Here is a 115,343-nt window from a genome sequence, read left to right as displayed (position 1 = left end):
AAGCATTCCAAAATAAATTCAAGTATAAATTGTTTTAAAACTAATAACTCACTCTTTATGAAAATTTTTAATTCTGCCATAAATTTGTTCAGGTGATCAACCTAATAGTAATTTTTGTTGTACATATTTTACTAAATTCTTATTTTTAAACTTATGAAAACTAATATGTGATTGTTTTCGATTTTCAGCTTTATTTTGTGCAATTAATGAAAAATAATGATTATTATCTTTATTTCTATTAATTTCTCGAATAATAGTACTAATACTTCGATTAAGATTTTTAGCTATTTCACTAATTTTAAATTTAAATTTCAATTGATTCTCAATATAAATCCTTTCATCTATGCCAAGATGTTTATAACTCATATAAAAACTCCTTACTTTTTTCTAAACTAAATTTAGCATTATGAAATTTTTATATGAGAATTTTTTGCAATTTTATTTACTTGCACTTACAAGTATAATTCAGCGTTTTTTAAAAAATCCAGCGGGAATATTAAAAACTAGAATTTTTTCTAAAACTTTAGGAAAAGGAAAGTTACAAGAATAATTAAATACTTTTAATAAAAATCTTCAAATACTTACTAATTTACCAGTAATTCATAAAAAAATAATGACACATATTACAAATAATAATATTGCTAAAATTAAGCAATTACAAAAGCAATATTTAACTGGTCAAAAGTTTATGCAAAAAGGTAAAGAAATTATTATGGATTCTTTAACTGAACAAGATTATCAAGAAATGATTGGTGTTTATGTTAATTTAACAAGTTTAGCATTAGCGGGTGGTATGTGAGTACCAATTATACAATTAAAAGGTGAAACTTATGGCATTGCCACAGTAGAATTTAAAACATCAAGTAAAACTTATAACTTTTTTAATATACCTTTAAGGGTATGAGAAGAAATGGTAAAAACTAAAACAGTAGATGGTCATGGTGAATGAAGTATTCTTGGTGATTATTATTATGGTGGCCTTAAAAAAGTTACTAAGTCAGAAAAACAAGAAAGAACCAGATATTCAGTTAATCTTTTAAATAAAAGAGCAACTGATAAAGAACTTAAAAAGTTTGTAGTTAATAAATCACAAGCAGTACATGGATATGAAAGGTATAAAGATTATGGAAAACAAAAATAATATTGATTGAAATGTAAATTTAAATTATATTACAAAAGATGATTTAAAAACTATATATGGTTTTATACCAGATGCTGACCAAACTACTATTGATAATACTAAAACTGATTTTACTATTATGTCTATTGCTATATCAAGTGAGCGTATAAATACTATTACTGGTAATCAAATTGAAGTAATAGGATTTAAAAATCTTAATGAAACTCAACAAACTTTAGTTAAAAGAGCAACAGCAAGAATGACTATATATTATTTAACTGATGGAATGGCATTTATTATAAGTAGTGTTTCTATTAGTGGTAATGGTTTATCAAGTAGTATTAGTCCACCAAGTGAACCAGATTATGTATTAATGGAAGTATATAATTTATTACAACAAGCAAATTTACATACTCCAAGAAAAGCAATTAATAATCCTATTTCATGTAATACAGATAATTTTAATACACCTAGTATTTTTGATGAAAGTGATAGAAGAGTAATTACTTGAGATTCTGGTAATAAAACATTTTTACAAAAAATAGGATTAATTGCTGGTACTGGTATAAAAATAGATGATGTTAGTGATACTATACCTAAATTAAAAATTCATGTTGATAGTAATATTGATTCATTATGACAAATTAATAAAGATAATCCTAATTTTATAAATTCAAAAGATGATAAAGGTATTGATGTTAACGGTAAAAGAATTATTGATGTTGGTACTCCTACATTTTTAAGTGATGCTACAACTAAAGAATATGTTGATAAAAAACAAGATAAATTAACTGCTGGTGAAAATATTAAAATTGATGAAAATAATAAAATTAGTGCTACTTGCGGGAAAACTGATTTAACTGATTATTATAAAAAAGAAGAAGTAGATAAAAAATTACACAATAAAATGGATAAAGACCAATTCAAATATGTTTTTTCTATAAATACTATTGGTACTGAAATTCCTAATTTAGAAACTACTGATAAAACTGTTGCTGGTGCTATTAATGAAATTAATAAAAAACAATCAAGTCAAAATATTCCACAATGAAAAAAAGTAGCAGATGTTTTTTGTAGTGATAATAAAGATTGAATTACTTATAATTGTTTACCTGATACAAAATATAAAATTTGATACAATATTTCTCCAACAAATTGTACACCATCATCAGAACATACATTTATGTCACAAGAATTTGTATATTCATATAATGGCAAAGTTCCTGCTGTTGTAGTTATTGCAAGTTTAGATAATAAATTATTAAAATTAGAAAAAGGAAATCATGATAAATTTGGATGAGATAATAATTCATATGGTAATCTTTGAAAATTAGAAGAATTACAGGAATAATATTATGATTTTTAAAATTATAAAAATTATTTTAGGTTTAATTGGGGTTTTATTATCTTCGGCTGTTGCTGGTTTAATTATATTTATTATTGTAAAAATTGTATTAAAAATTAATCAAATATTTTAGAAAGGTGGTGATTAATATGGATACTACAACAATTATTATAGTTGCTAATTTATGTATTAATGGGGGTTATGTTTTAATTAAATTAGGAAAAGCATTAGTTGCATTTGGTAAATCTTTAACAGACCCTAATAAAAAATAACTTAAAAAACAAAATAAAATTAATAAATTACAAAGTAAATTAAATTCTATTAATAAAAAAGAAGAAGTAAAAAGTATTTATTAATAATAAAAAAATGCCTTTAATAGGCATTTTTACTTATTTATAAACTCATGTGATTATAATCTCAATTTAATGAAGCATTATCATGATTTAATGGTACTTCGCTCATATTATCACTACCATAATATTGACTTGCAGTTTCACTATTAATAGTAAATCTATTATCATTAATTAATCTTGTAGCTTCATTTGTAAATGGTGTTTCTTGCATTTCTTGAATATGATTTGTAGTTTCAATAGGTAATAAATTATGGATTATTTCACTTGCACCAGCAATTATGGTAGGTATTGCATAAGCATTATTAAAATCATTATTAATACCCATAGCAACACCACTTGATATTAAACAACCACCAGTAGCCATATTACAAATCTTTCTTATTGCTTCAAATTTATTAGGTATTAACTCAGTTAATCCACTAATAAGATTTGATATACCATAAGCATTTAATGAAATATAAGTATCTCAATCCATTACATGATTATCAATAATATTACGATTTTCTGAATAATAAATCTGGTGGAAATGGATTTACTGTTGTTGTAATTGGAAATGGATTAGGATTTGGATTAATTGAATTATTAGTAAATTTAGCATAATTTGCTAAACCAATTGTTCCTAAACCTAATAATATTTTTTTACTACTATTAATTAATTTACTTTTAGTTGTTGGTCTTTGATTTAAATTTCATATATCTAAACCTAATTTTTTACCAAATAATAAACTATTAATTGAACCTAATACTGGATTTGAAATTACTTGAACATAATAAGCACTTGTACCTATCATTGCACAAATAGGACTTATACCAGTTCTAATTAATTTAGTTAAAGTATATTTTGATTGTGTATTTTCGTTTGGCATTTTAATCTCCTTTATTTGTTTTTATTAGTTCTCTTATAACATCTAATAAAGAATCTACTACATAAGAATTTAATTCAAATTCATAATTTCTAATTTTAATTTTTTCCTTTTGCATTTGTTTATTCTCCTTTAATAAATTTAAATTGCATATGTCCAATAGTATCTCTATTATTACCACAAATAATTAAATATCCAGTTTGATTATTTTCTAATATTCATGAATAAAAAATATCTTGTGGATATAATTTTGGATATAAATTTAATGCTAATAAATAACATAAAGCATCTTCTTTATTTTTTAATAATCCAACTGTTTTACATATTATTTCTTTAGGACTTTTATCATTATAAAATCATTCAGTTCTAATATTTCTCATTATTTCACATCCTTTTCTTCATCACACATATCACATTCTCCAAAATAATAATTTTGTACTTTATAATATATATAATGTTTGCATGGTTTTAAATTATCTTTATTCATTATCAAATTCTTCCTTTTCTATAAATTCAAGTACTTTATAATAAGCAGTAAGTTTACCTGCTTCTTTTAAAGAATCACATAAACAAATATTAATTTGTTTATTTAATCAATTAATTAATTCTTTTTTCATCATCAAATTCACCATCTTCAATTTCATATCTTAATTTAATAATAAATCCGAGCGGATTTAAACTTTGTATATTGGTGATAAACAATGTTTCATAATCAAGTATTCTATTAATTAATTTTTCTTTATTAATACAATTTTTATGTCTTGATTTATTAATTTCATCAACTTTAATTCTATGTTCTTTACAATATGCTCTTCCATGTTCATCTGGTTCTTCTTCTGATTTATTTTCACATTGTATTTGCATATTATCTATTTTATTTTCTATGCAAGTTCCTAATGAATAAGTTTACATACATGTCATGATAAATTTACCTTTCATTAAACTTCAAAATTATCTATAATTTCTTCTTCTTTTTCTAATTCTTTTAATTTAGATAAAGCAGAATTTAAATCATTATTATCAATATTATTATTTGAATCAATAATTTTAACTTCTTCACCAGTATTATCTTTATAAACGATAGTTTGTTCATCAATTACTACACCTTGGTCTAATTGAAGTGCTAAATTAATATCATCTTGATTATTTAATACTATAATTGGTGTTTTATTAATTTCTCTAATTAATGCTTTTACAACAGTTTTTAAAGCCATTTGGTCAAAAGCAGAAGTTCATATATGATTTAATTTTCATTCTTGACTTTTTTTATTATAAGTTTTTCCATATTTATCTTTATGTTGATTAATTTCTTCAACAGTCATTCCTTTATAAAAATTATTAATTTTACCATTTTTATCTAAAAGTGAAATATAACAATAATAACCAATAGTATTAATAGTTTTTCTTTCAAAAATTAATGCTGGATTAATTTCTCATTTATTATTTTCTTTATTAAATTTATGTGCAGTTGTTATTTTTTCTCTTTGAAAATCAACAACTAATCCAGTTCTTTGTAATAATGTTAATCAACCATCTTCTTGAATTTGAACTTGTAATTCATCACCATAAGGTATTAATGCTAATTCTTTTTTAATAGGATTAATTGAAAGATTTAACTTATATAAATTAATTAATGCATTAATTAAACTTTGTGTATTCATAGTTTTTAAATCTTTACTAGAATTTATAATCATTTCATAATAATTTCTAAATTTTACATATTCTTCTTTATTACTTTTAATAAAATTAGGAATTTTTAATTCATTTTTATTATTACTCATTATTTTCTTCTCCTTTTTTATTTAATAATTATAAAATTTCATCTAATTTTTTATTAATTTTTCCTAAGTGTTTTAATAAAATTAAAGTTTGAATATCCATTATTTTTTCTCCTATCATTTTTTAATTTTTTTAAATCTATTATCTAAATGTACTTCAATATTTTTAGTAGGATTAACTATTAAATGACTATTAATAACAATTCAATTATTTAGATTACTATCTAATCTTGGTGTTAATTTATCAAATTCAATTGAATTACAAGAATAAATATTTATTTCTTTAATTGATTTTTCATTAATCATTTTTATTTCTTCTTAATCATTCTTTAATATTATTTTTTAAAATATTTAATTCTTTAATTTGTCCTCTTAAAACATCTAATTCTCATACATTTATTTGACTTAAATTAATTTCTTCAATTTGATATTCTAAAAATTCAATTCTAGCATTAATATTTTTAACTAATAATTCATTAAAGTTACATTTTTTATTTTTACAATATTCCAATTTATATTCCATTTTTATCTTCTCCTTTAAAATATTTTGTTCTTGCATTTGTTCATTCAATTATTAAGTTATTTGTTATTTGAATTTCTATTTCTTCTTGAGTATTTTTATTAGTAAGATATACGTAAGTTTTATTAGATGGTCATATACCATTAGCAAGTAACATACAATAATAAGCAGTTAATTGTAATTTAATTCTTTTTAATTTATCTTCATCAATAGAAGCATAAGTTTTATAATCTACTAAATAATATTTATTTTCTTTTTTATTTAAATAAACTAAATCTGGTGTTCCAGCAATTACACTATCATTAATAGGTTTTTCTATAATAAATTCATAATTATTTTTATCTTTAAATTTTTCTTTTAAAAATATTAGTGATTTTTTACAATAAGAATAATTTATTGAATTAGTTACTGGTTTTAATTTTTTTAATAAATTATTAATAATATTTTCTTCATTAATATTTTGTAAATATAATTCATTAAGTTTATGAACTCATTTACCACGAACTGAAGCATTTTTTAATACTTCTGGTGCTATATGACTATATCCAAAACCTAAATAATTATCAATAATTCTAGAAACTGATATTAATTCTTTATCTTCAAAAAAATATTGATGCGTTTCTTTTTTAAAAATTAATTTGGACATTCGACAATACCTTTAACACGAGCATCGTATTTAATAATTATTTTTTTAAATTTATGTTCTTGAATAGAACCTTTAAAATTTCAATTTTCTCAATTTTTATCAAATACTTTTCATAAATTATTATTAAAATTATTAAAATCACATCGATAAGTCATGTTTATTTTCCTTTCATTAATTAAGTTTTTGATTTAATTTGTCATTATTTAAATTTATGTCTAATTCCATTACTAATATTTCATATTTTTCAATATAGGCATCTTTAATTAAATGATGTTTATAATTTCTATGAAAGTTATTAGCATTTTCAATTGTAGAAAATAATTTATATTTTATTTGACCAGTATAATTAACTTCATATTTTAATAAGTAAGCATATTTCATTTTTATTTTTCTCCTTTTAATTTTATTTGACCTTTATCATATTTTTTAATACAAGAGCTACATAAATTAACATCTCCACCAAATTGATTTAAATTTAAATGCGGAAAATGATATAATGCTTTTTTTCCATCAATAACACACTCATGTTTAATTTCATATTTAATTAATTTAATAGCATTATTTCGTTTTATTAAATTAGACATTTTTATTTTTCTCCTTTTAAATTTTTATTGTGTTATGATATTGTTAATGAGGTATGTATTTATATATAAAACCCCCTATTTTTTAAATAATACAAATGTAATTATTAATTAGATTAATGGGGTATTTACTGAGCCATAATAAGGCTATTCAAATTAATCTATAATTACATTAAGCGATATACTGTTATTTTCTAATTTGCTTAACATTAAAATCCTTTTATACTGATAGAAGAATAGGTCTATAACCAACAGTAATTTATTTTTCTTCCGACAGGGTATTAAGTTTTAATCTTTTAACAAAAAAAGAACGATAGTTATATCGTTCTTTGTTATCCAATTATGAATCTAAGGGTTAAAGTGATGCGCCCAATCGAAAACAATCACATATTAGTTTTCATAAGTTTAAAAATAAGAATTTAGTAAAATATGTACAACAAAAATTACTATTAGGTTGATCACCTGAACAAATTTATGGCAGAATTAAAAATTTTCATAAAGAGTGAGTTATTAGTTTTAAAACAATTTATACTTGAATTTATTTTGGAATGCTTGATAAAGTTACTAGTAAAAATTTAAGAAGAAAAGGTAAAAAACGAAAATCTAAAGAAAATCGTGGCAAGTTTAATGGTAAATCAATTAAAGAACGAGATATAAATGTTAATGATCGTATAACACTTGGTCATTGAGAAGGAGATACTATAGTATCATCACGAGGTAAAAGCAAATCATGTTTAATAACTTTAATTGAAAGAGTATCACGATTTACTTTAGCAATATTAGTTAAAAACAGAACTACTAAAGTTATTAATAAAAATGTCAGTTATTATTTATCAATTCTTCCTAAAAACATTGTTAAAACTATTACTTTTGATCGTGGCAAAGAATTTTCAAATTGACAACAACTTGAAAAAAATTTAGATGTAAAAATTTATTTTGCCAATCCATATTCACCTTGACAAAGAGGTACTAATGAAAATACTAATGGTTTAATTAGAGAAAAATTTCCTAAAAAATTTATTTTTTCAAAAACTAATAAAAATGAAGTTCATAAATTTATATTGTCTTTAAATCAAAGACCGAGAAAAATATTAAATTATCTTTCACCAATCGAATATTTGGATAGAAAAATAATTTAGTTGCACTTACCTTTACAATTTAGCTTTTTTGTTTTTACTATAATTATTACTTTTTTTTGATAACTGTGGAGGATTAACTCATAAATTTTTTAAGCCATATCAAAAAATAGTAAGTAAACTTAAACCAATACCTGCTCAAGGAATTGTTCATAAATCTTTAAAAGGAATAGTTTGAAAATTTCTAATATTAAAGTAATTAAAAAGTACTAATACAAAAAGTATCAATACTAAGGTTATTAATAACATGTGTATAGCAAAAACTGATCTTGAAAAAGGTTTTTTAATAAAAATTAATGGTATTAAATAAGTTAAATTAAAAATCAATAATGTTCCAAAAGTATATAAATAAACTATACTATCACTAGTCATTAATTGTTTATAAAAACTACTAGTAATTGGTTCTTTATTAACGATTAAAGCAATAATAATAGCAATATTGTTTTTTAATGGAACACCTCAATTAAATAATGGAAAAATTGATAAACTAATTGTTACTGTTAAAACACTAATAATAACTAATGTTTTGCTTAAAATTAAATTATTTTTTTCATATTATCCATCTCTCATTATCAATTTACTTTTTCACTCTAATAATATTTTATCATTATTAAAGCAAAAAAATAACTATCAAAATTAAGATTAAGATTTATTTTTAGTTTTAACTAAATTTAATGAAATTTTTCGCGCAGCAAATGGATCGCGAGGATCATAATGTCAATAATTAGTAAAATATTTTTTAAAATTATTAGACAATGTTGAAGAAGCAATATTAATAGCATGAAAGCGATTAGCTTTTGCTTTTAGTTGCAACATTAAATTAATATTATTTTTAGTAATATTAGCAGATAAAAAATCAGAAACTACCAATAAGTCTGCATTATGATATGTTTTAGATTGCATAATTGTTAAAGCGTGACTAATAGCTGGATTAATATTAGTATGTCCTTTAAAACTATGACCTAAAAAATGAATTAGATTGGGAATTGATGAAACTAAATTCGATAAATCATAAGTTTCAAATTTACCAGAAAAATTGATCATATAGCATGGTCTTTTTTCTTGTAAAGCAATTTTACTAATAGCAAGCGCAATTGATTTTGCAATAATTTCTGGACTATGACTCATCGATTTAGATGTATCAATGCATAAGATAAAAGGGCCTTCACTTTCGGGAATTGGTACTTCTACAACTTCTTCAACAAGATGTTCAGTGGCAACTAAATCCATTGATTCAAACTCTGTAATTGCTAACTTTTCTTCAACAAATTTTTTATAAAAAATAGCATTTAACTCTGGAATAGCAAGATTAACTAATTCTAATGGTAATAAATGTTCTAAATCTTTACCCTCGGTAATTCCTGCTATTTCTTCAGGCCATTTTCCTAATGGCTTTAATTGATATTCAATTTGTACTTTTTGATGAACCTGCTTTTCTGTTAAACCCGAAATTCCTTTTCAACGACCAAGTAGTCTAGCAATTTCAATAATAGATGGATTATTATTTAAAATTTCACCATATTGTATAATAGTATTTAAATTAATTTTTTTAAAATCATTTAAATCTCCTTCTCAAAATCGTCCAAAAAAATTTCAAGCAAAACCAACAATATGTCTTACTTCATTAATAATTTTAATATTATTACTTCACATTGTTAAATATTTTTGACGCATTTGCATAGTTTCAAATAATTTATAATTTACAATTCTTTGAACAATTAAACTTTCTCAATGTCTTATAAAATTATCAAAAGTTAATTTACTATTAAGTTTACGATCCTTAAATTTTTCTTGAAAATAATGAAAATAATTAATCATTGGTGAATCAAGAATTTTTGCCCTAGTGTAAATTTCTTGTCAATTATTTTTTAATCTATCAATACCATTAATCATAACTCAGAAATATAATCGTAATTCTCTTTTAATGATGGGACTAATAACAATATTTTTACTTTTTTCTAAAACTTCATTTAAATAAAAATGACTAATTTGTTGATAAAATTCTGGAGCTAATCAAGCAAAATTTTTTTTAAATCAAGTAAAACTACTCAAATTTGTTTCTGATAAAGACATTTTTTTCAATTTAGTTTCTAAAATTTGTGAAACATGGGATTCAATTAATTGTTCCATAATAATCACCTATCTTAATTAATATCAGAATTATTATTATTAGTATCATTAACATTTGAAATAGTTATTGGTGAATCTTCAGTTAGTGATTCTGATGAAAGAGTCGTTTCGGTTTCTGCTTCTGGTATTTGTGAAATTTTATCAAAAAATGCCATTTCTAATAGTGATTTAAATTGTTCATCAAAAAATATAGAATCGGTTTTACTTAAACGATGATATTCTTGTTCAAAATGTACTTTTAATTCATTAATTTGTTGCTTTAAATCTTTCATTTGACTATTAATATTTCCAAATTGTGATTTACTATCAGTATTAGTTAATTCAACTTGAATTATAGAATTATTTGTAATATTTATTAATTCACTAGAATTCTTTAATTGCAACTCAAACTTCTGATTACCTTCCATTTTACTTAAACTTTTACCATAAAATAATTGAATATTATGAATCTTTTTATTACGTCGTAATAATAACTGAAAATCCTTTCTACTAATAAAACAAATTGGAAACTCATCACTATGTCATAATAAACGATAATATATGCCTTTAATTTGTTCAGAAAATGGATTGGAGTAAATAGATGGTTGAATTTGACTATCTTTAATGTTTTCGGCATTATTACTTAATGTTTCCAACTCACTTTCCAGTTCAATCTGATTTTGTTTCAATGTGTAAGTTAAATCTTCACAATATGCTTCATTGAAAAGTTTTGTATACTCTTTTTCTTGATCTTCATTATCTCAAATACAGTAAGGAATAATCAATAAATCAGGCTTATCAGTAGTTGTTCTACCATTATAATAAGCTGAAGCTTTTATTAATTTAGCAATTTTTTTTCATCTTCGATCAGAAATGTAAGCTTTACCATTAGTTGCTTCTGTTAAAATTTTACGAAAACGAGAAATAAAATTTAATGTTTCTTTGCTTAAAGTAACAGTAGTTTCCAATTCTTTTAATCACTTTTCATATTCAGAAGTTTTAATTTGTAATTCAAGTGGAACTTTTACTTCTAAACTAGTAATACTTTCTAACATATCATTAAAATTTTCTTCATTAGTTAAACCATAAACTATCATTCTAATAATAAAACGATCAAATAAAGCTTCTAAACCTTTACCACTTTCTGGTAACTCATTGGAAGCTGAAATTAATAGTTTTAATGGTACTTTGATATCAACACCACCATTACGAAAGATTTTTTCATTAATAATAGTTAGTAATGTATTTTGAATTGAAGGGCCTGCTTTTCAAATTTCATCCAAAAAAGCAATATCAACAGCAGGCAAATATTGATCAATAATTCTTACATAGTTACCTTTTAATAAATCTTTGATTGAGATTGGTCCAAAAATTTCTTCTGGAGTAGAAAAACGATTCATTAAATATTCAAAATTTCGCCCATCATGGAGCGCATATTTAATTCGTCGTGAAATTAATGATTTAGCAATTCCTGGTAATCCTAATAAAAATATTGATTCTCCTGATAATAACGCCAAAATAGCAAGTTTAAAAACAGTTTCTTTTTCATAAACATCAGCGCTAATTACTTTAATTAATTGTTCAATTCGCTTAGAAAGTAAACTATCTGTACTCATTTATATTCTCCTTTACTTATTATTTATTCGACACTTAATTCTCTTCTTACATCATCACTTTTAACAATTAATAAACAAGCAGCAATTAATCATAAAACAGTTATTAGTAAAACAATAATCATAAATATTGGAACTTCTGCAGAAACAGTTTCATTTACTAATCCATTAACCACTAACAAAATTGTACAAAATACTTCTAAAACTATAAAATAAGCAATTGCTAAAATAATATAAACAATTGATCATCCAAACATAGCACTAGCAGTGCGACCAATCGCTACTGGTAAATAAAATATAAAATTAAATCCCAGAGTTATAATTAAAAATATATAAATTATATAAGTTGGGTTCATGTTACTACCTTTATTACTCAAAATTTGATTAACCAAATTGTTAGCTAAAAAATAAGAAAAAATTAAATGAAAACAAGAAACTGTAAGTAACAAAATACGAGCAATATTTTCCATTTTTGAACTTCAATACATTCTTTTAAATTTAATACTATCACTTAATAACGGATTATAAGTAGTAAAACGTTGTTCTTCAATATCTTTAAATGATGGATTATCATTATTTGGTTTGATAATACTATTATCAACATTTGACAATGGAGTATTTTTTAAGTCATCTTTTTTTTCTTTCATATATCTAACACCCCTTATTTTTTATTTATATTATAACTTATTTTAGGTATTAAAACTTAATAATAGTATCTGATATAAATCAAAATTATAAGTGTTCAATTTTACAAAATTATCCAATTTAAATTTATTTTTTTAAAATATAATATGGCAAAATTAAAAACAAAAAAATAATTATTTAACTTTGACCATCCAAATTTAAATAATTATTAAAAATATTTTTTAAATAAATAAGAAATTATAAATCATTATAAATCATTATATAAAATAAAACATTTTGTTGATTCACTAAAAATAATACTTAATATATTTTAAAAACAAAATACCTAATGAACATAATAACTGTTAATTATTTCACATTTTTGGATTGCATCTCAAAAATTATTATTTTTTATTTTTACTTTTAAACCAATAATTAAAAAAGTTAATGCAATAGTAAAAAATCCAAAAATTGGAGTTAAAATTATACAAAAAATAACTCCAATTTGTAATTGAACTCAATCATAATAACCATCATAATTTTGAACTACTGATGAACATATATTTTCTGCAGAATGATTTAAAATATAATTTACACTCATATAATTTAATAAACTAAATCCATTTGTTATTTCTATTGTTATTTCTATAATAAGTCTTTTTTCTTTATATAATTTAAGATGTTCAAAAAAACTTTTATTAAAATTAGAAAAACCAATTAACATTAAACCAATTAACATTAAACCAATTACCATAATTAAAATAGTTAAAATAAATAAAAATAAGGTTACTAATTTTAATTTTTTATATTTTTGCAATATCATTTATAATTTTCCTTTCAAAATAAAAACCCATTTGCTTTTATCTCAACAAACAATGGGTTAAAAACTACTATATTATTTATATTTTTTATACACAATAATAATAACAAATTTATATTAATTTTACAATTAATAACCTATATAATTAAAACTATTTTATATAAGTAGTATGAATATTAAATTATAGTTATCAAAATTTAACCCATTTTCATAAAATCAATACTTATTTTTAAGTATTTAAATTCACTTTACTTTAAAAGTAAAATTAAAACTATGGGGCTTGGGAACATAGTCACTGCTTATCAAATCTTTTCCAATATGAAATCTAATTTTTTTAATATCATTAGTCTTAATAATATCAGTTGCCTTTAATGATAAATTATTACCATCAATATCTAAAAAAGTAAAAGCACTTAACTCATTAATTTGCACCTTTAAAGCTTTAACAAAATATCCTTTAAAAGTAGCAAGTGATTTAATAACAAAATTTCAATTAATATTTGGATCAACCGTCGAATCAGGATAATCTAATAAGAAAAAAGTAGAATTATTTTTTGCAAATTGATACATTTCTTGTCAATATTTATTTTCTAAAAAAGTTTCTAAATTACCAATATTAATATAATCATTAACATTAATATTTTCAATACTATTATTTATTGAATTTGAAAAGCAAAAATAATAACTCAATTCCTTATATTTAAAATGATTACCACTATTATCACTAGTCAATAATACATGTGGAGGACTATATTTTATTAATGATTCATCACTATCTACTGCTTCTTGTACCATACTAAAAGGAACAAAATCAATAGGATTAACTTTAAGATAATCAATAACCTCTTCAATACTTGTTGGTTTTAAATCAATGAAATCATAAACAACATTTGGATTAGAAACATATGTTATATAAAAAGGTTTTAATGGAAAATTTGAAGAATATGAATAAAGATTAACATATTCTTTGGAACTATTCACAGCATTACCAACATAATTTAATTCAGGATTATGAACTAGTTCGAAATATGGTTTAATAGTAGCTACATCATTAAAATCAATATCTGCTAAAGGAATTGTTGATATTATTGGATAAAGATGAGTATCACTAGCAAATTCTTCTTTATAATCATTAATAAATTTATTAATTTCATCTTCGATTGTTTTATAAATAACAGTATTATCAATTTTATCCGCATAATAAAAATTAGTTGGTAAATAACCATGTGTTCATTGTTCTTGCAAATAATCACTACCATTTGGAAATTTTCCTGAAACATGTTTACTAAATTTTCCTTCAAATTGATTAAACATCATAAATTTTTCATAAAATTTAGCAGTATTTTTAATTAATGCAATTACTGGTATTTTAAATTCAATAAATGAAGATTGTAACTTTAATTTTAAATCAAATTTAGTATCACCATCAGTTTTAATTAAACTCTTATCTAATTCATCATTACTATTGGGTTTATAAAAAGTGAAATCATAATTAGTAATATTAGTTGGAAAAAAACTATCTCATCAAGATTCTTTTATTAATAAATCAAAAACTTGTTTTTTTGATTCTTCTTCAAAAAATGGCAAACGTAAATTTTTATTACTACTATCAATTGGAACATCATTCATATCAACAATAATTGATTCTTCTGGAATGTTTTGTTTAAAATCACCAATATTAAAAGCACTCTGCATAGCAAGAGCAATAAAAAAAGTGCTAATTGCTAAACAAATTATCATAATTAAAGAAATAGTTATTGTCAGAAAAGTTTTTTTTACTTTTACTGGTTCTACTTTACCAGTAACGTATTTAGTAATATTATTTAGTTTTCTTCAATCATCATTATCTTTCTTTTTAGCCATATATTATTCACCTAAATTTCCATTATATAAAACTTAATTCATACATTTTAATAATACTTTTAATTAAATATTTTTTATTTTCAATAGTATTTAATCATCAATGCAAAATAGCAATTCATCATAATAAGAGTGCTATAACCGCGAAAATCAATACTGTGATTCGATAAGGACTGTCACTATAAGAAAACATAAAAAAACTAATACCAATAATTATTAAATTAACAATAGAACCAAATATTAAAAAAAATAAACAACTTAAACCAATACCTCTAATAGTTTTAGATAAAAAAACGGGTAAAATCATAATTAAAATTATAAAAGCAAATAAAACAGTAACTAACATTGCTACTACTTTTAATATTGCACTTTGAAAAACTGGTGCTGATGGTATACCAGGAAGATTAGCAACCAATTGACCAAAACCAATGCCATTAAAAAAAATCAAGCCAATTCAAAAAATTTGAATAGTTAAAATAAATATTCGCGAAAAACCATCACCAAGACTAGTAAAGTAAACTCTTGTTAAATTTAAATCTAATAATGAAGGTAAAGGAGTTTCCTTTAATTTCTTTAACTCTTTTTGACCAATAAGATTACTTGTAGTTAAAAATTGTTTATCTAATGATTTATCCATATCTTTCACCCATCCTATAAAATAATTATAATGCATTTTATTTAAAAACTATATAGTTAACTTATATCCGAATTTTAAATATATAAAATAATCAAATTATTATTTTAAAATAAATACAAACATAATTAATAATATCTATTTTTAACTACAAGTAATATGAAAAATAAACAATAATTTTCAATAATTATTGTTTATTTTAATAATATAATATTGTTTAAATATTTTTTCGATTATATGGAGTATCCAGAAATATTTGCACTTGCTAATTTTGAGTGAGAATATGATAAATCTATTTAGTTTATTTGTTTTCACTTATCAACTTCATTATTTAGATTTTCTACATTTTCATCACATACAGATTGTAATTCAATATTATCCATAATTAATATTTCTTCTTCATTATTTATATTTATTAATTCTTGTGATTTATTTGCATTATTTCTTTCTAAGTTATTATTTGATTTAAAATTAGTTCTAATTTTTTTTAAAATAAAACCTATTAAACCTCCAACTAAACAAAGAGAAAAAATAGGTAAAATTCAAAAAGACATTGAAACTAATTTATTGTTTTCAACTTGCTCTGACTCTAATTTAAATGTTGCCAATTGTTCTTGATTAAATCATGAAATTTGGTCAGGAGTAAATGCTTGAATTTGTTCTGGTGTAAATGCTTGAATTTGTGCAGTTGTAAAAACTTGAATTTGTTCTGGTGTAAATGCTTGAATTTGTCCTCGTTCAAATTTTAGTATTTGTTCTGGTGTAAATCATGAAATTTGATCAGATGTAAAAGAATCAATGTATGCACGACTGAATATTTGTATTTGTTCTAATGATAATGATTGAATTTGTTTTTCTGTAAATTCTTGAATTTGTTTTAGTCATAATGCTTGAATTTGTTCTGGTGTAAATTCTGAAATTTCCTTTTCTGTTAATGATTTAATTTTCTGACTAGTATACATTTGTAAATTCGAACGAGTCGAACGTTTTTTTCTATTTAAACTTAATGAAGTTACTTTTATTTGTTTTAATGTAAATGTTTGAAATTGTTCTCTTTGAATTATTTTTTTGATTCTTTTATTCTTAAACTTTAAAACTTGTGCCGGTGTAAAGGCTGCAAGTTGTTTTTTAGTAAATCATGAATTCTGCTCTTTAGTAAATCATGAAACTTGTTGTAAAGTAAATACTTGAATTTGTTCTTTTGTGAAATGTGGTATTTGTTCTTCTGTAAATGCTTGAATTTGTTTTTTATTAAACATTTTAATGTGTTTTTGCGTTAATAATTGTAATTGTTCTGCCGTTAGTAATTGTAGTTGTTCTTTAGAAGTCATTTCAATATTATATAAAAAATTTAATGATAATATATTTTTTAAAATTGGTTCATTGATACCATTTTCTAATGTTAATGCATTATTCACTGGTATCAATGTCTCAACATTATTGCTAATTACGATACTTGAAGATGAGTTATTAAAAATTAATAAATTATTTATCATATTTTCGCTCCTTTTTAAAAAAAAAAACTATTATTTAATAATAGTTAAATTTAAATAAAATTATATTTATTATTTAAACTATACGTTTATTTTAATATTCTTAATTTACTTAATCAATCAAAAACTTTCTTCCATAATGAGTAAAATAATTATTCATTATACCAATAAAAAAAAGAGTAAGACCTTTTACTTACTCTCTAAATTAATACTGCTTATGTTTTATTTTCTAATGGCGGTCTTGACGGGGATCGAACCCGCGATTTCCTCCGTGACAGGGAGGCGTATTAACCACTTTACCACAAGACCGTGGTTGCGGAGACTGGATTTGAACCAATGATCTTCGGATTATGAGCCCGACGGGATACCACTTCCCCACTCCGCGATGTATAAAATTTAATAATAATGGAGGAGGCTGAGGGATTCGAACCCTCGAGCACTTGCGCACTGACAGTTTTCAAGACTGTTCCCTTCAACCGGACTTGGGTAAGCCTCCGAGTATTTAAGTATGGTGGACCCTATCGGATTCGAACCAATGCTCGCCCGGTTATGAGCCGGGAGCTTTAACCAACTAAGCTAAGGGTCCTAGACTATGGTAGCGGGGATGGGACTCAAACCCATGGCCTCTCGGGTATGAACCGAACGCTCTAATCAACTGAGCTACCTCGCCAGTTTTAGTTTAAATGTTTAACCGATATATAATGGTGGACCCTATCGGGATTGAACCGACCACCTCCTGCGTGCAAGGCAGGCGCTCTACCAAATGAGCTAAGGGCCCTTATTTAATAATGGTCGGGAAGACAGGATTCGAACCTGCGACCTCTCGGTCCCAAACCGAGCGCTCTACCAAGCTGAGCCACATCCCGATGGTGCGCCTGGCAGGACTTGAACCCACAACCTTTTGATCCGTAGTCAAACGATCTATCCAATTGATCTACAGGCGCATTTAATTACTAAAATTTATAGTAACTCATTAAATCATTAAACCTAATCAATTATAACTTATTAAAAGTAATATTTACAAGTATATTTGCAAATATTATTAATATTTTGGAGGAGCCGATCGGATTCGAACCGACGATCAAAGTTTTGCAGACTTATGCCTTAAACCACTTGGCCACGGCTCCAAATATAATTAAAAAAATTTAAAGACTTTTCAATATTACCAAGACTAGTTACTATTTGCAACTTGTTTTACAATATTATTCATAAAATATTTAAATATTTTTTTATTAGCTGAATTATACTTGTAAGTGCAAGTAAATAAAATTGCAAAAAATTCTCATATAAAAATTTCATAATGCTAAATTTAGTTTATAAAAAAGTAAGGAGTTTTTATATGAGTTATAAACATCTTGGCATAGATGAAAGGATTTATATTGAGAATCAATTGAAATTTAAATTTAAAATTAGTGAAATAGCTAAAAATCTTAATCGAAGTATTAGTACTATTATTCGAGAAATTAATAGAAATAAAGATAATAATCATTATTTTTCATTAATTGCACAAAATAAAGCTGAAAATCGAAAACAATCACATATTAGTTTTCATAATTTTAAAAATAAGAATTTAGTAAAATATGTACAACAAAAATTACTATTAGGTTGATCACCTGAACAAATTTATGGCAGAATTAAAAATTTTCATAAAGAGTGAGTTATTAGTTTTAAAACAATTTATACTTGAATTTATTTTGGAATGCTTGATAAAGTTACTAGTAAAAATTTAAGAAGAAAAGGTAAAAAACGAAAATCTAAAGAAAATCGTGGCAAGTTTAATGGTAAATCAATTAAAGAACGAGATATAAATGTTAATGATCGTATAACACTTGGTCATTGAGAAGGAGATACTATAGTATCATCACGAGGTAAAAGCAAATCATGTTTAATAACTTTAGTTGAAAGAGTATCACGATTTACTTTAGCAATATTAGTTAAAAACAGAACTACTAAAGTTATTAATAAAAATGTCAGTTATTATTTATCAATTCTTCCTAAAAACATTGTTAAAACTATTACTTTTGATCGTGGCAAAGAATTTTCAAATTGACAACAACTTGAAAAAAATTTAGATGTAAAAATTTATTTTGCCAATCCATATTCACCTTGACAAAGAGGTACTAATGAAAATACTAATGGTTTAATTAGAGAAAAATTTCCTAAAAAATTTATTTTTTCAAAAACTAATAAAAATGAAGTTCATAAATTTATATTGTCTTTAAATCAAAGACCGAGAAAAATACTAAATTATCTTTCACCAATCGAATATTTGGATAGAAAAATAATTTAGTTGCACTTACCTTTACAATTTAGCATTATTTATTTCACTAATTAAAATTTTATAAAGGTATTTATAATTAATTATTAAATTAAATAATAAAAAAAGCACAATTGTGCATTTAATTTATGGTGGAGATGGCGGGGATCGAACCCGCGTCCAAAAGTTAACTGACTAACTGTATCTACAGTTTAGTATAATTTAGAAAAATCACTATTTAATAATAAATTATACGAAATTATGAATAGTTAGTTAATGGAAATTCGAAAAAATTTATTAACATCATTTTTTCTAGTTTATCCTATGATACGTTACTAATAATGATAAACTTGCTATTAGTAACGGTAGTATTTACTTCTTAAGTAATTAAGCAGGTAAAACTGCTTGATTTCCTAAACCAAATCCAAAGTTGTTTAACTTTGTTGTGAATCAGTTAGGTACTACGGTTTTAGTTTGTTTTCCGGTTATGAAACCTCGTAGTATTATGGTCTACCAAACCACTGCCACAATTAGTTGTTAACTCCTGTCGAAACCAGAACATCCCCGCTAATATTATACATTACTTTCTACTATAAAGCAATTTTTGGTTTTCTTAAAAATTACTAATAATTCTTTCAAACTTTCATCATAAATTATAAAATCTAAAAATTAAAATTTGGCAATTTATCAATGCTATTACTAATTCAAGAATTAATGGCAAAATTATCATGAATTATTATTTTTGAAACATTTCATTGTGATAAATTTTGATCAAACGTTATTGCACCGGCAAACATAGAATGCATAGTTATTACATTTGAAACATCTCAACCTGAAATATCTTGATTAAATTTTCTTGCACCAGCAAACATACCATGCATATCTGTCACTTTATTTACATTTCAACTTGAAATATTTTGATCAAAAGCATGTGCATTAAAAAACATACCTATCATAATTTTTACTTTTTCTACTCTTCAAACTGAAATATTCTGATTAAATGAAGTTGCATATGCAAACATATCACTCATATCTGTAACATTTGAAACATCTCAACCCGAAATATCTTGATCAAATGATGAAGCACTTTTAAACATCTGTTTTGTACTTGTTATTTATGATGGTAACTGATCTGGCACTTTTTGAATTGTTTTTGGCATTTTAACAGCTTGAATTTCTCCAATTTTATTTTCATAAAATCCAATTTGAACAATTTCAATAGTTTTTATATCTGATAAGTCTATTTTACTAGTTGTTTGCTCTTCTCCATTACTATCAACGTAAATTGTATCTTGTTGTTGTATTATTGTATATTTATAACGATTTGATTGTCTATTTGAATTTGGTGGTTTAGGTAATAAAATCTTTGGATTAGATTGTGATTTTATTTTTTTTCTTTTTCATTTTCTTCCTCGTTTTTTGCTTATATATCAGAAGTATACAAAATACCAGCAGTGGCTCCACCAACTAAAGTAGTACCACCAACAATTGCAGTAATAATTTTCTTTTTTTTACTTTTTTCAGACATAAAAAAACCTCTCTTAAATTCTTATTTTTTTATAATGGCATGACCATATTTTATATAATTTTATGTAGTAAAGTATTTAATATACTTAAATTTTATTTCAATTGTGATTTGTTAAAACATGATGCTTTTCTGTCACTCAATAATTTGAAGAAAATAACGTAATAAATATTAAACTGATAACAGTTAATAACGCAATAATATTACCAATATAAAACATTATTTCATTATTTAAAGTAATTAAATTATAATTAATAAAACTATCGATTAAATCAACACTACAAGTTAAAATAGCTATACATGATGCATAAATTCCTGTGATAGGCATTAATTGTCGATAATTTCAATCTAAAACCAAACTATATATAACAAAACTGCAAATGCCAAAAGCAATATTGGATAAAATTTGTGAAATCAAAACTGCGTAAATATTAATAGTTACTAAACTAATCATAATACTTACTATATAGATTCCAAAACCAAAATATAAAGCAATATTAGCACTGAAAAAATAATATAATCATCATCCCAATAAAAAAACACCAATTACTTGTGGCAAAGTAGTAAATAAAGTTTTATAAACATGCCATCTTTGATCAATATTACTTATTTTATAATGCTGAATTATACTTGTAAGTGCAAGTAAATAAAATTGCAAAAAATTCTCATATAAAAATTTCATAATGCTAAATTTAGTTTAGAAAAAAGTAAGGAGTTTTTATATGAGTTATAAACATCTTGGCATAGATGAAAGGATTTATATTGAGAATCAATTGAAATTTAAATTTAAAATTAGTGAAATAGCTAAAAATCTTAATCGAAGTATTAGTACTATTATTCGAGAAATTAATAGAAATAAAGATAATAATCATTATTTTTCATTAATTGCACAAAATAAAGCTGAAAATCGAAAACAATCACATATTAGTTTTCATAAGTTTAAAAATAAGAATTTAGTAAAATATGTACAACAAAAATTACTATTAGGTTGATCACCTGAACAAATTTATGGCAGAATTAAAAATTTTCATAAAGAGTGAGTTATTAGTTTTAAAACAATTTATACTTGAATTTATTTTGGAATGCTTGATAAAGTTACTAGTAAAAAATTAAGAAAAAAAGGTAAAAAACGAAAATCTAAAGAAAATCGTGGCAAGTTTAATGGTAAATCAATTAAAGAACGAGATATAAATGTTAATGATCGTATAACACTTGGTCATTGAGAAGGAGATACTATAGTATCATCACGAGGTAAAAGCAAATCATGTTTAATAACTTTAGTTGAAAGAGTATCACGATTTACTTTAGCAATATTAGTTAAAAACAGAACTACTAAAGTTATTAATAAAAATGTCAGTTATTATTTATCAATTCTTCCTAAAAACATTGTTAAAACTAGTACTTTTGATCGTGGCAAAGAATTTTCAAATTGACAACAACTTGAAAAAAATTTAGATGTAAAAATTTATTTTGCCAATCCATATTCACCTTGACAAAGAGGTACTAATGAAAATACTAATGGTTTAATTATAGAAAAATTTCCTAAAAAATTTATTTTTTCAAAAACTAATAAAAATGAAGTTCATAAATTTATATTGTCTTTAAATCAAAGACCGAGAAAAATATTAAATTATCTTTCACCAATCGAATATTTGGATAGAAAAATAATTTAGTTGCACTTACCTTTACAATTTAGCTAATTAAAAAATTGAGAATTAATTAAATAATAAATTAAATAAATAGTTAATCCAAAGATAATTAAAATTATTATTTTTCATTGAGAAAAAGTTTTAATTTTTTTTAAAACTATTTCATCATGCATACCCATATTTTTTGGATATTCTCGCAAAAGAAAAGACATGAAAAAAGTCAAAATGAAAAAACACAAAGCAGCAATAATAAAATAACTGATTTTTGAAATTGTAATAGTTGAAATATTAAGCGTAAGCATATTAATTGGTATAATAATTAAACTTGCCAATAATCCCGGAACAATAAGTATAGTAAAAGTTAAAAAAGCATGTGATTTTACAAAATATTGTTCATTGAACATTAATTCATGAACTCCCAATGATGCAGTACTCATTCCTAACGCAATATTTAACAAAATCAAAGAACAAAAATTTGGTACAATTAAAACTAAACAGCAAGTAACCAAAAGTCAACTATGCATTCATCAAATATACAACTTTCTTTTTTTAAATTTTGCAGTAAAAAAAGTAGCTGGTATAGCAAAAATAATTACAGTAAACGAAATAATCACTGTAATACTAATTGCTTCAGTTACTAAATTAGTTAATGATAAAACTAAAAAATTATTAATAGCTTTTAAACTATTAATACCATGATAAAGAAAAAAATAATAACTAATAAATAATCATTGCCACTTATTTATCTTTTGCTTAAAAAGAAAAAATAAATAAAAACTTGTAAATAAACAAAAGATTATTAAGAAAGGTAATCATATTATCATAGTTTTTTCCTTTCTTAATTAAATTATTATTTTTTGATTTGTCTTACTGCATCACGATTTTTAATGGTCTCTCTTTTATCATAATTTTTTTTACCACGAGCCAATGCTATTTCTAACTTTGCTCTACTTTTACTATTTAAATATATCATTGTTGGAACAACAGTTAAGTTTTTTTGCTTTTGTTCTTGTTGAATTTTTTTAATTTCACGAGTATTTAAAAGTAATTTTCTTTTTCTTAATGGATCAAGTATATAACTAGTAGTAAATTTATAAGTAGTAATGTTCATATTAATAATATAAGCTTCATTATTACTAAAAGTTACATAACTATCCTGTAAAGATACATTACCTAAACGAATTGATTTAATTTCAAAACCAGTCAAAACAATTCCCGCTTCTAATTTTTCTAATAATTCATAATTAAAGTACGCTTTTTTATTTTTTGCAATTATTTTCATTGTTTCCACCATTATTTTCATAAACTTTATAATTAGATTATATAATAATAATTTCATAAATACTGAAATACTTACTTAAATTTGTTTTTTATTAAGAACATGCTATAATCTAATGAAGGTTAGATTAATCAATAGTTTTTCTAGCAATGATTAATGTAAAATTAAACATAAAATTAATATTTGTTGTATAGCGACCCAAGAAATAGATTTTATATTTGTTTTACGGGTTTTTGTTAATTTTATATATTAATAAACAACTGAAAGGAGTCTAAGGACATGGCAGGAGAGTTAAATACTAAACCAACAGCAGTAAAAAATAGTCAATTTTATCAAGGCGATTTGGGTTTTGATAAAAATAATAATGATAAAGTAATTATTTATAAGATTTTAACTGGTAAAAAACTTGAGGTTTGCAAAATTATTATTGATGAACAAAATCATATTTTAAAAATTTCTACGAAAACGGAAATTATTAATGAAGATGAATTTGAAATTTACACATTTGCTTTAGAAGCAGATACTGCTGATTTTATTTTAAAACTTATTGCTAAAAATCAAATTAATGCTGAAATTAATTATGCATTTATAAATAATATTGAAGATTCTTATAATATATCTGAATCAGACTCATTAGAAGAAAAAAAGAAAAAAATTAGGAAACTCTTTTAACTATTTATAAATTTCTTCTCAATTATAAACTGAACCATAACACAAAGCTTTAATTTTAAAATCATTGTTATTATTGATAATTTCTAAAATAGTTTGGGCAATAGAAATCCCTGAGGCAACTATATCATCAATAATAATAATGTTTTTTTTATTAAAAAATTTAATATATTTAGGTAATAAATGAATTTTATTAGTAATTTCCATTTGTCTTTCGCTAACTTTTAATTTATTTTCTCAAAATTTACGGTAGTTATCAACTTGGAAAATATTATTAATAAATAATATCTCATAATTTAATTTTTTTTTAATAATTTTAACTAATTCAATGATTACTAATTCTAAACTACTAACTGAAGTAGGTTTTTTTGGCATCATAATAAAATAATCTAAATTTTCAAACAAATTAAATTTTTGACCAACTTCAAATAAATTAGTTGCTAATCTTATTACAGTATCTTGTTCAATATTTACTTGCTTAATTAAGTTATAATCTTCATTAACTCATAATAAATCCGGATATTGTTTTAAGCCTGGCGATTTAAAATAATTATAATAATAGCATTCAATGTTAAGATTGCTTTGTTGAATTAATCTTTTTTGCCCTTGTATTTTCATTTTTTTACTCCATTTTTCTTTTCACTTTTATTTTTTTTAACTTTACCATTTAGTTTTATCTTTTTTCTATATTTAAAATTATTTGCTTTATACATTTTTGATGATTGATTATTATTATTTTTATCACGGTTTTTATTTTGCTGACCATTTTCTTCTAAAATAAAATCAATAGTTCTAGCAACTTTATTTGCACTTTTAACAAGAACACTGACCTTTTGACCAAGAGCATACTGTTTTCGTTTTCTTTCACCAAACAAAATCATTGCTTTTTCATTAAAAATATAATAATCATCAGTCATGTCTGAAATTCTAATTAAACCCTCAATTGTATTATCTAACTCAACAAATAATCCAAAGCCAGTTACACTAGAAATTATACCTTCAAATTTATGACCAATAAATTGCATCATGTATTCTGCTTTTTTCATTTGATCTACAGCTCGTTCACACTCTAATGCTTTTAATTCCATATTACTAGATTGCTCAGCAGCTCAATTAGTAAAACTTTGATATTTCTCAATTATTTTAGCATTTATTTCTCTTTTAACTATATATTGGCGCAATAAACGATGAACTATTAAATCAGGATAACGTCTAATTGGCGAAGTAAAATGTGTATAATAATCACTAGCAAGTCCAAAATGGCCAATACATTTATTAGTATACTGTGCTTTTTCCATACTTCTTAATAATAAAGTTGATAAAACTTGAAATGTTGGTAATTGTTTTAAAGAATTTAATAATAATTGTAAATCTTTTGAACTAATATTTGTGATTTTTGGATTTAGTTTAATGCCCATTAATTTCAGAATTGTAACCATTTGATGCATTTTTTTAGAACGAGGATGTTCATGAACACGATAAATAAAAGGTAATTTCATATCAAATACAGTTTTAGCAACTACTTCATTAGCTATAATCATAAAACTTTCAATTAATTTTTCAGCGATATCACGAGTTCTTAAAATAATATCAGTTACTTCTCCATTGTCATCAATAATTGTTTTTGCTTCATTAATTTCAAAATCAATTACTCCAGCATCTTGTTTAAACTTTCATAAAATTTGGTGCAATTCTTTTGCTTTTAGTAACATTTCTCAAATTTGTGGATGTTTTTTAATAAAATTTGGATTTTTACCATTATATCCATCATTTACTTCGTCATAATTCATTCTTCTTGCCGATTTCATAAATGCCTGATAAATTTTATGTTTTACTGTTAAACCATTCTTATCAATTTCCATATCACAAACCATACATAAACGTTCTACTTGTTCATTTAAAGAACAAATACCATTTGATAACTGCGTTGGTAACATAGGAATAACACGATCTGCTAAGTAAACAGATGTACCGCGATTAAATGCCTCTTCATCTAAAGGACTATTTTCTGTTACATAATGACTAACATCAGCAATAGCTACAATTAAACGATAATTACCATTAGCTAGTTTAGTAACACAAATAGCATCATCAAAATCTTTAGCATCTTTACCATCAATTGTAACTAATAACTCTTTAGTCAAATCAATACGACCAATTTTATCTGATTCTAAAACTGTTACTGGCACCTTATCTGTTGCTGCTAATGTTTCAACATCAAATTGTGCTTTAATGCCAATTTCATAAATAACAGCTAAAATATCAACACCAGGATCATTAATATTACCCAATATTTTAGTAATAGTAACATTAAAAATATTTTGTTCAAAATTTTTAATTTTTGCAACAACAATATTATTTTCTAACGCTTTATCAGGATTTAAAATATTAACTTCATACTGTTGTAACTTTGCATTTTGAATTAATAATGTTTTTACTTTCGTATCTGCATTAACAATAACAGTACCAACAAGAAGATTAGTATCACGTTTAATAATTTTTAATACTACAGCCTCATCATTCTGATTATTAATTTTTACTAACTTACATAATACTTCATCATTATTTAACGCATTATTTATGTTTTTTATATTAACGTAATATTCTTCTTCACTATTTAATAATTTAACAAATCCAAATCCTTTTTTAGTAATTTGAATTTTACCAATAAATAAATTATTATTTTTTAGCATATAAAATTGTTGTTCTTTATTTTCCAAAATAATTTCACTATTTTTCAATTCTTCTAAATCAGCAATAAGTTCTTGCTGTTGATGATGATTAGTAATATTAAGTTTCACTGTTAAATCAACCGTTGATAAAGGTGTAATACTATTTTGTAACTCATTAATAATCTCTTGCTTCATTTCAATCAATCCCAACTTTATCCTAATTATATAATTAATTATATTCTATCTTTTAAAATTTATAAAAAGGCACATTTTAGTGTGCCTTTTTATAAAATAATTATCATTAATTTATAACTCCAATAGTATTAATAAGAATTCTTACTATTATTGCCATAGTAAATAACGATATACCTAATACTAAAGTGGCAATAGAAAATAACTTACTTCAACCACGTTCTTTAGTACTAGCAAATAATTCTTGATTACCCCCACTTAAAGCACCAAGTCCATTATGATTTTTTTTACCTTGTAATAAACCTAAAATTACTAATAATATAGCGATAATTAAGGCAATAATTTCAAAAGCAAAAATAATGTTTTGACTCATTTTGTCACTTCCACTTCTTTATAATATTATTAATTTTACACTTAATTTTACTAAAAATAAAAAAATTTTCATAATTATTATTATGACTTATTCCAAAATTAAAATTTTAATTATGAAATAAGCCTAATATGTTATGTTTTATAATTCTTTTATAGGAAAATTTATTAACTTTATTCTGGTTCAATTTCTAAGTAATTTCCAACAGCATTTGTTACAATCTTTCATCCATGTTGATTGGTCATCATATAAAAAATGTTTATTTCTGAAAAATTATTATACATAACTTTAACCAAAGTTTTTAAATTACTATCACTTAAACTATTTGCTAAGGTTCCTATCAATTGTGGAAATTTAGTAATTTCACTTAAAATTTTTTTTCAAAAAGTTGATAGTCATCTTTATTATCTTGATAAATTTCTGATAATTTTATTCACATATCATTACTAATACCTAATTTAATTTTACTTGATTCTGTATATTGTGGAGTTTTATTGTCTAAAGGTATGTAATATTTTTCTATTTTATTATATTGATTATGGGAATTGATATCAGCATTATGAGCATGTGATCAATTATACACTAAATATGCTATTCCACCAACTATAATTACTCCACCCACAACTCATCCAATAGGCCCTCCTTCAATCATAACAGATGCACCACCTTCAACAACCTCTTCGCCAATAGCAATCGCACCTTCTTCACCAACCTCTAATAAAGGCACTGCTTCTTCTGTTTCAACTACTGTTGTAGCTTGTGGAGAACTTATTCATTTAACAACTTTATATGCAGGTGGAATGCTCATAGTTGTGGTAGTGGCTAGACCTTTTAATAAATATTCATTTTTATTAGGTGTTATAAAAACGATTCCATATTTATGCAATTCAACAATTTTTTTAAATTGTGTTCAACTAGCATCAGTAAAATGTTGTCCATAAATTTCTGTTAGTTTTTTTCTTACATTATTTTTACTTTCTGTAGATGTGGTGTAATAAATATCTAATAATTTTTGATCAATAATTTGTGTTTTTAAAATATCACACTTTGGTTTCTGATTTGTTCTAAAGCCTGTACTTTGATTACTGTGTTGATTTCTATTTCTAGAACTAGTTCCAATGTTAAAAGATTGTTCAGATGTTGATGGCAAAACAGCGCTTCCACCTGCTGAAGGTGAAGGGGTTGTTGTTGTAGTGGTCTGCAAATTACTTGGTTTATAATTTGATATATCTTCAAGTGTAGTAAAAGTAACACTAAAATCACAATCATAAATAATATTCAAATTTTCTGTAAATATTATACTGTTTGGACGAAACATATGTGATAGCGGAATTATTAATGTAGTTGAAGTTAAAAATGGAGAGAAATCTATACCCGGCACAAAGTCGAAATGAAAAACTAAATCAGGATTTAATTCTCATAACCTTTCCATAATAGTACTCGGATCATTACGTCTAATTTGTCCTAAATTAGTATTTCTAAGTAAAGTCGATAATCTTACGCTTTGTTCATTAATAGTAAAAGTTACATTTAAATCACTATCAAAAACAATATGAGGATTATTCTGTTGAAAATCATAAACATTTTCTGATAAAATTTGAAAATTATTTATGCCTATAGGATGTCTATTTGTAAAACTAGGATAACGTAAATGCAAATCGGGATTTAAAAAATTTAATCTCTCTATTATTGTTAATGGTGCATTATCTAACAATTCTCCTAACTCAGTTCTAATAAGAATACTTGATAATGTTAATCTTCGAGGTGTAAAGTTAATAGTAAAATTTAAATTTTTTGGAATATTTCTTGCGGGATTTTGATCGTAAATGTTAATACCAGCATGTACTGTTGCATTAATATTTGTAATGTTTTCAAATTCAATATTTTCTAAAAAATCTTCTCTAGATAAAATTGGATGATTAATTTCTCTTAATCTTTGAATAATATGTTGTTTATCATTCGCTTCAATTTGACCAATATTAATTGTTGTCATTGCTTTTTGTAAACTTGATGGAGTTTGTCTTTTAACTCTTTTTTTTGTAGAATTTGCTCTTTTATCTTTTTCTTCTAATTCATTTTCTGTTTCAGTTTCTATTTTAGTTAAAATACCACTTTCAGCAGGAATACCACTAGTTAATGCAGTTGATGCAATGATTGTTTTAATAATTTTCTTTTTCATAATATAACCCTCTCTTTAAATCTTTAAATTTTTCATAATTTAATCATTTTATATGATTTATGAAATAAAACAGATTTGATATAAAAATATCGGGGTTTTAGAAATTTAAAATATATTCTTTGATAATTAGAAAAAACACAACATATTGATTTACATCATTAATATTTTCATCAATATTTCAATATTGATTTGAGTTTTTAAGTGGTCATTCATTTATTTGGATTTTTTTATTTTTATTACTTAATGAGTTTTATTTTTTTGACTTATTTATATAAATTTTTCTTGATTTTTAAAAAAGTAATATGCTGATAGTTTTGATTTAATATATTTTGTTAGATATCTAATTGAAAAATATTTTTTCCGTCTTTAATAATTTTGCTGAATTATACTTGTAAGTGCAAGTAAATAAAATTGCAAAAAATTCTCATATAAAAATTTCATAATGCTAAATTTAGTTTAGAAAAAAGTAAGGAGTTTTTATATGAGTTATAAACATCTTGGCATAGATGAAAGGATTTATATTGAGAATCAATTGAAATTTAAATTTAAAATTAGTGAAATAGCTAAAAATCTTAATCGAAGTATTAGTATTAGTACTATTATTCGAGAAATTAATAGAAATAAAGATAATAATCATTATTTTTCATTAATTGCACAAAATAAAGCTGAAAATCGAAAACAATCACATATTAGTTTTCATAAGTTTAAAAATAAGAATTTAGTAAAATATGTACAACAAAAATTACTATTAGGTTGATCACCTGAACAAATTTATGGCAGAATTAAAAATTTTCATAAAGAGTGAGTTATTAGTTTTAAAACAATTTATACTTGAATTTATTTTGGAATGCTTGATAAAGTTACTAGTAAAAATTTAAGAAGAAAATGTAAAAAACGAAAATCTAAAGAAAATCGTGGCAAGTTTAATGGTAAATCAATTAAAGAACGAGATATAAATGTTAATGATCGTATAACACTTGGTCATTGAGAAGGAGATACTATAGTATCATCATGAGGTAAAAGCAAATCATGTTTAATAACTTTAGTTGAAAGAGTATCACGATTTACTTTAGCAATATTAGTTAAAAACAGAACTACTAAAGTTATTAATAAAAATGTCAGTTATTATTTATCAATTCTTCCTAAAAACATTGTTAAAACTATTACTTTTGATCGTGGCAAAGAATTTTCAAATTGACAACAACTTGAAAAAAATTTAGATGTAAAAATTTATTTTGCCAATCCATATTCACCTTGACAAAGAGGTACTAATGAAAATACTAATGGTTTAATTAGAGAAAAATTTACTAAAAAATTTATTTTTTCAAAAACTAATAAAAATGAAGTTCATAAATTTATATTGTCTTTAAATCAAAGACCGAGAAAAATATTAAATTATCTTTCACCAATCGAATATTTGGATAGAAAAATAATTTAGTTGCACTTACCTTTACAATTTAGCTTTTTAATTTTGAAAAAATATTTAACTTATTAATAAAATCCTTTCATGTCAAAATTAGTGTTAATTATATAACACAATTGTTTTTAGAATACATTCAGTTTTTTAAAATTAATGTTCTGATAAAAAATCTAAGAAACAAGAATCAACCACCCCAAAAACAACATATTAACTATTTTATATATCTTTCAACGATGAAAGTCCATTTTTAAGTAAAAAATATATGTTATAATTTAATAAATAAGTAAAAATATTATAGTTAGGGTGAGAAAATTGAAAAAAAAAATTGGTATTGTTGCTGATTCCTCTTCAGGATTTTCAATTAAAGATTTAAAAGAAATGAATATTGGATTTTGTCCATTATTAATCACTTTTAGTGATGATACAACTATTACTGATGACCCTAACATTCTAGAGGATGAAGAATTCTATAATAGAATAGTTCATAAAAAACAATCTGCCAAAACTTCGCAAACACCACTTGGTCAAATGAGTATAATTTGAGAAGATGCTTTAACTAAATTTGAAAAGATTATTTTTATTCCTTTATCAAAGGGGTTATCGGGTCAATATAACACTGCTACTATGTTATCAAAAGAATCTAATTTTAAAGATAAAGTTTTTGTTTTTGATAGTAATGGTGTTTCAGTTATTAACTGACTATTAGTTAAAAAAGCATATCAAATGTCACTTAACGAAAAAAATAATGTTAATGATATTATAGAAGCACTAAAATTAATAAGAGATAACTATATAGCATTTATTTTACCTTATGATTTAAATTATTTAGTTCGTGGTGGTAGAATTTCAAAATCAGCAGCAGCCTTAGCTACTATGTTAAAAATAACTCCAATTTTATCTTTTGACGGAACCATTGATAAATTTGATAAAACAAGAACATGAGATAAAGCAATTAAAAATACTCTTAAAGAAATTAATAAAAGTAAAAAAATAGAAAGCATTACTCTCTTTTACATTATTCATGCTTTTGCTGAAGCAAAAGAAATAGAAAAAATTACAAAATTTGTTAAAGATTATGGCATTAAAAACGTCAAAACTATTAATTTAGCAAACGTAATTTGTGCTCATACAGGAATTGGAACCTTCAGTTTTGTTGCTTTTAATTTAGATAAAGATAAGTTACCAAAATTATAATAATAAAAAATTCACTTTTATGAGAAACATTTAAAAGTGATTTTTAATAATGGCAGGGGTGGCAGGACTCGAACCCACAACACTCGGATCTGAAGGCCGATGTTCTACCATTGAACTACACCCCTAAAATATTTAATTTGAATAGTACATGTTCAATTTTACGTTAAAGAAGTTTTAAGTTCAATTAAAATTTCATTTTTTTTATTTTTAATTCACATTTATCACAAATTCCATGAATTTCTAACTTATAATGTGAAAAATAAAAATTATTTTTAGTTGCTAATTTTTCAAGTTTTTCTTCTTGTAATGGTGAAATTTGTTGTTTATCTTCGAAAGAGGCATGAATAATTTTATTACAAAAATTACAAATAATATGAACGGTATTTTCTGATAGTTCGTAAATTATTTGTTTTCCTTCAAAAACATTAGCATGAATAATATGTTCTGTCATTAATAAATCAATAGTATTATAAATACTCATAATATTAATATTATCATTACCTTCTTTTGTTAAAAAACTAATAATATCATTAATACTAACATGTTGCTTAAGCGTTAATACTTTAATAACTGCTTTACGAACATCAGTTAAACGATAGTCTTTATCTTTCAACTTTTGGATAATATTTTCAAAATTTTTATTCATACTAATCTCCTGATAAAATATAATATTACTTTTTTTTATTTTCAATTGCTACTAATCTTTCAATTTCATTTATTAAATCTTGAACTGTTTTTGTTTGTAAATCCAGTAATTTATTATCATTAATTTTTACATTATGTTTTTCTTCTATTTTAATAACAATCATTACTAATTTAAGAGAGTCAATTTTTACATCTTTAAATTTAGTTTTGGGTGTAATTTTTTCTTTAATTTCTGGATAATCTTTTTTAATAATTTGATGAATTTCACTTAAAATATCCATAAATTCACTCCTAATTTAAATCATTTTTATTAATAATTATACTTAGTATAACATAGAGCATTAAATTTTATTTGTTATTTTAAAATATCATTCTAAATAATCTAGTTTTAAATTAGTATTATATTCAACTCATACAGCATTATTTAAAATGCTAAATTGTAAAGGTAAGTGCAACTAAATTATTTTTCTATCCAAATATTCGATTGGTGAAAGATAATTTAATATTTTTCTCGGTCTTTGATTTAAAGACAATATAAATTTATGAACTTCATTTTTATTAGTTTTTGAAAAAATAAATTTTTTAGGAAATTTTTCTCTAATTAAACCATTAGTATTTTCATTAGTACCTCTTTGTCAAGGTGAATATGGATTGGCAAAATAAATTTTTACATCTAAATTTTTTTCAAGTTGTTGTCAATTTGAAAATTCTTTGCCACGATCAAAAGTAATAGTTTTAACAATGTTTTTAGGAAGAATTGATAAATAATAACTGACATTTTTATTAATAACTTTAGTAGTTCTGTTTTTAACTAATATTGCTAAAGTAAATCGTGATACTCTTTCAACTAAAGTTATTAAACATGATTTGCTTTTACCTCGTGATGATACTATAGTATCTCCTTCCCAATGACCAAGTGTTATACGATCATTAACATTTATATCTCGTTCTTTAATTGATTTACCATTAAACTTGCCACGATTTTCTTTAGATTTTCGTTTTTTACCTTTTCTTCTTAAATTTTTACTAGTAACTTTATCAAGCATTCCAAAATAAATTCAAGTATAAATTGTTTTAAAACTAATAACTCACTCTTTATGAAAATTTTTAATTCTGCCATAAATTTGTTCAGGTGATCAACCTAATAGTAATTTTTGTTGTACATATTTTACTAAATTCTTATTTTTAAACTTATGAAAACTAATATGTGATTGTTTTCGATTTTCAGATTTATTTTGTGCAATTAATGAAAAATAATGATTATTATCTTTATTTCTATTAATTTCTCGAATAATAGTACTAATACTTCGATTAAGATTTTTAGCTATTTCACTAATTTTAAATTTAAATTTCAATTGATTCTCAATATAAATCCTTTCATCTATGCCAAGATGTTTATAACTCATATAAAAACTCCTTACTTTTTTCTAAACTAAATTTAGCATTATGAAATTTTTATATGAGAATTTTTTGCAATTTTATTTACTTGCACTTACAAGTATAATTCAGCACTATTAATATTCATTTTATATCCTTAAATTAAATATAAGTATAAAAAACGCTTAATAGTCGTTTTTTCTAATTTTTCATATTCTTTGATATGATAATATTTTTTTCATCAATTTTTATTTGATTTAACTAAGAACATTCTAACAATATAACTATATTCATTTTTTGGTAATAATGCTAAAACTGTATCAACAATTTGCACATGTTTCTCATAATTTTTTAAATCTTTATTTATCGCTATCTTATTAGCATAGTGAACACTATCCTCTTTCAAAACATAATTTTATTTAAAATTATTATTTGCTAATGTTAATTTTGCTTGTTCATATTTAACAAAAATAGCAGCAATTAGTTGCTTATCAGCACTTATTTGTTCTTTCATTATTATCACCTCAATAATAATTTAAGAACAAATAATTATCTTTCCTCTATTTTATTTCTATTTAACTTACTAATTTTAATATGATCTTGCAAAATAAGTTCAGACACTATTAGGAGTTTGACACTTAAAACAATTACTTGGTTTTTTATACGGTTCTAAAGGAATACAACGTGATGTTGTACCAGTTAAACTTTTAATTTCTTCTTCACACTTTATTTGATCACAAAAAGGTACAATAAAAAAACCTTTATGAATTTTAACTAATTTATGATATTCATTGAAATCTGTTAACTCTTTTAAACTTGTATTTAATTTTTTTTGTGAATTATTAAATAAATCTTTATTTAATTTATTTAATTGATTAATAATAGTTGTTACTAATAGTTTTTCATTATTAATTTCAACATCAATAGTATATAAATTATGACGTAAAATTAATTTAATTACTTGGTTTTCAATTTCTTGCTCACCAATTGCAATAGTAATTGGAATACCTTTAATTTGACTTTCACTTTTCTTATAAGAAAAACTTTTATTATCTTCATTTATTAATACTCGGAAATGAGAACTTAAAATTTTAAATATTCTTTCAACAATTATTTTAACTTTATCACTTTTAGGTGATAAATTTAAAAGCATAATCTGATGCGGTGCAATTGTAGATGGCAATACTAAACCCAGATCATCGCTATGCGCCATAATTAAAGCACCAATTAATCTTGTCGATACACCTCATGATGTTTGATATCCTAATTCTTGTTTATTATCTTTATTACTAAATTTAATATTAAATACCTTTGTGAACTCTTGACCAAAATAATGACTAGTACCGGCTTGTAATGCTTGTCCATCTTGCATCATAGTTTCAATTGTATATGTCATTTTTGCCCCAGCAAAACGTTCGTGAATTGTTTTTGCACCAACAATAACTTTAATTGCTAATTGTTTTTCAACAAAATCAGCATACAACTTAATCATTTTTAATGTAAAGTTTTTTGCTTCTTCATCGTTATTATGCATTGTATGCCCTTCTTGTCATAAAAATTCACTAGTTCTTAAAAATGGTTTTGTATTTTTTTCTCATCTAACAACATTACATCATTGATTATATAATAATGGTAATTGTTTATATGAACTAATTATTTTTGAAAAATGACGACAAAATAAAACTTCTGAAGTAGGACGAATAATTAGTTCCTCTGATAATTGATTATTTCCAAATTTAGTTACAGTTGCACATTCTGGTGCAAAACCCTCAATATGATCTTTTTCAACTTGAAATGCTTTTTGACTAATTAAAAGTGGTAGCATTACATTTTCAATATTTAAAATTTTAAATCTTTGATTTAATAAATGTTGAATATTTTCTCAAATTGCATATCCGCGAGGACGAAAAATAATGGTACCGGCTGCTGAACCATTTTCTGCGCCATAATCACAAAGTTCTGCTTGCTTAATAACATCAGTATATCATTTGGCAAAATCAATCTCTCTTGCTGTAATATTTTTATTCTTTGCATTATTCATAATGATCTATTCACCTTTTGTTGATTGACTTTTATGTCACTTCCAATAATTTGGGTAATTTAAAGCATCTAGCACTTTATTTGCTTGTTCTGATTCTAATACTTTTCCTAGTAAATAGTCAACCTTTAATCCTTTTAAAACAATAATTTCAGGAACGTTAATAATACCACGAGCTAAAATATTTTTAATACCTAAAATTCTTAAATAATGCAAACAAATAATAACATCAATATATTTACTAAAACTAAAAGTAACTTGTTCTAATAAATTAGAAGTTAAAACTACATAATCAGGTTTAAAATGATTAATTAATTTAAAATTATCAATATGACGTAAATCATGAGTAAAAGAAATTTTTATTTTATTACTACGAATAGTTTTAATAATTGAATCATACTTATTCCAACTATTAATTTCACCAATATCTTGAAAATCAAAAATTAAATCACAATTTTCAAAAAGATTTTTTCTCTTATTAACAAGAGCAATTAACTTTGTTAAAATAGTTTTATCTTGTAACTCAATTAAACTAACAGGAAGAATAAGGTTTTTTTCTTGTTTTAATTTCGCAAATTTTTCAAATGTTTGAATAAATAAAGGCTCATTTACTTTTCACCACAATCCTGAATCTTGAATATTACGCATCAAAACAATAAACGAAACATAATAAGAATTTTTAACAAAATTTCATCAAGCATAGTAACAATTTGGTTCATTTGAATTATCACTTTTATATACTGGTCTAATACTAACACTTAATAATTTTTCCATTTGTTCTGATTGTAGAAGTGAATAATGATTATAATCGGGATAATTTAAAATATCATTTGTCTTCAATTTGATTTCAATTAAGTCTCTACTTTGTACTAATTCTAATTGATTCTTATCAATAATTTTATTATATAATATATAGACATTTGAAGCATCAGTTTTTACTGAAGCATAAACACATAATATTTGACTTTGAATCTGCAAATAACTACTTTTTTCTACTAAATTACGTTTAATATAACTATTTATTTTTTTTTGGAATCGATATAAATTTATTTTCTTATTTCTAGAATAAATTAAAAACTGACCATCATAATATTTACAAATAATAGTATTATCTAATCCTAAAGTTATTTTACTATAATATGAAATTAATAATTCCATTCGTTCAATATTATTAACAGTTAAAATATTTTCTAATGCTAAATAATTTTTTATTTTTATTAAAATCATATATTCAAATTGACTATTTATTTTTTTATTATATTTTTTTTGACTAAAATTATCTAAAATAGTTTGTACAAAAACTGACTTTACCACTGTTAACTCATTTTGTTGTAAAATAATTGCTTGTGAAATAGCAAAACGATTATAACGAATATTACTTTGCATTTGACCATACAAAACTTTATTATTATTATCAAAATAATCAATTGATAAATCATAAACAATAACTTTACTTCCTAATTGAAAGGAAACAGAAAAATGACACGGCTCAAATGGAACTTTATTCACTAATAAATCTTGAATAAAAATTTCAATTTTTACTTTAGTTTTACGATTCATCATTGATTTAAATACAAACAATGAAATTCGTTTTTTACGATTTAAAACTTCTAAGCGTTCAGAAAAAGTAATGATTTCATTTTTTAAATCAATTTTCAATGGAACTAAACTTAACAAATCACCATGGATAAGATTATAATATTGATTATTACGATGATTTAAACGTATAAATAAAATAATTATTATTGTCATAAAAGGAATTAAAGCAATAATTACAATTGCAGATCAACGCATAATTTTACCTCCATTTAATCAGAGCCTAAAGTAATATTACCATTATTTCCTTGGAAAAGTTTTAACTTTAGTCTTTGATTATCAATATATAATTTAGCTAAAAGAAACATTTTGCGATCTTTAACCAAAATTCAATCAATAGCTTCAACAGGAATTGTTTCGTATATTTGAACACGATTAGTATCAACATTTAAACCTCAATCTTTAGTAGTGCTTTGAAATAGTTTATGAATATCAACAGAAATAATAGCTATTTTATTAACATCAACATTTTGCTCTGCACATCACTTTCAAAAAAAATGACGTGTTGAATTACCTAACTCTAATTCTAAATAAGTAGCATGTTCTAAATAAGTTCAAACAATATATTCTTGCTTTGGCAATAATTTAATTTGTGAAGAAGGTTTAATTCCTTGTTCTAATATTAAAGTAATATTACTAACATCAGTATAAAAAAATAAGTTAAAAATATTTTTATTTTCTAAATGTTTAATAATTTGAATAGTTGATCTTCTTCTAAAATTTAAAAAAATATTATTACGTTTTTTATTATTCGTTGAAATAGAAGATTTATTAGATTTTTTTTGTTTTTTAAACCTATTAAAAAAAGGAGTTTTTTTTTCATTGTCTTCTGATAATTTAGAAATATCCAAATTAGGTTGATTTTCATCACTAAAATATTCTTTAATTTTTTTAATTCGTCGACTTCAACCCATAAATTATGACCACCTTATTATTAATATTTACCTAATTATACTAAATTTTTTTAAAATAATGGTGCTAAAATTCTAAGCAATAATAAAAATACACCCCGATAGGCAAAACTACGATGTAGTAGTGGATTACTAATAATTAAACTAGAATGAATAAAATCTTTTTCAAATGAAGCAGATAAATCACTATTTTTTTTACTATCATAAACAATTACTAAAGTTTGATGATCTGAATAAAGACTACGATAATCAAGATTAGTTGAACCAATAATAGTAATATCATCATCAAAAATACCGGACTTAGAATGGTTAAAAACATTATTATATTCGTAAATTTTAACACCTGACTCAATCAATGAATCATAATAAGTTCTTGACATGTCTAATGATAAAAATTTATCAGTAATTCCGGGTAATGATAATCTAACATCAACACCAGAATAAGCACTATTACGCAATGCAGTAATTAAATCGCTAGTTGGAATTAAATAAGGAGTACTAATTCAAACTCGCTTTTTAGCATTACTAATAAATTTAATAAATAAATCTTTTTGAATTGTTTCTTTAGTAATAGGTCCATCATCAATTACTTGGACAATAATATTATTTTTAATTTTTATTTCAGATTTTTCAGCACTAATATCAAGAATATTACCAGTAATAAAATGCCAATCTTGTCTAAATATTAAATCAATTGATTTAACAGCTTCCCCAACAATTCTAATTTGGGTATCTCTTCAAAAGCCATACTTTGCAGAAAGATAAATATAGTTATCTGCTAAGTTAACTCCACCAGCATAGCCAATATTCCCATCAATAATAATATCTTTACGATGATTACGAAAATTATAATTTCCTGTCATAAATGGTAATCTAACTGGTGAAAATTTATGAATAATAATTCCCATTTTTTTCATTTTTCATATTTTATATTTTGATAAACTAAAATATGAACCAACAGCATCATAAATCATATAAACTTTAACTCCCACTTCAATCCTTGCTTTTAAAACATTAATAATTACTTCTAATAGCTCCCCTTCACCAAGAATAAAATAATTAATAAAAATATAACTTTTTGCTTGTTTTAAATCTTCAATTAATTTAACAAATTTATTAGGACCATTATTTAAAATTTGAACATCAGTATTATTATAAAATGGTCGATGAGAAATTCTTGTTGTATAGTTAAATAAAGATAAAGTATCTTCACTCAAAGTTATTTTTTTTGATTCTAAAATTGAATTAGCAAAAGTTCAATCTTCTTGGGTATAAAAATAACTATTTGTTTTTAAATAAGCTTTTTGTTTTCGTCGATAACGATAAGGACGACCAAAAGTTCAATATAAAAAAATACCGATGATTGGCAAACATAAGGTAACCATAATTCATGATAGTTTTGCATCTTGCATACGATTGGTAATGAAAATAATAATACCAGTTAAAATAGTTAAAGTAATAATTATCATCAAAATAATTCATGAATATTTAATATAATTAAATATAACAAAAACTATTGTTGCAATCAAAGCAATATATAAGATTAATGATAAAAGTAAGTTTACTCGTTTACGCATGATTTCTCCTTAATATAAAGAGTTCTTTATTAAATTATATCTAATTATTAATAAATTTATTATTTAAAAGTAAAAAAAAGCAATTAATGCTTTTTAAATAATGGCGGAATGGGAGAGATTCGAACTCTCGCGACAGTTTCCCGTCCTAACTGATTAGCAATCAGTCCTCTTCAGCCTCTTGAGTACCACTCCAAAGTTATAATAATTATTTTTTTTACAATTATGATTATAACTTTAATTTTAAAATTTACTATGTATTTTTTAATTTTTTTTTAAAAATCCTATATTCCAAAATAAAATTTCACTATTTTTTAAATTAAATAAATAATATATTACTAAATTTGTTACAAATTTATTTTTTACTTGAAACTACTATTCAATAATCTAATTAATTTATACAACACAAACATTACATTGATAATTTTCACTATCCTCTAAAACCTCTTGACGAATACGAACATAATAAATTGATGAACAACCTTTTTTAAAGGCTCTAATATAAGCTTTATTTAAATCACGAGTTGTCGCTTTATCAGTAATAAATAAAGTTAAAGAAATTGCTTGATCAACGTGCTGTTGTGCAGCTGCTACAATATCAATAATTGGATTAGGACCTAATTCATATCCACCTTCAGTGTAATATGATAAATTATTATCATCAATCTTATAAGCAGGAACATAAACACGACCTAATTTCCCTTCTTTTCGTACCTCAACAGGAGCGACTACCGGTTGTAGACTTGGTGTACACGAAGATAAATAACTAATTGAACCAGTGGGTGCTACTGCCATTAAATGTGAATTAGCCAATCCCGTTTCTTTAATTTTTATTACTAATTCTTTTCATTGCTTCTGAGTTGGAATCATAATGTTATATTTTGTAAATAATTCTTGTATTTTTTTTGTTTCAGGAGTTCATTTATCTGACTGACATTTTATGTATTTATCAAAATATGAACCATCAGCAAATTTTGAATTTTTAAATCCACCAAAACTTCCAAATTTTAATGCTAATTTATTTGAAGCACTAAAAGCATGATAAGCCATAACATAAAAGAAAATATTAGTAAAATCAATTGCTTCTTTTGAATCATAAAAAATATGATTTGTTGCTAAAAATCCATGTAAATTCATAGCACCTAAACCCAAAGCATGATTTTTTTTATTTCCATATGCAACTGACGGAGCACTAGAAAAATCACTACTTCTTGATACTTGGTCTAATGAATGAATTGCTTGAAAAATAACCTCACCAAATTCACTTCCACTTTCCATTACTTTTGCAATATTAATACTTCCTAAATTACAACTAATATCTTCACCAATTTCTTTAAAACTTAAATCACTATTAAATTCACTAGCTGTACTTACTTGAATAATTTCACTGCACAAATTACTCATAACAATTCTACCGGGATGAGCATTATTTTTATTTACTGTATCATCAAATAATAAATAAGGATATCCACTTTCAAAATGTAATTCAGCAATCATTTGAAATAATTTGCGAGCACTAATAAAATTTTTACTAATTTCAGGGTTTTTTAACATATTATAATACTCTTTAGTAATAGAAATATCTGTCATTGCTTTACCATAAACTTTTGTAATATCATAAGGACTAAAAAGTGCCATCTGTTCATTGTTTTTTGCTAATTCAAAAGTAATATCAGGAATAACTACTCCTAAAGACATTGACTTAATACGAATTTTTTCATCTGCATTTTCACGCTTTGAATCTAAAAATAACATAATATCTGGATGATGAACATTTAAATAAACTGCTCCAGCACCTTGTCTTTGACCTAATTGATTAGCATATGAAAATGAATCTTCAAGAATTTTCATAACTGGGATAACGCCTGTTGCTTGATTTTTAATATTTTTAATTGGAGCTCCAAATTCTCTTAAATTTGTTAAACACAAAGCAACTCCACCACCACGTTTTGATAACTGTAATGAAGTAGTAATAGCGCGAGCAATTGATTCCATGTTATCTTCAATTCGTAAAAGATAACATGAAGTGTATTCACCTCTTTGTTTTTTCCCTGCATTTAAAAATGTGGGAGTAGCTGGTTGAAATCTACCAGACATAATTTGTCTTAAAATTTTACTAGCATGTTCAATATTACCATCAGCGAAAAATAAACTATTCATAACAACTCTATCTTCATAATTTTCTAAATATTTTTTACCATTAAAACTTTTTAAAGCATAAGAATTATAAAATTTTAAAATACCCATAAAACTCGTAAACTGATAATTAAAACTGTATGCTTCATTTGTTAATCGTTCAATTTCCGTAATTGAATATTTATTAATTATTGTTTCATCATAATATTGATTTTTTACTAAATATTCTATTCTTTCTTTAACGGTTTTAAAAAGCAATAAATTTGGTTTAATATGATTTTTCATATAAGATTGTGCTGCTTGCAAATCAAATTGTGCATTATTAGTAGTTTTTGCTCTAGCATTTAAAGTAACATATTCATCACTTTCTAAAGTTCCAGATAAAGTATTTATTTCATTGGTATTTTTTTTATCTTTATCTCAAAAATCTACTAATATATTTTTTATTGTTGATACATCATTATTAGTTCCTAATAATTCAAATTGAAATAATAGTGGGACATTTAATTTTTTTGAAAGAATTGGCCCGGCAATTGCAAAAGTATCACCAAAATTAGTATTACCCGACGCAATAACACCACGACAAAAATTACGATTTTGCTTATTATTTAAAAATTTAATTACCTGTTTAGGAACCGCCCCTTCTTTAATATCACCACCCCCACTATATGTTGGTGTTATTAACACATAATCTTTATCAACTAAAATTTCCTCTTGTAAATCGTGAGGAATTCTTGAATTTAAAACCTCTAATTTTTGAATAAAACGATGAGTATTATTTGACAAAGAAGAAAAATAAACAACATGAATTTTTCCCTCTGGCTTTAATATTTTTTGGTTTGAAACTTTTACAACATCATTATGCATTTTTTTCTCCTTTAAAATTAAAATTCTCAATCTTCATCTTGCGTTTCTACAGTAATGCCCATTACATAAGATGAACCATTACCTGAAAAGAAATCGTGATTTTCATCAGCTCGAGCTGATAATTGATTAAAAATTTCTGGCTTAATTCTTGTTTGTTCTTCACTAAAAGGTGAATCATATCCTAAATTTTGTAAAAACTTACCAGCATTATATAAACTAAACTTAATAGCATCTTCAGCTAAATTAAATTCTTGATATAATTCTGTTAAATATTGCTTTTCTAAATCAATTAATTTAAACAATAAATCAAATACAAATTTTTTCATTTCTTCTTGTTTTTCTTTTGGTAACTTTTCAACTTTTCTTTGATATTTATAGCCACTATAATAATTATGAATAACTTTATCACGTAAAATTAATCTAATAATATCTGAAGTATTAGGTAATTTACTACGAGCAGATAAATAAAATGGTAAATAAAAACCACCATATAATAAAAAACCTGGCATTAAAGCGGCAGCTACTTTGGATTTTAAAGGATCATCACTTGTATAATAAGGAATTAGTGCACGTGCTCTGGCTTGTAAACTTTCATTATTAATTACTCATTCATGAGCAGATTCAATCTGCTCACTAGAACATAAAGTTGAAAAAATTGTTCCGTATGATCGAGCATGAACTGCTACCATAAAAGCAAAATTTGTGTAAATAACTTGTTCATGATCAGTTAAAGAATTAGGTATTTGTGCGATATCACCAACTGTTGCCTGAATTGTATCTAATAAAGTTAAACCTGTAAATGTTCTTGTTATTAACTCTTGTCATTTTGGATTTAATGTTTTTCAAGAAGTTAAGTCATTAGAAACAGGAATTTTTTCTGGTAACCAAAAATTTTGAGTAATACGGTTTCAAACCTCTAAATCTTTTTCATCATTGATTACATTTCAATTTACAGACCGCATTTTTCCATTAAAATTTTTCATAATATATTCTAATGGTGACTGTGATTGTTGAAAATATTTGTTATCTTTTGCCATTTATTATTACCCCTCTACTTAATTACACAACTAAAAACATCCCCTATATTATATAAAGGATGTTGTCATTATTAAAAATTACTTTATTAAAATTACAAATATTAAAAAATAAAAGCAATTATTAAAAATAATCATTAATTCACACCCAGGAATATAATATTACTTAAAAAATTAGACCGGTCTACTGGCTTAGCTTCATTTTACTTGTTACCCTTCTCAAAGTTTTATCTTCAATGGTTTTGTAACGTTCATCAACATCACAGTTGCTGGGGCAGCAAAGAATTCTCATCTTTTTCCCGAACATCTAAAGTTCTTTGTTATTTAGTTGTATAAATATTCTACTACAAGAAAAACAATTTTGGTAATTTATAAATACATTACTATGTATTTTTTTAACCTCAACTATTTTAAAATTATTCTTAATTTTTTTATTATGAAAATTTTCATTTTAATATACAAAAATAATTTAATATATTTTACTATTGTTTTTTAAAGTAAAAAAACATTAATCTCTATACTTTATTTGTTAATAACTTTTTTTCAACTTTTTGTAATTGTTTAATAAAATCATTAATAGTACCGTTATTTTTAACAATAAAATCAATATCTTTATTTAAAATTAAATATTTTTTTTGTTGATTTAATAATGAAATAACTTGTAAATCATTAACATTATCACGTTCTTTTATTCGTTGGATTTTTTTATCTTCCTCAGCCTCAATTAAAAGAATTTTATCAACTAATAAATTTAAATTTGCATTAAATAATACTGCACAATCAATAACAATTAATTCTTGGTGTATTTTATTACGAATAATATCTTCTTCAACAATTTTTATCATTTTTGGTCAAATAATATTTTCTAATTTACGTAAAATATGAGGGTGTTGAAATGCTTCATACCGTAATTTTATTTTATTAATTGTTTTATCATTATTAATAAAAGTATCACCGAATTCATTAATTAATGCTTTTTTTGTTTCTTTTAGTGTATAAATATGTTTAACAATTTTATCAACAAAAATAACATACGCACCTTTATTTTGAAAAAAATTTGTAGCAGTTGTCTTACCTACTCCCGCTTCACCAATAATACCAATAATCATGAGTTCACCCTTACTTATGTTCAATTTGATAACTTGCAAGAATACCAATCATTGCTGCATTATCAGTACAGTATTCTAATTTTGGAACAATTATTTTTAAATTTGGATATTTAATTTTTAAATCTAATACTGCTAATCTTAATTGCTGATTAGCACTAACTCCTCCTGCTAAAACTAAAGTTTTTGGATTATGTTTTTTTAATGCTAATTCAATTTTATTAATCAATACTTGAATAACTGTTGTTTGAAAAGAAGTTGCAAAATTATTAAATTGTAACTTACCTTTTTCTTTATTTATCAAATTAGCACAGGCTGATTTTAAACCACTAAAACTAAAATCTAAACTATTATCATTTTTAGGTAATGGTAATTTATAAGTTGGCTTTCCCAATTTAGCACTTCGTTCAATTTCAGGACCACCCGGATATTTTAAACCTAACATTCTTGCAACTTTATCATAACATTCACCAACAGCATCATCTAATGTTTGACCAAGTATAGTGAAATTTAAATGTTCATTTGCCAACATCAACTGTGTATGACCACCACTAACTAATAAACCAAGTACTAGAAATTCTCATTCATTATTAATTAAAGAAGCATACAAATGTCCATACAAATGATTACACGGAAGCAATGGCTTTTCTAAATAAGCAGCAATAGTTTCTGCTATAATTTTACCTACGTGTAAACAACTAGTCAGACCAGGAGTATTAGTATAAGCAACAAAATCAATATCCATAATTGAAATGTTAGATTTTTCAATTGCTGTTTGTAAGACAGTAGCAATATTTTCACTATGAGCTCGTGCTGCTAATTCTGGAACAACACCACCATATTGTTGATGAAGCTTAATTTGTGAAGCAATAATATTACTTAAAACCTTTTTATCTTTAATAACAGCAACACTAGTTTCATCACAACTAGTTTCTATCGCTAAGATTATCATCAATATCCTCTTCTTTATAATAAGCAACTGATGATTCTAAAGCTAAAATCATCATTTTTTTAAAACTAGTTTCGCGTAATGCTGCTGAAATTGATTCACCGGTAATAAAAGAATCAGAAATTGTTAATAAACAAGCCGCATTTTTTTCTAAATGTTTTGCATTAGCAAATAAGGCAAAAGATTCCATTTCTACTGCTAAGCATTTACTAATTAAAGGATTAGTTTTATAATCATTATCATTAATACGATAAAATACATCACTTGAATGAATTAAACCCGATCTTAAATTTATTTTTTCACTTACTATATACGAAGAATTTTCATTTTTTTGCTGATCAAATTCATTATCAATTTTTTGTGCCACTTTATTAATAATTTTGCTAATATTACCAACAGATTCAATTTGATTTTCATCAATATTAGCAGCATATTTAGCGAAAGTAGATTCACTATATACTTTAGTAGTATTAATAATATCATAAACTTTAACATCTTTTTGATATGAACCAGCGCTACCAACACGAATAATACAGTCAACATCATAAAATTTAAATAACTCATATGAATATATACCAATTGAAGGCATACCCATACCACTAGCAGCAATAGTAATATTATATCCTTTATATTTTCCAGTAAACATTAACATATTACGAACATTATTTACTTGTTTTCAATCTTGTAAAAAATTAGAAGCAATAAATTGAGCACGTAATGGATCACCTGGCATAATTACTACTTTTGCAATTTGATCACGAGCAGCTTTGATATGAGCTGTTGGAATTTTTTCTTTATTTTCCATATATTCTCCTTTTTTTAAAATAATAATAGTTATTATAATATATTGTTAATTTAGTAACAACATTAATATTTTTAATGACTGGTTTTTTATTTGCTAAATTGTAAAGGTAAGTGCAACTAAATTATTTTTCTATCCAAATATTCGATTGGTGAAAGATAATTTAATATTTTTCTCGGTCTTTGATTTAAAGACAATATAAATTTATGAACTTCATTTTTATTAGTTTTTGAAAAAATAAATTTTTTAGGAAATTTTTCTCTAATTAAACCATTAGTATTTTCATTAGTACCTCTTTGTCAAGGTGAATATGGATTGGCAAAATAAATTTTTACATCTAAATTTTTTTCAAGTTGTTGTCAATTTGAAAATTCTTTGCCACGATCAAAAGTAATAGTTTTAACAATGTTTTTAGGAAGAATTGATAAATAATAACTGACATTTTTATTAATAACTTTAGTAGTTCTGTTTTTAACTAATATTGCTAAAGTAAATCGTGATACTCTTTCAACTAAAGTTATTAAACATGATTTGCTTTTACCTCGTGATGATACTATAGTATCTCCTTCCCAATGACCAAGTGTTATACGATCATTAACATTTATATCTCGTTCTTTAATTGATTTACCATTAAACTTGCCACGATTTTCTTTAGATTTTCGTTTTTTACCTTTTCTTCTTAAATTTTTACTAGTAACTTTATCAAGCATTCCAAAATAAATTCAAGTATAAATTGTTTTAAAACTAATAACTCACTCTTTATGAAAATTTTTAATTCTGCCATAAATTTGTTCAGGTGATCAACCTAATAGTAATTTTTGTTGTACATATTTTACTAAATTCTTATTTTTAAACTTATGAAAACTAATATGTGATTGTTTTCTATTTTCAGCTTTATTTTGTGCAATTAATGAAAAATAATGATTATTATCTTTATTTCTATTAATTTCTCGAATAATAGTACTAATACTTCGATTAAGATTTTTAGCTATTTCACTAATTTTAAATTTAAATTTCAATTGATTCTCAATATAAATCCTTTCATCTATGCCAAGATGTTTATAACTCATATAAAAACTCCTTACTTTTTTCTAAACTAAATTTAGCATTATGAAATTTTTATATGAGAATTTTTTGCAATTTTATTTACTTGCACTTACAAGTATAATTCAGCATTTTTTTTGATAAATAAAACTGTATTATTGCAATTTTTTTCAAATTCTTAATAAAATAAAAAATTTTATAGTATAAAATACCCATAAAATTTTTTATTTTATTATATTTTTAATTAAATCTTAGAAAATATTACTAAAAAAGTAAAATTTAATTTCAAAATTAATTCATCATTAAAATTATTAATAACTAATTTTATCGTTTAGATTTATTGAAAGCAATACCCAATGCTTTTGGTGTTTTACTTCATTTTGATGTAAACACTAAAACTAATAAAGATGTTACAAAAGGCAATATATTCCATATATCAGAATTACTTGATATTCATTGAGGAATATTTGGTAAAAACGTAATTCTGGCACCTGTTGTTTCAACAATAGCAAATAAGGCAGCACCAATTGTAATCAATGGTACTCTTCATTGTCCAAAAATTAAAATAGCTAAAGCAATAAAACCATTTCCACTAACTGTCCCACGAAAAGTTTGACTAGCATACATTGGAAAAATACCACCAGCAATTCCTGCTAAAAAACCAGATAATAATACAGCAACATATCGTTGTTTAATAACATTAATTCCTGCAGCATCAACCGCATTGGGATTTTCACCAGTCGCAACATGATGTAATCCTCATTTAGTATATTTTAGAATAATAGCAATACTTACTAAAACTATAATTGCTAAAAATAAATATAAATTAAAAAATTCATTATTACCAATTTTTGGTAATTGATAAATATTTGTTAATGAAATAAAACCATTATTCCCTGGTAACTGAACAACAAAAACTGCAATTGCTGCTGCTAAAATATTAATTGCAACGCCAGAAATAATTTGATCAGATTTTAAAGTAACTGATGCAAAAGCATGGAAACAAGCAAATCCCATTCCCGCTAATCCAGCTACTAATAAAGCAACAATTTGTGATCAATTACCTCAATTAACACCTATATTTTTTCCAAATGAAGAAAAAGCAAGAGCACCAATTGTCATCATTCCTTCAATACCAATATTAACAACACCAGCACGTTCTGAAATTAATCCAGATAATGCACCAAGTACTAAAACAACAAAAATTAAACTAGAATGTTCAAGAATTATTTTAAGTGCTTCCATTAACTTTTTCCTCCTGTTCTTTCAGTTTTTATTTTCATAATTGCTTGTTGTTCATTTTTAAATATATCAGTAAATTTATTAATAAAAGTTGTCTTTTCAATTTCCGCTTTTTTAGTAAATTGTTTAGTTAATATATTAATATTACTATTAATTGGGATAATTTGACTTTTTAATTGCTGTTTGTCAATTTTATAATTTTTAATTAAGTCTTTAACATTATTTTTATAATTAGTTTGAAGTTGATGTTTTGCTAAAATTAATTGTTTTTTTATTTTTTTATCGTCAGTTTTAACTGTTTGATTTTTTAATAACTTTAATTCATCACTTAATTCTTGTTTCAATTTATTAATTTCTCGATAAAGATTTAATTTTAAGTCTTTTACTCTTGACTTATCTAATATTGCTTTTTGTTTTTTTAATAATACTATTTCTCGAATTAAATCTTGCTTATAGTTATAAACATTATTTTCATATTTCATTTTTTCATTAATATACATATTTAAACTTTCACCATAAATCGTTTTTATTTCTTGTTGAAAATTATTTCAATTACCAATTTTACCTTTTTTTCAAATTGCATTATATTGTTTATATATATAATGATTTAAAGCTTTATTTTCTTGGAAAAATTGTGCTCAATTAACACCAACTTTATCATTTTTATTTTTAATAACTGCTTGTAACTGTAAGTTGATATCACTATTAACTTTATTAATTTCTTGTGAAAGATTTTGTTTTAAATTTTTAACTACTGACTTATCATCTCATAGTATTTTATTATATTTTCCTTTTAATTGTTCTTTATCAATTTTATATTTTTTAATTAATTCCTTAGTTTCAATTTTATAAGTAATTTGAAGTTGACATTTTTTTAAAATTAATTGTTCTTTTAATTTTTTATCATTAGTTTTAACTAATTCATTTTTTAATGACTTTAATTGATCACTTAATTCTTGTTTCAATTTATTAATTTCTTGTGAAAGATTTTGTTTTAAATTTTTAACTTTTGACTCATAATCTGATAATGATTTATTATATTCTATCTTTAAGTGATTAATTTTATTATTTTTTTCTTTAATTAAATCTGATTTTAACTTATTATATTGTCTCTTTATTTTAAAATTTTCAATAAAATGATAGTACATCTTGGCAATAAAACTATTTGTAACTTTTCGTTTTTCTCCATCAAAGGCTATATTTAAATAACGAATTAAAAATTTAATTGGCTGTAAACGAGATAATAAAACTGCACAAGCAGCTGAATAAATAATAACACCAAAAATAATATCACCAGTTGCTGTTGGTAATGTTAATACTGAACCAATTGAACCACCACTCTTAATTAAGCCTCAAAGAAAAGCAGAACCCACAACACCTATTTGATTAATTTGACCAACTAAGGCAACAGCTATACTATCAAAACCAATAGTTGGTAAATCATCAGTTAAAAAACTAATTGAAGGATTTTTGGCAATGTAATAAATAACAGCCATTACTCCTGCTAATGCTCCTGAAATAACAAATGATGTTATGCAATAATGTTTATGATTAATACCACTATAAACCGCAGCAAATGGATTTAAACCTACTGTTCGAATTTTATAACCTAAAGTTGTTTTTTTCAATAAAAATCAAACTGTTATTATTAAAATAATAGAAATTAATAATGGTAGTATACAATTATAACCATTAATACTCATACTCATACTATCATGAATAGTTGCTGATGTTCCATGATCAGCATCATATAAATCTTTATTGATTTTAAATAGTCATTTTACTAAATATCAAATTGTTCAATTTAATAAAATAGAAGTAACAACCTCATGAACATTAAAAAAAACTTTTAATAACACTGTTACCAACGCCACCAATATTGCTGCTAATACTCCAGCAAAAAGCGCGCTAATTATAGCTAATGGTTGTGATAAGTCATAACGGACACCAATTGCGATAACAACAGCTCCTGCTGCTAACATTTGACCCGCAACTCCAATATTAAACATTCCTGAGCGGAAAGAAATAACTAGTGCTAATCCTGCTACAATATAAATTGCTCATCAAACTAAAGTATTATCTCAATTATTAGTTGGCCAACTTGTAAAAGAATATGTTAATAACAACTGAAAATAAGTAAAAGCATTTTGACCTGAACCAATTATAACAAAACAAGCAATAATTAATCCAAAAATAATGGCAAAAATTGAACCCTTAAATTTAGTAAGACTACTATTCATTTCTTTTGAACCAAGATATAAACGACTTCGTCGTTTTAAAAATCATGTTTTTTGTTTAAACATTATCTTCATTTCCTTCCATTAACATTTTTTGTCCCGCCATCATTAATCCTAATTGTTCACGAGTAACATTTTTAGGACTAACATTACCAGTAATTTTACCAGCATGTAAAACAACAATTCGATCTGCTAATGACATAACTTCTGATAATTCATAAGAAATTAATAATACTGCATTACCTTCATTTTTTTCATCAAGAATACGACTATGAATATATTCAATAGCACCAATATCCAAGCCACGTGTTGGCTGAGCAACAACTAAAATTTTATGTTTTCTTGTTAATTCTCTACCAACAACCGCTTTTTGTTGATTACCACCTGACAAACCTCTAACTAAAGCAAAACCACTTTTACTACCACGAACATCATAATTATTAATAATAGTTTGTGCATAAGATTGAATAGCTTTACTGCGAATCAAACCATGCTTAGAAAAAGGATATTCGCTAATATTTTGTAAAACAATATTATCAATAACATTATAATCTAAAACAAGTCCATATTTATGACGATCTTCAGGAATATGACTTAAACCACTTTTATATAAACTTTGAATTGAACTGTGTTTCATATTCTTATTACCAAAAAAAATATCACCTTTTTCTGGCTTAATCAAACCAGTAATTGCTGAAATTAATTCAGTTTGACCATTACCTTCAATACCAGCAATAGCCACAATTTCTCGTGACTTAACTTCTAAACTAAAATCAGAAAGACCCATTATTGATTTCCTATTACCAATTTTATGAACAAATAAATTATCAATTTTTAATAATACTGGCCCTAATACAACATTACCTTGATTTCTAATATCAACTAAATCTCTACCAACCATCAAAGTAGCAATTTCTTCTTTAGTTTTACTCTTAGATTCAAAAGTTTCAATAACTTTACCTAAACGAATTACTGTAACATTATCAGCAACTTGTTTAACCTCTTCTAATTTATGACTAATAAAAATAATAGTTTTACCATCACGTCTAAGTTCTTCAATAATTGTTAATAAACTAGTAATTTCTTGTGGTGTTAAAACCGCGGTTGGTTCATCAAGTACAATAATACTAGCACCACGATAAAGAACTTTTAAAATTTCAACACGTTGTTGCATACCAACACTAGCATTCTCAATTTTTAAATTAAGTTTAATGTCTAATTTATATTTTTTTGAAATTTCTAAAATTTTAGATTTAGCTTTTTTATAATTAATTCACTGTCATTTATGAACCGGCTCACTACCTAAAATAATATTTTGTAAAATAGTGAAGTTATCAACTAATTTAAAATGTTGATGTACCATTCCAATACCTAATTCGCCTGCTCTAATTGGTCCTGATATTACTACTTCTTTACCATTAATTTTAATAATACCTTTTGTTGGTTGATATAGTCCAAATAAGATTGACATTAGTGTCGATTTACCTGCACCATTCTCGCCAACCAAAGCGTGAATTTCTCCTTTTTTAATTTTAATAGAAATATTATTGTTAGCAATAATAGTATCTAAAAAAACTTTAGTAATACCTTCCATTTCAACAGCATATTGTAAGTTCTGTTTTTCAATATTTACTTGCATTTTATCACCCCTCTTAATTATTTAAATGGATCATATTCTTTTTTAATACCATTAATTCAATAATGATCTTTTAAATTGAGTACTTTTTGTCATCCAGCAGAAATTTTATCTAATCAATTAGTAGTTTCTGTCATTAATGGTGTGTAAATATCTTTATCACCATCTTTAATTGCTTTATTTGGTGCTATTCCAGTAAAATTAGGCCCACCTCTGTATGGTGCATCATCAATAAATGTTTGATCGGCAGTTGGATCAGTTGGATGCTCTGGATTCTGATCAGTTTTACCAACTGATTTTCAGAGCATAAGTTTAATTGAACTAATTAAATCTTTTTCTGCAGAAGTAATAAACCTATCTGCAGATTGTGGGTATTGAAGTTGTTGATCTGTATCAACACCAATAATTTTACCTTGACCAGATTTTTTTAATGATGATAAAGTATCTTCGGTTTGTGGTCCTGCTACCGGAAAAATAATATTAGTTTTTTGTCAAGCAAGATCATCATTAATTGCTTGTGAACCTTTTGAACCTTGAGTAAAATCACCACTAAATTGAGTACCTGAAGTTATAAATTTAATATTTGGTAATGATTCTTTAAAATCTGAATTTAAAATTTTAACTCATGATATTAATTTTTCTTCATCTTCTTTATTTTTAAATTTATTATTAAAAAACTGTATGGCTCAATAATAACCATACATATAATTAGTAACTGCTGGAATATCAAGTCCACCATAGGTTGACATTTTTAAATTATCAAGTCCACCATATTGATTAGCATGAGCAGTTAACCATATTGCCCCTGCCAATCCGGCTAAAAAGCCTGATTGTTCTGCTTTGTAAAGTAAACCAGCCAATTGTTTATTAGATTTTGGTACTTCTTTATTTGCAGTATCACCATCAATAAAAATAAATTTCACTTTATGTTTTAAAATAGTATTTTGTGCTTTAACCAAAGCATTATGATGTAAAAATCCTGAAGCAATAATTACTTTACTGTTTATGAAAACGGCTTTATTATATGATGTCATTAAATCATCAGTATTAGTTAATTGGGGATTATCTCAAGAAATCTCAACTCTTTTATTTTTATATTGAGGATCAACATAATCACTATGTGTTCAATCATTAAACTCTTGTTTAAACTTGAGGGCAGCATTATATGATGATTCATTAAAAGAAGCATCATTAATAGTATGTCCATCAGTTACAACAGTTATTCGATAAATATTTGGATCATTAAACTGACTATTGCAAGCAATGATTGGTAATATCATTATTACTGACAATGATATTGCACTAAATACAGTAAAAATTTTACGCATACTATTATATTCCTCCTACAATTATATATAAATATTTATATAAAAAAAATATAAAAAAAGAAAGCAAAAACATTGCTTTCTTAATTCAATTATTCAAAATAAAATAAAACTGTTTATAAATAAATTTTGAAAATAAATGGGTGGGAATAACTTACTATTAAAAAATACAGTATATATGTATTTAATATTAATTATTTTCTTATTTTCACAATTAACTCTAAACACTAGTTTCTCCTTTTAATGGCATAACTACCATTATATAAGATAATAAAACTTATTCTTTAAAAATTCAAGAATAATTATAAATTTTTTAAAATATATAGTAAAGTTTTATTAAAACTGTGGTTTATACTTTTCAACACTTTCATCAACATAATTTTTTCAAGCATTTTCTCACTTATCACGAGTAGAATCATTAGCTAAATCAGCAACTAATTTATTATAAGCATCAGTTACTTTTTGTGCCAAATGTCAATAATCATTACTATCAATAATTAAGTTATTATAAATAGCACTAATAGAATCATTATTAGCAATTCCAAGATATTGCTGACCACCTAATGCTGGTTGTGGTATGCTACCATCAAAGTATTGTTCACCATTAATAGGTTTAATACCATCCTCATTATAATCTAAATTAAAAGAATGTCATAATCAAGTATTAACTGACTTATGAATTCCTTTTAAAGCTGATGTAATAAAAATATCTTTAGCATAACTATATTGAACACTTTGATTAACATCGACACCAATAATTTTTGCTTTGCTATTAGTAGTAGAGTTTTTAACAGCTGATACTAAATCAATTGTTTGTGCTCCTGCAACAGGCATTACAATATCATCTTTATATCCATCAATTAATTGTGAAGTTATCGCTTTTGATGATTTTGTACCGGATTCAAAACTACCTGTAAATTGTTTAGCAATTTTATCAAAATGAATATCAAATTTATTAGTTCATTTTTCAATTTTTTCCTTACCCTCTTTAATTCTAATGGCATTAGTCATTTCCAATAAATTATCATTGCTATTACGATATTTATTAAAATAATATACACCTCAATAATAACCCATCATATAACTAACAATAGTATCAGCTGGTAAACCACCAAAAGTTGACATTTTTAAACCATTATCATCATATGTTTCATGATTAGCTGCTAATCATATTGCTCCTGCTAATCCTGATAAAAACCCTGATTGTTCTGCTGAATAACTTAAACAAGCTACATCAACTGGCTTTTCTAATTTAGCATCAACTAAAATAAAACGAACACCTAACTTTTTATATTGATTTTGAATAGCTGATGTTAATGCACCAAGATGATTAAACCCAACAACAATAATTGTTTTAGCACCAGCAAATGTTGCTAAATTATAATTATTTTGTAAAGTTGAAACGGTACTATCTCGTGAAATAATTCAACGCGTTTTCATTTTTTTATTTTTTCAAACTTCATTACCGGGTAAATTACTAATCATAATACGATTATCATTAAATATTTTAGTAAACTCTTTTGAACCTTCTAATACTTGCTGATTAAAAGCTTTATCGAATAAATCACCACCATCAGTAATTATTCAAATATCACCAACACTAGGAATACTACATCCAATTAATCCTACTGATGAACTATTTATTAACAAAGTAATAATTAATAATTTTAAAAAATATTTCATAAATTTCTCCTATAAATAAAAAAATGTACTACAGTAAAAATATTAATATTTATTTGCTAAATTGTAAAGGTAAGTGCAACTAAATTATTTTTCTATCCAAATATTCGATTGATGAAAGATAATTTAATATTTTTCTCGGTCTTTGATTTAAAGACAATATAAATTTATGAACTTCATTTTTATTAGTTTTTGAAAAAATAAATTTTTTAGGAAATTTTTCTCTAATTAAACCATTATTATTTTCATTAGTACCTCTTTGTCAAGGTGAATATGGATTGGCAAAATAAATTTTTACATCTAAATTTTTTTCAAGTTGTTGTCAATTTGAAAATTCTTTGCCACGATCAAAAGTAATAGTTTTAACAATGTTTTTAGGAAGAATTGATAAATAATAACTGACATTTTTATTAATAACTTTAGTAGTTCTGTTTTTAACTAATATTGCTAAAGTAAATCGTGATACTCTTTCAACTAAAGTTATTAAACATGATTTGCTTTTACCTCGTGATGATACTATAGTATCTCCTTCTCAATGACCAAGTGTTATACGATCATTAACATTTATATCTCGTTTTTAATTGATTTACCATTAAACTTGCCACGATTTTCTTTAGATTTTCGTTTTTTACCTTTTCTTCTTAAATTTTTACTAGTAACTTTATCAAGCATTCCAAAATAAATTCAAGTATAAATTGTTTTAAAACTAATAACTCACTCTTTATGAAAATTTTTAATTCTGCCATAAATTTGTTCAGGTGATCAACCTAATAGTAATTTTTGTTGTACATATTTTACTAAATTCTTATTTTTAAATTTATGAAAACTAATATGTGATTGTTTTCGATTTTCAGCTTTATTTTGTGCAATTAATGAAAAATAATGATTATTATCTTTATTTCTATTAATTTCTCGAATAATAGTACTAATACTTCGATTAAGATTTTTAGCTATTTCACTAATTTTAAATTTAAATTTCAATTGATTCTCAATATAAATCATTTCATCTATGCCAAGATGTTTATAACTCATACAAAAAATCCTTACTTTTTTCTAAACTAAATTTAGCATTATGAAATTTTTATATGAGAATTTTTTGCAATTTTATTTACTTGCACTTACAAGTATAATTCAGCGTTCAAAATCATTTTCTTTTAATACAAAATCATGCGTAAAATCTTTTATATCATTCATATCTACTAATAATGCTAAAAGAATTTTATGAATTATTCCTCATGAAGAATTTTTAGCATTACTCTCAATTCTACTAATTGTTGCTTGACGAACACCTACTAATTTCCCTAAATATGCTTGCGTTCAACCAAGTCTTAGACGTATACGCCTAATTTCTACTTCAATTGCCATTTTATTTCCCTCTCTAATTTTAGTTATTACCAAACTTATTATGTTATGAAAAATTATAAAAAGATAAATTTTATTCTATATTTGCATAAAATATACTAAAATTAATATGGTGATACAAAATGGAAAATGAATTAATTAAATACTGAACAAAAAAAAGTTTTTTTTATGTTAGTATTTTGTGATTAATTGTTCAAATTATATTTATAATAATAGGTTTAATTTTAATAAATACTACTAGTGAAAAAATAATTAATATTTTATTAATAGTTGGCATAAATAGTTTAATTCTATTAATTTTGTTTGCTTTTTCTATTAATCATTATACTTATGAAACAGTTTATCAAATTAAAGTCAAAGGTAGTACTTTTCAAACTAAATTTTATCGTTATCTAATTATTCTATTTAGTTTTGGTTGATTAATTTTTTTCATTTTAAATGCATTATTTATGTTAGTTGAAACTGCCGTTTTTAAAAGCAAACTTGATTATTTTAATACTTTAAACGATCATTGATGAATTTTACTTATTGTAACAATATTTAACGTTTTAATTATTAGCATACATCGACAATTAATGCATTATACATTAACAAATTTACAATTACCATGAAGTAAATAGATAAATAACAAATAGTAGATTATATCTACTTTTTCTTTGCATCTCATAAATTTATAATATTTTTTGCACTAATTAAACCAAATAATGATCCACAAGCAACTAAACCACCATTTAATCCAATAAAAACAAATGATAATCCTAATACTAAAGTTATTACTCCATTGCCAAGACTGGCAATACTAACAATAATTAATGGTAATAATATAACAACAATTGAACCAACTCCAATTACTAAACCAAGAATATAACCAATTCTTTGTTCAAATGCTTTTCTTGAATTTATCATTACTAAAATAAATATAAGAATACCATAAGTTGTTAGACAAGCTATCAATATAATTCATCCTAATCATTGAATAGTACTTAATCCAGAATCAAAAACTTCTTGTAATCATTCTCCAAACTTCCATAATAATTAATAAGAACTTTCCATTAACCCTTTTAAAGAAATCATAATTATAGAAATAACCATTACCGGCATTAATGTTGTCAAAAGTAGATAAATACCAATGTTAGATAATGTTTTTGAAAATTTTAACATCCTTTTACCTCTTTATAATTATTATTTCGCAATATTTCTAGTAAACTATTCGTACTTTATTTTTAACATCTTATGCAAAAAAAATTTAAAATCTATAAACAATAATTTTATTTATCAATCATTTTTAAAAGCTGAATTATACTTGTAAGTGCAAGTAAATAAAATTGCAAAAAATTCTCATATAAAAATTTCATAATGCTAAATTTAGTTTAGAAAAAAGTAAGGAGTTTTTATATGAGTTATAAACATCTTGGCATAGATGAAAGGATTTATATTGAGAATCAATTTAAATTTAAATTTAAAATTAGTGAAATAGCTAAAAATCTTAATCGAAGTATTAGTACTATTATTCGAGAAATTAATAGAAATAAAGATAATAATCATTATTTTTCATTAATTGCACAAAATAAAGTTGAAAATCGAAAACAATCACATATTAGTTTTCATAAGTTTAAAAATAAGAATTTAGTAAAATATGTACAACAAAAATTACTATTAGGTTGATCACCTGAACAAATTTATGGCAGAATTAAAAATTTTCATAAACAATGAGTTATTAGTTTTAAAACAATTTATACTTGAATTTATTTTGGAATGCTTGATAAAGTTACTAGTAAAAATTTAAGAAGAAAAGGTAAAAAACGAAAATCTAAAGAAAATCGTGGCAAGTTTAATGGTAAATCAATTAAAGAACGAGATATAAATGTTAATGATCGTATAACACTTGGTCATTGAGAAGGAGATACTATAGTATCATCAAGAGGCAAAAGCAAATCATGTTTAATAACTTTAGTTGAAAGAGTATCACGATTTACTTTAGCAATATTAGTTAAAAACAGAACTACTAAAGTTATTAATAAAAATGTCAGTTATTATTTATCAATTCTTCCTAAAAACATTGTTAAAACTATTACTTTTGATCGTGGCAAAGAATTTTCAAATTGACAACAACTTGAAAAAAATTTAGATGTAAAAATTTATTTTGCCAATCCATATTCACCTTGACAAAGAGGTACTAATGAAAATACTAATGGTTTAATTAGAGAAAAATTTCCTAAAAAATTTATTTTTTCAAAAACTAATAAAAATGAAGTTCATAAATTTATATTGTCTTTAAATCAAAGACCGAGAAAAATATTAAATTATCTTTCACCAATCGAATATTTGGATAGAAAAATAATTTAGTTGCACTTACCTTTACAATTTAGCAAAATTATTAAAAACTAAATGTAATTAATAATTAAGTATTTAATTTTACATTTATCTTAACATTTAGCCAATATAAATCAACAATAATACGTAATTTAAATAGTTAATAATAATTATATCTTGTCTTTTAAATTTTAAAAATAAATATATTATCTTTATTGATTGTAAAATTTCAAAAAAAATGTTAAAAAAACTACAAACTAAATATAGTTTTTAACCTATTTACTTTGTTTCTCAAAGTAAATAGGTTTTTATTTTTAAAAGGAGAAAAAACATGAAAAAAATATTAAAAATAATAAGTGGTTTAATAATTATTACAAGTACAAGTTTAAGCGCTATTGGATGTTATAAAAATAACAATATTTATGATTTAAAAGTGTTACAATCAATAATTTGACAAGAATCAGCAGAAAGAAAAATATCCTTATTAAATACTTTTCGTGCAGCAATAAAACAGTATGATGATGTTATAGAAGCAAATAAAAAACATTTATCATTAGATGTTATTTATGCAACCGCAAATAAACCTAATGCCAAAAATGATGAAGAAGATAAAAATTACACTGTGCATTATAATGAATCAAAAATTGAAGCTAATAAATATGTACCTATTGTTATTACTGATTTTGATGAAACATTCATAAATAATATTGGTTTTTCAATTTATAAATTTTTTAATCCAAAAATGAAAGATATGGATTATGAATTTAAAAAATGAGTTGATCATCAAGTCAATTTTGAAGAACAACTTTATAATGGAGTTTTAGAATTTGTTAAACATGTATGAAAAAGTGGTGGTATTGTTTTATTTGATTCAAATCGTTTTCAAGGCGAAAATATCAAGTATGGAGATGAAGCAATACCAACTAAAAAACTACTAGAAAATAATTATTATCCAAAGGCATTTCTTGATAGTTATGTTTGATGAATGCAAGGAGTAACTAAATATAATTCAAGTAATTATAAAGATTTAATATCAAAAGAAAATCGTTTTAATTATATTAATAATAACAATTTTAAATTATCATCAAAAGATAAAAATAGTATGCAAATAAAAAATTGAGAAAATGATTTAGTACCAATAAAAAATGTACCATCACATATTGTAATGAGATTGGGTGATAACATTAATGATTTTCATTCTAATTTAACTAATTCAGAATTAATTGATAAAATATCATTAAAAAATGAATTAATAAATAATAAAAATTTTAATAACTTAATTGGTAAAGTGGGAGATGAATTTTGATTTACAAAAAATGAAAATGGAAAAATAATAGAACATTATTGAAAAGAAAATGAAAAAAATAGTTTAATTGATAGTGATCTAAAAAACCTTGGTTTTGTAAAAGAAATTAAACTAGAAGAAGGAAAAATTAGTTGAAAAGAAACTTATGTACTGGTTGGCGGTAATGATGTATATGGTAATTTTTTATGAGATTTAGAAAAAAAATATGGTTCTAATTTAGATAATTGATTAAATTTACTAAAACATTATTTCAAAAAATATGAAAATATATGAAAATAATTTACAAAGTTAATATATTTGATATATATATATATATATATTTATTAATTGTAAATTTTCAAAAAGATGTTAAAAATAACTATAAACTAAATATTGTTTTTAACCTATTTACTTTGTTTTTCAAAGTAAATAGGTTTTTATTTTTAAAAGGAGTAAAAAAATGAGTAAAAAAAATAAAAACATATGCTATTAATTATCATAATTACAAAAAGAAAATACAATTTAATGATATAGATATTCAAAATATAAATAATAGTATTGAAGATAAAAGTAAAAAAAGTAATATAAACAGTATTATGAGAGAACATAATTATGCAAAAACATTACCTATTTTATAAAAAAATTTAATTTAGTTATAAAAAGTTTTAATATCAAAAATAGTAAGAACATATGTTCTTACTATTTTTGTAAACTTTGGTCTTGATAACTTTTTCAATAATTTAAAATTACATCATCATTAAATAAATTAATTTCATTTTTCTTAATTCCTTTTTTTAATTTATTTATATTTTGTCATAATATATTTTGTAAAGGTATTGGATACTTTCATATTCGACGATTAGTTTTAAATTCTTTCAAATCTAACAGTTTATAAGAACGATTAGGAAATACTTTAACATCTAAATCATAATCAATGTATTTAACTGTTTGCGAATCTAAAATAAAAGGACTGGCAATATTACAATAATAATGAACACCATCATTACGAATCATACAAATAATATTGTATCAATCATTTTTAAAAAATAACCAAATTGCTGGATCAACGGTTGTTCATTTACGACCATTAATTTCAGTAATTGTTACATTCTCATTTACTAAAACTAAATATTTTTCAGTATCTTCTAAAACAATTGAATTATTTCAACTACGATATAAATCGCCATTATGCTTATATGCATGAATTGAAAGTATTTGCCCTTCTTTAAGGTACATATACATTTAAACCTCAACTTTCTGCAAATCATAAAACATAATAATTATACCATTATTTATTTAGTAAATAAAAAGCGAAAATAAATTTATAATAATATTTACTTAAAAAAGAAAAAACTCCAAAAAGGAGTAGTAAAAAAACATAATTTTATTAAATGGGGCGACTGACGGGATTCGAACCCGCGAATGTCAGTTCCACAAACTGATGCGCTAGACCGCTACGCCACAGTCACCATATTAGTTTCTATAAGTAAAACCGTTAAATATTATACAATAAATTTATGATTTTTTAATATTTTTTTTCATAAAACTACAAAAATAATCATCTAATTTTCGTATATAACAGTAATAATAATAAAAAACAATGTTACTATTAACAATTAGAAAACAATTTAAAATTAATAATTAATCATAATAATTGATTTAAATACTCTTAATACCTTTTCTATGTGTGTATATCATAATACACAAGCCATACTATATTTAGAAATTAGGAAGTTTACTGATTAAAACACTAGTCACAGTAATAGCTTTGTAATAGTGTTCCTATTGAAAATATTTTATTTAATAAAAATGAAAATAAAGAGAAAACTCTTGTAAAATTAACATATTTTATATCATAACAAATCAACACGATTGAAAAATTATCACAAATAATAATGGTATTTCTTTGAAATCAAACAAAAATAAATAATTATTCTAAAATAAGAAATATTACTAGTATTCTTAGTTAAATAAATAAAACTTAGCTGAGTTATACTTGTAAGTGCAAGTAAATAAAATTGCAAAAAATTCTCATATAAAAATTTCATAATGCTAAATTTAGTTTAGAAAAAAGTAAGGAGTTTTTATATGAGTTATAAACATCTTGGCATAGATGAAAGAATTTATATTGAGAATCAATTGAAATTTAAATTTAAAATTAGTGAAATAGCTAAAAATCTTAATCGAAGTATTATTACTATTATTCGAGAAATTAATAGAAATAAAGATAATAATCATTATTTTTCATTAATTGCACAAAATAAAGCTGAAAATCGAAAACAATCACATATTAGTTTTCATAAGTTTAAAAATAAGAATTTAGTAAAATATGTACAACAAAAATTACTATTAGGTTGATCACCTGAACAAATTTATGGCAGAATTAAAAATTTTCATAAAGAGTGAGTTATTAGTTTTAAAACAATTTATACTTGAATTTATTTTGGAATGCTTGATAAAGTTACTAGTAAAAATTTAAGAAGAAAAGGTAAAAAACGAAAATCTAAAGAAAATCGTGGCAAGTTTAATGGTAAATCAATTAAAGAACGAGATATAAATGTTAATGATCGTATAACACTTGGTCATTGAGAAGGAGATACTATAGTATCATCAAGAGGCAAAAGCAAATCATGTTTAATAACTTTAGTTGAAAGAGTATCACGATTTACTTTAGCAATATTAGTTAAAAACAGAACTACTAAAGTTATTAATAAAAATGTCAGTTATTATTTATCAATTCTTCCTAAAAACATTGTTAAAACTATTACTTTTGATCGTGGCAAAGAATTTTCAAATTGACAACAACTTGAAAAAAATTTAGATGTAAAAATTTATTTTGCCAATCCATATTCACCTTGACAAAGAGGTACTAATGAAAATACTAATGGTTTAATTAGAGAAAAATTTCCTAAAAAATTTATTTTTTCAAAAACTAATAAAAATGAAGTTCATAAATTTATATTGTCTTTAAATCAAAGACCGAGAAAAATATTAAATTATCTTTCACCAATCGAATATTTGGATAGAAAAATAATTTAGTTGCACTTACCTTTACAATTTAGCAATTTAATTATTTTTTTATATATTATTGTGAATAATAATCATCAATAAATGTAATTCTTCAAAATATTTCTGGATGATAAGTATAAGATATAAGAAATGCTAACAATCCTACACCAATAATAAAGAAAAATATATCTTTAAAATCAATATGGTATTGACGAAAACGTGTTCTTTTACCTTGCGGATCATAACCCCTTGAATCCATAGCGTATGCTAAATCTTCTGCTTTTTGAAATGAAGAAACTAATAAGGGAATAATTAATGATACTAACGATTTAACTTTTTCTTTAAAATGACCATTCTTTAAATCTACACCACGTGATGCTTGCGCTTTTAAAATTCTGCCTGCTTCATCTAATAATGTAGGAATTGAACGAAGAGCAATAGAAATAATCATTGAAATAATATGTACTGGAAATTTAATTAATTTTAGTGGTAACATTAAATCTTCTAATGCTAATGTTAAATCTAATGGTTGAGTTGTTGTTGTTAAAATTGTTGTAATTAAAATCATTAAATAAATTCTAAGAGCAATATAAATACTAACAAATATAGATTTATACGATACTTTAATACCATGCCAACGTCAAATCATTCCAACATTAGGGCCATCAGTTAAAAAACAGTTAATTATAAATAAAATAAATGCCATAAATAAAATGGGGCGCATTAATTTTAATAACATCATAAAAGGTAATTTTGCACAAAAGAAAATTGTTATGACAGTAAAACCAATAAGAGCGTAACCTTCAAAACCAGTATGAAAAAAAAGTGAAGCAATTAAACAAATTAAAACTAGTAATTTAATTCTTGGATCTACACGATGAATGATTGAATTTAAAGGTAAATAACGACCAAAACTAACTTTCATTATTTATTACTCCTTACTTTTTATTGCTATTTTTTTGGATAATATTTTTGACAACTGGTCAATTAATTCTGAATCACTTCTAGCAGTAATTTTTGATGTATCAAATCCTGCTGCTTCTAATTTATATAAAAAACTATAAATTTTTGGTGGCTCAATTCCGGTTTCGGTAATTAATTTTTTATCTCTAAAAATAGTAATTGGATCTGCTTTTTTATAAATCTGTGTATTATGTAATACAATAACTTCATCAGCAACCATTAGTACATGATTCATATTATGAGTTACTAAAATAATAGTTTTATTTTCTTTATGATTTAAATCATAAAGAAAATTAATTAATTCTTTTTCACCATCGGGATCAAGTCCTGCTGTTGGTTCATCTAAAATTAAAGTATGACCTTGTAATGCCAAAATACCAGCAATAGCAACTCTTCGTTTTTGACCACCAGACAAATCAAATGGACTTCTTGATAAGTATGTTTCGTCTAATCCAACCAAATTAATATATTTTTTTGCTAACTCTCGTGCTTTATCTTTTTTCTCACCAAAATTAACTGGTCCAAACATAATATCTCGTTCAATAGTTTCTTCAAATAACTGATATTCGGGAAATTGAAAAACTAAGCCAATTTGTTTACGTATTTTTTTAATATCACGAATTTTTTTTTGATTAGCCTTAATAATAAAATCATTAATAGCAACTGAACCTGCCATTGGAACTAATAAACCATTAATATGTTGAATCATAGTTGATTTACCACTGCCAGTTTCACCAATAATAGCAACTATTTTTTGTTCAACAATTTCAATAGTAATATCTTTTAATGCTTGATATTGATAAGGGGTTTTTGGAGAATAAGTATAACTTACTTCTTTGAATTTAATTGACATAAGCTAGAAATCAGCTCCTCTTCACTTAATGTTTCATTAATATTAATTCCCTTATTTTTTAAACCTAACGATACTTTTAAAACAAAAGGAATATCTAAATGAATACTTTGTAAAAACTCTCATTCTTTTAATATTTCAGATGGAGTTCCATAACGAACTAATTTACCTTTATTCATAACAATAATTTTATCAGCATTAATAATTTCATCCATATCATGAGTAATAGAAATAATAGTTTTATTGCGTTGTTCTTGTAATTTTAACATAATTTCTTTAACTTCTCGTTTACCTTTTGGATCAAGCATACTAGTTGCCTCATCAAAAATAATAATATCAGGTTCTAAAGCTAAAACTGAAGCAATAGCTACACGTTGTTTTTGACCACCAGATAATCATAGTGGTTCATGATCTAAATATTTTTCCATACCCACTGCTCTAGAAACTCTGTCAATAATTGCTGGCATATCACTGGGCTCAACTAAATGATTTTCCAAGCCAAAAGCAATATCATCACGAACAGTTGAACCTATAAATTGGTTATCAGGATTTTGAAAAACAATACCTAAGTGACGACGTAATTGTTTAATGTTTTTATTAGTAATTGTTTCACCAAATAATTGAATTGTACCTTTTTGTTTGTGTAAAACACCAATAATAATTTTTGAAAGTGTTGACTTACCACTACCATTATGACCAATTATAGTAATATATTCACCATGATTAATATCAAAACTAACATTATCAACAGCGTTATTATATTCTGGTTTATAACGAAATTCAACATTTTTTAAACTTAATGAAATTTTAGATTTACTCATATTACTTCTAACTCCATTTTAAATATTATGCTAGTAAAATTATAACAGTAATTTTATATATATCAATTTATAATTTATAAAAATTATAAAAAAAGAAAAAAATGAACAATATCTGTTCAAAATTGAAGTTAAATTATTGTTCATTTTCTAATAAAATTTAGTTTATAAATTAAAGTTATATAAATTTCTATTCTATAAAATTAATGTAAAGAAATATCTAGATTTTTAGAATTTTCTTTTAATAAAGATTCAGTTTTTGTTACTTCTTCTGTTGATTTCAATAATTTGTCACTTCAACTTTTAGATGAGCTGGGTACTGCTGATGAAGTTGAAGGTTGCGGATCATTATTTGAAACATTATTTTTTGATAATTTTTCTAGTTCTTTTTTAATATCTTTTAATTCTCGTTTTTTTTCTTCTATTTTTCTTGTTGTTTTACCATGATTATTATAACAACCACAGCTCATAAGTAATCAAAATTTATTTCAAAAATCTTTTAATTTTTCAGCTTCTAATTTCCTAATTTCCGCTTCTAAAGATTTTTCTTTTCTTTGATAATATCCTAATGTAAGTTTTTGTTTACTACCTCTATAAAGTTTAGTAAATGGTTTATATATACGTTTAAACCATGGTTTTGCATTTTGCTGAACAGAAGTAGCGTTTTCTTCTGGTGAAATTACTATTGATTCTTCTGATGAATTATTTTTTATTTGTTTTAAGACATCTTTTTTTGTTGTAATTTCTTTGACAATTTTTATAGAAGATTTTTCAAGCCTACATATTATCAAAAGTAAACTTAAAATTTTAAAATTAATATTTGCATCATCTATAACCACTATATTTAGTTTATGCTGTAATTCATATATTTCACAAATTTTCTTATTTTTTTTGATCTCCAATTCTGCTATTTTAACTTCATTTTCTGTTTTTTTATTTGAATATAATTTATGATTTGCTTTTATTAATTGTTCTTTATTTTCTAAAATAATTTGTTCATGTTTAAATTCTTCAAATTCTAATAATGTTATTTCTTTCTCTTTTCTTTTTAAACTAGCAGATAAATTAGCAATTTTTAATCTTACTTCTAATATTTCATTTTCTTTTTCTTTAATCAAAAGATTCACATTATTATCATTAACAACAATCGTTTCTTTTAATTTGACTATTTCTTCCTCCATTTCTTTCTCATTTTTTTTAAGTTCTTCTAATTGATTTATTATTTCTTGTTTATTTTCTTTTAATTTTGTTATATTTTCTTGTATTTGTTGTTGTTGCTTTTCTTCTACTTCAACTTTATTTTCAATTTCTTTTCTTAAATTTTCTAATTTTATTAAATCTTTTTCTTTAAACTTTACCTCTTTTTCTTCATATTTAATATTTTTTTCTTTTTTTTCCTTTAATTTATTTTTAATTTCATTTAAGGCTATCTTAAGTTTTTTAATTTCTTTACTTAAATCTTTTTTTTCATCATTAATATTTAATTTTAGTTTTTCTCATTTTTTTATTTCTTTTTTTTCATTTTTAATTTGCTTATCATTTTCTTCGATTTCTTTTTCAAAGGCTTTAATTACTTTTTTTATTTCTGAACTTTCTTTTTTACGTTTTTCTTGTTCAGTAACTGGCATCAAAATCTTCCTTTCAAAATAAAAAAATCGATTATTTTTTTAAAAAAAATAATGGATTGAAAACTATATTTAGTTTTTCGTATATATTATATATAAAATTTATTAAATATATATTATACTTGCTAGATAACACTTTTAAATTTGCTGAATGCTAAATTGTAAAGGTAAGTGCAACTAAATTATTTTTCGATCCAAATATTCGATTGGTGAAAGATAATTTAATATTTTTCTCGGTCTTTGATTTAAAGACAATATAAATTTATGAACTTCATTTTTATTAGTTTTTGAAAAAATAAATTTTTTAGGAAATTTTTCTCTAATTAAACCATTAGTATTTTCATTAGTACCTCTTTGTCAAGGTGAATATGGATTGGCAAAATAAATTTTTACATCTAAATTTTTTTCAAGTTGTTGTCAATTTGAAAATTCTTTGCCACGATCAAAAGTAATAGTTTTAACAATGTTTTTAGGAAGAATTGATAAATAATAACTGACATTTTTATTAATAACTTTAGTAGTTCTGTTTTTAACTAATATTGCTAAAGTAAATCGTGATACTCTTTCAACTAAAGTTATTAAACATGATTTGCTTTTGCCTCTTGATGATACTATAGTATCTCCTTCTCAATGACCAAGTGTTATACGATCATTAACATTTATATCTCGTTCTTTAATTGATTTACCATTAAACTTGCCACGATTTTCTTTAGATTTTCGTTTTTTACCTTTTCTTCTTAAATTTTTACTAGTAACTTTATCAAGCATTCCAAAATAAATTCAAGTATAAATTGTTTTAAAACTAATAACTCACTCTTTATGAAAATTTTTAATTCTGCCATAAATTTGTTCAGGTGATCAACCTAATAGTAATTTTTGTTGTACATATTTTACTAAATTCTTATTTTTAAACTTATGAAAACTAATATGTGATTGTTTTCGATTTTCAGCTTTATTTTGTGCAATTAATGAAAAATAATGATTATTATCTTTATTTCTATTAATTTCTCGAATAATAGTACTAATACTTCGATTAAGATTTTTAGCTATTTCACTAATTTTAAATTTAAATTTCAATTGATTCTCAATATAAATCCTTTCATCTATGCCAAGATGTTTATAACTCATATAAAAACTCCTTACTTTTTTCTAAACTAAATTTAGCATTATGAAATTTTTATATGAGAATTTTTTGCAATTTTATTTACTTGCACTTACAAGTATAATTCAGCACTTGAACTAAAATATTTCATAATTTTGTTCTCCTTTGAAAGTAAATATAAAAATATTTACTTTCAAAACAAAGCAACTTTTATTTGTTAAATTTTACTTCTTTTTTATTTTTTTTGATAAATATTTTTGGGAAATTTTCACTCGATATTGACACAATAATACTTACTTTTATAACTCAAAAATTCTTATTAAAGTTTTCTTTAATAAGTTTTATTTTATTTTTATTTATTTTTTAAATTTAAGTTTTGATTTATAATAACTGGATAATTGTATTTATTTGATAACATTTAAAATTAACCATTTTTGTATACATATCAATGTTATAAGTTCTATCACCAATCATATGCTTTAAAATTTGTTTAATATTAGTTTCAGTAAAGCAACCAATATTTTCAACTAATGCTTGGTTTAATACACCATCTTTTGCATTAATAAAATAACCAACTTTTAATTTTTTATATTGTAAAGTTAATGATTGTAAAAAATCAATTAATTCATAATATTGACCTTTGGCAAATAAATTTATTGCATTTTGATAGTGTAATTTAGCAATTTGATTTTTTCTTCTTCCTGCCATTATACCAAGAAATAAAACATGAAAAGCATGAAATTTATCTAAAATAAATTTAGCATTTAAAATTGTAGCAGTTTTTCTAATTCATTTTGCACTATCTCCACAAACTATTAAATTTGCTTGGTCAAAGTTTTCAAAAAATAAATTACCATATTTTTCTATTAATTTTGCGGTTTTTTCAGCACCAATTTCTGTTTTTGAAACTCTTATTTTACATACAGCTCTTTTATTAATTAATTTTCCATTTTTCTTTTTACCAGTACACATTACTATTAATCTCATCGAACATTTTTTACAATTTTTAGTATTGTGTTTTTCATTAAACTTAAATTTTCGATGACCATCATCAATATTTACATATAAATTTTGATTTGTTTGTAATGGTATTTTGGGAATATTTGCTTTTGGTAATTCAAATTTTTGATATGTTCTACAAACTGTACTATTACTTATTAAATCTTCAATAAAAGTATCACAAACATCACGATACTTTTTACCATCAGCAAAATATTTTAAAATTTGTTTAATAACGTTAGGTGCAAGTTTACTATATTTTTTAACACCAAGATAATTATCTAATAATGATACGTACTCCATTTTTTGTGTTTTTGTGTTATAATGTGTACAAATACGTCGTTTATAAGTTAATAAACCTTTTTTTGCTTTTAATTTTCGTTGTCTAAATCTATATGATTTATATTCAGATTTATCACATATACTTCATAAATAATCATCTATTTTTGCAAATAATTCTTCTGTTTGTTTTAAACTTAATTCATCTTGATTAAAATCATGTTTGTCTCAATCAAAATGATTTGCGAATGGTAATATAAACATTTTTAATGTTCCTTTCTAATTTTTGTTTGTTAATAATTTAAGTTTAATTTTTTTTAAAAAATAAGGAGTAAATATGGCTTTTATTAGTAGTTATGGACAATTAAATAAAAAATATAATCTTAATTTTAGTGATAATAATTATGGTTTTAGTTGAGATATTTTTAAAGAATTTGTTGGTGATGAATGAGCAGAATATTTTACTACTAATTGTTTTTATCGTTTTGTTCCAACAGCACGTGGAACAAGAAAAACTTGAAACTGTTTAGCATTTGATTTATTTATATGTTGTAATTTTAGAGATAGTAGTGTTCAAGAAGTAAGAAGATATGAAAATACTCATAGTGAAACTACAATTGGTGCTTTAATGAATGTTTGTCAAGTTTTATTAGATACATATAATATTAATTTATTACCTAATAATCCACATGGCATTAAATGAAAAATTACTAAGGATGGGGGGATGTATTATTTTTCCAAGTAATCAACAAATTGACTTTATTGGTTATGCTAATGGTAATAAGATTTTTGGAAAAGAAGCAGGTGGATCAAGTTTTTTAGGTTCAAGAACAGATGAAATTATTATGGCAGAAGAAAAAGAAACATTAACTGAAAAACAATTAACATATCGATATGAACGTTTACAAAAATCTATGTTTAGAAGTAATCGTATTAAAGTATCAAATAAACCTATTAAAGAGTGAAGTTGAACATTTATTGATAAAAATATATATAGTTCTACCTTTGGACAAAAGATTACTCGTTATTTTTATAAAAGTTTTTTCATTACTTTTACATGTAATCCTTATGATAAATATCATCCATTTTATTTAAAATACTGTACACCATTTTTACCATTAAATGATGAAGTCATGAAAAATCTTAAAAAAGTTGGTAAAGTTTATTATGAAAATAAAGATATGTTTAGTGGTTTAGGTTTATTTGTTTTAAGATTTACTATTCAACCATTTTGCTAAATTGTAAAGGTAAGTGCAACTAAATTATTTTTCTATCCAAATATTCGATTGGTGAAAGATAATTTAATATTTTTCTCGGTCTTTGATTTAAAGACAATATAAATTTATGAACTTCATTTTTATTAGTTTTTGAAAAAATAAATTTTTTAGGAAATTTTTCTCTAATTAAACCATTAGTATTTTCATTAGTACCTCTTTGTCAAGGTGAATATGGATTGGCAAAATAAATTTTTACATCTAAATTTTTTTCAAGTTGTTGTCAATTTGAAAATTCTTTGCCACGATCAAAAGTAATAGTTTTAACAATGTTTTTAGGAAGAATTGATAAATAATAACTGACATTTTTATTAATAACTTTAGTAGTTCTGTTTTTAACTAATATTGCTAAAGTAAATCGTGATACTCTTTCAATTAAAGTTATTAAACATGATTTGCTTTTACCTCGTGATGATACTATAGTATCTCCTTCTCAATGACCAAGTGTTATACGATCATTAACATTTATATCTCGTTCTTTAATTGATTTACCATTAAACTTGCCACGATTCTCTTGAGATTTTCGTTTTTTACCTTTTCTTCTTAAATTTTTACTAGTAACTTTATCAAGCATTCCAAAATAAATTCAAGTATAAATTGTTTTAAAACTAATAACTCATTGTTTATGAAAATTTTTAATTCTGCCATAAATTTGTTCAGGTGATCAACCTAATAGTAATTTTTGTTGTACATATTTTACTAAATTCTTATTTTTAAACTTATGAAAACTAATATGTGATTGTTTTCGATTTTCAGCTTTATTTTGTGCAATTAATGAAAAATAATGATTATTATCTTTATTTCTATTAATTTCTCGAATAATAGTACTAATACTTCGATTAATATTTTTAGCTATTTCACTAATTTTAAATTTAAATTTCAATTGATTCTCAATATAAATCCTTTCATCATATGCCAAGATGTTTATAACTCATATAAAAACTCCTTACTTTTTTCTAAACTAAATTTAGCATTATGAAATTTTTATATGAGAATTTTTTGCAATTTTATTTACTTACACTTACAAGTATAATTCAGCATAATTTGTTTTCAAAAATTAATCGCATTATTGGGAAGTTTTAATTCAGGAAAAAAGTAATCAAAATTAATTCGTGCTTGTTCTTGTTTAAATTTTATAATTTCAAAATATTGTTCTGGAAATGATTCTTTAACTATATTTTTTAATTCAATAATTAAGTTATGTTCTTCATTAAAAATTTGCTTTTCTTTTTCAATTCATTGTCATGAATTTTTTAAACTTTCTAATAAAAATTAATCAAATACTAAAAACTTTTTATTATTATAAAGAAAAACTAACTCTTGATAAAAATGATGAACAATATTTAAAAAGCAAAATAACGAATCTGCTTTAATTAAACTATTAAAAAATATAGTAAGGTCATCACTATTAATTGTTTTTATTAATTGTTTGCAATATTTTTTTTCTATTTTTGCACTTGTAATCTTAGAAGTTATTTCTTTTCTAAAATCCTTAATATTTTTTTGCTTTTTATTATCAGAACCTATTTCTTGACTTTCTGTAGGCACTTTTTTACATCCTTTCAAATAAAAAACCCATTTATTTTATTAAAAATAAAAAAATGGGCTTGAAAAACATATTTTTTTAAATTTTTTATTTTAAATTTTCATTAAAATAAGCAAAGGAACAATTCTAAAATAAATTAATTATAATTTATTTGAAAAAGTTAATTAACAATTTCTAAAATCTCTTGTTAATTAACTATAATAATGCATATAGTCTATCTCAAATATTAGAGATAACTATTGCTAAATAATATCATGTATAAAATGTATTGCAAATAATATACAAAAATCATACTTTATATTACATTAATTTTACTAATTAAAATGATAAATAAAATCAGATTCAATTAACTTTAACACTTTTATTATGAAATAAATTTTATTTTGTAAATAAAATATTTTATAATAAAAATACTATTTATATATAGAATAGGGGTTACATAAATCCACTATTATAAATAGTACTACTTAAAAGGGGAGGAAATTATGAGCAAATTATTAACATCAACACCAAAAAAAGATGGTTTTTTTGCCCCAATTGAATCAATAGAACATAAAGGCACATGAATGATTTGACCGCTTATGAAAGATAATTGACAAAAAGAATGTCAACCAGCACGAACTGTTTTTGCAAAAATAGCCAACTCAATCAATAAACATGAACCAGTAAAAATTTTTATTAATAAAAGTAATTGAAATGAAGCTCGCAAACTATTAGATCCAACTATCAAATTAATCGATATTAAATATCAAGATAGTTGAGCGCGTGATATGGGACCAATTTATTTAATAAATAAAAAATGACAACGAAGAGCTGTTCATTTTCACTTCACTGCATGAGGCATGAAAAATGAACCAAATATTAATCCACCCAGTTGAAATTGAAATTATGAAATTGATAATAAAGTTGGAATTGAAATGACTAAAAATAGTAACATTGATTATTATCAAGCACCAATTGTATTAGAAGGCGGAAGCATTCATCAAGATGGTGAAGGAACAATTTATACTACAGAATAATGTTTATTAAACCCTAATCGAAATCCTGATTTAACAAAAGAAGAGATTGAAGAACATTTAAAACAATATTTAAATGCACAAAAAATAATATGAATTCCTCGTGGTGTTTATAATGATGAAACAAGTGGTCATGTTGATAATCTACTACATATCATTACACCTGGTCATGTTGTTTTAACATGAACTGATGATAAAAATGATCCTCAATATGAACGTAGTTTAGAAGCTTTAATGTTTCTTAAAAATAGCACAGATGCTAAAGGACGAAAAATAAAAGTAACTAAATTACATCAACCAGCACCATTATTTATAACTAAGTCAGAGGCAGAAAATCATGAAAAAAGTCCTCGTTTTGCTAATCGTACCGAAGGATTTCGTATGCCAGCTAGTTATGTTAATTTCTATATTACAAATAAAACAATCATTATTCCCGTTTTTAATGACCCAATATGGGATAAAACGCAATTAATGTTTTGCAAAATTGTTTTCCTAATCATAAAATTAATTCATTTTATACACGTGAAGTACTATTAGGTGGTGGCAATATTCACTGTATAACACAACAAGATAAGCAAATTAAAACAATAAATCCCTTCTAATTTAGAAGGTATTTATATTCTAAAATTAATGTAAGAACAATTTAAAAAATAAATAATTTTATTTCTTTATTATTAGAAAGAAATAAAAAAGCTATTTGTTCAAGATTAACTTAATTCATTTTTAAATTCATAAATATGAATATCAGTTTTATCAACAACAAAACCAATAACATACGAAATACCACAAAGAAAATCAATAATTCTTCTTCGATCATTTTCAACAGTTGTTGTTAAATTAACTTTAATTGGTTTTTGTAAAATCATAGCATTAGCAACTGATTCAATTTCTTGATAATTTTTAGGAGCAAATTCTTGTATTTGTTCTTGAAAACTGGTTTTATAATTACTATTTTCATCATTGTCTTTATATTTTTTACTTCTTCATCCCATAATTAATTAAACTCCCTTTCGTCTTCGTAAAAATGATGGTAAATCATCATCTGCTTCCATTGCTGCTTCTTGGACTAAATTTTGTTGTTCTTCTTCTTTTTTCTTTGTTTGTTCTTTAATTTCTTCACTTAAATATTGAGTCTTATTGGTAATAAATTCATGATTATCAACTTTTGAACTATAAACAAAATTATTATCATTAGCACCTTCTTCATCAAAACCAGTGGCAATAACTGTTACAATCATTTCATCATTTAAATTTTCATTAACAGCAACACCAAAAATGATATTAACATCATTACCCGCAGCATCACGAACTAAATCAACAGCAATATTAGCATCAGTTAATGTCATTGTTGTTCCACCAGTAACATTAACAATAGCATTTTTAGCACCCTTAATTGTCACATCATCAAGTAAAGGAGAAGAAATAGCTTTTGTTGCGGCTTGTTTAGCTTTATGTTCACCCTTTGACATTCCAATACCAAATAAAGCATTACCTTTATTTTCAATAATAGTACGAACATCAGCAAAATCTAAATTTATTAAAGCAGGAACAGCAATTAAGTCAGTAATAGTCTGTACACCTTGACGTAAAATATTATCTGCTTCTTTAAACGAATCTTTAAGAGGGATATTACCAATTACTTGTAATAATTTATCATTAGAAATAATAATAATAGCATCAACTTGTTTCTTTAAATTTTCAATTCCAACTATAGCATGAGCATTACGATTACGTCCTTCAAATTTAAATGGTTTAGTAACAATAGCAATTGTTAAAGCACCACATTCTTTAGCAATTCTTGCAACAATTGATGCAGCACCAGTACCAGTACCACCACCCATACCAGCAGCAATAAAAACCATATCTGCACCATCTAAAGCGCGTTTAATCTCTGCTTCACTTTCAATTGCGGCTTGTTTACCAATTTCGGGATTAGCTCCTGCTCCAAGTCCCTTTGATAATTCTTTGCCCAAAATAATTTTATTTTCAGCTGGTGATGCATTAACTACTTGTGCATCAGTATTAGCAACATAAAAATCAACACCTTGTACCTCTGCTTCAATCATTCTATTAACAGCATTATTACCAGCACCACCAATACCAATTACCCGAATTGATGCTATTGGTTTAAATTGTGAATTATTATGTTCCATTTTATTTTCCTCCTGAGTAATCAAATTGTCTTCTTCTATTTACTACCATCATTATACTGATAATTTGGTTGAAAGGGGGAATTATAATGCTTATTATCATGATTATTAGAATGCGTATAATGATTTAATTTTGATACAATTTCTGGTTTATGTATTGATGAAATATAATTATTACTAAAAACATTTACTAAATGTTGGTAGTGAGTATTACCGATTAAAGTAGTTCACTGATAACTATATGCACCAGGAGTTTGGCTGAGCATATATTTTACTTCTTTTAGTTTGCTATTATTTTTAAAATAGTTGGCAAAACCACATAAACCAATAGTAATTCCCGTAAAAATAATTTCCATATCTGAACTATTATTATCACTAACTTCATCAAGAAAATATTCAATACAAGAAATAATTTCATTAATTTGTTTTTTAACTGTTGCTTGTAAATCAGTTTTTGTTAAACGAACAATAGATTTTGTTTGATCATCAACATACTTATCAACAACAACATCGCATAAATAATTACTACTTATATTAATAATTTTTTGTAAATATCTTTCAGCTTTATCATAACCACAATGCATTTGCTTCATTAATGATTGAATTATTTGATTTCAACCAATTTTAATATTAGTTGTTGCAAATAATACTGAATTACTAAAAACACTAATCTTAGTACTATTAATATTTCAATCAACTAAAACTGTATTACGATTAAAATCAGTATTTTTAATATTACATACTAATGCAAATTGATCTAAAGTAACAGTTAACAATTCTGTTTCGGCATTAGTTAATACTTCGAGGTGAGAATTATATAAACTTTTAGGTAATGAATAAACTAAAGCATCAACATGCATAACTTGTCCTTTTTTAGCAATTGGTAATTGTTCATTACCAATTGCATGATCAACTTTAAAATTGTATGGTTTAGTTAAACAAATAATTTCACTATTATCAATAGTAATGTTTTTAGCCATTTCAATCACTTTACTACAATCTTCATCAGTGATAATGTGATTAGCATCTTTAAAATCAAGTGATGCTTGTGATTGATAAATTTTTAAATTATTTGAAGGTAAAGTTAAGGCAATACGTTGTACTTTTATATTTAAAGTATTATTAATTTTATTAATAATTTGCCTTAATAACTTACCTGTAGCAATTGAATTAATAATTACACCATTTTCAGAAAACTGTTCAGTATCGACAGTTTCTTTATATAAAACCTGAATTTGATTATTAACATAATTATTAACCATAACTTTTAAACTAAAATCTTCAATTTGACATACAACATATAGTTCTTGAAAATTCATATTGCTCACCTCCAAACATTTTTATGAATCAATATAAGTAATAACTCTTAGTTTTGCACTTCGTGCTCTTGGATTTTTATTTATTTCATCAGGCTTTGGTGTAATTGGTTTTTTAATTATTAACTGATATTTTTTTTTTCAATTATTATGAACTGGTAATTTAGCATATAATTGTGCTTGTGGATCAATTAAAACTTCATTAAAAGTTTGTTTAACAATACGATCTTCTAAAGAATGAAAACTAATAACAACAATTCTACCATTAGATTTTAATAATTTTAAAGATTGTTTTAAAGAAGATTTTAATGTTTCTAACTCATTGTTAACAGCAATTCTTAATGCTTGAAAAGTCTTTTTGGCAGGATGATGATGCTTATTTAATACTCTTACTGGTAATGATTTTTTAATAATCGTAACCAATTGTAAAGTGGTATCAATTGGTTGAAAAGTTCTTGTTTTAATAATATTTTTAGCAATACTACTAGCAAATACTTCTTCACCATAATTTTTAATAATTGTTTTTAATTGCTCATAATTATAATTATTAACAATATCTCACGCATTTAATTTTTGACTTTTATCCATACGCATATCTAACTTAGCATCTTTCATATAACTAAATCCTCTAATATCTTCATCAACTTGTGGTGATGATATACCTAAATCATATAATATACCATCAACTTTAGTAATATTTCTTTTTAAAAGCTCAGATTGAATATTTGCAAAATTACTTTTAATTATTTCATATTTATCTTTAAAATCTTTTAAAATAATTTTACTATTATCAATGGCCATTTGATCTTGATCAAAAGCATATAGTTTGCCATAGGTAAGTTTTGATAGTATAACTTTACTATGACCTGCTCGTCCTAATGTACAATCGACATAAATACCATCAGGTTTAATATTTAAGAAATCAATTGCTTCTGTTAACATTACAGAAATGTGTCTTGCATTGATATTATTCATAATTTTTATATCTCATCTAGAGCTGCTGCCGCTGACTCAAATTTATCCTTGGTATCTTGATTAAAACTATTTCAATTAGTTTCTGATCAAATCTCAATTTTATTGGATAGTCCAATCATAATTACTTTTTGTTTAATATCAGCTAGTGTCAATAATGAATGTGGAATATTAATGCGACCTTTACTATCAATAGTTAATTCTTCTGAATTAGCAAATACTTGTCTTGCTAAAATTCTAGCTTCTTTCTGACCTTCGGATTGTGATAAGATTTTATCTTGTCATTTAATAAATTCAATTTCGTTACGAATAACTAAACAGCCTTCAAAACCTTTAGAAACAATAACAATCTCATTGTTATGAAAATAACTTCTAAACTTAGAAGGAATTATCATTCGTTTCTTTTCATCTAATGTTGACAATGATTGTCCTAGTAGCATAATATCACCCACAATTTCCCACTATTACCCATATTATATAACCTTTGGCATATAATTGCAATTGATTACTTTAAATGTATGACTAGTCAGTAAAATAAAAGAGCATACAATAATAAAAATAAAAACTCATTTACTTTAAAAAAATAAAGAAATGAGTTAAAACTTTTTAAACTTACCGTTTGTCAATATTATATGCTTTTATAAAAAACAAATATAATATTTTATTATACTATTCTAAGTTTTATTATAGTTAATTACTTAGAAATTAAATACTTTTGATAAAATTAAATAGTGTTATTAATAAAAAAGTTTTTAAATTTAGGTAATTTATTAGAATTAGAAATTGCTGAACCAACAGCAAAATGAGTGTGATCTAGTACATTGGATACATCTCACTTTGCAAGATCTTGATCAAATAATACTGAGCCAGCAAACATACCAGTCATAATTCTTACATTAGATACATCTCAAGTTGATAAATCTTGATTAAATTGTGAAGCACCCAAAAACATAAAATTTAAAGATGTTACTTATGATGGTAATTTATCAGGTACTTCTTTAATTTTTTTTGGCATTCTAACAACTTGAATTTCACCTTGTTTGTTTTTATAAAAACCAATTTGAGTAATTTTGGTAGTTTTTATATTTGATAAATCTCTTTTATTGGTTGTTTGTTCTTTTCCATCTTTATCAATGTAAATAGTATCTTGTTGTGTTTTATTATCTAAAAGTTCAATTTTTTGTGAAGTTTTATTTAAACCAGTATTTAAAGTTCCAATAGATGTCCCAAATATTAAAACACTTAGTTCAGTAATCAATGTTTTCATATTGAAAACCTCCCTTTTTATTTTATTCAATAACTTTTTATTAAATGCTGAATTATACTTGTAAGTGCAAGTAAATAAAATTACAAAAAATTCTCATATAAAAATTTCATAATGCTAAATTTAGTTTAGAAAAAAGTAAGGAGTTTTTATATGAGTTATAAACATCTTGGCATAGATGAAAGGATTTATATTGAGAATCAATTGAAATTTAAATTTAAAATTAGTGAAATAGCTAAAAATCTTAATCAAAGTATTAGTACTATTATTCGAGAAATTAATAGAAATAAAGATAATAATCATTATTTTTCATTAATTGCACAAAATAAAGCTGAAAATCGAAAACAATCACATATTAGTTTTCATAAATTTAAAAATAAGAATTTAGTAAAATATGTACAACAAAAATTACTATTAGGTTGATCACCTGAACAAATTTATGGCAGAATTAAAAATTTTCATAAAGAGTGAGTTATTAGTTTTAAAACAATTTATACTTGAATTTATTTTGGAATGCTTGATAAAGTTACTAGTAAAAATTTAAGAAGAAAATGTAAAAAACGAAAATCTCAAGAGAATCGTGGCAAGTTTAATGGTAAATCAATTAAAGAACGAGATATAAATGTTAATGATCGTATAACACTTGGTCATTGAGAAGGAGATACTATAGTATCATCACGAGGTAAAAGCAAATCATGTTTAATAACTTTAGTTGAAAGAGTATCACGATTTACTTTAGCAATATTAGTTAAAAACAGAACTACTAAAGTTATTAATAAAAATGTCAGTTATTATTTATCAATTCTTCCTAAAAACATTGTTAAAACTATTACTTTTGATCGTGGCAAAGAATTTTCAAATTGACAACAACTTGAAAAAAATTTAGATGTAAAAATTTATTTTGCCAATCCATATTCACCTTGACAAAGAGGTACTAATGAAAATACTAATGGTTTAATTAGAGAAAAATTTCCTAAAAAATTTATTTTTTCAAAAACTAATAAAAATGAAGTTCATAAATTTATATTGTCTTTAAATCAAAGACCGAGAAAAATATTAAATTATCTTTCACCAATCGAATATTTGGATAGAAAAATAATTTAGTTGCACTTACCTTTACAATTTAGCAAATCTATAAGTTATTTATATCTTAGAATGCTTTTTAAGATAATGCAATAACAAATATTTATACTCCCACAAAACACTACTTTTAGCATAAAGTTAACAAATCAAACAATAAAAAACACTAGCAACAATAAAGATGCTAGTGTTTTTTATTATTAAATTTTAAAAATTTATTTAAATAAATTTAACAAAAAACTATTACTAATTAGCAACAAAAACTGAATTAACAGAGTTTAATTAAGATGAATCATTATCAATATTTGTTTCATTACATCTTGTCTTAAATTCTTCATCATTAATTAATAAAGTACCATTTTCTTCATTATCCAATATGCTCTGATTTTCATTATTAGTTTCAAAATCAATAGGATTTCAAAATTTATTTATTAATCAATTAGTAGTTCCAGAAACTCCATCAAGTGTAGCAAAAATTGGAGCAATAATTTTTGAATCAAGACCAGGTGTTCAAAATAATGATCCTCCTCCAATAATTGCAGCAAAAGGACATAATAAATTAAAACCATCTTCAATTGACTTTAATATTTTATTAGTTGCTGAATCTTTATTAGTAAAATAAATACGTGTAAGTGTTGTTGTTCCAGCCAAAACACCAGAAATAGCAGATATTTCAAAACTAATAAATGGTAGTAAATTAGGAATTGTTAAATCTCAATTACTTGCTTTAGTAAATATTGTTTTAATAAAATTAACATCTAATGTTGTAACTATATATGAGGTATTTGTTAATATTTTTCAAACTTCTATTAATGTTGCTACTTTTTTACTATCTGGTAAAAATGTAAATGCTGTCCCAAAAACACCCCTATTTAAAGCATTTGCTAAATTTAATCATTGTGAAACTTGACGAGCATTATGTAATAATTTAGTAGTTGCACCAGCACTACCAGCACCAATAGCATTTAAAGCAATAGTAATAATTTTTTTATACTGTTCTTGATTATTTATCATTTAATTACTCTTCTTTCTAAGTTAAAATTTCTCTAATTAAACAGCAAAAAAAACCTGTTTAGGTAATAATACTAAACAGGCTTAATGATTTAAGCATATATTTCTTGTCTGTTCATATACATTATAAAATCAAAACATTTAAAAAACAATATTAAAAATAAAGAAAATAAAAATTATCTTAAGTAATGTAAATAATAATCTTTACTTAGATTATCAATAAAAAATTAAAAAAATGATTTTAAATAATATTTGTTTAAAATCATTTTTTATATTATTTTTTATTGTTTCTTCTTGAAACATTTATTTTATTTATTAAATTTTGGTCATTTACTAAGATCTGATGAAATGCCTGACTCAATAGCAAAATTATCATGGTTTTTTACTTTTTCAACATTTCATTGTGATAAATTTTGATTAAAAGAAGTTGCATATGCAAACATACCACTCATATCTGTGACATTAGATACATCTCAATTTGATAAATCCTGATTAAATGATGATGAACATTCAAATGATCCAGCAGCACTAAACATACTATTCATAGTTGTCACCTTCGACACATTTCAATTAGTAATATTAGCGTTAAATTCTCAAGTTTTACCAAACATAGCAGACATATCTGTTACATTAGATACATTTCATTTTGACAAATCCTGATTAAATGTGACTGCATAATAAAACATTTGTTTCATAGTTGTCACCTTCGACACATTTCAATTAGTAATATTACCATTAATACTGATGTGGCACTAAACAGACTGCTCATATCTGTGACATTAGATACATCTCAAGTTGACAAATCCTGATTAAATGATTTCGCACGAGTAAACATATAACTCAAAGATGTTATTTCTGATGGTATTTTGTCAGGTACTTTTTCAATTGTTTCTGGCATTCTAGCAACTTGAATTTCACCTTGTCGATTCTTATAAAAACCAATTTGAACAACCTCTTTACTTTCTATCTCTGACAAATCTTCTATATTAGTTTTTATTTCTTCTCCATTTTTATTTTTGTAAATTGTATCTTGTTGTGTTTTACTTTGAATGTAATTAGTTGTAATATTAGTTTTTTCTTCAATTGTATTTAAAATATTGATTAAATTTCCTGTGGTTGTTGCAAGTGTTAAAACACTTAATGTTGTTAATAATGATTTCATAATTAGTCCCATTTATTTTCCCCAATAACTTTTTCTTAAATCTATAAGTTATCTATATTTTAAATTGTTTAAAGAGAAATGCAATAACTGACTTGTATATTAATATACTTTTTAAATTAAAATATCTAATTATTGAAGAAAATTATTAAAAATTATTAAAAATTATTGACTAATATGAAATAATTTTATTTTAAAGATTTTACTTGTAAGAAAATTAGCATTTTTAAATGTAATATCATAACTTTTATTATCTAAATTATTTTTAATTTTATAACTTAAAACTGCACTAACACTACCATCATCATGTTTAAATGTATTCATTGCAATATAACTTAAAGTAAAATAACTATTATTGTTAATATCAAAATATTTACTATACATATCTTTATATAAATTTTCTTGGTCCTTTAACATATTATCAAGAATACCATTATGATGTGTTTTATCAACTATTATATTTAGTAAGGAATTTAAACTACTAGTAGGAGTATTTAATCAATTAGAAAAGTTTGCAAGAACACTATCTTGTTTAAAATTAGTTTCATCACCAAATTGAACACCTAATAATTGTAATATTTCTTTAGTTTTACTAATATTATCTGTTGTTGGGTGATTAATAATATATTTAAGATTATTTAAAGCATTAATAAAATCTTTACTACCGAAAGTTAAATCTAAATATTTTATTAAATCTTTTAAATCAATTAATGGATTTGTTGTTAAATATTTATTAGTAAACTCAAATATTTTATTAATTGTGTCATTAATTGGAACATTTTTAATTGCTGATTCTAAACTATTAACAACTTGTTGAGGAATATCACTAATAGCTGAAATAAAAGAAAATTTCTTTTGAATCTCAGGTAATGGTAATGTTCAATATGAATCAGTTCATGCAAAGGTAGCTTTCGCAATAATATCTTCACCAAAAGGTCCGGTCATTAAAGTGGTAACTAATTTAAGCATATTATCTTTTGAAGATATTAATTCTTGAAAAATAGTTAATACTTTTTTTAGTTGAACTGTATTATTTTTAAGTGGTGTTTTATCATCTCAAGTAATACTATCAATACCAAGAGTTGGATTAGTTAATTTTAATACTTCACTTTTAACCATTGGTATTATTGTTTTTATTAAATAAGGTCATGCCACTGGATTTGTTAAAATCTTATTAAGAGTTTCACTAAATGTAACATTAAAATTATCAGAATTAAAACCGATAGGTGCAGCACCTCATAAAGCATATTTAATATTATCGCTAATCGTTTCACCGATATATTTTCCTGATATTGACTTAAACATATAATTAAAATTAACACCAGTTATATATTCATAAAATTGATTTCAATTTCAATTTTTTGCTTCATCTTTAACATAGTATCACTTTTCATGACTTGGAATATTTCAAGCTTGAGCAAATGTCGCTTTCTTTGACATATAATCTTGCATTTTTTCAAAAGTAGTATTACCACTAAAATTATCTTCTTGATCTCAATCTGCTAATAATTCATCAATAGTATTAGTTATAATTGGAATATAATTAGTATAAGATAAGTAATCATTAATATTTGGTATTAAATTTTTAATATTTTTTAACATTCCATCAATCATATTAACAGTATCATCATTAGATAAAATAGAATTATTTAAATAATTTTTAAGCATTGGCAATATGTCACGATAACTATTATAACTATTAATATTATTAGTGACAGAATCAACTTTAGATTGATTAATACCATTACGTTGAAATAAACCCTGAATAGTATTAATACTATTACCATCTAAGTTACTAGTTCAATCATTAATAAAATCATTTCCAGTATTCTTACCTGTAAGATTATCAATTTGAATAGAAGGGGTTTGATTATACATATCATTTAATAAACTATTAGTATTAAAACCTTTATTTTTAGCAATTAATAACGATTTACCAACAATAGAGGTTTCATTAGCATACTTAGTTGCTGTTTTAGTATCAACATTGTTGTTGGCAAAATTATTAATACTAATATTGTTTGTATCAATTGTGAATGCTAAAAGCGACATGCTAGAACTTAATAAAAGGCTGGTAGTAAAAAATAAATTTAATTTTCGTCTCATATTTTACACTCCATTTATAATGATTTTCTTATTATTATAAACTATTACAAAATAATGTACAGTAAATTTTATTTTTAAAAAAAATATCTACTAATAAGTTAAATTAGTAGATATTTAATACATTTTAATTATGAATTTAATTAGATATTCCGTTTTTGTTAAGTTAGGACTAATAACTAGTAAATGAATATTTATAAATTTATGAGAAAGTATGTTTATTATTTTTTTTGTTGTAGAAACATTAGTTTTTGGTGTAGAAGCATTAGTTTGTGTTTTATTAAAAACATGTGTTGGTTTAACTGAATGATTATTCTCTTGAGTAAAATGAGAATTTTTTTTGTTGATGTAATTTATTATTACATTTATTAAACAAATGTTTAATCAAATGTAAGGGATTTACCATACAGTGATGATGGTGACATAAAATATCAACAATATTAGTTAATAAATAATTAACATTTTTATTAGCTTCCAAATTATGTTGGATAGGTTTTTCCAAAATACTATAAAAAGTAGGAATAATATTATTATAATTAGCGATATCTCTTTCCTGTAAATATGTTAACATTTCCAATACTTTTTTATTATTTACTAAATCATTATTACTTTTAAACTTTCTATTCTTGATAATGCTACTATGATAAGAATTTGGATCACATAAACGATATTTTATTTTCCTTGATGATTTTATTTTCTTTTTTCTTAATTTCAGAAAAAATATTATTATAAAACCAATTAAAAAAATAATACTCATGATAATAATTAAAATAACTATTAACTTCATATGTTACTCCCGCATTTTATTTTTAATTAATAAGTATTAATTTAACATTTTATTTTATAAAGCTAAAATAAAATACTTTTTATTAAAAATAATAACGTTTAGCAGAACCTATCTTTCTTTCAACTAAGCTAAATAAGATAAAGATAAAAATAAATCTTAAAATTTCAATACCAAGTAAAATAAATAATATAATTACTGAATGATTATTAAAATTAAGAATATTATTATCATATTCATCAGGTCTTGGTAGGTTAGGACTAAAATAAAGTACTACTAAAGTTAAAACAAAAGATAAAGTAGCAATAATCGCATTTAAGGGTACTATTACTAGACCAGCACTTACTTTTTTGATAGTATCTACTTTTAAATTTTTACTTTTATTACACAATTTAAAAAGATAGTAGTAAATAAAATAAAAAGAAACAATAAATAAAATATTAGCAATATTATCAAAGAAAATTTGAATTGGCGGATGATCACTATCTGCTAATAAATGTAATCAAGGTTCAATAATACCAATTGTTAATGTATAATATAAACCAATAATTGGTAAAGCAAAAGCAATAATTAATGAATCAAAAATTCTTAATGGTAAAATTATTCCCATAAACTGAATAGGTATTTCAATTAATGAAGAAGCAACAGCTAATCCCAATAAAATTCCTGTCAAAGTAATATTAAAAATTTGTTGTTTTGAATTAATCTTTATTTTTTTCTTTGTTTTTATATCTACTTTTTCTTTTTCTTGGTCAACACTTTTAACTATCATTATAACTTCTCCTTTTTAAAATAGGTATTTAATTAATTAAATACCTATTTATAAAAATTATAAATTACTTTTAATTAAAAAACAAGACATTTATTAAATTTTTATAAAAAGTGTTAATACTACTCTAATTTAGAAAATTAATTAACAATAAAAATATCATAATAATAATTTGATAGATAATTTTTATTAAAATAAAAATAACAAAAACTAAAAAAATAAATTATAATATTAATCATTAATTTAAATAGTGTTAAATCCTTATATAGATATTTTTTCTGTATTAGGATTTTATTAAATAAAATTGCTAAAAGAAAAGGAAGATTAAAAGATGGCAAAAAAATATACACCGGAAATAAAAGAAAAAGTATTACAATATTTACAAGATGGTAAAAGTTATGGTGAAATCAAAAAAGAAACTGGCATTTCAAAAACAACAATTTGAATTTGAAAGCAAAAAGCAAGAAAGAATGAACTTAAAACAAAACATTCAGTCAACTCAGCTCCAAGAGAGATATTAGAAGCAGCCATCAATATTGCAGAAATAAATTGCGATAATAATGAAAATCAAAATTATAAAGAAGAATTTTTAAATCAACAGCAAACAATAAATTTATTATCAGTAAATATTAACAAACAAATAGAAAACAACTATTTTGATAATTCAGAAGAAGATAGTGATTCAGAACGATTAGTAATTGATGAAGATTATAAAGAAGAAGTAAATATTTGAAGACCTTGAGAAGAGTCAGAAATAAAACAAAATAGTGAAGAATCTTTAGTAATAGAATTAAAAAAAGATCAATTAAAATATATTATTTAAATATTAAAATGTTGTACTAAAATTTGTACTGGTCTAACTAATAATAAATACAAAAGCAAAACTGAAGTAAATTTAATTAAATTAAATGGTACAAATACAATTCAAATCTTATCTTTAAGATCACCAGTACCATACATGTCTAAAATAAAAGCTCAATTATAAAAAGCACTAATTAATGATACTAAAATACAAGTAATAACAACTGTCGGTATTTCAATAATCATTAATCGTTTTCAAGAATTATTAGATTGCGTTTTTCAAAATGGTAATTGCTTAAATAATAATTTAAAACTACTATATAATAACAATAAAGTAATGGTACTTAACATATAATCAAATTCACCAATTGGTTCAGCATTACCAGAAGGAAAATGAGGTAAGATTAAACTTAGTCAAGGAACAATAATGGCAATTAACAAACTATAAGGAAGTTTAATAATTAACAATGCAATTAAATTAATAGTATTACCAAAATCAATTTTTAAAAAAGGTAAAAAAATAGGTGGTGTTTCTAATAAGGTCATTAATGTTGTAACTGCCAATAAACTACTAATTAATGCTATCCTATGAGTAGTTAATTTTAAAGAATTATTAATATTACTTTTAAATTGTTGTCACTTTTTCTCATATTTTAAACTCATCTTTTACTCCTTAAAATACATTTATTATTTTAATTATATATAAAAAAACGTTTATTTATTATATAATAAAATTAATTTTTAAAAGGAGATGAAGTATTAATGAATAAAAATGAAAATAACATTGTGCAAATGGTAGTTGAAATTCCCAAAGGATCAAGTAATAAATATGAATATGATTGAAAATCTAAAACTATGATATTAGATCGTGTTCTTTATGGTGCTAATTTTTATCCCGGTGAATATGGATATATTCCTGAAACTTTAGATTATGATGGTGATCCTTTAGATATTATTAGTTTAATTACTTATCCAACTTTCCCTGGTTGCTTAGTAGAAGTTAGAGTTTTAGGAATGATTAAAATGATTGACGGTGGTGAAGTTGATACTAAATTATTTGGTGTTGTTAATTCTGATCCACGCTTTAATGAGTATCAAGATCTAAAAGATGTACCACAACATTTACGTGATGAAATTGTTAATTTCTTTTTACAGTATAAAGAATTACAAAAAAAGAAAGTCATAATTGAAGGTTGAAGTAACTTAAAAGAAGCATTAACTGAACTTACAACATGTAAAAATATGTTTAAACAATATCAAAATGAAATGAATAATTTACCAAAAGAACAATTAGTGTCATTATTAAACAAAAAATAAACAAAAAGTATAATATATTTTTAATATATTAAATCATTTATCCTTAAATACAACTGAATAAAATTAAATAAATGAACAACTGTTCATAAAAGGGAATTAAGTAATCTTAAGCTGCCCCAGCAACTGTGATACTGATAAAAGTTACATAATCCATTGAAATCAAAGATTTTGAGAAGGGTAACAAGTAAAATGAAGTTAAGCCAGTAGACCTATCTATTTAACACTATTAAACTAATCTCTGGGTGCAGATAACAGTTATATAATTTTAATTGATGTTTTATCTCCGATTAGTATAACTAAACCACCTTTATGAGGTGGTTTTAAATTTAAAAAATAAAGAAAGCCGAGAACAAATATGAGTAACCATGTCCAAAAATTAATTCGTATCTTGATTATTCCTTCATATGCAGCACTAGTTTTTGCTTTAAAAGAAGTATTAGCAATATTACCAAATATTGAAGTTGTAACTTTTCTATTAGCATTTTCAGCATTAGTTTTTCCACTATATATGTCAATTACTATTCCTTTAATTTTTGCTTCATTAGAAATTCTACTTTACGGTGGTAATAGTTGAATATTTTTATATTTTAGTATATGACCAATATTGGTCATAATAATTTGAATATTTCGTCATTTAATTAAAAAGCATTGATGAATTTTTGTAATTATTACAAGTTTATGAGGTTTTACTTTTGGTACATTTGATTCTCTAATTCATTTAATATTATTTGGTAAATCCAGTTTTTATCTTTACTGATTATCTGGATTAAGTTTTGATGCTATTCATGGCATTGGTAACTTCATGTTTAGTAGTTTTCTGTATAAACCAATTATCAGTATTTGAAATAAATATTTACAATATTATATTATTATTGATAATAATATTATTGAAGAAAGCAATGATGAACAAACATCAAATAATGAATTATTAGTTGAACCATAAATATAAATTTATATTTAAATAATTAACTATTCATATAATATTATTTATATCATTAAACTGATGATGAAAAGTATTTATTTCAATCTCTTATTGAATCTTTTTCTTCTAAATTAAATGAATTTATATATTTTTTCAAATCATTTTCTTTTGCAAATAATTCTTTAAGATCTTCTTGTAATAAGTTTTGCTCATTAATTAATATTTGCATATTAGTTTTTACTATATCATATTTTTCTTTTAAATTTTCTTTTTCCCTATTGGTTTTTATAAATTCATTTTTATTTTCACATAGTTCTTTTTCTGTTATTTTATTTCAATCATAAAAACCTAAAGTAATACATTTAATATAAAAATTAATTCTTGAATTTATTTTCTTTGTATTTAAATTAATAATAGATTTTCTTAATTTAGAACTTTTTGACTGTAAAGTTAAAAGTTCTTTTTCTAATTTCTTTAATTCTATTTTAAAATCAAGTATTTTAGGTAATAACTCAATATAATTTTTTTTCATTTTTTGATCAATTTCTTTTTTAAATATCTTAAATTTTTACTTAGCTAAAATTTCTTCTTTTTGTTTATTTTGAAATGTTTCTTGTTCTGCTTGTTGTTTTTTTAAATTTTCTTTCCATATTTTATTAGTTTTTTCTTCATATTCTTTTTGTTTAACTAAAACATTACGCGCTTCACTTAATTTTTGAAAATTAATAGTTGCTTCTGGATTATTAGTATTTTTATCTGGATGTAATTTTAAAGATAAACGTCTAAAAGATGCATTAATTTCAGGAATTGTTGCACCAATAGATAAACCTAATAATTCATAATATTGTTCCATTTTTAGTTTTTTTTTCTTTTTAATAAGCACTACTATATTCATAAATAATGGTTATATTTATGGTAAGTTTTGTACACGATCATTTACTGGTTTTTGATTAATTAATTCTAAAGCATTAATTTCTTCAACAAATTTAGAACAAGAAAATTCTTTAGCTGATGAAGTGTTCTTTATACTATTTTTTTTATCATTAATATTTTTTCATAATTCAGTTAATTTAATTAAATTATTTAACTCATCATTTATTTTTTTTCTTTCTAAACTAATATTTTCAAATATTATTTTTAAATCTGTTCGTTCATTAGTTTTTTCTTGTATTTCCTTTTTATTTTTATTTAGTTTTTTTCTATTCTTTTATTTTTATGCTGAATTATACTTGTAAGTGCAAGTAAATAAAATTGCAAAAAATTCTCATATAAAAATTTCATAATGCTAAATTTAGTTTAGAAAAAAGTAAGGAGTTTTTATATGAGTTATAAACATCTTGGCATAGATGAAAGGATTTATATTGAGAATCAATTGAAATTTAAATTTAAAATTAGTGAAATAGCTAAAAATCTTAATCGAAGTATTAGTACTATTATTCGAGAAATTAATAGAAATAAAGATAATAATCATTATTTTTCATTAATTGCACAAAATAAAGCTGAAAATCGAAAACAATCACATATTAGTTTTCATAAATTTAAAAATAAGAATTTAGTAAAATATGTACAACAAAAATTACTATTAGGTTGATCACCTGAACAAATTTATGGCAGAATTAAAAATTTTCATAAAGAGTGAGTTATTAGTTTTAAAACAATTTATACTTGAATTTATTTTGGAATGCTTGATAAAGTTACTAGTAAAAATTTAAGAAGAAAAGGTAAAAAACGAAAATCTAAAGAAAATCGTGGCAAGTTTAATGGTAAATCAATTAAAGAACGAGATATAAATGTTAATGATCGTATAACACTTGGTCATTGAGAAGGAGATACTATAGTATCATCACGAGGTAAAAGCAAATCATGTTTAATAACTTTAGTTGAAAGAGTATCACGATTTACTTTAGCAATATTAGTTAAAAACAGAACTACTAAAGTTATTAATAAAAATGTCAGTTATTATTTATCAATTCTTCCTAAAAACATTGTTAAAACTATTACTTTTGATCGTGGCAAAGAATTTTCAAATTGACAACAACTTGAAAAAAATTTAGATGTAAAAATTTATTTTGCCAATCCATATTCACCTTGACAAAGAGGTACTAATGAAAATACTAATGGTTTAATTAGATAAAAATTTCCTAAAAAATTTATTTTTTCAAAAACTAATAAAAATGAAGTTCATAAATTTATATTGTCTTTAAATCAAAGACCGAGAAAAATATTAAATTATCTTTCACCAATCGAATATTTGGATAGAAAAATAATTTAGTTGCACTTACCTTTACAATTTAGCTTATTAATACAACCAAAACTAAACATTGTAATAATAAAATTTTTAAAATTGCCAATTTTTTGCTTTTCCAAAAAAACATTTTCTTCTAATAAACTAGTTATTTTAGAAGTAGCATCAGTAATTACATCAATATAATCTGATAATATTATGGTTCTTTTTTCAACTTCTTTATCTAATACTTCAATTTTTTCATTAAATACTTGAATTTGTTCAATTGATAATGATTTAATATCATCTTCGGTAAGTAATTGAATTTGCTCATCTGTAAATATTTTAATTTGTAAATCTTGTTTATCCTTATCTAATGGCATATTTTACTCCTTATTTAATAAGCATTTTTGTTAAGTTGTTTTTTAACTTCATTAATCATTTTTTCTAATTGATTAATTGCTTCTATTTGTTCTGCAATTCCTTTTTTAGTTTCCTTAGAAACAGAAACTGTTTCTAATTCATTTTGTAATTTTATTAATTTATCTTTTTCTTTTTGTAATTTTTCTTGTCCAATTTCTATTTTTGATTTTAAATCATTGCTAGATGTTTGTGTTTTACTTTCTTGCTGTTCCATAAGTTCATCTCCTTTTTAACATAAAACCCATTTGCTTTAAAATTAAAACAATGGGTTTAAAAACATTATAAATTCATTATATGCCTTTCTAAGTGAAAATCAATTAAAAACATAATAAACTTCCTTTTTTAAATTTTTACTGGAATAAAATTTTTATTAACTAATATCTTTACTCCATAAATGCTCATAACTTATATTTTCTAAAATTTAATAATCAAGTAATAATATAAGCACTAATATAAACAATAATATTAATAGCAAAAGCTAATAAAAAATATCATCAACGAAAAATAATTGGATAAATAACATGACTAAAAGTAATTAACTGTTGTGCTAATATATTAATTAATATTGGACTAATAAAAACACTAAAAACTGAAAAAATTAAAATTAAAGGGACAATAATTATAATAAAATTGTACGATACTTCCATAGTATTATATCCCAATACTTTTAAAATATTAATCAATATTCAATTATCACGAACTAAAATATTAGTAACCAAAGTCATAATCATAAATGATAATATAATACTACAAATTGCAAAAAAACCAATAAGTAATTGAATACTTATTTCATTATTTTCCAATGCTTCTTTTTCATTACCAATTGGAACAATACCACTCAAAGAACTAATAAAACCACTAGAACTAATGTAGTCAGTATTCAAAATTTTAGTTAAATCAAGATTATAATTATTTTCAGTATTAATAAAAGTTAAGTAATGTCGTAACTCATTATCATTAAATTTACTCATTTTGGCATTATTAATTAATAATCCTGTATTTTCATTAATAGCACTATTTAAAAGTGATTGTGATACTAATAATGTTGACATTCCTAAATTCCTAAAGCCATCATAAATAATACCAATTAAATATTTTTTATTACCATTAAAATCAAAATATGGATATAAAATTGCTTTATCAATATTGTTACCATTACCAGTACTAGTATTGGATGCTGGGGCATTAGATGCTGCAATTGGTAACAAGGTAACATTTGGAGCATTAGTACTAGTAATATGTAATTGTTTTTTTACATTGTTAACATTTTTAGTAAATTCTTTATCTAATCAAAAATCAGAAGTGTTCATTGTATCACTGTTCATATTAATAAATTTTTTAAATTTACTATTAATTAAATTAGGTTTAATAAAATTATTACTATTTGCATTAATACCATAGATAGTTTGTCTTATTGTAACTTCATTACTAAAGCATGAATCATTAAAAGTTTGAGTTACACTATCATAAGTATTAACAATAGCATTGTTATGACTAAAATCCAAATCATAAGAATCTTCAATATTCAATTTAATAAAAGGTAACTCATTTTGTTCTTGATAAGGAATAATACCAAAACTAATTAATAAATCATTATTATTACCACTTTCATTTGTGAAATAATTAATAATATTTATTTGTTTTGCTCGCTGTTTTTTAAATGTTTGTGGTAATAAATTTCATGTTGTCGATTTTTCAAAATTTTTACGCATCTTTAATAAATCGCTACCCAAAATATATTTATTACGTAAATCGCGAATAACGGGGGCTGGATTATTAGGATTTATTAAATATGAATCAATAGCATCTTGTAAATCTTGTTTAAGTGATACTCCTGATTCTATTTGTGAAACTGGAGCAATGTTATAAAGCAACTGCTTGTTATTATTAATAAAATTATTTTCAATGTCTTCATAATGATAACTAATTTACCAAAACTTCGCATGCTAATAGTTATTGCCAATTTATTATGATAACTAATATCGCCAATAACTTTAACACTAATAAAATTAAAAATTTTGCTAATATTTAAATGATGATATTTTTTAAAATTTTTACTACTAATTAAGTCAAATGGTTTTTTTTGTAAAAATAAATAAACTATAAAAAAACTAATAATTACTAATAACGATAAAGGAACAGTTACCACAATAATTGTCATATGCACATTTATATATCATCCATAGTTAATTAGCGCTAAATATAAGTTATGACTATTAATAAGAATATGACTAATAAATACTGATATTAAAACACCAATAATAGCAAAAATAAATAAAGGTCAAATAATAGCTAAAACTAAAGAAATTGTTAATTGTCAATTTTTATAACCCCATGCTTTTAAAATTCCAATTAATTTATGATTATGATGAATCATCTTTCATACTACCATTAAAATAATAATACTAGTAACAGTAAAAATTAATGTTAAAAATATTATACCAACATTTTGTGTTAAATTAATTAGCTCATTTAAGAAAAAAATAGCATTTTCATTATAAGGTCTTCATAAATAATCATCATTTGTTAAAATACTAGCAACATTAGCAAAATTTATACCATTAGTAAGATTTTGATAATGATGACCATATGCTAATTGATTATGTAATATATTATATAATCATGGATTTAAACTACGTTCAGGATAAACGGGATTAAAACTATTTTTTTTGTTTATTTTTATCAATAAAACCCTTAAAATCATTATTGATGTTAACCATTGTATTACTATTAACAAAAGCAACGGTTTTATTTTTTGGATCCATCAATCCATTAATATTATTGGCAATAAAAGCACTATTTCAACTAGTAACAAATCCTCTAACAGTAAAAGTACGATTAACAATATTGTACTTATCACCAATTTTTAAATTATTATTATTAGCAAATTGTTCATAAATTAAAATTTCATTATCTTGTAATGGTAACTCTTCCAAACTTTGTTTATAATTACCTACTAAAATTGGTGGATCAATAATATTTTTAGGAACTGTTTGTGTAAAGAGAAAAGATTTACCGGTCATTAATAAATCATTAACTAAAGTATATTGATTTCATTCAATATTTTGAAATAACATGCCATTAATAATTAAAAATATAGTTGTGATTGCAAAGAAATATCAATTGTATTATATTCATGATTAGCGTATGATATTTTATGATAAATTTCATCTTGATAAATTTTTAATGCTTTATCATTTAAAATAAAATAGTTTATTTGATTAATATTTGTCTTTCCATCATAAACATAACTATTAATTAAATTACGCATTGCATTTTTATATTCTTCAGAAGAGTTATAACCTTGATGATAATCATTAGGAACTAATAGTTTAAAATCAACATAATCATGATGATATTTAGTAGATATATTATTTCCAATTTGTAAATAATTATTAGCATGAGAATCACTTAAATCACTACTACCGTTAAAAATAAAACGATAAGTATCGTTATTAGCTTTAACTAAAGCAATTTGAAAAGTTGCATGATTTAATTTAAAAGTATCAATACTATCATCTTGTTTATAATATGACATATTTTCCAATCATAATCCTAAATGTGTTTTATAATAATTATATTCTTTTTCAAAACTATTTTTTTTAATTGGTAATTCATTTAATTCTTGAAAATTAGTATTTTGACTAATATCATTTAAATATTGATTTTCTACATATTGATCAGAAAATTGAATGCTTAAAAAAGTTATAATCATAATCATAACTAAAAAGCCTAACCCTAAAACTTGAATAATATTTTTTCTTTGTTCACGTAAATAATTAAAAAATATTTTTACCATATTCCACTAACCTCAGTTGATACTTCAAATTAATTTTATCAATTTAAAAATATTTTTTAAAATTAAAACATTTTAATGTTTAATTTTTTATTTAATAGCAGCAAACCAGATTATATATTATTTAGTTAATGTCATTAATTGTTTATTATTAACGTTTAACTTTCAAGTAATAATGTATGAAAATAAATAAATTAAAATATTTATACTAATCATCAATGCAAAATATCATCAACGAAAAACAATAGGAAATGCGATTTTTGCAAAAGTTGCTAATAAATTATAAAGTACCATTACTAAAGAAGGAACAATAAAAACAGCAACCAAACTACTCATTACCAATGCCGGTATTATTACCAGAAAGAAATTATAAGAAACTTCTAATGCCGTATAGCCTAAACTTCGTAAAATATTAATTAATATTAAATTATCACGAACACTAATATTAGTAACAATAACAATAATCATTAATGATAATATAACACTAAAAATACCAAAAAATGAAATGATTATTTGTAAACTATATTGATTATTCTTCATAATACTACGTAAATTACTAATATCATACACTGATGATAATGAAGTACTAATACCTTTACTTTCCAAATATCCTGAGTGTGAAATTTGTGCTAAATCAATATTATAATCATTTTTATTACTAATAATTGGTAAGTAATGTTTAAACTCATTATCAGTAAATTTGCTTAATTTACTATTAGCAAAATTATTTTCTAATAAATCACTTTTACTACCAAACAAAATCTCATTAAGTCAAAGTTTAGGCATTACTATTATTTTTGGATCTAATTTATTAATATAATCATAAGCAATACCAATTATATATTTTATTTGATTATCTAATCCTTTATACCTATAAATAACACTATTATTAAGTTGTTCTCCACCATTATAAACATTGGCAACCGAAGGTAAAGCAGAATTAGCCATTGGAATAAATTGAACAGCACTACTATCTGGATTTTTAATTCCTAATTTTTGAATTAAATGATTACGAATATTAATAAATTGTTTATCTTGCCAATTATTAGAAACTTCCATATCAGCTAAATTTAATTTACTAAAAGTAGAGAAATCACTTATACTAAAATTTAGAGATAAAAAATCACTTAAACTATCATCAATACCATAAGCAGTTCTTGGTGCACTTCAATTTTTAAAAGATTCTTTTGATAAGGTTTGTGTATCATTATCAAAAACAGCACCAAGCTGATTAGGAAGTAACAGATTAGCCTTATCAAGTTCTAATTGTGTGTATGGTACTTCATACTGTTCATCATAAGGAATTAAACCAAAACTTACCAATAAATCAGTATTGTTTTTACCGTTATTATTGGTTAAATAATTAAATAATATTTTATTTTTTTCTAAGAAATCCTTAACTATTGGTGGAATCTTTGATGGATTAGCAGCAATTCACTGTTTTATTTTTAATAATTCACTACCCATAATATAACGATTTTGAACATTAATCATAATTGATTTATTAGGATTAAGAGGATCAAATCGTTTAATTGCTACTAATAATTCTGGATATAATGAAATTTTGCTTTTAATATTATCAACACTATTAAATTGATACATTAATTTATTTTCGTTATTAATAAAGTTAGTTTTAATATTATCATCAAATTGATAACCATTTTGATAATTAAAATTAGTTCCCACAAATTGTGAACCTAACATATTATTAACTAAACCACTAGCAGCAAGCGCAAAGAATACTAATGTTGCAGCAAAAATAATAGTAAAACACATAATTAATGTTTTACCAAAACTACGTAGTGAAGTAGTAACGGCCAACTTATTACGATAACTAAATCTACCAATCACATATCTTGCAATAAAAGTAAAAGTTGAACTAATATTTATTTTATATTTTTGTTTTGAAATATTATTAGTAATTAAATCTAAGGGTTTACTTCTTAATAAGAATAATACCATTAAAAAATTAATGAAAGTTAAACTAATGATTGGAATAACAAGTAATAAAATAGCGGTAACAATATTAAAGTACCAACCATAACTAATTAAGGCAACAGTACTAATATTAGTAATATAAATTAAATAATGCGCAACTGGAATCGAAATTAAAACACCAATAATAGCAAAAATAATTAAAGGAGCAATAATTGAAATTACTAATGATATACTTAACTGTCAACTTTTATATCCTGTTGCTTTTAAAATTCCAATTAATTTTTTATTACGATCAATCATTTTAAAAGTAATAATAAAAATAATAATAGTAGTCACAATAAAAATCAAAATTAAAAATAAACTAGAAATCTCTTCAATAACATTAATTCTATTATTAATGGAACTAAAAGATCATTCTTGCATACTAGTATAAAATCTAAGATTATTGATATTTAAAGGTGAAACTATTTTATTATAATCAATACCATTATTATAATATTTTGTACTTGCTATATCAGTAGGTGTTTTATAAGTTGCATGAAGATAATTATAAATTCATTCATTGTTTATTTGTGAATCAATATTTTTAGCCAAATCAGGATTAATACCTAAAAAAAAATCATCAATATTACTGCTAAATGCCTTTAAATCGGATTCAACTTTGCGCATCGTATTACCATTAGTAAAAGCGACAGTATTATTTTTTAAATCAAGTGAATTACCAAAATAACGACCAACAAATGCTGCTAATGAGCTTGTAGCATAACCACGAATAATAAACGTTTGTCCAGCAATTACATAATTTTGACCAATATGTAAATTATTTAGTTCAGCAAAATGTTTGTAAATTAAAATTTCATTATCTTGTAATGGTTTTTCTGTTAAACTTGGGCCACCATCTTTGACAATAATTGCTTTATTAACAATATATTCGGGTCCTGTTTCAATAAAAGCAAAATTTTTACTAGTAATTAATAAATCACGGACCATAACAGCATGTTGTCATTCAATATCTTTATATAACATTCCCATTGACATTATTTCATATAACTTAGCTTCATTTTTAATATCTATTTCACTATAGTTTCGATTAGCATATGACAATTGTCCCTTAAAATTATCATTATAAAACTGTAAAGCAGCTTCACTAGTAATCATAAAATTTGTTGCATTTTCTGGATTTTTTTCTGGATGTAATGGATCATATAGATATTGATTTAGCATATTAGCATATTGTTCTATCGTTGCTTTATGAATATCATAAGATGGATAATTAATAGGAATATTAATTTTAAAATCAATATAATTATGGCTAGTATCATTAAAAAGACTATCACCAATAGCAAAATATTCTTTACTACTAGCGTCCCCACCATGAAAAGTAAAACGATATATATCAGGTCTAGTAGCATCTGGTATTGTTAACTGAAAAGTAGCTTTTGCCATCTTTTCTTTATCAATAGTATTATCTTTTTGATAATAATTAATATTATTTAAATAAGAACCAGCTTTATCTTTTTCATTATATTTTCCATCAAAATTAACATATTCTACTGGTGAAAAAAATGTATATTGATCAAATTCATTATGAGCAATATCGTTAACATATTGTTCAAATAAATAATTATTAGAAAAATTTAATGATAAAAAGGCAATAATCATAATCATTACTAAAAAACCTAAACCAAACATTTGTAATAAATTGTTTTTTTGTTCACGAATATAATTACGTAATAATTTAAACATGTTTATCCCTTCTTATGATCACTTATTAATAAATTAGATTTGACAGTTTTGCTAAAGCTGACTTTGCTGCTTCTTGCTCAGCTTTCTTTTTATTTGTTCCTACTCCTTTTCCCATTAGTATTTTATTATCTAAATACACATGAACAATAAAATAAGTAATATTATCTTTTTTAATTTGTTCCATAGTTTTATAATTAATAGGATCTCTTTTTTCTGCCTGTACTAATTCTTGTAATTTAGTTTTATAATCAATAATTGTTTCTAACTGATTAGTTTTAATCAATTCAAATAAGGTTAAGTCTAAGATTTTTTTCACTGCACTATTTCCTAAATCAAGATATACTGCAGCAAGAAATGATTCAAAAACATCTGATAAAATGCTTTCTCGTTGTTGCCCACCTGTATTTTTTTCACCATTTCCCAAAAATAAATAATCTTGTAATCCTAAAGCAATTGCCACTGCTGCCAATGTTTCTTGTCTAACTGCTTTACTACGTAAACTTGTTAATTGTCCCTCATCTTTATTTGGAAATAAGTGTCAAATGTAAGTTGAAATATTTTCCCCTAAAATCGAATCACCCAAAAATTCTAATCGCTCATATGAATAATCTAAATTATGTTCGTTTGAAAAAGAACGATGAGTAAACGCTTCACGATAATTACGATTAGATTTAATTTTTTCTAAAATACTCGATTTTAAAATATGTTCAATATTAATCATATTTTTCTCCTTAATACTTATTTATAAATTATAATTCTTGAATTTGTTTAGCTATTTTATTAGTAACATCTTGCTCAATAGCACGAATTAAAAGTTTTAAAGTACTATAATAAGATTTTTTATCACTAGATCCATGTGCTTTAAAAGCAATGCCATTAATACCTATTAATTGAGCACCACCTGTATTCTTATAATCAAAAGTCTTTTTAATATTTTTAAAAATACCAATTGACATTAAACCTAAAAATTTAGTTCATAAATTTTTTTTATAACCATTTTTAATTAATGTAAATAATAATGATGCCATGCCTTCAACTGATTTTAAAACAATATTACCTGAATAACCATCACAAATAATAATATCAACATCACCACTTAAAACATTTCGTGGTTCAATATTACCGTGAAAATTTAAAAAACTTAACTTTTCATTTTTTTGTGTTAATTGTTTTAGTTTAGCATATGTTGCTTTAGTTACTTCTGGACCTTTGCTTTCTTCAATACCAATATTTAGTAAACCAATTTTAGGACGTGAAATATTTTGAATAGTTTGACAATAAATATGACCCATTAATGCAAAATTAATTAATTCATCAACAGTGTTTTCAATATTTGCTCCAACATCCAATAATACTACTTGTCGATCTTTTATTAAAGTAGGCATAATTGGCATGAATGCCGGACGTTTAATGCCTTTGATTTCGCCTAATAAAAAATGACAAGCACCAAGATAGGCAGCAGTTGAAGCCGAAGTTAGAATCCCATCTGCTTTTTTATTTTTAACTAACTGAATAGCTTGATTCATAGAAGAATCAGTCATTCTAATACCAACGAGTGGACCATCATTCATAGTTATTACTTGGGTTGTTGCTAGTATTGTTATTCTTGATGATAATGGCTTATTTTTTAATAAAATCTGCAAGTTTCCATTAATTTGTTTTTCATCACCAACTAAACAAATTTCAACGTTTTTGAATTCTTTAATAACTTCTAACGCTGCAGCAATAGCGGGCAAACTACCATGGTCTGAACCCATTACATCAAAAGCAATTTTCATAGTTCCTCCTAAAAATAAAAAATAATTTAAGAAACCTTAAATAATATTATATTATAATTATTGATAGTTTAATTATACGTTAATTTTTTTAATTCCTTAAGATTAACAATCCAACTAATACTGCATTTATTTATTTATTTTTAAATATGAATATTTCATGATTTGCTAGTAAAAAGTTAAAAAACAATTTATCTCTAATTATTTTGATATTGATTTTCTAAATAATTGTTTTTATTTACACCAGTTTTTTTTAAAGACCAAAAACCTTTTATTTATTTTATTAAAAAAAACTTTAAAAGCAAAAAAACTAATATAAATATAAAAATATCTTATCATAATTTTACTAAAATCAAAAATAATCAAAGAATTAAAAAAAATATTAAAACATTTAATAGTGTTTATTTTTATTTATAAAATAAACACTATTAATTTGATTATTATTCATAAAAATAAAAATAAAGTTAATTAAAAATAATTTTTATTGTATTTTATTTTAAAAACTTTAGAATTTAGTTACTTCTTATTATATATCTAAGAAGGTATTGGGAAAAAATTAATAACACAACTAAAAACTTTACTTATAAACAGTAATTTTTTGGATATGATTTTAAAATACTTATAAATTGTTATAGTAAAACTAATTCAAAAAAATTAATACTACTGCTTTTGAGGATCTTGTAATATGATCCTTTTTAAAATGCTAAATTGTAAAGGTAAGTGCAACTAAATTATTTTTCTATCCAAATATTCGATTGGTGAAAGATAATTTAGTATTTTTCTCGGTCTTTTATTTAAAGACAATATAAATTTATGAACTTCATTTTTATTAGTTTTTGAAAAAATAAATTTTTTAGGAAATTTTTTTCTGATTAAACCATTAGTATTTTCATTAGTACCTCTTTGTCAAGGTGAATATGGATTGGCAAAATAAATTTTTACATCTAAATTTTTTTCAAGTTGTTGTCAATTTGAAAATTCTTTGCCACGATCAAAAGTACTAGTTTTAACAATGTTTTTAGGAAGAATTGATAAATAATAAATGACATTTTTATTAATAACTTTAGTAGTTCTGTTTTTAACTAATATTGCTAAAGTAAATCGTGATACTCTTTCAACTAAAGTTATTAAACATGATTTGCTTTTACCTAGTGATGATACTATAGTATCTCCTTCTCAATGACCAAGTGTTATACGATCATTAACATTTATATCTCGTTCTTTAATTGATTTACCATTAAACTTGCCACGATTTTCTTTAGATTTTCGTTTTTTACCTTTTCTTCTTAAATTTTTACTAGTAACTTTATCAAGCATTCCAAAATAAATTCAAGTATAAATTGTTTTAAAACTAATAACTCATTGTTTATGAAAATTTTTAATTCTGCCATAAATTTGTTCAGGTGATCAACCTAATAGTAATTTTTGTTGTACATATTTTACTAAATTCTTATTTTTAAACTTATGAAAACTAATATGTGATTGTTTTCGATTTTCAGCTTTATTTTGTGCAATTAATGAAAAATAATGATTATTATCTTTATTTCTATTAATTTCTCGAATAATAGTACTAATACTTCGATTAAGATTTTTAGCTATTTCACTAATTTTAAATTTAAATTTCAATTGATTCTCAATATAAATTCTTTCATCTATGCCAAGATGTTTATAACTCATATAAAAACTCCTTACTTTTTTCTAAACTAAATTTAGCATTATGAAATTTTTATATGAGAATTTTTTGCAATTTTATTTACTTGCACTTACAAGTATAATTCAGCTAAAATTAATATATTATTAAAATTAAAAAAAATATTAAGTATAATAAATTTATGAAATATTTAGGCATTGATTTAGGTAGTAAAACATTAGGGCTTGCTCGTGGTGAAGGAAAAATTGCTTTTTCTTGAAAAACTATTCGTTTCCCAGAGCATGATTTTAATAATGCTATTATCCAACTCCAAAATGCTATTAAAGAATATGATGCTGATATTCTTGTTTTTGGTTACCCTTTAAACATGGATAGCACAGTCGGCCCCAGCGCAAAAATTGTTTTAAATTTTATTGATAAATTTAAATTAACACAAAATAATGATAAACTAAATATTGTTTTACAAGATGAAAGAAGAACTACCTATTCTTCGCAGCAAATATTAATTAAATCTAATGTTTCTTCAAATAAAAGAAAACAAGTTAAAGATCAATTGGCTGCTGCTATTATTTTACAATCATACTTTGATAAAATAACTCAATCTTAAATTTTAGGAGATAAATGTGAAATATAAAAAAATTAATTTAATCGCTATCGCTGGCGGCAGTGCTTCAGGAAAAACAACAGTAGCAGAAAAAATTGCTGAAGCTTGTAATAAAAAAAATGTCATTTTTGTACAAATGGATAATTATTATCATGATCTTAGTAACTTAAAAGTTGAAGAAAGAAAAAAAACTAATTTTGATCATCCTAATGCTATTGATATGAAATTATTAATTCATGATTTAGAACAATTATTACTTGGCAATGCTATTGAAGAGCCTATTTATGATTTTAAAATCAATAGTCGCAGTAAAAACACTGAGATTATTGGTCCGGGTGATGTTATCATTCTGGATGGTATTTTTGCTTTAGAAAATCCTATTATTCGTGAATTATCTACTATCAAAATTTTTGTTGATACTGATAGTGATACTAGACTACTAAGAAGAATTAAACGAGATGTTAGTTTTAGAAATCGTACTCTTGACAGTGTTTTACAACAATATGCATTAACTGTTAAACCTATGCATGATGCTTTTGTTGAACCAACTAAACGTTATGCTGATATTATTATTCCTTTTGATTTTCATAATACTGTAGCTATTGATATTATTGCTACTAAAATTAAAGCAATTATTTAATAATTGCTTTAAGCTTTAATTTTTAAAATAACAATAAAATGAATCTTAAAGATGCATTTTTAAATTGTTTTTTATTGTTTTTTAAGTTAACAAGAAGATTATCAACTTAAATAATCAATTTTATTTTCATTTAAAAGAGATAAAATATTAAATTTCTGTATTTGCATTATTTGCTCATAAACACTATTTTTTATTTCATATTTTTTTTCTATACTATCAATATTTAAAACTTCAATTACTGTATTTCCATTTTAATGTGTTACTAAACCAAGTTCATTATTTAAATTAAATAATGTTTGAACATTAATTGATAAATCTAATACATAATTTACTTTATTACTATCTAAATCACTATAATATAATTTTGCTTTTTTACTTGCTAAATTTAAACTATAAAAATATATTTTACTATTTATTTCTGTTATTAATACTGTATCGTTAATGTTAAAAAATCATCTCCAATTATTGGTTTGGCTTCAGATTGACCTTTTTTTATAATTAACACACTATAACTTATAGGTTTATTTATAGATTTATAAATAGCAAGATAAATGTTTTCGTTTTTATCAATAAATATAGAATTAACCATTAGATTGTTTGGTAAATTTATTTTTTCAGCAATTTCAGTATTAATATTATATTTATAAAAACCATCAAAAGTTGTTACATAAATATTATTTTTTAAATAAGTAATATCAGTTACCATACCCGAAACTAATGGCATAGTTTTAAATTTATTTTTATTATTAAGAATTATTACTCCACCAGCAGAAGTTAAATAAATATTACCTTTAATATCGATTATCATGTGAAAAGAAACTACTTTGAATTCTTTATTTTCTCAATAAATTTCATTATCTCTGGTACTTATATTATATTTTCAAATTTTTTGTCCAGGTATATGAAGATCAGAACTATCAAAAGTTGTATAATACAAATTACCATTGTCATCCTGTGTTTGTTTTACATTTTTTGTTGATATTATATTTTTATAATTAAAGTTAGTATCTTGATAATTATCATATATTTTTTTCATTATATTGTCCTCTTCATTCTTTTTTTAAAATAGTTATTTTTATTATTTCTTCTTTTAACTACATATCAATAATTCTAGTAACTAAAATCGATAAACGATATCACATGCTTACTAGAACTTACTATAAAAGAAAAATAATTAGTAGTTTTTTATTTTTTATTATCCATTATATTTTTATATTTCACATTATTTGAGTTAAACCTTGTTTACTTTAAAAATTAAAGTATCAGTCAAAAAATTCTATAAATTTTATAAAAATAATTATATTTATTTATTTTCTATAAGTCAAATTTTAATAAAAATACAAATACAAATAATCAATAATAGTCATCAATATTTCTTCAATCAATTGTTGTGATTTGACATTAAGTTAGCAAAAATGATAAAATAACACGTTGGAGTGGTTAAATATGAAAAGAAAACTAAATTATAAAAAAATATTAATTGCAACTGGTATATTAGTTGTCGTTGCAGCAGCAACAACAATAGCTGTTGTCGCTACAAAAAGCACAAAATCAGAAGCAAAAAAAGAATTAAGTTCTATCATTACTAAGTTAGAAGTTGACGGTAACAAATTTAATACCGAAGAAACAGTTCTTAATGAAATTATTCGTTTAAATGAAGAAATAACATCTGAACATGTTGAAATTAAAAACTTTATTACTGCATCAGAAATTAAAAATGGTTCAGCAGAACTACATGCTAAAGCTGACAGTAAATATACAGGAAAAGTAAACATTACAATTACTGCAAAAGACAAAATCGCTTTAGACAGTAAAATTACTAACAAAGAAGTTGACGGTAACAAATTTAATACTGAAAAAGCAGTTCTTGATGAAATCATTAAACAAAATAAAGATGTAACTGCCAATGACGTTGAAATTAAAAACTTCAAAACAGCATCTGAAGGAACTGCTGGTTCAGCAGAACTACATGCTAAAGCTGACAGTAAATATACAGGAAAAGTAAACATTACAATTACTGCAAAAGACAAAATCGCTTTAGACAGTAAAATTACTAACAAAACAGTTGACGGTAATGACTTTAATACTGAAAAAACAGTTCTTGATGAAATCATTAAACAAAACAAAGATGTAACTGCCAATGATGTTGAAATTAAAAACTTCAAAGCAGCATCTGAAGGAACTGCTGGTTCAGCAGAATTACATGCTAAAGCCGACAGTAAATATACAGGAAAAGTAAACATTACAATTACTGCAAAAGACAAAATCGCTTTAGACAGTAAAATTACTAACAAAACAGTTGACGGTAATGACTTTAATACTGAAAAAACAGTTCTTGATGAAATCATTAAACAAAACAAAGATGTAACTGCCAATGATGTTGAAATTAAAAACTTCAAAGCAGCATCTGAAGGAACTGCTGGTTCAGCAGAATTACATGCTAAAGCCGACAGTAAATATACAGGAAAAGTAAATATTATAATTACAAAAGTTGATACTGAAGAAGAAAGATTAGAAAAAATTATTAAAAAAATTAAAGTTGCTAATGATAAAGAAAGATATGGTAAGGAATATGTTGAAGCATACAAGGAATATTTTGCATTTCTTGAAAAAACTATGGAAGCAAAATTTAAAATAGATCCTTGAGTTACAGATCAAGAACCGACAGATTCAAATAAAAGTTCAACTTTTTATAAATTAGAAAATTATATGAGAGAAATTAGAATATCACACTATAGACTAGGTTTAGTAGAGCAACGTATTAACAGATATTATAAAAAAAATAGAATTATAATTAATAATGAAAATAAAACAATAAGTTTTAATAGTATAACCATGAATATGTATAAAACAGAAGATAGTTCACTGATACGTGATAGTTCATATTCAATTACAGCAACTATTAAATACCAAGTAAAATAAATTTAAAAATATACTAAAAATAACCAAATATTTGGTTATTTTTTATTAATTAATATAACAAATCAATAAATACAAAAGTGATAACACTAATTAATTAGTATTTGTATTAGTACTTTCTTTTAATAATTGTTGATCTCCTGTTTTTGAACCATTAATTATTGGTTTAATAAATGATTCAAAAACAAGATTAGGATTTGTAAATAATTGTTCTTGATTATTTAATTCAAAAATAGATTTTTCTAATATTTCATTTTTTTGATGTGCTGGTACTTTAATTATATCTTCAATAAAAATATCAATTATAGCATTTTGTGTTTCTTCATTAATTTCTTTATCAGACAACTGATTTTTAAGTTTCAATCTAGCATTAATTAAAAAATCAGAACTTTCCTCTCTTGGAAATGAAATACTTTCTTGAAAACTATTATTACTTGAATTAACTTCAAATGAAGGTGTTACTACTTTTGTAGTTTCTTCCTCATTCCTTTTTGCTGGTGTTTGATTAGTAACATTTGAAAAATATTGATAATGTCGAGCTTGATAGTATAACTTCACTTCATTATTATCATTATTAGCAATTACATTATCTGGTTCAAATCTTTCCCTACTTGCAATATCAAAATCTTCATTAATTCTAATAATATCACAATTTAAAATATTACAAATTGCTTCAATTTCAACAGAACCTGTTATTTCACCATTTTTTCTCATTTGTTCTAAACTTTTTCTTATTTGTGTATCTTCACTATTGTTAGGATATAATTCTTTATTTTTTTTATTAATTTCACTATCTAATAACATTGATCTAAAATTAGCTTTATTATTTGGACGTTTTGTATCTAAATTTGTTTCAATATAATCACAAATACGATTACGAAAGACTTTAACTAATTTTTCATTTTCTTTATCAGCAAAATTAAAATCAGCAAAATTAAAAATTCGTTCTCAACCGACTTCTATACCAAAAAGTGATTTATATCTTGTCTTAAATTGGTTTTTATTAGTTTTAACTTGTTCTAAATATGAAACGATTACTGCTCATAATAAACAATTACCATCTCTTTGTACATCTTTAATTGCCATGGTGATGTGTGCTCCTTTAAAAGAAAAACAGTTACTTTAAAAATAAAATAATAAACTGAAATTTTGAATAAATATATTGGGGTTTTAATCTTCGTTGCTTTGCAATTCATCGTAAATTGGTAATAAATATTACTACTTATAATATAACAAAAAAACAAAAAAATAATAGCAAATCATTATTAAAATATTATATATAAATATTTCATAATTTAATTTTATTTGCTGAATTATACTTGTAAGTGCAATTAAATAAAATTGCAAAAAATTCTCATATAAAAATTTCATAATGCTAAATTTAGTTTAGAAAAAAGTAAGGAGTTTTTATATGAGTTATAAACATCTTGGCATAGATGAAAGGATTTATATTGAGAATCAATTGAAATTTAAATTTAAAATTAGTGAAATAGCTAAAAATCTTAATCGAAGTATTAGTACTATTATTCGAGAAATTAATAGAAATAAAGATAATAATCATTATTTTTCATTAATTGCACAAAATAAAGCTGAAAATCGAAAACAATCACATATTAGTTTTCATAAGTTTAAAAATAAGAATTTAGTAAAATATGTACAACAAAAATTACTATTAGGTTGATCACCTGAACAAATTTATGGCAGAATTAAAAATTTTCATAAACAATGAGTTATTAGTTTTAAAACAATTTATACTTGAATTTATTTTGGAATGCTTGATAAAGTTACTAGTAAAAATTTAAGAAGAAAAGGTAAAAAACGAAAATCTAAAGAAAATCGTGGCAAGTTTAATGGTAAATCAATTAAAGAACGAGATATAAATGTTAATGATCGTATAACACTTGGTCATTGAGAAGGAGATACTATAGTATCATCAAGAGGCAAAAGCAAATCATGTTTAATAACTTTAGTTGAAAGAGTATCACGATTTTCTTTAGCAATATTAGTTAAAAACAGAACTACTAAAGTTATTAATAAAAATGTCAGTTATTATTTATCAATTCTTCCTAAAAACATTGTTAAAACTATTACTTTTGATCGTGGCAAAGAATTTTCAAATTGACAACAACTTGAAAAAAATTTAGATGTAAAAATTTATTTTGCCAATCCATATTCACCTTGACAAAGAGGTACTAATGAAAATACTAATGGTTTAATTAGATAAAAATTTCCTAAAAAATTTATTTTTTCAAAAACTAATAAAAATGAAGTTCATAAATTTATATTGTCTTTAAATCAAAGACCGAGAAAAATATTAAATTATCTTTCACCAATCGAATATTTGGATAGAAAAATAATTTAGTTGCACTTACCTTTACAATTTAGCACTAATCTTTTTAAATATTTATTTAAAAATAAAAAAAGTAGATAATAACTTTTGAGATGCTATTGAAAATTGTGAAATTATTAATAATTACTATGTTCATTAATTTTTTATTTATTATTAGAAATTAAAGTAAGAAATTTAAAAACTATTGATTATATTTATTATTTAATATAGTAAGCATAGATAAAATTATATGCTTACTATAAATTTTTAATTACTCTTGATAAAACTAACTGAATATTATCATTATAAATTTCTACCTTTCCTTCCATTAAAATTACTTTATTAACTTGTAAATATTCTTGATATATTTGATATAACTTTTCAAAAACCGTTACTTCAATAACATTACTATCATTTTGCATTTCAAAAAAAGCCATTAATTTTTTAGTTTTAGTTTTAATTACTCTAATATTATTGATAACTCCATATACTCTAACATGTTGATCAACATAATTATTAATATATGCTAAATCAATAGCTTTATTATGAGGATCTAATTGCTCTTTTCATAGTAATTTAGGATTATATTTTAAATAAAGTCCTAATGCACGATGTTCATTAATACTATTATTATTTCAATCATCTTCTCTTTGTAACATAATTGGTTTAGCAATTAAATTAAAATTTAATGATAATTCGCCACTAGTTTCATTTTTTACCTGCACCATATTGGCATATTCTAATGCACCATCCAAGTTTAATAATAACATTGTTCGATTTGATTGAATATCATCTAAAGCACCAGCAGCAATTAAATGTTCAATGTTTTTACGATTCAAACCAATAAATATTGCTCGAGCACAAAAGTTAAAAAAATCTTGAAAAAATCCATTACTAGTACGTTCTTTAATAAGATTACTACAACTACCTTGACTCATTTGCTTAATTGCTTGTAAACTATAACGAATAGCTTTTTTAGCACCATCAATTAAAAAATCAATGTCAGAAAATTGAATTGATGGTGGTAAAACTTTAATTTGATATTTTTGACATTCATTCAAATATTGTAACATTTTTTGATCATTACCAATAACGCTACTTAATAACGACACCATAAATGCCAATGGATAATTTGCTTTTAAATAAACTAAATAATAACTAATTAATGAATAAGCGACAGCATGAGATCGATTAAATCCATAACCAGCAAATTTTTCAATATCTTCTCATATTTTCTTAACAACTCTTGGTGAATAACCTCTATTAACAGCACTTTTAATAAATGAGTTTGCTTGTTCTTTCATAACTGTAGTATCTTTTTTACTAATTGCACGACGAATTAAATCAGCTTTTCCTAATGAATAACCAGCAACTTTCTGTAAAATTAATAATATTTGTTCTTGATAAATAATAATGCCATAAGTTGATGCTAAATAAGGTTTTAAATCTTCATGAATATACGTAACTTTTTGTTTTCCTAATTTACGATTAATATAATCTTGAATGTACTCTTGTGGTCCAGGACGAAATAAAGAAGAACTAGCAATAATATCTTCTAAGTTATCAACTTTCATTTTAATTAAAATTTGACGCATTCCTGAAGATTCCAATTGAAAAATACCGGTTGTATCACCATTTTTAATAATGTTAAAACTTTTTTCATCATTTAAAGGAATTTGAGATAATTTTAAATTTAAAAAATAATGTTTGCTTACTTGTTGTAAAATATTTTGCAAAATAGTTAAATTACGTAATCCTAAAATATCCATTTTTATCAAACCAAGAGTTTCTAGGGTTTGCATTGGAAATTGCGTTTGATAAATACCTTGAAATCCTAATTGTAATGGAATAGCAGTAACTAACGGTGCTCTTGTAATAACGATTCCTGCTGCATGAGTACTAGTTTGTCGTGGAAAACCAAGAATTTCTTTGGTTAAAATAAACAATAAAGGATACTTATTTGCATATCATGCTAATTTTGGTGATTGTTTAATAGCCATATCTATTTCAAAATTATATTGAATTGGTATTAATTTTGTCATTTCATTAATATCTTCAATATTAACTTGAAAAACTCTTCCCAAATCACGAATTGCCATTTTACTAGCAATTGTTTGAAAAGTAACAATATATGCAACATGTTCTTTGCCATATTTTTGATGAATATAATTAATAACTTCATCTCTTCTTGTATCTTCAAAATCGATATCAATGTCTGGTAATGATATTCGTTCTGGATTTAAAAATCTTTCAAAAATTAAATTATAAGCAATAGGATCAACACCAGTAATTCCTAAAACATATGCCACTAAACTACCAGCAACACTTCCTCTACCTGGTCCAACCATTATATTCTTGCTTTTTGCAAATTTAACATAATCATTAACAATTAAAAAATAATCAGCAAAACCCATTTCATTAATTACTTGTAATTCATATAAAACTCTTTTAACGTATGTTTCAGGAATTTCACGACTTTGAAAATGCGCTTCTAATCCCTGCTTACATAATTCTTGCAAATATAAATTACTAGTAAGATGATTAGGGCAAGTAAATTTTGGTAAACTTAATTCTGCACTATTTGGCTTATTTTTAGGAAATTTTAAATTACATAATCAAATAACCTTTTCAATATTTTCAATAATTTCATTTGGATAATGTTGCATTAAATCTTGTTTAGTTTTATATAAAAACTCATTACTTTTTGATAAATCTTCTGATTTTAATGTTTTTTGTTCTTTAATAGCTTGTAAAATTTGATAAGTACGATGTTGTTTTTCATCTAAATATAAAACCAAATCAATTGGAATAATATTAGATGTAATCGATTTTAATAAAGTAATATTATCCATATCACTAGGTACTAAACCAAAATAAACTAATTCATGACCTGTTGAATTTAAAATATCATAATTATTTTTAATATATCTAATATTTTTATTATTAGCATGAATAATAACTAAAACTTCACGTGTTTGATTAAGATATTTTTTTACATCATTAGTAGTAACAATATTATCATTAGTACTAATAATAGTAGAAAGCTCTATTAATCTTTGATAACCAGCATATGAAGTTGCCATAATAGTTAATTCAACTTTATCAGTAGCACTTTCTCAAACACAATTTAAACCAATTAATGGTTTAATATCATTCTCTATACATAAATTACAAAATTCATAAGCACCATACATTATATTTTTATCTACTAAAGATAGAACTTTTAAATTATTTTTTTTAGCAAATTCAATATAATCACTTATTTTAATAGTTGATGAAAGAAATGAATAATTAGAACGAACATTTAAATTAACTATATATTTCATACTATCCCCTACAATTCTTGAATGACTTATATTACAAGTTAATTTTAACATCATTTTATCTTGCTAGGTTATTCTTAAGTTATTGTTTTTAATACAAAACTATTTAAAACACTTAAAATCAACTTTTTTAGAAATAAAATAAAAAAATAAATTTTATTTCTAAAATTTATATTAAAAAAGAAAAAATAAACATTATTTTTTTCAATAATTAATAATTAATAATTTGGGAAAAATTATAATATATTTTTTTACATATTAAAACCAATAATATGTTAAAATCTGCATAAACTTAATACAAGTTTTCAACTTATTACTTCATTTTAAAGTAAGTGAGTTTGTTATTTTGAATCAAATAAGGAGAAAAAAAATGGATATTCAAAATATTAATTTAATAAAATCTGCTAAAATCGGTGATCTACAAGTGCTGAATTATACTTGTAAGTGCAAGTAAATAAAATTGCAAAAAATTCTCATATAAAAATTTCATAATGCTAAATTTAGTTTAGAAAAAAGTAAGGAGTTTTTATATGAGTTATAAACATCTTGGCATAGATGAAAGGATTTATATTGAGAATCAATTGAAATTTAAATTTAAAATTAGTGAAATAGCTAAAAATCTTAATCGAAGTATTAGTACTATTATTCGAGAAATTAATAGAAATAAAGATAATAATCATTATTTTTCATTAATTGCACAAAATAAAGCTGAAAATCGAAAACAATCACATATTAGTTTTCATAAGTTTAAAAATAAGAATTTAGTAAAATATGTACAACAAAAAT

The 115,343-nt window shown here is 23.5% G+C and carries 121 protein-coding genes, 12 tRNA genes, 1 other RNA gene, 1 pseudogene and 2 riboswitches (2 of these 137 only partly in view); of the genes and pseudogenes, 28 read left to right on the top strand and 107 right to left on the bottom strand.

The annotated features are described in order from the left end of the window. On the bottom strand, positions 1–366 hold the start of the coding sequence (locus tag ACICQF_RS02555) for an IS30 family transposase (RefSeq protein WP_395473164.1). The gene continues 585 nt to the left of window position 1, outside the view; the window shows 366 of its 951 coding nt (coding positions 1–366); its start codon is at positions 364–366; its stop codon lies off the left edge, out of view. Between the two features lie 40 nt (positions 367–406). Between ACICQF_RS02555 and ACICQF_RS02550 the strand changes: the two genes are divergently transcribed. The 5 genes from ACICQF_RS02550 to ACICQF_RS02530 all read left to right on the top strand — a co-directional run bounded on the left by ACICQF_RS02550 (position 407) and on the right by ACICQF_RS02530 (position 2,737). Then, positions 407–550: a hypothetical protein gene (locus ACICQF_RS02550; RefSeq protein ID WP_395473570.1), complete on the top strand. Its 144-nt coding sequence runs from the start codon at positions 407–409 to the stop codon at positions 548–550. A 63-nt stretch (positions 551–613) separates the two neighbouring features. Further along, a complete protein-coding gene (locus tag ACICQF_RS02545; protein WP_395473569.1) occupies positions 614–1,141 on the top strand; it encodes a hypothetical protein in 528 nt (175 codons plus the stop codon). After that, the gene (locus ACICQF_RS02540; RefSeq protein WP_395473568.1) at positions 1,125–2,471 is read left to right on the top strand and encodes a hypothetical protein; all 1,347 of its coding nucleotides are present in this window, start codon (positions 1,125–1,127) and stop codon (positions 2,469–2,471) included. Before ACICQF_RS02545 ends, ACICQF_RS02540 begins: the two co-directional genes overlap by 17 nt. A 4-nt stretch (positions 2,472–2,475) precedes the next feature. Continuing rightward, complete coding sequence (locus ACICQF_RS02535) at positions 2,476–2,598, top strand: hypothetical protein (protein ID WP_338973864.1); 123 nt, start codon at positions 2,476–2,478, stop codon at positions 2,596–2,598. 16 nt (positions 2,599–2,614) lie between these two features. Then, entirely contained in the window at positions 2,615–2,737 is a 123-nt protein-coding gene (locus tag ACICQF_RS02530) for a hypothetical protein (RefSeq protein ID WP_395473567.1), read from the top strand. Between the two features lie 121 nt (positions 2,738–2,858). Here the strand turns inward: ACICQF_RS02530 and ACICQF_RS02525 are convergent, their stop codons facing one another. From ACICQF_RS02525 to ACICQF_RS02470, 12 genes are all read right to left on the bottom strand, one after another. Then, positions 2,859–3,293 (bottom strand): hypothetical protein, encoded by a 435-nt coding sequence (locus ACICQF_RS02525; protein ID WP_395473566.1) that lies wholly within the window; start codon positions 3,291–3,293, stop codon positions 2,859–2,861. Between the two features lie 19 nt (positions 3,294–3,312). Then, a complete protein-coding gene (locus ACICQF_RS02520) occupies positions 3,313–3,684 on the bottom strand; it encodes a hypothetical protein (protein ID WP_395473565.1) in 372 nt (123 codons plus the stop codon). 119 nt (positions 3,685–3,803) lie between these two features. Further along, on the bottom strand, positions 3,804–4,061 hold the full coding sequence (locus tag ACICQF_RS02515; RefSeq protein ID WP_395473564.1) for a hypothetical protein: 258 nt from the start codon (positions 4,059–4,061) through the stop codon (positions 3,804–3,806). Positions 4,062–4,160: 99 nt separating this feature from the next. Then, positions 4,161–4,298 carry a hypothetical protein gene (locus tag ACICQF_RS02510; RefSeq protein WP_395473563.1) on the bottom strand — a complete coding sequence of 46 codons (138 nt, stop codon included), beginning with the start codon at positions 4,296–4,298 and terminating at the stop codon, positions 4,161–4,163. Next, positions 4,279–4,545 (bottom strand): hypothetical protein, encoded by a 267-nt coding sequence (locus tag ACICQF_RS02505; RefSeq protein WP_395473562.1) that lies wholly within the window; start codon positions 4,543–4,545, stop codon positions 4,279–4,281. The genes ACICQF_RS02510 and ACICQF_RS02505 overlap by 20 nt, the downstream gene beginning before the upstream one ends. 74 nt (positions 4,546–4,619) lie before the next feature. Then, the gene (locus ACICQF_RS02500; protein ID WP_395473561.1) at positions 4,620–5,462 is read right to left on the bottom strand and encodes a recombinase RecT; all 843 of its coding nucleotides are present in this window, start codon (positions 5,460–5,462) and stop codon (positions 4,620–4,622) included. A gap of 111 nt (positions 5,463–5,573) precedes the next feature. Next, the gene (locus ACICQF_RS02495; RefSeq protein ID WP_395473560.1) at positions 5,574–5,765 is read right to left on the bottom strand and encodes a hypothetical protein; all 192 of its coding nucleotides are present in this window, start codon (positions 5,763–5,765) and stop codon (positions 5,574–5,576) included. Then, positions 5,758–5,982 (bottom strand): hypothetical protein, encoded by a 225-nt coding sequence (locus ACICQF_RS02490; protein ID WP_395473559.1) that lies wholly within the window; start codon positions 5,980–5,982, stop codon positions 5,758–5,760. The genes ACICQF_RS02495 and ACICQF_RS02490 overlap by 8 nt, the downstream gene beginning before the upstream one ends. Next, positions 5,972–6,625, bottom strand: coding sequence for a PD-(D/E)XK nuclease family protein (locus tag ACICQF_RS02485; protein ID WP_395473558.1), 654 nt, complete (start codon positions 6,623–6,625; stop codon positions 5,972–5,974). The genes ACICQF_RS02490 and ACICQF_RS02485 overlap by 11 nt, the downstream gene beginning before the upstream one ends. After that, positions 6,613–6,780 (bottom strand): hypothetical protein, encoded by a 168-nt coding sequence (locus ACICQF_RS02480; RefSeq protein WP_339040966.1) that lies wholly within the window; start codon positions 6,778–6,780, stop codon positions 6,613–6,615. The genes ACICQF_RS02485 and ACICQF_RS02480 overlap by 13 nt, the downstream gene beginning before the upstream one ends. A gap of 16 nt (positions 6,781–6,796) precedes the next feature. Further along, complete coding sequence (locus ACICQF_RS02475; protein ID WP_395473557.1) at positions 6,797–7,006, bottom strand: hypothetical protein; 210 nt, start codon at positions 7,004–7,006, stop codon at positions 6,797–6,799. Positions 7,007–7,008: 2 nt separating this feature from the next. Then, positions 7,009–7,209 carry a hypothetical protein gene (locus ACICQF_RS02470; protein WP_395473556.1) on the bottom strand — a complete coding sequence of 67 codons (201 nt, stop codon included), beginning with the start codon at positions 7,207–7,209 and terminating at the stop codon, positions 7,009–7,011. Between the two features lie 386 nt (positions 7,210–7,595). On the opposite strand from ACICQF_RS02470, the gene ACICQF_RS02465 reads away from it, so the two are divergent. Then, the gene (locus tag ACICQF_RS02465; protein WP_395473695.1) at positions 7,596–8,345 is read left to right on the top strand and encodes an IS30 family transposase; all 750 of its coding nucleotides are present in this window, start codon (positions 7,596–7,598) and stop codon (positions 8,343–8,345) included. A gap of 12 nt (positions 8,346–8,357) precedes the next feature. Here the strand turns inward: ACICQF_RS02465 and ACICQF_RS02460 are convergent, their stop codons facing one another. The 17 genes from ACICQF_RS02460 to ACICQF_RS02380 all read right to left on the bottom strand — a co-directional run bounded on the left by ACICQF_RS02460 (position 8,358) and on the right by ACICQF_RS02380 (position 18,622). Continuing rightward, on the bottom strand, positions 8,358–8,714 hold the full coding sequence (locus ACICQF_RS02460; RefSeq protein WP_395473555.1) for a hypothetical protein: 357 nt from the start codon (positions 8,712–8,714) through the stop codon (positions 8,358–8,360). Positions 8,715–8,984: 270 nt separating this feature from the next. Further along, positions 8,985–10,472 carry a VWA domain-containing protein gene (locus ACICQF_RS02455; RefSeq protein ID WP_395473554.1) on the bottom strand — a complete coding sequence of 496 codons (1,488 nt, stop codon included), beginning with the start codon at positions 10,470–10,472 and terminating at the stop codon, positions 8,985–8,987. Positions 10,473–10,486: 14 nt separating this feature from the next. Continuing rightward, positions 10,487–12,067, bottom strand: a complete 1,581-nt coding sequence (locus ACICQF_RS02450) for an AAA family ATPase (RefSeq protein ID WP_395473553.1) — start codon at positions 12,065–12,067, stop codon at positions 10,487–10,489. 23 nt (positions 12,068–12,090) lie between these two features. Next, a complete protein-coding gene (locus ACICQF_RS02445; protein ID WP_342258062.1) occupies positions 12,091–12,711 on the bottom strand; it encodes a hypothetical protein in 621 nt (206 codons plus the stop codon). Positions 12,712–13,034: 323 nt separating this feature from the next. After that, entirely contained in the window at positions 13,035–13,442 is a 408-nt protein-coding gene (locus tag ACICQF_RS02440; protein WP_395473552.1) for a hypothetical protein, read from the bottom strand. A gap of 303 nt (positions 13,443–13,745) precedes the next feature. After that, positions 13,746–15,371 carry a hypothetical protein gene (locus tag ACICQF_RS02435; RefSeq protein ID WP_395473551.1) on the bottom strand — a complete coding sequence of 542 codons (1,626 nt, stop codon included), beginning with the start codon at positions 15,369–15,371 and terminating at the stop codon, positions 13,746–13,748. 22 nt (positions 15,372–15,393) lie between these two features. After that, positions 15,394–16,005, bottom strand: a complete 612-nt coding sequence (locus ACICQF_RS02430) for a hypothetical protein (protein ID WP_395473550.1) — start codon at positions 16,003–16,005, stop codon at positions 15,394–15,396. Between the two features lie 293 nt (positions 16,006–16,298). Beyond that, positions 16,299–17,498 (bottom strand): hypothetical protein, encoded by a 1,200-nt coding sequence (locus ACICQF_RS02425; RefSeq protein ID WP_395473549.1) that lies wholly within the window; start codon positions 17,496–17,498, stop codon positions 16,299–16,301. A gap of 230 nt (positions 17,499–17,728) precedes the next feature. Then, positions 17,729–17,804, bottom strand: a tRNA-Asp gene (locus ACICQF_RS02420). Position 17,805: 1 nt separating this feature from the next. Continuing rightward, positions 17,806–17,880, bottom strand: a tRNA-Met gene (locus tag ACICQF_RS02415). 21 nt (positions 17,881–17,901) lie between these two features. Continuing rightward, positions 17,902–17,991 (bottom strand) — tRNA-Ser (locus ACICQF_RS02410). A 13-nt stretch (positions 17,992–18,004) separates the two neighbouring features. Beyond that, positions 18,005–18,081, bottom strand: a tRNA-Ile gene (locus ACICQF_RS02405). A gap of 7 nt (positions 18,082–18,088) precedes the next feature. Continuing rightward, positions 18,089–18,165, bottom strand: a tRNA-Met gene (locus tag ACICQF_RS02400). Positions 18,166–18,197: 32 nt separating this feature from the next. Next, a tRNA-Ala gene (locus ACICQF_RS02395) sits at positions 18,198–18,273 on the bottom strand. Between the two features lie 11 nt (positions 18,274–18,284). Next, a tRNA-Pro gene (locus tag ACICQF_RS02390) sits at positions 18,285–18,361 on the bottom strand. Between the two features lies 1 nt (position 18,362). Then, positions 18,363–18,439: transfer RNA gene (locus tag ACICQF_RS02385), tRNA-Arg, on the bottom strand. Positions 18,440–18,546: 107 nt separating this feature from the next. Continuing rightward, positions 18,547–18,622 (bottom strand) — tRNA-Cys (locus ACICQF_RS02380). A 212-nt stretch (positions 18,623–18,834) separates the two neighbouring features. On the opposite strand from ACICQF_RS02380, the gene ACICQF_RS02375 reads away from it, so the two are divergent. Then, positions 18,835–19,785 (top strand): IS30 family transposase, encoded by a 951-nt coding sequence (locus ACICQF_RS02375; protein ID WP_395472890.1) that lies wholly within the window; start codon positions 18,835–18,837, stop codon positions 19,783–19,785. A 117-nt stretch (positions 19,786–19,902) separates the two neighbouring features. Here the strand turns inward: ACICQF_RS02375 and ssrA are convergent. The 4 genes from ssrA to ACICQF_RS02355 form a co-directional block, all read right to left on the bottom strand. Then, positions 19,903–20,318, bottom strand: a transfer-messenger RNA (tmRNA) gene (ssrA, locus tag ACICQF_RS02370). 96 nt (positions 20,319–20,414) lie between these two features. Then, complete coding sequence (locus tag ACICQF_RS02365; RefSeq protein WP_395473694.1) at positions 20,415–20,867, bottom strand: BspA family leucine-rich repeat surface protein; 453 nt, start codon at positions 20,865–20,867, stop codon at positions 20,415–20,417. A 308-nt stretch (positions 20,868–21,175) separates the two neighbouring features. Further along, complete coding sequence (locus ACICQF_RS02360; protein ID WP_395473548.1) at positions 21,176–21,280, bottom strand: MspA/MspB/MIB-like signal-anchor domain-contatining protein; 105 nt, start codon at positions 21,278–21,280, stop codon at positions 21,176–21,178. Between the two features lie 85 nt (positions 21,281–21,365). After that, positions 21,366–21,959 carry a hypothetical protein gene (locus tag ACICQF_RS02355; protein ID WP_395473547.1) on the bottom strand — a complete coding sequence of 198 codons (594 nt, stop codon included), beginning with the start codon at positions 21,957–21,959 and terminating at the stop codon, positions 21,366–21,368. 40 nt (positions 21,960–21,999) lie between these two features. On the opposite strand from ACICQF_RS02355, the gene ACICQF_RS02350 reads away from it, so the two are divergent. Beyond that, positions 22,000–22,950 carry an IS30 family transposase gene (locus ACICQF_RS02350; protein WP_395473546.1) on the top strand — a complete coding sequence of 317 codons (951 nt, stop codon included), beginning with the start codon at positions 22,000–22,002 and terminating at the stop codon, positions 22,948–22,950. A 23-nt stretch (positions 22,951–22,973) separates the two neighbouring features. On the opposite strand, the gene ACICQF_RS02345 is transcribed toward ACICQF_RS02350, so the two are convergent. Together ACICQF_RS02345 and smpB are read right to left on the bottom strand one after the other, a co-directional pair. Beyond that, positions 22,974–23,384: a hypothetical protein gene (locus ACICQF_RS02345; RefSeq protein WP_395473545.1), complete on the bottom strand. Its 411-nt coding sequence runs from the start codon at positions 23,382–23,384 to the stop codon at positions 22,974–22,976. Positions 23,385–23,776: 392 nt separating this feature from the next. After that, positions 23,777–24,208, bottom strand: a complete 432-nt coding sequence (smpB, locus tag ACICQF_RS02340) for an SsrA-binding protein (RefSeq protein WP_395473544.1) — start codon at positions 24,206–24,208, stop codon at positions 23,777–23,779. Between the two features lie 276 nt (positions 24,209–24,484). On the opposite strand from smpB, the gene ACICQF_RS02335 reads away from it, so the two are divergent. Next, positions 24,485–24,877, top strand: coding sequence for a hypothetical protein (locus ACICQF_RS02335; RefSeq protein WP_174480342.1), 393 nt, complete (start codon positions 24,485–24,487; stop codon positions 24,875–24,877). On the opposite strand, the gene ACICQF_RS02330 is transcribed toward ACICQF_RS02335, so the two are convergent. The 5 genes from ACICQF_RS02330 to ACICQF_RS02310 form a co-directional block, all read right to left on the bottom strand. Beyond that, on the bottom strand, positions 24,878–25,492 hold the full coding sequence (locus ACICQF_RS02330) for a hypothetical protein (protein ID WP_338958013.1): 615 nt from the start codon (positions 25,490–25,492) through the stop codon (positions 24,878–24,880). Further along, positions 25,465–27,741, bottom strand: coding sequence for a ribonuclease R (gene rnr / locus ACICQF_RS02325; protein ID WP_395473693.1), 2,277 nt, complete (start codon positions 27,739–27,741; stop codon positions 25,465–25,467). The genes ACICQF_RS02330 and rnr overlap by 28 nt, the downstream gene beginning before the upstream one ends. 106 nt (positions 27,742–27,847) lie before the next feature. After that, entirely contained in the window at positions 27,848–28,111 is a 264-nt protein-coding gene (secG, locus tag ACICQF_RS02320) for a preprotein translocase subunit SecG (RefSeq protein WP_174480339.1), read from the bottom strand. A 170-nt stretch (positions 28,112–28,281) separates the two neighbouring features. Beyond that, on the bottom strand, positions 28,282–28,452 hold the full coding sequence (locus ACICQF_RS02315; protein WP_286642093.1) for a hypothetical protein: 171 nt from the start codon (positions 28,450–28,452) through the stop codon (positions 28,282–28,284). Positions 28,453–28,475: 23 nt separating this feature from the next. Beyond that, positions 28,476–30,287, bottom strand: coding sequence for a hypothetical protein (locus ACICQF_RS02310; RefSeq protein WP_395473543.1), 1,812 nt, complete (start codon positions 30,285–30,287; stop codon positions 28,476–28,478). 481 nt (positions 30,288–30,768) lie between these two features. Between ACICQF_RS02310 and ACICQF_RS02305 the strand changes: the two genes are divergently transcribed. After that, the gene (locus tag ACICQF_RS02305) at positions 30,769–31,725 is read left to right on the top strand and encodes an IS30 family transposase (protein WP_395473542.1); all 957 of its coding nucleotides are present in this window, start codon (positions 30,769–30,771) and stop codon (positions 31,723–31,725) included. A 294-nt stretch (positions 31,726–32,019) separates the two neighbouring features. Beyond that, entirely contained in the window at positions 32,020–32,901 is an 882-nt protein-coding gene (locus ACICQF_RS02300) for a DegV family protein (protein WP_338958025.1), read from the top strand. 50 nt (positions 32,902–32,951) lie between these two features. Here the strand turns inward: ACICQF_RS02300 and ACICQF_RS02295 are convergent. The 24 genes from ACICQF_RS02295 to ACICQF_RS02180 all read right to left on the bottom strand — a co-directional run bounded on the left by ACICQF_RS02295 (position 32,952) and on the right by ACICQF_RS02180 (position 58,465). Continuing rightward, a tRNA-Trp gene (locus ACICQF_RS02295) sits at positions 32,952–33,026 on the bottom strand. A gap of 59 nt (positions 33,027–33,085) precedes the next feature. After that, complete coding sequence (locus tag ACICQF_RS02290; RefSeq protein ID WP_252319930.1) at positions 33,086–33,547, bottom strand: Fur family transcriptional regulator; 462 nt, start codon at positions 33,545–33,547, stop codon at positions 33,086–33,088. Between the two features lie 25 nt (positions 33,548–33,572). Beyond that, a complete protein-coding gene (locus ACICQF_RS02285; protein ID WP_174480328.1) occupies positions 33,573–33,827 on the bottom strand; it encodes an acyl carrier protein in 255 nt (84 codons plus the stop codon). A 174-nt stretch (positions 33,828–34,001) separates the two neighbouring features. Next, a complete protein-coding gene (locus tag ACICQF_RS02280; RefSeq protein ID WP_395472926.1) occupies positions 34,002–34,952 on the bottom strand; it encodes an IS30 family transposase in 951 nt (316 codons plus the stop codon). A gap of 128 nt (positions 34,953–35,080) precedes the next feature. After that, on the bottom strand, positions 35,081–35,329 hold the full coding sequence (locus ACICQF_RS02275) for an MG284/MPN403 family protein (RefSeq protein ID WP_395473541.1): 249 nt from the start codon (positions 35,327–35,329) through the stop codon (positions 35,081–35,083). A gap of 183 nt (positions 35,330–35,512) precedes the next feature. Beyond that, the gene (proS, locus tag ACICQF_RS02270; protein WP_395473540.1) at positions 35,513–36,964 is read right to left on the bottom strand and encodes a proline--tRNA ligase; all 1,452 of its coding nucleotides are present in this window, start codon (positions 36,962–36,964) and stop codon (positions 35,513–35,515) included. Positions 36,965–36,970: 6 nt separating this feature from the next. Continuing rightward, positions 36,971–38,755: a hypothetical protein gene (locus tag ACICQF_RS02265; RefSeq protein ID WP_395473539.1), complete on the bottom strand. Its 1,785-nt coding sequence runs from the start codon at positions 38,753–38,755 to the stop codon at positions 36,971–36,973. Positions 38,756–38,769: 14 nt separating this feature from the next. Continuing rightward, on the bottom strand, positions 38,770–39,471 hold the full coding sequence (locus ACICQF_RS02260; RefSeq protein ID WP_395473538.1) for an acetyltransferase: 702 nt from the start codon (positions 39,469–39,471) through the stop codon (positions 38,770–38,772). Positions 39,472–39,521: 50 nt separating this feature from the next. Next, on the bottom strand, positions 39,522–41,045 hold the full coding sequence (cls, locus tag ACICQF_RS02255; protein WP_395473537.1) for a cardiolipin synthase: 1,524 nt from the start codon (positions 41,043–41,045) through the stop codon (positions 39,522–39,524). A 101-nt stretch (positions 41,046–41,146) separates the two neighbouring features. Next, positions 41,147–41,237, bottom strand: a tRNA-Ser gene (locus ACICQF_RS02250). Between the two features lie 201 nt (positions 41,238–41,438). Further along, the gene (gene nrdE / locus ACICQF_RS02245; RefSeq protein WP_395473536.1) at positions 41,439–44,045 is read right to left on the bottom strand and encodes a class 1b ribonucleoside-diphosphate reductase subunit alpha; all 2,607 of its coding nucleotides are present in this window, start codon (positions 44,043–44,045) and stop codon (positions 41,439–41,441) included. A 17-nt stretch (positions 44,046–44,062) separates the two neighbouring features. After that, positions 44,063–45,082, bottom strand: coding sequence for a class 1b ribonucleoside-diphosphate reductase subunit beta (gene nrdF, locus ACICQF_RS02240; RefSeq protein WP_252319910.1), 1,020 nt, complete (start codon positions 45,080–45,082; stop codon positions 44,063–44,065). Between the two features lie 156 nt (positions 45,083–45,238). Further along, positions 45,239–45,405: riboswitch (cobalamin riboswitch) on the bottom strand. 189 nt (positions 45,406–45,594) lie between these two features. Then, entirely contained in the window at positions 45,595–46,188 is a 594-nt protein-coding gene (gene coaE / locus ACICQF_RS02235) for a dephospho-CoA kinase (RefSeq protein WP_338958054.1), read from the bottom strand. Between the two features lie 10 nt (positions 46,189–46,198). Next, positions 46,199–47,137, bottom strand: a complete 939-nt coding sequence (tsaD, locus tag ACICQF_RS02230; RefSeq protein WP_395473535.1) for a tRNA (adenosine(37)-N6)-threonylcarbamoyltransferase complex transferase subunit TsaD — start codon at positions 47,135–47,137, stop codon at positions 46,199–46,201. Continuing rightward, entirely contained in the window at positions 47,112–47,939 is an 828-nt protein-coding gene (locus ACICQF_RS02225) for a purine-nucleoside phosphorylase (RefSeq protein ID WP_395473534.1), read from the bottom strand. Before ACICQF_RS02225 ends, tsaD begins: the two co-directional genes overlap by 26 nt. Before the next feature lie 116 nt (positions 47,940–48,055). Further along, positions 48,056–49,006 (bottom strand): IS30 family transposase, encoded by a 951-nt coding sequence (locus tag ACICQF_RS02220; protein WP_338979395.1) that lies wholly within the window; start codon positions 49,004–49,006, stop codon positions 48,056–48,058. A gap of 298 nt (positions 49,007–49,304) precedes the next feature. Next, positions 49,305–50,225, bottom strand: coding sequence for an ABC transporter permease (locus tag ACICQF_RS02215; RefSeq protein ID WP_252319468.1), 921 nt, complete (start codon positions 50,223–50,225; stop codon positions 49,305–49,307). Beyond that, positions 50,225–52,525, bottom strand: a complete 2,301-nt coding sequence (locus ACICQF_RS02210) for an ABC transporter permease subunit (RefSeq protein ID WP_395473533.1) — start codon at positions 52,523–52,525, stop codon at positions 50,225–50,227. The genes ACICQF_RS02215 and ACICQF_RS02210 overlap by 1 nt, the downstream gene beginning before the upstream one ends. Then, on the bottom strand, positions 52,518–54,098 hold the full coding sequence (locus ACICQF_RS02205) for an ABC transporter ATP-binding protein (RefSeq protein WP_395473532.1): 1,581 nt from the start codon (positions 54,096–54,098) through the stop codon (positions 52,518–52,520). The genes ACICQF_RS02210 and ACICQF_RS02205 overlap by 8 nt, the downstream gene beginning before the upstream one ends. A gap of 17 nt (positions 54,099–54,115) precedes the next feature. Further along, on the bottom strand, positions 54,116–55,423 hold the full coding sequence (locus ACICQF_RS02200; RefSeq protein ID WP_395473531.1) for a BMP family ABC transporter substrate-binding protein: 1,308 nt from the start codon (positions 55,421–55,423) through the stop codon (positions 54,116–54,118). A 333-nt stretch (positions 55,424–55,756) separates the two neighbouring features. Continuing rightward, positions 55,757–57,103: a BMP family ABC transporter substrate-binding protein gene (locus ACICQF_RS02195; protein WP_395473530.1), complete on the bottom strand. Its 1,347-nt coding sequence runs from the start codon at positions 57,101–57,103 to the stop codon at positions 55,757–55,759. 79 nt (positions 57,104–57,182) lie between these two features. Continuing rightward, on the bottom strand, positions 57,183–57,620 hold the full coding sequence (locus tag ACICQF_RS02190) for an IS30 family transposase (RefSeq protein ID WP_395473692.1): 438 nt from the start codon (positions 57,618–57,620) through the stop codon (positions 57,183–57,185). A 44-nt stretch (positions 57,621–57,664) separates the two neighbouring features. Next, positions 57,665–58,132, bottom strand: coding sequence for an IS30 family transposase (locus tag ACICQF_RS02185; RefSeq protein ID WP_395473529.1), 468 nt, complete (start codon positions 58,130–58,132; stop codon positions 57,665–57,667). Positions 58,133–58,204: 72 nt separating this feature from the next. Then, on the bottom strand, positions 58,205–58,465 hold the full coding sequence (locus ACICQF_RS02180) for a helix-turn-helix transcriptional regulator (RefSeq protein ID WP_395473528.1): 261 nt from the start codon (positions 58,463–58,465) through the stop codon (positions 58,205–58,207). 119 nt (positions 58,466–58,584) lie between these two features. On the opposite strand from ACICQF_RS02180, the gene ACICQF_RS02175 reads away from it, so the two are divergent. Further along, positions 58,585–59,082 carry a hypothetical protein gene (locus ACICQF_RS02175; RefSeq protein ID WP_395473527.1) on the top strand — a complete coding sequence of 166 codons (498 nt, stop codon included), beginning with the start codon at positions 58,585–58,587 and terminating at the stop codon, positions 59,080–59,082. 25 nt (positions 59,083–59,107) lie between these two features. On the opposite strand, the gene ACICQF_RS02170 is transcribed toward ACICQF_RS02175, so the two are convergent. Then, positions 59,108–59,416, bottom strand: a complete 309-nt coding sequence (locus tag ACICQF_RS02170; RefSeq protein WP_395473526.1) for a hypothetical protein — start codon at positions 59,414–59,416, stop codon at positions 59,108–59,110. 441 nt (positions 59,417–59,857) lie between these two features. On the opposite strand from ACICQF_RS02170, the gene ACICQF_RS02165 reads away from it, so the two are divergent. Continuing rightward, on the top strand, positions 59,858–60,808 hold the full coding sequence (locus tag ACICQF_RS02165; protein ID WP_395473525.1) for an IS30 family transposase: 951 nt from the start codon (positions 59,858–59,860) through the stop codon (positions 60,806–60,808). A gap of 298 nt (positions 60,809–61,106) precedes the next feature. Next, entirely contained in the window at positions 61,107–62,360 is a 1,254-nt protein-coding gene (locus ACICQF_RS02160; protein WP_395473524.1) for an HAD family acid phosphatase, read from the top strand. A gap of 399 nt (positions 62,361–62,759) precedes the next feature. On the opposite strand, the gene ACICQF_RS02155 is transcribed toward ACICQF_RS02160, so the two are convergent. From ACICQF_RS02155 to ACICQF_RS02145, 3 genes are all read right to left on the bottom strand, one after another. Then, a complete protein-coding gene (locus tag ACICQF_RS02155) occupies positions 62,760–63,296 on the bottom strand; it encodes a DUF402 domain-containing protein (protein WP_338958122.1) in 537 nt (178 codons plus the stop codon). Positions 63,297–63,452: 156 nt separating this feature from the next. Then, positions 63,453–63,529, bottom strand: a tRNA-His gene (locus ACICQF_RS02150). 411 nt (positions 63,530–63,940) lie between these two features. Next, positions 63,941–64,108, bottom strand: coding sequence for a hypothetical protein (locus tag ACICQF_RS02145; RefSeq protein ID WP_395473523.1), 168 nt, complete (start codon positions 64,106–64,108; stop codon positions 63,941–63,943). Positions 64,109–64,148: 40 nt separating this feature from the next. Here ACICQF_RS02145 and ACICQF_RS02140 point away from each other — a divergent pair, with 40 nt between their 5' ends. Next, entirely contained in the window at positions 64,149–65,099 is a 951-nt protein-coding gene (locus tag ACICQF_RS02140; RefSeq protein WP_395473522.1) for an IS30 family transposase, read from the top strand. Positions 65,100–65,145: 46 nt separating this feature from the next. Here the strand turns inward: ACICQF_RS02140 and ACICQF_RS02135 are convergent, their stop codons facing one another. The 6 genes from ACICQF_RS02135 to ACICQF_RS02110 all read right to left on the bottom strand — a co-directional run bounded on the left by ACICQF_RS02135 (position 65,146) and on the right by ACICQF_RS02110 (position 71,969). Further along, complete coding sequence (locus tag ACICQF_RS02135) at positions 65,146–65,994, bottom strand: energy-coupling factor transporter transmembrane component T family protein (protein WP_395473521.1); 849 nt, start codon at positions 65,992–65,994, stop codon at positions 65,146–65,148. A gap of 6 nt (positions 65,995–66,000) precedes the next feature. After that, complete coding sequence (locus ACICQF_RS02130; RefSeq protein ID WP_395473520.1) at positions 66,001–66,885, bottom strand: energy-coupling factor transporter ATPase; 885 nt, start codon at positions 66,883–66,885, stop codon at positions 66,001–66,003. After that, a complete protein-coding gene (locus ACICQF_RS02125; protein ID WP_252320168.1) occupies positions 66,861–67,703 on the bottom strand; it encodes an energy-coupling factor transporter ATPase in 843 nt (280 codons plus the stop codon). The genes ACICQF_RS02130 and ACICQF_RS02125 overlap by 25 nt, the downstream gene beginning before the upstream one ends. A 200-nt stretch (positions 67,704–67,903) precedes the next feature. Further along, a complete protein-coding gene (locus ACICQF_RS02120; RefSeq protein WP_395473519.1) occupies positions 67,904–69,328 on the bottom strand; it encodes a hypothetical protein in 1,425 nt (474 codons plus the stop codon). Between the two features lie 174 nt (positions 69,329–69,502). After that, complete coding sequence (locus tag ACICQF_RS02115; RefSeq protein ID WP_338979395.1) at positions 69,503–70,453, bottom strand: IS30 family transposase; 951 nt, start codon at positions 70,451–70,453, stop codon at positions 69,503–69,505. A gap of 355 nt (positions 70,454–70,808) precedes the next feature. Beyond that, entirely contained in the window at positions 70,809–71,969 is a 1,161-nt protein-coding gene (locus ACICQF_RS02110; RefSeq protein ID WP_395473518.1) for an Mbov_0401 family ICE element transposase-like protein, read from the bottom strand. 73 nt (positions 71,970–72,042) lie between these two features. On the opposite strand from ACICQF_RS02110, the gene ACICQF_RS02105 reads away from it, so the two are divergent. Together ACICQF_RS02105 and ACICQF_RS02100 are read left to right on the top strand one after the other, a co-directional pair. After that, positions 72,043–72,450 carry a hypothetical protein gene (locus tag ACICQF_RS02105; RefSeq protein WP_395473517.1) on the top strand — a complete coding sequence of 136 codons (408 nt, stop codon included), beginning with the start codon at positions 72,043–72,045 and terminating at the stop codon, positions 72,448–72,450. Then, the gene (locus tag ACICQF_RS02100) at positions 72,422–72,943 is read left to right on the top strand and encodes a hypothetical protein (protein ID WP_395473516.1); all 522 of its coding nucleotides are present in this window, start codon (positions 72,422–72,424) and stop codon (positions 72,941–72,943) included. The genes ACICQF_RS02105 and ACICQF_RS02100 overlap by 29 nt, the downstream gene beginning before the upstream one ends. A 19-nt stretch (positions 72,944–72,962) precedes the next feature. Here ACICQF_RS02100 and ACICQF_RS02095 read toward each other — a convergent pair whose 3' ends face one another. Both ACICQF_RS02095 and ACICQF_RS02090 read right to left on the bottom strand, forming a co-directional pair. Next, positions 72,963–73,898 (bottom strand): IS30 family transposase, encoded by a 936-nt coding sequence (locus ACICQF_RS02095; RefSeq protein WP_395473515.1) that lies wholly within the window; start codon positions 73,896–73,898, stop codon positions 72,963–72,965. 353 nt (positions 73,899–74,251) lie between these two features. Next, a complete protein-coding gene (locus ACICQF_RS02090; RefSeq protein ID WP_395473514.1) occupies positions 74,252–74,527 on the bottom strand; it encodes a hypothetical protein in 276 nt (91 codons plus the stop codon). A gap of 483 nt (positions 74,528–75,010) precedes the next feature. On the opposite strand from ACICQF_RS02090, the pseudogene aguA reads away from it, so the two are divergent. Next, positions 75,011–76,143 (top strand): annotated as a pseudogene (gene aguA / locus ACICQF_RS02085) (agmatine deiminase). Between the two features lie 105 nt (positions 76,144–76,248). Here aguA and sepF read toward each other — a convergent pair. The 7 genes from sepF to ACICQF_RS02050 form a co-directional block, all read right to left on the bottom strand. Further along, positions 76,249–76,533, bottom strand: a complete 285-nt coding sequence (sepF, locus tag ACICQF_RS02080) for a cell division protein SepF (RefSeq protein WP_174480582.1) — start codon at positions 76,531–76,533, stop codon at positions 76,249–76,251. 6 nt (positions 76,534–76,539) lie between these two features. Beyond that, positions 76,540–77,694, bottom strand: coding sequence for a cell division protein FtsZ (ftsZ, locus tag ACICQF_RS02075; protein ID WP_395473513.1), 1,155 nt, complete (start codon positions 77,692–77,694; stop codon positions 76,540–76,542). A gap of 35 nt (positions 77,695–77,729) precedes the next feature. Beyond that, positions 77,730–79,010, bottom strand: a complete 1,281-nt coding sequence (locus ACICQF_RS02070) for a hypothetical protein (protein ID WP_286642492.1) — start codon at positions 79,008–79,010, stop codon at positions 77,730–77,732. A gap of 21 nt (positions 79,011–79,031) precedes the next feature. Beyond that, positions 79,032–79,982 (bottom strand): 16S rRNA (cytosine(1402)-N(4))-methyltransferase RsmH, encoded by a 951-nt coding sequence (gene rsmH / locus ACICQF_RS02065; RefSeq protein ID WP_395473512.1) that lies wholly within the window; start codon positions 79,980–79,982, stop codon positions 79,032–79,034. Between the two features lie 5 nt (positions 79,983–79,987). Further along, positions 79,988–80,431 carry a division/cell wall cluster transcriptional repressor MraZ gene (mraZ, locus tag ACICQF_RS02060; RefSeq protein WP_281748124.1) on the bottom strand — a complete coding sequence of 148 codons (444 nt, stop codon included), beginning with the start codon at positions 80,429–80,431 and terminating at the stop codon, positions 79,988–79,990. 272 nt (positions 80,432–80,703) lie between these two features. Next, positions 80,704–80,940: a BspA family leucine-rich repeat surface protein gene (locus ACICQF_RS02055; protein WP_395473691.1), complete on the bottom strand. Its 237-nt coding sequence runs from the start codon at positions 80,938–80,940 to the stop codon at positions 80,704–80,706. Positions 80,941–80,949: 9 nt separating this feature from the next. Continuing rightward, complete coding sequence (locus ACICQF_RS02050) at positions 80,950–81,246, bottom strand: hypothetical protein (protein ID WP_395473511.1); 297 nt, start codon at positions 81,244–81,246, stop codon at positions 80,950–80,952. A gap of 150 nt (positions 81,247–81,396) precedes the next feature. Here ACICQF_RS02050 and ACICQF_RS02045 point away from each other — a divergent pair, with 150 nt between their 5' ends. Beyond that, positions 81,397–82,347: an IS30 family transposase gene (locus ACICQF_RS02045; protein ID WP_395473510.1), complete on the top strand. Its 951-nt coding sequence runs from the start codon at positions 81,397–81,399 to the stop codon at positions 82,345–82,347. A gap of 258 nt (positions 82,348–82,605) precedes the next feature. On the opposite strand, the gene ACICQF_RS02040 is transcribed toward ACICQF_RS02045, so the two are convergent. The 6 genes from ACICQF_RS02040 to ACICQF_RS02015 all read right to left on the bottom strand — a co-directional run bounded on the left by ACICQF_RS02040 (position 82,606) and on the right by ACICQF_RS02015 (position 88,152). Further along, complete coding sequence (locus ACICQF_RS02040) at positions 82,606–83,337, bottom strand: hypothetical protein (protein WP_395473509.1); 732 nt, start codon at positions 83,335–83,337, stop codon at positions 82,606–82,608. A gap of 305 nt (positions 83,338–83,642) precedes the next feature. After that, a complete protein-coding gene (locus ACICQF_RS02035) occupies positions 83,643–84,020 on the bottom strand; it encodes a BspA family leucine-rich repeat surface protein (protein ID WP_395473690.1) in 378 nt (125 codons plus the stop codon). Beyond that, positions 83,960–84,508, bottom strand: coding sequence for a BspA family leucine-rich repeat surface protein (locus ACICQF_RS02030; protein ID WP_395473508.1), 549 nt, complete (start codon positions 84,506–84,508; stop codon positions 83,960–83,962). The genes ACICQF_RS02035 and ACICQF_RS02030 overlap by 61 nt, the downstream gene beginning before the upstream one ends. 150 nt (positions 84,509–84,658) lie before the next feature. Beyond that, on the bottom strand, positions 84,659–86,599 hold the full coding sequence (locus ACICQF_RS02025) for a hypothetical protein (RefSeq protein ID WP_395473507.1): 1,941 nt from the start codon (positions 86,597–86,599) through the stop codon (positions 84,659–84,661). A gap of 307 nt (positions 86,600–86,906) precedes the next feature. Then, on the bottom strand, positions 86,907–87,383 hold the full coding sequence (locus ACICQF_RS02020) for a hypothetical protein (protein WP_395473506.1): 477 nt from the start codon (positions 87,381–87,383) through the stop codon (positions 86,907–86,909). Positions 87,384–87,465: 82 nt separating this feature from the next. Further along, positions 87,466–88,152, bottom strand: a complete 687-nt coding sequence (locus tag ACICQF_RS02015; RefSeq protein ID WP_395473505.1) for a hypothetical protein — start codon at positions 88,150–88,152, stop codon at positions 87,466–87,468. Positions 88,153–88,480: 328 nt separating this feature from the next. Between ACICQF_RS02015 and ACICQF_RS02010 the strand changes: the two genes are divergently transcribed. Further along, positions 88,481–88,972 (top strand): hypothetical protein, encoded by a 492-nt coding sequence (locus ACICQF_RS02010; protein WP_395473504.1) that lies wholly within the window; start codon positions 88,481–88,483, stop codon positions 88,970–88,972. Here the strand turns inward: ACICQF_RS02010 and ACICQF_RS02005 are convergent. Continuing rightward, on the bottom strand, positions 88,969–89,613 hold the full coding sequence (locus ACICQF_RS02005) for a hypothetical protein (RefSeq protein ID WP_395473503.1): 645 nt from the start codon (positions 89,611–89,613) through the stop codon (positions 88,969–88,971). The genes ACICQF_RS02010 and ACICQF_RS02005 overlap by 4 nt on opposite strands. A 99-nt stretch (positions 89,614–89,712) precedes the next feature. On the opposite strand from ACICQF_RS02005, the gene ACICQF_RS02000 reads away from it, so the two are divergent. Continuing rightward, complete coding sequence (locus ACICQF_RS02000; protein ID WP_395473502.1) at positions 89,713–90,267, top strand: inorganic diphosphatase; 555 nt, start codon at positions 89,713–89,715, stop codon at positions 90,265–90,267. 52 nt (positions 90,268–90,319) lie between these two features. Next, a riboswitch (cobalamin riboswitch) is annotated at positions 90,320–90,499 on the top strand. A 123-nt stretch (positions 90,500–90,622) separates the two neighbouring features. Next, on the top strand, positions 90,623–91,210 hold the full coding sequence (locus tag ACICQF_RS01995) for a hypothetical protein (RefSeq protein ID WP_338957592.1): 588 nt from the start codon (positions 90,623–90,625) through the stop codon (positions 91,208–91,210). 52 nt (positions 91,211–91,262) lie between these two features. On the opposite strand, the gene ACICQF_RS01990 is transcribed toward ACICQF_RS01995, so the two are convergent. Together ACICQF_RS01990 and ACICQF_RS01985 are read right to left on the bottom strand one after the other, a co-directional pair. Next, complete coding sequence (locus ACICQF_RS01990; protein ID WP_395473501.1) at positions 91,263–91,721, bottom strand: hypothetical protein; 459 nt, start codon at positions 91,719–91,721, stop codon at positions 91,263–91,265. Between the two features lie 36 nt (positions 91,722–91,757). Further along, positions 91,758–92,042 carry a J domain-containing protein gene (locus tag ACICQF_RS01985; protein WP_395473500.1) on the bottom strand — a complete coding sequence of 95 codons (285 nt, stop codon included), beginning with the start codon at positions 92,040–92,042 and terminating at the stop codon, positions 91,758–91,760. 468 nt (positions 92,043–92,510) lie between these two features. Between ACICQF_RS01985 and ACICQF_RS01980 the strand changes: the two genes are divergently transcribed. Then, positions 92,511–93,323 carry an IS30 family transposase gene (locus ACICQF_RS01980; protein ID WP_395472832.1) on the top strand — a complete coding sequence of 271 codons (813 nt, stop codon included), beginning with the start codon at positions 92,511–92,513 and terminating at the stop codon, positions 93,321–93,323. 134 nt (positions 93,324–93,457) lie between these two features. Here ACICQF_RS01980 and ACICQF_RS01975 read toward each other — a convergent pair whose 3' ends face one another. The 10 genes from ACICQF_RS01975 to ACICQF_RS01930 all read right to left on the bottom strand — a co-directional run bounded on the left by ACICQF_RS01975 (position 93,458) and on the right by ACICQF_RS01930 (position 104,768). Continuing rightward, positions 93,458–93,796, bottom strand: a complete 339-nt coding sequence (locus ACICQF_RS01975) for a hypothetical protein (protein ID WP_395473499.1) — start codon at positions 93,794–93,796, stop codon at positions 93,458–93,460. 14 nt (positions 93,797–93,810) lie between these two features. After that, complete coding sequence (locus ACICQF_RS01970) at positions 93,811–94,050, bottom strand: hypothetical protein (RefSeq protein WP_395473498.1); 240 nt, start codon at positions 94,048–94,050, stop codon at positions 93,811–93,813. 169 nt (positions 94,051–94,219) lie between these two features. Then, complete coding sequence (locus ACICQF_RS01965) at positions 94,220–95,710, bottom strand: ABC transporter permease (protein ID WP_395473497.1); 1,491 nt, start codon at positions 95,708–95,710, stop codon at positions 94,220–94,222. After that, positions 95,677–96,522, bottom strand: a complete 846-nt coding sequence (locus ACICQF_RS01960) for an ABC transporter permease (RefSeq protein ID WP_395473496.1) — start codon at positions 96,520–96,522, stop codon at positions 95,677–95,679. The genes ACICQF_RS01965 and ACICQF_RS01960 overlap by 34 nt, the downstream gene beginning before the upstream one ends. Continuing rightward, positions 96,497–96,913 carry a hypothetical protein gene (locus ACICQF_RS01955; protein WP_395473495.1) on the bottom strand — a complete coding sequence of 139 codons (417 nt, stop codon included), beginning with the start codon at positions 96,911–96,913 and terminating at the stop codon, positions 96,497–96,499. The genes ACICQF_RS01960 and ACICQF_RS01955 overlap by 26 nt, the downstream gene beginning before the upstream one ends. 11 nt (positions 96,914–96,924) lie before the next feature. Then, positions 96,925–97,635, bottom strand: coding sequence for a hypothetical protein (locus ACICQF_RS01950; RefSeq protein WP_395473494.1), 711 nt, complete (start codon positions 97,633–97,635; stop codon positions 96,925–96,927). A 117-nt stretch (positions 97,636–97,752) separates the two neighbouring features. Continuing rightward, on the bottom strand, positions 97,753–101,316 hold the full coding sequence (locus ACICQF_RS01945; RefSeq protein WP_395473493.1) for an FtsX-like permease family protein: 3,564 nt from the start codon (positions 101,314–101,316) through the stop codon (positions 97,753–97,755). A gap of 25 nt (positions 101,317–101,341) precedes the next feature. Further along, entirely contained in the window at positions 101,342–102,037 is a 696-nt protein-coding gene (rnc, locus tag ACICQF_RS01940) for a ribonuclease III (RefSeq protein WP_395473492.1), read from the bottom strand. A 28-nt stretch (positions 102,038–102,065) separates the two neighbouring features. Then, entirely contained in the window at positions 102,066–103,094 is a 1,029-nt protein-coding gene (plsX, locus tag ACICQF_RS01935) for a phosphate acyltransferase PlsX (RefSeq protein ID WP_395473491.1), read from the bottom strand. A 723-nt stretch (positions 103,095–103,817) separates the two neighbouring features. Continuing rightward, complete coding sequence (locus ACICQF_RS01930; protein WP_395473490.1) at positions 103,818–104,768, bottom strand: IS30 family transposase; 951 nt, start codon at positions 104,766–104,768, stop codon at positions 103,818–103,820. A gap of 155 nt (positions 104,769–104,923) precedes the next feature. On the opposite strand from ACICQF_RS01930, the gene ruvX reads away from it, so the two are divergent. Both ruvX and udk read left to right on the top strand, forming a co-directional pair. After that, positions 104,924–105,349: a Holliday junction resolvase RuvX gene (gene ruvX / locus ACICQF_RS01925; RefSeq protein WP_174481257.1), complete on the top strand. Its 426-nt coding sequence runs from the start codon at positions 104,924–104,926 to the stop codon at positions 105,347–105,349. Between the two features lie 16 nt (positions 105,350–105,365). After that, the gene (udk, locus tag ACICQF_RS01920; RefSeq protein ID WP_342267021.1) at positions 105,366–105,986 is read left to right on the top strand and encodes a uridine kinase; all 621 of its coding nucleotides are present in this window, start codon (positions 105,366–105,368) and stop codon (positions 105,984–105,986) included. Between the two features lie 424 nt (positions 105,987–106,410). Here udk and ACICQF_RS01915 read toward each other — a convergent pair whose 3' ends face one another. Further along, on the bottom strand, positions 106,411–107,022 hold the full coding sequence (locus tag ACICQF_RS01915; RefSeq protein WP_395473489.1) for a hypothetical protein: 612 nt from the start codon (positions 107,020–107,022) through the stop codon (positions 106,411–106,413). Between the two features lie 410 nt (positions 107,023–107,432). Between ACICQF_RS01915 and ACICQF_RS01910 the strand changes: the two genes are divergently transcribed. After that, a complete protein-coding gene (locus ACICQF_RS01910) occupies positions 107,433–108,908 on the top strand; it encodes a hypothetical protein (protein WP_395473488.1) in 1,476 nt (491 codons plus the stop codon). A gap of 90 nt (positions 108,909–108,998) precedes the next feature. On the opposite strand, the gene ACICQF_RS01905 is transcribed toward ACICQF_RS01910, so the two are convergent. Together ACICQF_RS01905 and ACICQF_RS01900 are read right to left on the bottom strand one after the other, a co-directional pair. Continuing rightward, positions 108,999–109,991, bottom strand: a complete 993-nt coding sequence (locus tag ACICQF_RS01905; RefSeq protein WP_395473487.1) for an OTU domain-containing protein — start codon at positions 109,989–109,991, stop codon at positions 108,999–109,001. 132 nt (positions 109,992–110,123) lie between these two features. Beyond that, positions 110,124–110,276: a hypothetical protein gene (locus ACICQF_RS01900; protein ID WP_395473486.1), complete on the bottom strand. Its 153-nt coding sequence runs from the start codon at positions 110,274–110,276 to the stop codon at positions 110,124–110,126. Positions 110,277–110,316: 40 nt separating this feature from the next. On the opposite strand from ACICQF_RS01900, the gene ACICQF_RS01895 reads away from it, so the two are divergent. Continuing rightward, entirely contained in the window at positions 110,317–111,129 is an 813-nt protein-coding gene (locus ACICQF_RS01895; protein WP_395473485.1) for an IS30 family transposase, read from the top strand. 362 nt (positions 111,130–111,491) lie between these two features. On the opposite strand, the gene ACICQF_RS01890 is transcribed toward ACICQF_RS01895, so the two are convergent. After that, positions 111,492–114,560 (bottom strand): DNA polymerase III subunit alpha, encoded by a 3,069-nt coding sequence (locus ACICQF_RS01890; RefSeq protein WP_395473484.1) that lies wholly within the window; start codon positions 114,558–114,560, stop codon positions 111,492–111,494. A 527-nt stretch (positions 114,561–115,087) separates the two neighbouring features. On the opposite strand from ACICQF_RS01890, the gene ACICQF_RS01885 reads away from it, so the two are divergent. After that, positions 115,088–115,343, top strand: the 5' portion of a protein-coding gene (locus ACICQF_RS01885) for an IS30 family transposase (RefSeq protein ID WP_395473483.1). 695 nt of this gene lie beyond the right edge of the window; 256 of the gene's 951 nt are visible here — the first part of the coding sequence; its start codon is at positions 115,088–115,090; the stop codon falls past the right edge of the window.

Origin of the sequence: Spiroplasma endosymbiont of Nomada rufipes (genome assembly GCF_964277355.1) — a bacterium.
GTDB lineage: Bacteria > Bacillota_I > Bacilli_A > Mycoplasmatales > VBWQ01 > Spiroplasma_E.
The sequence above is the reverse complement of the archived record's forward strand: the minus strand, read 5'-3'. Positions and strand labels throughout refer to the sequence as shown.